General features: G+C 43.8%; 90 protein-coding genes, 1 tRNA gene and 1 pseudogene (1 of these 92 cut by a window edge). 58 read left to right on the plus strand and 34 right to left on the minus strand.

Annotated elements, in window-relative coordinates:
- Positions 1–622: pseudogene (locus tag AAJP47_RS07690) on the plus strand (DNA polymerase III subunit gamma/tau); the annotation flags it as partial.
- Positions 623–856: 234 nt separating this feature from the next.
- Positions 857–1,756 (plus strand): LysR family transcriptional regulator, encoded by a 900-nt coding sequence (locus AAJP47_RS07695; RefSeq protein WP_346717321.1) that lies wholly within the window; start codon positions 857–859, stop codon positions 1,754–1,756.
- A 99-nt stretch (positions 1,757–1,855) separates the two neighbouring features.
- Here AAJP47_RS07695 and AAJP47_RS07700 read toward each other — a convergent pair whose 3' ends face one another.
- Both AAJP47_RS07700 and AAJP47_RS07705 read right to left on the minus strand, forming a co-directional pair.
- The gene (locus AAJP47_RS07700; RefSeq protein WP_346717322.1) at positions 1,856–3,037 is read right to left on the minus strand and encodes an aspartate aminotransferase family protein; all 1,182 of its coding nucleotides are present in this window, start codon (positions 3,035–3,037) and stop codon (positions 1,856–1,858) included.
- A gap of 41 nt (positions 3,038–3,078) precedes the next feature.
- Positions 3,079–3,276, minus strand: a complete 198-nt coding sequence (locus tag AAJP47_RS07705; protein WP_346717323.1) for a DNA gyrase inhibitor YacG — start codon at positions 3,274–3,276, stop codon at positions 3,079–3,081.
- A gap of 199 nt (positions 3,277–3,475) precedes the next feature.
- Between AAJP47_RS07705 and AAJP47_RS07710 the strand changes: the two genes are divergently transcribed.
- A complete protein-coding gene (locus AAJP47_RS07710) occupies positions 3,476–4,165 on the plus strand; it encodes a DUF938 domain-containing protein (protein ID WP_346717324.1) in 690 nt (229 codons plus the stop codon).
- A gap of 125 nt (positions 4,166–4,290) precedes the next feature.
- Here the strand turns inward: AAJP47_RS07710 and AAJP47_RS07715 are convergent, their stop codons facing one another.
- Entirely contained in the window at positions 4,291–5,685 is a 1,395-nt protein-coding gene (locus tag AAJP47_RS07715; protein ID WP_346717325.1) for an ABC1 kinase family protein, read from the minus strand.
- Between the two features lie 418 nt (positions 5,686–6,103).
- The gene (gene purD, locus AAJP47_RS07720; protein WP_346717326.1) at positions 6,104–7,450 is read right to left on the minus strand and encodes a phosphoribosylamine--glycine ligase; all 1,347 of its coding nucleotides are present in this window, start codon (positions 7,448–7,450) and stop codon (positions 6,104–6,106) included.
- A 505-nt stretch (positions 7,451–7,955) separates the two neighbouring features.
- Here purD and AAJP47_RS07725 point away from each other — a divergent pair.
- The gene (locus tag AAJP47_RS07725; protein ID WP_346717327.1) at positions 7,956–12,791 is read left to right on the plus strand and encodes an NAD-glutamate dehydrogenase; all 4,836 of its coding nucleotides are present in this window, start codon (positions 7,956–7,958) and stop codon (positions 12,789–12,791) included.
- 200 nt (positions 12,792–12,991) lie between these two features.
- Here the strand turns inward: AAJP47_RS07725 and AAJP47_RS07730 are convergent, their stop codons facing one another.
- The 3 genes from AAJP47_RS07730 to cobA all read right to left on the minus strand — a co-directional run bounded on the left by AAJP47_RS07730 (position 12,992) and on the right by cobA (position 20,363).
- Complete coding sequence (locus tag AAJP47_RS07730) at positions 12,992–16,864, minus strand: AAA family ATPase (protein ID WP_346717328.1); 3,873 nt, start codon at positions 16,862–16,864, stop codon at positions 12,992–12,994.
- Positions 16,865–16,967: 103 nt separating this feature from the next.
- On the minus strand, positions 16,968–18,569 hold the full coding sequence (locus tag AAJP47_RS07735; protein ID WP_346717329.1) for an exonuclease SbcCD subunit D C-terminal domain-containing protein: 1,602 nt from the start codon (positions 18,567–18,569) through the stop codon (positions 16,968–16,970).
- Between the two features lie 171 nt (positions 18,570–18,740).
- Positions 18,741–20,363: a uroporphyrinogen-III C-methyltransferase gene (gene cobA, locus AAJP47_RS07740; protein WP_346717330.1), complete on the minus strand. Its 1,623-nt coding sequence runs from the start codon at positions 20,361–20,363 to the stop codon at positions 18,741–18,743.
- A gap of 301 nt (positions 20,364–20,664) precedes the next feature.
- Here cobA and AAJP47_RS07745 point away from each other — a divergent pair, with 301 nt between their 5' ends.
- A complete protein-coding gene (locus AAJP47_RS07745; RefSeq protein ID WP_346717331.1) occupies positions 20,665–21,366 on the plus strand; it encodes an aspartate/glutamate racemase family protein in 702 nt (233 codons plus the stop codon).
- 78 nt (positions 21,367–21,444) lie between these two features.
- Here the strand turns inward: AAJP47_RS07745 and AAJP47_RS07750 are convergent, their stop codons facing one another.
- A complete protein-coding gene (locus AAJP47_RS07750) occupies positions 21,445–21,567 on the minus strand; it encodes a hypothetical protein (protein ID WP_346717332.1) in 123 nt (40 codons plus the stop codon).
- 148 nt (positions 21,568–21,715) lie between these two features.
- Here AAJP47_RS07750 and AAJP47_RS07755 point away from each other — a divergent pair, with 148 nt between their 5' ends.
- Positions 21,716–22,456 (plus strand): SDR family NAD(P)-dependent oxidoreductase, encoded by a 741-nt coding sequence (locus AAJP47_RS07755; RefSeq protein ID WP_346717333.1) that lies wholly within the window; start codon positions 21,716–21,718, stop codon positions 22,454–22,456.
- Positions 22,457–22,558: 102 nt separating this feature from the next.
- Here AAJP47_RS07755 and AAJP47_RS07760 read toward each other — a convergent pair whose 3' ends face one another.
- From AAJP47_RS07760 to AAJP47_RS07770, 3 genes are all read right to left on the minus strand, one after another.
- Positions 22,559–23,197 (minus strand): phosphoadenosine phosphosulfate reductase domain-containing protein, encoded by a 639-nt coding sequence (locus AAJP47_RS07760; RefSeq protein ID WP_346717334.1) that lies wholly within the window; start codon positions 23,195–23,197, stop codon positions 22,559–22,561.
- Between the two features lie 103 nt (positions 23,198–23,300).
- Positions 23,301–23,897: a DUF934 domain-containing protein gene (locus tag AAJP47_RS07765; RefSeq protein WP_346717335.1), complete on the minus strand. Its 597-nt coding sequence runs from the start codon at positions 23,895–23,897 to the stop codon at positions 23,301–23,303.
- Positions 23,890–25,575, minus strand: a complete 1,686-nt coding sequence (locus AAJP47_RS07770; RefSeq protein WP_346717336.1) for a nitrite/sulfite reductase — start codon at positions 25,573–25,575, stop codon at positions 23,890–23,892. Before AAJP47_RS07770 ends, AAJP47_RS07765 begins: the two co-directional genes overlap by 8 nt.
- Before the next feature lie 488 nt (positions 25,576–26,063).
- Between AAJP47_RS07770 and sat the strand changes: the two genes are divergently transcribed.
- The 6 genes from sat to AAJP47_RS07800 all read left to right on the plus strand — a co-directional run bounded on the left by sat (position 26,064) and on the right by AAJP47_RS07800 (position 33,148).
- Positions 26,064–27,320 (plus strand): sulfate adenylyltransferase, encoded by a 1,257-nt coding sequence (gene sat / locus AAJP47_RS07775; protein WP_346717337.1) that lies wholly within the window; start codon positions 26,064–26,066, stop codon positions 27,318–27,320.
- A gap of 577 nt (positions 27,321–27,897) precedes the next feature.
- Complete coding sequence (locus tag AAJP47_RS07780; RefSeq protein ID WP_346717467.1) at positions 27,898–28,962, plus strand: sulfate ABC transporter substrate-binding protein; 1,065 nt, start codon at positions 27,898–27,900, stop codon at positions 28,960–28,962.
- Between the two features lie 267 nt (positions 28,963–29,229).
- Positions 29,230–30,339 (plus strand): sulfate ABC transporter substrate-binding protein, encoded by a 1,110-nt coding sequence (locus AAJP47_RS07785; RefSeq protein ID WP_346717338.1) that lies wholly within the window; start codon positions 29,230–29,232, stop codon positions 30,337–30,339.
- A gap of 250 nt (positions 30,340–30,589) precedes the next feature.
- Entirely contained in the window at positions 30,590–31,471 is an 882-nt protein-coding gene (gene cysT, locus AAJP47_RS07790; protein ID WP_346717339.1) for a sulfate ABC transporter permease subunit CysT, read from the plus strand.
- Between the two features lies 1 nt (position 31,472).
- Entirely contained in the window at positions 31,473–32,414 is a 942-nt protein-coding gene (cysW, locus tag AAJP47_RS07795) for a sulfate ABC transporter permease subunit CysW (RefSeq protein ID WP_346717340.1), read from the plus strand.
- Between the two features lie 11 nt (positions 32,415–32,425).
- Positions 32,426–33,148, plus strand: a complete 723-nt coding sequence (locus tag AAJP47_RS07800) for a sulfate/molybdate ABC transporter ATP-binding protein (RefSeq protein WP_346717341.1) — start codon at positions 32,426–32,428, stop codon at positions 33,146–33,148.
- Between the two features lie 98 nt (positions 33,149–33,246).
- Here the strand turns inward: AAJP47_RS07800 and AAJP47_RS07805 are convergent, their stop codons facing one another.
- Positions 33,247–33,570 carry an ArsR/SmtB family transcription factor gene (locus tag AAJP47_RS07805; protein ID WP_346717342.1) on the minus strand — a complete coding sequence of 108 codons (324 nt, stop codon included), beginning with the start codon at positions 33,568–33,570 and terminating at the stop codon, positions 33,247–33,249.
- Positions 33,571–33,942: 372 nt separating this feature from the next.
- Here AAJP47_RS07805 and AAJP47_RS07810 point away from each other — a divergent pair, with 372 nt between their 5' ends.
- The 3 genes from AAJP47_RS07810 (at position 33,943) to bfr (AAJP47_RS07820) (ending at position 35,697) form a co-directional block, all read left to right on the plus strand.
- Entirely contained in the window at positions 33,943–34,134 is a 192-nt protein-coding gene (locus tag AAJP47_RS07810) for a (2Fe-2S)-binding protein (RefSeq protein WP_346717343.1), read from the plus strand.
- Between the two features lie 526 nt (positions 34,135–34,660).
- Positions 34,661–35,149 carry a bacterioferritin gene (bfr, locus tag AAJP47_RS07815; protein WP_346717344.1) on the plus strand — a complete coding sequence of 163 codons (489 nt, stop codon included), beginning with the start codon at positions 34,661–34,663 and terminating at the stop codon, positions 35,147–35,149.
- A gap of 65 nt (positions 35,150–35,214) precedes the next feature.
- Positions 35,215–35,697, plus strand: coding sequence for a bacterioferritin (gene bfr, locus AAJP47_RS07820; protein ID WP_346717345.1), 483 nt, complete (start codon positions 35,215–35,217; stop codon positions 35,695–35,697).
- A gap of 150 nt (positions 35,698–35,847) precedes the next feature.
- On the opposite strand, the gene AAJP47_RS07825 is transcribed toward bfr (AAJP47_RS07820), so the two are convergent.
- Positions 35,848–37,224, minus strand: a complete 1,377-nt coding sequence (locus AAJP47_RS07825; RefSeq protein ID WP_346717346.1) for a DHA2 family efflux MFS transporter permease subunit — start codon at positions 37,222–37,224, stop codon at positions 35,848–35,850.
- Positions 37,225–37,497: 273 nt separating this feature from the next.
- On the opposite strand from AAJP47_RS07825, the gene yghU reads away from it, so the two are divergent.
- The 9 genes from yghU to AAJP47_RS07870 all read left to right on the plus strand — a co-directional run bounded on the left by yghU (position 37,498) and on the right by AAJP47_RS07870 (position 51,595).
- Positions 37,498–38,370 (plus strand): glutathione-dependent disulfide-bond oxidoreductase, encoded by an 873-nt coding sequence (yghU, locus tag AAJP47_RS07830; RefSeq protein ID WP_346717347.1) that lies wholly within the window; start codon positions 37,498–37,500, stop codon positions 38,368–38,370.
- A gap of 515 nt (positions 38,371–38,885) precedes the next feature.
- Positions 38,886–40,019: a DUF1176 domain-containing protein gene (locus tag AAJP47_RS07835; RefSeq protein ID WP_346717348.1), complete on the plus strand. Its 1,134-nt coding sequence runs from the start codon at positions 38,886–38,888 to the stop codon at positions 40,017–40,019.
- 525 nt (positions 40,020–40,544) lie between these two features.
- Positions 40,545–42,218: a DEAD/DEAH box helicase CsdA gene (csdA, locus tag AAJP47_RS07840; protein ID WP_346717349.1), complete on the plus strand. Its 1,674-nt coding sequence runs from the start codon at positions 40,545–40,547 to the stop codon at positions 42,216–42,218.
- 210 nt (positions 42,219–42,428) lie between these two features.
- Positions 42,429–43,673, plus strand: coding sequence for a DUF819 family protein (locus AAJP47_RS07845; protein ID WP_346717350.1), 1,245 nt, complete (start codon positions 42,429–42,431; stop codon positions 43,671–43,673).
- Positions 43,674–43,915: 242 nt separating this feature from the next.
- Entirely contained in the window at positions 43,916–46,480 is a 2,565-nt protein-coding gene (gene uvrA / locus AAJP47_RS07850; RefSeq protein ID WP_346717351.1) for an excinuclease ABC subunit UvrA, read from the plus strand.
- A gap of 194 nt (positions 46,481–46,674) precedes the next feature.
- Positions 46,675–47,313 carry a GDSL-type esterase/lipase family protein gene (locus tag AAJP47_RS07855; protein ID WP_346717352.1) on the plus strand — a complete coding sequence of 213 codons (639 nt, stop codon included), beginning with the start codon at positions 46,675–46,677 and terminating at the stop codon, positions 47,311–47,313.
- Positions 47,314–47,527: 214 nt separating this feature from the next.
- On the plus strand, positions 47,528–48,508 hold the full coding sequence (locus AAJP47_RS07860; RefSeq protein ID WP_346717353.1) for a virulence RhuM family protein/type II toxin-antitoxin system death-on-curing family toxin: 981 nt from the start codon (positions 47,528–47,530) through the stop codon (positions 48,506–48,508).
- A 111-nt stretch (positions 48,509–48,619) separates the two neighbouring features.
- Positions 48,620–50,671 (plus strand): autotransporter domain-containing protein, encoded by a 2,052-nt coding sequence (locus AAJP47_RS07865; RefSeq protein ID WP_346717354.1) that lies wholly within the window; start codon positions 48,620–48,622, stop codon positions 50,669–50,671.
- Between the two features lie 174 nt (positions 50,672–50,845).
- Positions 50,846–51,595 carry a M90 family metallopeptidase gene (locus AAJP47_RS07870; RefSeq protein ID WP_346717355.1) on the plus strand — a complete coding sequence of 250 codons (750 nt, stop codon included), beginning with the start codon at positions 50,846–50,848 and terminating at the stop codon, positions 51,593–51,595.
- 157 nt (positions 51,596–51,752) lie between these two features.
- Here the strand turns inward: AAJP47_RS07870 and AAJP47_RS07875 are convergent, their stop codons facing one another.
- Complete coding sequence (locus AAJP47_RS07875; protein WP_346717356.1) at positions 51,753–52,403, minus strand: hypothetical protein; 651 nt, start codon at positions 52,401–52,403, stop codon at positions 51,753–51,755.
- Between the two features lie 143 nt (positions 52,404–52,546).
- On the opposite strand from AAJP47_RS07875, the gene AAJP47_RS07880 reads away from it, so the two are divergent.
- Positions 52,547–53,032 carry a hypothetical protein gene (locus tag AAJP47_RS07880; protein WP_346717357.1) on the plus strand — a complete coding sequence of 162 codons (486 nt, stop codon included), beginning with the start codon at positions 52,547–52,549 and terminating at the stop codon, positions 53,030–53,032.
- Between the two features lie 390 nt (positions 53,033–53,422).
- Here the strand turns inward: AAJP47_RS07880 and AAJP47_RS07885 are convergent, their stop codons facing one another.
- Positions 53,423–53,794, minus strand: coding sequence for a hypothetical protein (locus AAJP47_RS07885; RefSeq protein ID WP_346717358.1), 372 nt, complete (start codon positions 53,792–53,794; stop codon positions 53,423–53,425).
- 254 nt (positions 53,795–54,048) lie between these two features.
- On the opposite strand from AAJP47_RS07885, the gene AAJP47_RS07890 reads away from it, so the two are divergent.
- From AAJP47_RS07890 to AAJP47_RS07900, 3 genes are all read left to right on the plus strand, one after another.
- On the plus strand, positions 54,049–54,672 hold the full coding sequence (locus tag AAJP47_RS07890) for a flavin reductase family protein (protein WP_346717359.1): 624 nt from the start codon (positions 54,049–54,051) through the stop codon (positions 54,670–54,672).
- A 72-nt stretch (positions 54,673–54,744) separates the two neighbouring features.
- Positions 54,745–55,332, plus strand: coding sequence for a bifunctional transcriptional activator/DNA repair enzyme AdaA (locus AAJP47_RS07895; RefSeq protein WP_346717360.1), 588 nt, complete (start codon positions 54,745–54,747; stop codon positions 55,330–55,332).
- Positions 55,333–55,420: 88 nt separating this feature from the next.
- On the plus strand, positions 55,421–56,059 hold the full coding sequence (locus tag AAJP47_RS07900; RefSeq protein WP_346717361.1) for a LysE family translocator: 639 nt from the start codon (positions 55,421–55,423) through the stop codon (positions 56,057–56,059).
- Positions 56,060–56,124: 65 nt separating this feature from the next.
- Here AAJP47_RS07900 and AAJP47_RS07905 read toward each other — a convergent pair whose 3' ends face one another.
- Complete coding sequence (locus tag AAJP47_RS07905; RefSeq protein ID WP_346717362.1) at positions 56,125–57,039, minus strand: LysR family transcriptional regulator; 915 nt, start codon at positions 57,037–57,039, stop codon at positions 56,125–56,127.
- 182 nt (positions 57,040–57,221) lie between these two features.
- Here AAJP47_RS07905 and AAJP47_RS07910 point away from each other — a divergent pair, with 182 nt between their 5' ends.
- Complete coding sequence (locus AAJP47_RS07910; RefSeq protein ID WP_346717363.1) at positions 57,222–57,899, plus strand: glutathione S-transferase family protein; 678 nt, start codon at positions 57,222–57,224, stop codon at positions 57,897–57,899.
- Positions 57,900–57,974: 75 nt separating this feature from the next.
- The gene (locus AAJP47_RS07915) at positions 57,975–59,102 is read left to right on the plus strand and encodes a zinc-binding dehydrogenase (RefSeq protein ID WP_346717364.1); all 1,128 of its coding nucleotides are present in this window, start codon (positions 57,975–57,977) and stop codon (positions 59,100–59,102) included.
- A 123-nt stretch (positions 59,103–59,225) separates the two neighbouring features.
- Here AAJP47_RS07915 and AAJP47_RS07920 read toward each other — a convergent pair whose 3' ends face one another.
- Positions 59,226–59,735 carry a GNAT family N-acetyltransferase gene (locus AAJP47_RS07920; protein ID WP_346717365.1) on the minus strand — a complete coding sequence of 170 codons (510 nt, stop codon included), beginning with the start codon at positions 59,733–59,735 and terminating at the stop codon, positions 59,226–59,228.
- 567 nt (positions 59,736–60,302) lie between these two features.
- Between AAJP47_RS07920 and AAJP47_RS07925 the strand changes: the two genes are divergently transcribed.
- Positions 60,303–61,580, plus strand: a complete 1,278-nt coding sequence (locus AAJP47_RS07925; protein WP_346717366.1) for a tyrosine-type recombinase/integrase — start codon at positions 60,303–60,305, stop codon at positions 61,578–61,580.
- A 16-nt stretch (positions 61,581–61,596) separates the two neighbouring features.
- On the opposite strand, the gene AAJP47_RS07930 is transcribed toward AAJP47_RS07925, so the two are convergent.
- Positions 61,597–61,968: a hypothetical protein gene (locus AAJP47_RS07930; protein WP_346717367.1), complete on the minus strand. Its 372-nt coding sequence runs from the start codon at positions 61,966–61,968 to the stop codon at positions 61,597–61,599.
- A 46-nt stretch (positions 61,969–62,014) separates the two neighbouring features.
- Complete coding sequence (locus AAJP47_RS07935) at positions 62,015–62,581, minus strand: RBBP9/YdeN family alpha/beta hydrolase (protein ID WP_346717368.1); 567 nt, start codon at positions 62,579–62,581, stop codon at positions 62,015–62,017.
- Positions 62,582–62,706: 125 nt separating this feature from the next.
- Here AAJP47_RS07935 and AAJP47_RS07940 point away from each other — a divergent pair, with 125 nt between their 5' ends.
- Complete coding sequence (locus tag AAJP47_RS07940) at positions 62,707–63,105, plus strand: MerR family transcriptional regulator (protein WP_346717369.1); 399 nt, start codon at positions 62,707–62,709, stop codon at positions 63,103–63,105.
- A gap of 57 nt (positions 63,106–63,162) precedes the next feature.
- Here the strand turns inward: AAJP47_RS07940 and AAJP47_RS07945 are convergent, their stop codons facing one another.
- Positions 63,163–64,128: a hypothetical protein gene (locus AAJP47_RS07945; RefSeq protein ID WP_346717370.1), complete on the minus strand. Its 966-nt coding sequence runs from the start codon at positions 64,126–64,128 to the stop codon at positions 63,163–63,165.
- Positions 64,129–64,407: 279 nt separating this feature from the next.
- Between AAJP47_RS07945 and AAJP47_RS07950 the strand changes: the two genes are divergently transcribed.
- The 9 genes from AAJP47_RS07950 (at position 64,408) to prpF (ending at position 74,979) form a co-directional block, all read left to right on the plus strand.
- Positions 64,408–65,382, plus strand: a complete 975-nt coding sequence (locus tag AAJP47_RS07950; RefSeq protein ID WP_346717371.1) for a LysR substrate-binding domain-containing protein — start codon at positions 64,408–64,410, stop codon at positions 65,380–65,382.
- Positions 65,383–65,676: 294 nt separating this feature from the next.
- Complete coding sequence (locus AAJP47_RS07955) at positions 65,677–66,948, plus strand: NRAMP family divalent metal transporter (RefSeq protein WP_346717372.1); 1,272 nt, start codon at positions 65,677–65,679, stop codon at positions 66,946–66,948.
- A gap of 359 nt (positions 66,949–67,307) precedes the next feature.
- Positions 67,308–68,201: a methylisocitrate lyase gene (prpB, locus tag AAJP47_RS07960; RefSeq protein WP_346717373.1), complete on the plus strand. Its 894-nt coding sequence runs from the start codon at positions 67,308–67,310 to the stop codon at positions 68,199–68,201.
- 103 nt (positions 68,202–68,304) lie between these two features.
- Positions 68,305–69,432, plus strand: a complete 1,128-nt coding sequence (prpC, locus tag AAJP47_RS07965; RefSeq protein ID WP_346717374.1) for a bifunctional 2-methylcitrate synthase/citrate synthase — start codon at positions 68,305–68,307, stop codon at positions 69,430–69,432.
- Between the two features lie 256 nt (positions 69,433–69,688).
- Entirely contained in the window at positions 69,689–72,322 is a 2,634-nt protein-coding gene (acnD, locus tag AAJP47_RS07970; protein ID WP_346717468.1) for a Fe/S-dependent 2-methylisocitrate dehydratase AcnD, read from the plus strand.
- 184 nt (positions 72,323–72,506) lie between these two features.
- The gene (locus AAJP47_RS07975) at positions 72,507–72,818 is read left to right on the plus strand and encodes a type II toxin-antitoxin system Phd/YefM family antitoxin (RefSeq protein WP_346717375.1); all 312 of its coding nucleotides are present in this window, start codon (positions 72,507–72,509) and stop codon (positions 72,816–72,818) included.
- A 20-nt stretch (positions 72,819–72,838) separates the two neighbouring features.
- The gene (locus tag AAJP47_RS07980; protein ID WP_346717376.1) at positions 72,839–73,099 is read left to right on the plus strand and encodes a Txe/YoeB family addiction module toxin; all 261 of its coding nucleotides are present in this window, start codon (positions 72,839–72,841) and stop codon (positions 73,097–73,099) included.
- 111 nt (positions 73,100–73,210) lie between these two features.
- On the plus strand, positions 73,211–73,690 hold the full coding sequence (locus AAJP47_RS07985) for a hypothetical protein (RefSeq protein ID WP_346717377.1): 480 nt from the start codon (positions 73,211–73,213) through the stop codon (positions 73,688–73,690).
- 41 nt (positions 73,691–73,731) lie between these two features.
- Positions 73,732–74,979, plus strand: a complete 1,248-nt coding sequence (prpF, locus tag AAJP47_RS07990; RefSeq protein ID WP_346717378.1) for a 2-methylaconitate cis-trans isomerase PrpF — start codon at positions 73,732–73,734, stop codon at positions 74,977–74,979.
- 22 nt (positions 74,980–75,001) lie between these two features.
- Here prpF and AAJP47_RS07995 read toward each other — a convergent pair whose 3' ends face one another.
- Positions 75,002–75,466 (minus strand): DMT family transporter, encoded by a 465-nt coding sequence (locus tag AAJP47_RS07995; RefSeq protein ID WP_346717379.1) that lies wholly within the window; start codon positions 75,464–75,466, stop codon positions 75,002–75,004.
- Positions 75,467–75,579: 113 nt separating this feature from the next.
- Here AAJP47_RS07995 and AAJP47_RS08000 point away from each other — a divergent pair, with 113 nt between their 5' ends.
- Positions 75,580–77,436 carry an ABC transporter ATP-binding protein gene (locus AAJP47_RS08000; RefSeq protein ID WP_346717380.1) on the plus strand — a complete coding sequence of 619 codons (1,857 nt, stop codon included), beginning with the start codon at positions 75,580–75,582 and terminating at the stop codon, positions 77,434–77,436.
- 305 nt (positions 77,437–77,741) lie between these two features.
- On the plus strand, positions 77,742–78,380 hold the full coding sequence (locus AAJP47_RS08005) for a GNAT family N-acetyltransferase (RefSeq protein WP_346717381.1): 639 nt from the start codon (positions 77,742–77,744) through the stop codon (positions 78,378–78,380).
- Positions 78,381–78,594: 214 nt separating this feature from the next.
- On the opposite strand, the gene AAJP47_RS08010 is transcribed toward AAJP47_RS08005, so the two are convergent.
- Positions 78,595–79,362, minus strand: a complete 768-nt coding sequence (locus AAJP47_RS08010; protein WP_346717382.1) for an SDR family oxidoreductase — start codon at positions 79,360–79,362, stop codon at positions 78,595–78,597.
- A 219-nt stretch (positions 79,363–79,581) separates the two neighbouring features.
- Here AAJP47_RS08010 and AAJP47_RS08015 point away from each other — a divergent pair, with 219 nt between their 5' ends.
- Both AAJP47_RS08015 and AAJP47_RS08020 read left to right on the plus strand, forming a co-directional pair.
- Positions 79,582–80,967, plus strand: a complete 1,386-nt coding sequence (locus AAJP47_RS08015; protein WP_346717383.1) for a DUF2868 domain-containing protein — start codon at positions 79,582–79,584, stop codon at positions 80,965–80,967.
- Positions 80,968–81,031: 64 nt separating this feature from the next.
- Positions 81,032–82,633 (plus strand): DUF3482 domain-containing protein, encoded by a 1,602-nt coding sequence (locus tag AAJP47_RS08020; RefSeq protein WP_346717384.1) that lies wholly within the window; start codon positions 81,032–81,034, stop codon positions 82,631–82,633.
- Positions 82,634–82,736: 103 nt separating this feature from the next.
- Here the strand turns inward: AAJP47_RS08020 and AAJP47_RS08025 are convergent, their stop codons facing one another.
- The 3 genes from AAJP47_RS08025 to AAJP47_RS08035 all read right to left on the minus strand — a co-directional run bounded on the left by AAJP47_RS08025 (position 82,737) and on the right by AAJP47_RS08035 (position 85,930).
- On the minus strand, positions 82,737–83,771 hold the full coding sequence (locus AAJP47_RS08025) for an ArsA family ATPase (protein WP_346717385.1): 1,035 nt from the start codon (positions 83,769–83,771) through the stop codon (positions 82,737–82,739).
- A 53-nt stretch (positions 83,772–83,824) separates the two neighbouring features.
- On the minus strand, positions 83,825–84,130 hold the full coding sequence (locus AAJP47_RS08030; protein WP_346717386.1) for a cory-CC-star protein: 306 nt from the start codon (positions 84,128–84,130) through the stop codon (positions 83,825–83,827).
- Positions 84,131–84,250: 120 nt separating this feature from the next.
- Complete coding sequence (locus AAJP47_RS08035; RefSeq protein WP_346717387.1) at positions 84,251–85,930, minus strand: carbon starvation CstA family protein; 1,680 nt, start codon at positions 85,928–85,930, stop codon at positions 84,251–84,253.
- A 305-nt stretch (positions 85,931–86,235) separates the two neighbouring features.
- On the opposite strand from AAJP47_RS08035, the gene AAJP47_RS08040 reads away from it, so the two are divergent.
- Both AAJP47_RS08040 and AAJP47_RS08045 read left to right on the plus strand, forming a co-directional pair.
- A complete protein-coding gene (locus AAJP47_RS08040) occupies positions 86,236–86,904 on the plus strand; it encodes a hypothetical protein (protein ID WP_346717388.1) in 669 nt (222 codons plus the stop codon).
- Positions 86,905–86,993: 89 nt separating this feature from the next.
- Positions 86,994–87,557, plus strand: a complete 564-nt coding sequence (locus tag AAJP47_RS08045) for a hypoxanthine-guanine phosphoribosyltransferase (RefSeq protein WP_346717389.1) — start codon at positions 86,994–86,996, stop codon at positions 87,555–87,557.
- Positions 87,558–87,673: 116 nt separating this feature from the next.
- Here the strand turns inward: AAJP47_RS08045 and recD are convergent, their stop codons facing one another.
- From recD to AAJP47_RS08060, 3 genes are all read right to left on the minus strand, one after another.
- Positions 87,674–89,860: an exodeoxyribonuclease V subunit alpha gene (recD, locus tag AAJP47_RS08050; RefSeq protein WP_346717390.1), complete on the minus strand. Its 2,187-nt coding sequence runs from the start codon at positions 89,858–89,860 to the stop codon at positions 87,674–87,676.
- A 93-nt stretch (positions 89,861–89,953) separates the two neighbouring features.
- Positions 89,954–94,459: a UvrD-helicase domain-containing protein gene (locus AAJP47_RS08055; protein ID WP_346717391.1), complete on the minus strand. Its 4,506-nt coding sequence runs from the start codon at positions 94,457–94,459 to the stop codon at positions 89,954–89,956.
- Between the two features lie 120 nt (positions 94,460–94,579).
- Entirely contained in the window at positions 94,580–99,097 is a 4,518-nt protein-coding gene (locus AAJP47_RS08060; protein WP_346717392.1) for an exodeoxyribonuclease V subunit gamma, read from the minus strand.
- A 617-nt stretch (positions 99,098–99,714) separates the two neighbouring features.
- Between AAJP47_RS08060 and AAJP47_RS08065 the strand changes: the two genes are divergently transcribed.
- The 9 genes from AAJP47_RS08065 (at position 99,715) to AAJP47_RS08105 (ending at position 106,328) form a co-directional block, all read left to right on the plus strand.
- The gene (locus tag AAJP47_RS08065; protein ID WP_346717393.1) at positions 99,715–100,245 is read left to right on the plus strand and encodes a hypothetical protein; all 531 of its coding nucleotides are present in this window, start codon (positions 99,715–99,717) and stop codon (positions 100,243–100,245) included.
- A gap of 90 nt (positions 100,246–100,335) precedes the next feature.
- On the plus strand, positions 100,336–101,148 hold the full coding sequence (locus AAJP47_RS08070; protein ID WP_346717394.1) for a hypothetical protein: 813 nt from the start codon (positions 100,336–100,338) through the stop codon (positions 101,146–101,148).
- A gap of 70 nt (positions 101,149–101,218) precedes the next feature.
- Positions 101,219–101,294 (plus strand) — tRNA-Arg (locus AAJP47_RS08075).
- 715 nt (positions 101,295–102,009) lie between these two features.
- The gene (pqqA, locus tag AAJP47_RS08080; protein ID WP_082894360.1) at positions 102,010–102,084 is read left to right on the plus strand and encodes a pyrroloquinoline quinone precursor peptide PqqA; all 75 of its coding nucleotides are present in this window, start codon (positions 102,010–102,012) and stop codon (positions 102,082–102,084) included.
- A 71-nt stretch (positions 102,085–102,155) separates the two neighbouring features.
- Positions 102,156–103,067 carry a pyrroloquinoline quinone biosynthesis protein PqqB gene (pqqB, locus tag AAJP47_RS08085; protein ID WP_346717395.1) on the plus strand — a complete coding sequence of 304 codons (912 nt, stop codon included), beginning with the start codon at positions 102,156–102,158 and terminating at the stop codon, positions 103,065–103,067.
- A gap of 12 nt (positions 103,068–103,079) precedes the next feature.
- Positions 103,080–103,847: a pyrroloquinoline-quinone synthase PqqC gene (pqqC, locus tag AAJP47_RS08090; protein WP_346717396.1), complete on the plus strand. Its 768-nt coding sequence runs from the start codon at positions 103,080–103,082 to the stop codon at positions 103,845–103,847.
- On the plus strand, positions 103,844–104,125 hold the full coding sequence (gene pqqD / locus AAJP47_RS08095; protein ID WP_346717397.1) for a pyrroloquinoline quinone biosynthesis peptide chaperone PqqD: 282 nt from the start codon (positions 103,844–103,846) through the stop codon (positions 104,123–104,125). Before pqqC ends, pqqD begins: the two co-directional genes overlap by 4 nt.
- On the plus strand, positions 104,125–105,276 hold the full coding sequence (gene pqqE / locus AAJP47_RS08100) for a pyrroloquinoline quinone biosynthesis protein PqqE (protein ID WP_346717398.1): 1,152 nt from the start codon (positions 104,125–104,127) through the stop codon (positions 105,274–105,276). The genes pqqD and pqqE overlap by 1 nt, the downstream gene beginning before the upstream one ends.
- A 2-nt stretch (positions 105,277–105,278) precedes the next feature.
- A complete protein-coding gene (locus AAJP47_RS08105) occupies positions 105,279–106,328 on the plus strand; it encodes a dipeptidase (RefSeq protein ID WP_346717399.1) in 1,050 nt (349 codons plus the stop codon).
- A gap of 94 nt (positions 106,329–106,422) precedes the next feature.
- Here AAJP47_RS08105 and AAJP47_RS08110 read toward each other — a convergent pair whose 3' ends face one another.
- Both AAJP47_RS08110 and AAJP47_RS08115 read right to left on the minus strand, forming a co-directional pair.
- Complete coding sequence (locus AAJP47_RS08110; protein WP_346717400.1) at positions 106,423–108,258, minus strand: J domain-containing protein; 1,836 nt, start codon at positions 108,256–108,258, stop codon at positions 106,423–106,425.
- A gap of 209 nt (positions 108,259–108,467) precedes the next feature.
- Positions 108,468–110,180 (minus strand): molecular chaperone HscC, encoded by a 1,713-nt coding sequence (locus AAJP47_RS08115; RefSeq protein ID WP_346717401.1) that lies wholly within the window; start codon positions 110,178–110,180, stop codon positions 108,468–108,470.
- Between the two features lie 208 nt (positions 110,181–110,388).
- Here AAJP47_RS08115 and AAJP47_RS08120 point away from each other — a divergent pair, with 208 nt between their 5' ends.
- Complete coding sequence (locus AAJP47_RS08120; RefSeq protein ID WP_346717469.1) at positions 110,389–110,574, plus strand: membrane dipeptidase; 186 nt, start codon at positions 110,389–110,391, stop codon at positions 110,572–110,574.
- Positions 110,575–110,706: 132 nt separating this feature from the next.
- Here the strand turns inward: AAJP47_RS08120 and AAJP47_RS08125 are convergent, their stop codons facing one another.
- A complete protein-coding gene (locus AAJP47_RS08125; RefSeq protein ID WP_346717402.1) occupies positions 110,707–111,840 on the minus strand; it encodes an alkene reductase in 1,134 nt (377 codons plus the stop codon).
- 152 nt (positions 111,841–111,992) lie between these two features.
- On the opposite strand from AAJP47_RS08125, the gene AAJP47_RS08130 reads away from it, so the two are divergent.
- On the plus strand, positions 111,993–112,889 hold the full coding sequence (locus AAJP47_RS08130; RefSeq protein WP_346717403.1) for a LysR family transcriptional regulator: 897 nt from the start codon (positions 111,993–111,995) through the stop codon (positions 112,887–112,889).
- Between the two features lie 130 nt (positions 112,890–113,019).
- Here AAJP47_RS08130 and AAJP47_RS08135 read toward each other — a convergent pair whose 3' ends face one another.
- The 3 genes in view from AAJP47_RS08135 to pxpA are tightly spaced (at most 54 nt apart) and all read right to left on the minus strand, a layout consistent with a single transcriptional unit that may run on beyond the window.
- On the minus strand, positions 113,020–113,442 hold the full coding sequence (locus AAJP47_RS08135; protein WP_346717404.1) for an acetyl-CoA carboxylase biotin carboxyl carrier protein: 423 nt from the start codon (positions 113,440–113,442) through the stop codon (positions 113,020–113,022).
- Between the two features lie 29 nt (positions 113,443–113,471).
- Complete coding sequence (locus tag AAJP47_RS08140) at positions 113,472–114,659, minus strand: NRAMP family divalent metal transporter (protein WP_346717405.1); 1,188 nt, start codon at positions 114,657–114,659, stop codon at positions 113,472–113,474.
- Between the two features lie 54 nt (positions 114,660–114,713).
- Positions 114,714–115,343, minus strand: partial view of a 5-oxoprolinase subunit PxpA gene (gene pxpA / locus AAJP47_RS08145; RefSeq protein WP_346717406.1) — the 3' portion only. 105 nt of this gene lie beyond the right edge of the window; 630 of the gene's 735 nt are visible here — the last part of the coding sequence; the start codon falls outside the window, past its right edge — the gene reads right to left on this strand; its stop codon occupies positions 114,714–114,716.

Consider the following 115,343-nt stretch of genomic DNA (forward strand, 5'->3'; position numbering starts at 1 on the left):
ACCAATTGCTGAACCTGAACCAATTGCTGAACCTGAACCAATTGTTGAGCCTGAACCAATTGTTGAGCCTGAACCAATTGTTGAGCCTGAACCAGTTGTTGAGTCTGAACCAGTTGTTGAGTCTGAGCCAGTTATCGAACTTGAATCTGCTACAGATGATGCTGGGTTAATGACGCTGCCGGATGATCCACGAACGTTGCTACGATGCCCACCGCAAGAGTTGACAGGCGAATGGACGCCCGAAAAATGGGATTACTGGTTACAAACCGCTCGTGAAACAGACGTTCTGGCTCAGGATGAATTGGCATTGGCGCGTCAAGGGGTGGTTACCGGATTGTGCAATGGTAAATCAACCTTTTTGACAGGGGTAGATAGTAAACATTTACAAGTTATCTTCCAGCAATTATCTAAAAAATTGCAACTACAGTTCCCTGAAGCGGAAATGAATCTACAGATTGATAGTAGTGTCATGCAGTCGGACGACAAAACCCCGGAGCGTCGTCAACACAAACGCTTAGCACACGCTAAAACAGTGGCAGAATCAAAGCTACTTAATACGCCAGTGATGCAATACTTGACTGAGCGCGGTGAAGGCAAAATGGGTAAAGTCCAGTTGTATTAGACAGTTTTATATTTGGTTTTTAGGAAGATTAAAAAGTCTATACAGTTGTTAGACATAATATACATATAAAATATCAAGGCAGTGTTATGCTATTGCCTTGATATTTTTATTTTTACTGGTTACAAAGCGACGCTGTTTGATTGTAAATAGCGTATTTAGTAACGGTAAGATAAATTTAAATTCGTTATAATGGTTAAGTTAAATTAACAATTAAAATGCAGCTTAGGTGAGGATATGTTGGATAATTTACGCGGTATGGCTGTGTTTGCCAGTGTGGTTGGACATGGTTCTTTTAGTGGCTCGGCTCGTGAGCTTGGTATTACGACAAGTGCAGTTAGTCAACAAATTCGTTCATTAGAAAATGACTTGGGCGTGATTTTATTGCACCGCTCAACTCGTAAGTTGAGCTTAACAGAAGCTGGTGAAAGTTTTTATGAGGCCGCAAAAGATGTGGTCAGCGCAGCAGAGCAGGGTCGAATCAAGGTTAACCAGCTGCGTGATGAGTTAGCAGGTAGTTTGCGTGTGGCAACTACTCCTGAGCTTGGGGTCAATCACATTTTACCAGCGCTATCTACTTGGATGGCCGCTCACGATGACCTCAGTATCACCTATCTTGCTGACAATCGTTATATTGACATGATTGATGAGCGTATTGATATTGCGATTCGCATGAGTCCAACGATTGATGATTCAACTGTTACCAGTTACCCTTTAACTGACGTACGCCAAATGCTTGTCGCGTCACCGCAGTATCTTCGCCAAAATGCTAAATTACAAACTCCCAAGGATCTAGCCGAACATCAGCTGATTTGTATTGAAATCATGCAAGATGCCAACCAAATTGAGCTTATTCAAACAGAAACAGGTAAAAAAACGCGCACAAAGATGCAGTCGCGTATTTGTACCAATAATGTCTTTATGGCAACTACTTTGGCCAAAGAAGGACATGGTTTGATCAGAATTATGGAGATGGACGTCCGAAAAGAGCTTGAAAATGGTGAGCTGGTCGAAGTTTTGACAGGTTATCAATTACCAAGCTTTGTACTGTATGCCGTTACCTTAAACCGTGAACAGCAGCCAGCCAAGATTACTCGTTGCCTAGAAGTATTGAAAAAATACTTCCGTGCTAACTAAAGATCGAGACAGTTGCATGCCAGTTGGTTTGGCAAGTAATATAAAAAGCCTATAAACAATATCTGTTTATAGGCTTTTTTAAGCGTAATTTATCAAATTTTAGAAAGAAGGTTTCAATAAGTCAATCACACGCTCAGCCACTTGCGTACTCTCATCGCGGTTCATATTTAGCGGAGGCAACAAGCGTATGACATGACCGCCCGTGACATTGATAATCATCTTTTGCTCATCACGCGCACGATCCACCAGCTGACTACAATCCATGTCTTTGGGCAATGAGATACCAATCATCATACCAGCACCGCGACTACTAACGCCATACTGTCCAAGTGCATTAACGATCGTTTCTCGTATGAATAACCCTTCGCTGACGGCGTTGTCCATAATGTCACTGTTTGCTAGCACATCATACACGCTATGAACCACACGGCTCGCCAATGGTGTACCGCCATAAGTAGAACCATGGCTGCCAGCACCGAACAATCCATTGGCACGGCCGCGAACCATACAAGCACCAACTGGAAAACCATTGCCCAAACCCTTAGCTGTTGTTAAAACGTCAGGGCGCGCACTGCTGTGTTGATACGCAAAGTATTTACCCGTGCGACCATTCCCTGTTTGTACCTCATCAAGCATAAATAGCCAGTTATGGGCATCGCACTCAGCTTGTAGCTCTTCAAGATAAGTAAAACCATTGGCAGCGGTATTGAGACCGCCTTCACCTTGAATAGGCTCAACAAAAATGGCGCAAATCTCATCATAGTCTTGGGCAGCTTGCTTAATTGCGGCAATGTCGCCAAATGGTACACGGATGAAATCTGCATCTAACGTATAAAACCCTTCACGTGCTTTTGGATTGGCAGTGGCTGATAATGACAGCAATGTACGGCCGTGGAATGACTGTTCCATCACAATCACTTTAGGATGTTTGAAGCTTTGCTTATGCGCATACAGACGAGCAAGTTTTAACGCCGCTTCATTTGCTTCAGCGCCGCTATTGGCAAAAAAAACGCTGTCCATTTGGGCCGCTTGACACAAGGTTTCGCCAGCACGCTCTTGCCAATCGATACCAAATAAATTACTGGTATGTACCAAGGTGGCTGCTTGCTGCTGAATGGCCTCTGTTACTTGTGGATGACAGTGCCCCAATCCGCAAACCGCAATTCCTGTCAGCGCATCTAAGTAAGGCGTATCATCTTTGGTATATAGCCAACTACCTGAACCTCGAGTAAAGCTAATCGGTTGACGGTTATAAGTAGGCATCAGGTAAGTCGCAGACATGTAAAACATCCTTAGGGTAGTCAGTTAAATGGAAATATTGATTATAATTCGTCAGAAAAAGGGGTGGTTTCAGCGGGCAAAGTGTAGTCTTCGTTTGCCCAAGCACCTAAGTCGATAAGCTTGCACTGACTACTACAAAACGGTTTGTATTTATTGTCCTGCCATGCCGTTTGAGTACCGCAACGTGGACAAGGATAAGTCTTGGGTGAGGTGTTGGTATTGGGGCTAGAGTCATTCATAATAAAGGGGCGTGTATCCTTGAGGCTTCGAGCATGAGTATGATATTAACGAAAGCGGTCAATCTAGATTATTGAGCTTTGTTTAAATTAAGAGCGATCAGTGCGGACTCGCTGTCGTTATATTACTATTAAAGTGGATTGACTATATAATAGCATGTGGCCGAATAATGGCAAAAGACAAATACCCAAAGGACAGTAAATGACTGATAACATCGAGCGTACACATCATCAGACGCGCGCATTTCAACCAGACAAACTCTCACCGCCACGTGATTTCATGCTTCCCAATATCATCGTAGAAAACACGGCAGAAAAAAAGAGCAGTGCTCCTTTAATATTAGAGATCGGTGCGGGGAAGGGCAAACATGCGCTCAGTTTTGCCGCTCAAAATTCTGATAAGCATCTGATTGCCATTGAGCGTACGCGTAATAAATTTGACGCTTTTGCAAAACTGGCTAAGCAACAACACCTATCGAATTTAACTCCCATTCATGCAGATGCCATTGCCTGGACGGTGCATGCCATCCGGCCCAATAGTATCGCAAAAATATTTATCCTTTATCCCAATCCTGAGCAGCACAATCCAAATCAGCAATGGTTAAACATGCCTTTCTTTGAATTCCTATTGTCACGCTTACAAGAGGGCGGGGAAGTGATTCTTGTGACCAATATAGAAGCGTATATTGATAATGCAGAGCAACAAGCAAATGAGATATGGTGTCTACCAAATACCCGTTCGCAAGTACCTAAAGACAGTCAGCGTACTCATTTTGAAGTAAAGTATCTGGCAAGGGATGAGGTCTGCTGGGAGCTTAAAATGCATAAACCAGAAGGATACAAAACAAGATTTGATAACTGGAAAGCTGAGACAATAGACAACAATAAATAGCCTAAGTAAAAATTCACACACTTAAATTAGCATAATTACTAAATATAAAATAGCCTAAGTAAATAAAAAATTAATCAAGAAAAGCTGTCACTAAAAGACAGCCAAAAATTCTCTGTCAATTAGCATTACAAATAAGGTTTCACTAATTTATTAGAATCTGTATATGAGTCTAGGACGGTAAGAAGGGTATAAGCGCCAATAAATTTACGGCTAATAAACATAAATTCTTTTGGTGGAAGATTAAACTCAAAAGATTGCATCGCACGCGTCGCCTCTGTTGAAAGACGTGAATGCAGTTTGCTGTTTGCCCAGACATAACGATTGTTACCATCTAAACAATCAGCAGGAATATCAGAATTAATGGTAGGATCACTAAAAGGTTCTGTGGCCAATAGAAACAAGGAGGCGACATTGGAACGTACTTTATCACTCATACTGTCAAAAAAGTCGTAGCCAGTCATTGCTAACGTCATCGCCTGATGATCATGATGGTAACCAGCTCTAAGTAAACCACGGGCGATGGTTAATAGATGATTATCAAACTGGCGAATAGCGCCAAAATCTAATAACACGAGCTTGTCGACATCATTGTCATTGGTACTTACGCGAACCAAGTAGTTACCAAAGTTTGGATCGGTCTGCATTTCGCCCCAAACAAAAATCTCTTGCATCATAATTTCAATAGCTGCTTGACCAATAGCGCTACGCCGCTCATGAGACAACAGTTGTAACTCTTCGGACACAACAGTGATGCCTGGCTCATAAGACATACACAATAAGCGCTTTTCCGAATACTTACGGTTGATCTTGGGCACTACATAGCGTGGATCATTACTGAGACGATCGTAAAAACGTTCTGTTGTTAGCGCTTCTGCTTCGTAATCAACTTCGTGATGGAGCAAATCGCGTATCTCTTCAAACCAAGCATCCAATGAGCGAGTTTGTGGAACGATATTACTTACTTTTAATAATTGTTTGAATAACGCAAGATCTGAGTTAATGGCGTCTGCCACACCCGGATACTGAATTTTTAAGACGACCTGTTCACCCGTCGCAATGACAGTAGCACGGTGGACTTGGGCGAGGGATGCGGTTCCAATTGGAATAGGGTCAACGTCAAGCTCATTTAATCTTGCGCCCAATAGTTCACGTAATGTCAGTTCAATAGTTGGCCATGATAATGTGGCTGTGTCATCATTAAGCGTTTGTAATGCGCGGGTGATTTCGGGCGGTAAAATGTGTTCACCGTAAATCGCCAGCATTTGGCCAATTTTAACGACTGACCCTTTAAGCTTACCAAGTTCTGAGGCCAGATAATTTGCCTGTGTTTCCATAAACGCTTGGTTACGCGCGGTACGTGCTTCTTTGTTTAAGAACATACCAGACACACTATTACCTGCCCAGCGACGACCAATATTTAAAGAGGTTTTGGCTATTGACATTCGACGCTCAAAACCTGACGTTTTTAAGTTATCGATTGATTGTTTATTGCTAAAAGGTTTAGACGTATCATTTGCCATAAATATAATCATTCATCCAGTTGCTATCGATTTGCGGGCTCAAGACGTACAATACAAGGGAGATGTGATGCATAGGTACAAAATTGTATCATATAAAGCTCAATTGATTGGTGAGCCTTGGTGAGATGACAGCAGTTACTTTGTAAGCTATCGTGAGCTTATAAAATTCAACCCAAATGCCTATAATGTTTACGATTTCATATACATAATCAATGACTGTTCATAGTAGAAGATAACAAGTAGAAAATTAGCACCTAGTTAAAAATACATGAAAACGGTAAAAAATAAGACCTAGCATTACGCTAGGTCTTATCATATCAGCCAAAAAACACTTAAAAAATCAGATCAATTCGATCATTTATATGCTGTCTTAATGAATCAAGTTAATGTTAATTAAACTACTATTAATAAAAATTATTTAAGCTTTTTCACGCGCAATGGCATGATGGCCGATATCACGACGATATTGGGCCCCCTCAAAACTGATGGCACCTGTGACTGCTAATGCTGCTTGCTGAGCATCAGAGATAGTGTCTGCCAAGGCTGTTACACACAACACACGCCCGCCATTGGTAACCACTTCCTTTTCGCTAATTCCTGCTTTGTCATTAGTCGTGGTATCACTGTCAGAAAATGCCGTGCCAGCATGAAAAACTTTAACTGCATTGGATTTTTGACTATCAAGCTCTGGCAGGCCAGCAATCACATCACCTTTTGAGGAGGTTTCAGGATAGCCTTTTGAGGCAACAACAATACCAAGAGCAGGGCGGGTATCCCATTTTGCCTCACTGGGTAATTGACCTGCCAGCCCTTGCGTCACCAAATCAACCATCGAAGATTGCAGACGCATCAAGATAGGCTGTGTCTCTGGATCACCAAAACGGCAATTAAATTCGATGACATAAGGGTCGCCTGCTTGGTCAATCATCAACCCCGCATATAAGAAACCGGTATAGGGATGACCCGCTGCTTTCATTGCATCAACCACTGGCTGGATGACTTGCGCCATTACCTTTTCATGAACGTCTTGCGTCACGACTGGTGCAGGAGAGTATGCGCCCATGCCACCTGTGTTCGGGCCTGTATCGCCTTCAAAGGCGCGCTTATGATCTTGACTGGTTGCCATTGGCAAAATATTTTCGCCATCGATCATACAAATAAAACTGGCTTCTTCACCTTGTAAAAACTGCTCAATAACCACGCGGCTACCAGCATCACCAAACTTATTGTCCGCCAGCATATCGTCAATAGCTTCATGCGCTTGTTCAATCGTCTCGGCAACGATGACGCCTTTACCAGCGGCCAAACCGTCTGCTTTGATAACGATTGGTGCGCCTTGCTCATCAATATACGCTTTGGCAGCGGTAGCATCGGTAAAGCCTTGATAGGCGGCTGTTGGGATATTATTTTGTGCCATAAATTCTTTGGCAAAGGTTTTTGAACCTTCTAGCTGGGCACAATACGCTGTCGGTCCCCATGCTTTGATATTTGCTTTGCGGCAAGCATCAATGATACCGGTTACCAAAGGCGCTTCTGGACCAACGATGACCAAATCAATGGCGTTATTTTGACAAAAATCTATGACAGCCGCATGCCCATTTGACGCGTCGTCAGAGGTTAAGACAACGTTTTGGCATTTGGGTTCAAGGGCAGTGCCTGCATTACCGGGCGCAATATAGATATTTTCTACTGTCTCATCTTTTGCACACTGCCATGCTAGTGCGTGTTCACGACCACCTGAGCCGATCACCAAAATATTTGTCATACATCCTACCCTTAGTATCAAATAGCATTAAAGTTCATTTAACATCAAAGTTAATCGTGAGTGAGCCATACATTCTCAAAGACACTGGCATATTCTAACAAAAAACCCGTCACAATTACCATGAGTATCCACTGGCCCGCCATCAATGCTCTATAAAACGATGCCCTTTGCAATTTTGCAATAAGGCTCTATTCCATTAGTAATTGTTATCGACATGTTGCTGATTCATGAAATGATGTTGTACGCTTTAGCTCCCGTCCTAGGTGCGTTAAACTTCACCATACTAGATAATAGTTAATCCTAATCGATACATATTCTCAAAGTATAAGAGCATAAAAGGAGAAAGTCTCAAAACAGTAAGAAAAAGTAGAATATGCCACGTAAATGGATATACTACTGCACCTTGTGAGAAGTGTTAAGTATTCTCGCATGGTCAGTCGATGGATAGATTCATAAATTCGAATAAATAAATGATAAATCAAACCTGTAAAAAAGGACGAAGGACATGCCAAACTCCCTCAGTATCGCAAAAGAGCGCATCAGCCAAATAAGCGATATTGCTACCAGTTATGTACAAAAAGACAAATCGCTATTTGACCATTTTATTCATAGCTATTACCAACCACTACACCAAGAAGCGGCAAAAGCCATCAGCAATAACGACTTAGCAGGTATGGCGCTACACCATTTTACGCTGCTAAAAGCCTATGACGGTAGTAAGCCGCAGCTCACAGTAATCAATCCAAAGGCAGAAGAGCAGCACTTTCATAGCTCGCACACGGTCATTCAAATCGTGGCTTATGACAGACCTTTTTTAGTCGATACCATTTTAATGAGCCTTGAAGCAGAAGGCATTGATGTTCATCGTACTTATAATATCATTGTGAGCGTCATGCGTGATGATGATGGACAAATTACAAATGTTGAAGGTGCTCATGAAAGTGCCACGTCTCATTTGTCATTGATTCACTGCGAAATTGCTTACCAAGATAACAACGATTTGGACGCGCTGCAAAAAATGCTGCTGAACAAGATTGACACCTTAGACACGGTGGTCGGTGATTGGAAACAGATGCGTGCACAACTGATGGATATCAAAACAGAGCTATCCAAAAAACCGCTACCTGAAATTTTCTATTCGCAGCAAGAAATACAAGCATTTTTGGATTGGATATTGGACGAGCATTTCATATTCTTAGGTTACCGCGAATACCGTTTAGAAGGCGGTCAATCCATCGAAGTTGAGGCCAAGCCTGCCGACTTAGATTTATTTGCTATTGGTAATAGTGGCCTTGGTTTACTGCGCGGTGCTGAAGAGGACAAACTGTCAGAAAGCTTTAGTCAACTGCCCAAAATGTTAAAGCAGCTATTGACTGAACCGCGCGTATTGATGCTGTCTAAGTCGAGCCGCGTCTCTCCAATCCATCGTTCAGTATATATGGACTTTTTGGGTATTCATAAGTTTGATGATAACGGCAAATTGGTTGGCGAATATCGATTCGTTGGTTTGTTGACCTCACAAGCTTATCAGCTGACTGTACAACAAATACCGTTACTTCGTGAAAAAGCCAATAAAATCATGGCAATGGCAGAACTGCCACGTGATGGCCATGCTCATCACAAGCTGATGCATGTGATTAACACGTTACCGCGCGATGACTTGTTTCAAGCCAGCGTCGAAGAGTTGTATCCGATCGTATCTGGTATTAGCCAACTGCAAGATAAAAAGAGTCTGCGTCTGTTTAGCCGTATCGACCATTATCAGCGTTTTGTCTCATGTTTGGTCTATATCCCACGCGATAAGTTCAACACTGAACTGCGTATCAAAGTACAAAATGTCCTCAAAGAAGCGTATGGCGGAACTTCTTCAGGCTTTACGACAGAATTCAATGAGTCAGCTCATGCCCGCGTTCATGTTCACGTCCGTACCGTACCCGGTCAAGTAAATGACGTCAATACTGAAGTGCTCGAAGCCAAATTATCAGCGCTGATGCAGTCATGGAGTGACAGTTATCAAAAAATGCTGCTCGATAATGTCGGTGAGCAGCAAGCTAATGCATTAAATCGTCGCTTTTTGAATTATATTCCAGCCGCCTATCAAGAACGTTTTGATACTCGTACTGCGGTCGAAGATACCAAACGCTTATCAGGATTGACTGAAGAGCAGCCAATGATTTGGCATTTATATCAGTCAACAGGCGATGCACGTAATCAGCTGCATCTTAAGTTATACGGCCGCGAGCAGCCCGTTATTTTGTCTAAAGTACTGCCAATCCTCGAAAACTTTGGTGTGTCCGTCATTTCTGCCCAAACTTATGAGTTTGATCTGCCAGAGCAACCAATTTGGATGCAAGAGTATGAGCTGACATTAGAGCACGTTGATACCGTCAATATGCAAGTGGTTCGTGGTCAGTTTGAAGACAGTCTCAAGCAAATTTGGGCAGGACAGGTCGAAAGCGATTCGTTTAATGAGCTGGTACTGACGACCAATCTTGATACTCATGATGTGGTCGTATTGCGTGCGTTATCGCGTTATATGATACAGGCGCGCGCACCATTCTCTAGCACGTATATTCAACAAACGGTTGTTAAAAACAGTGACATCAGCATGGCATTGAGCGATCTGTTCGATGCACGGATGAATCCTGAGCACAGTGACAACGTCCGTCAAGAAAAAACGACTCAGATCCAAGAGCAAATTAATGCCGCCCTTGCTGACGTTGACAGTTTGGATGAAGACCGTATCCTGCGTTGGTACTTAGACTTAATCAACGCCATGGTTCGTACCAACTTCTACCAAGTCGATGATAAAGGTCAACGTAAAGACCGTTTGTCGTTTAAATTCTTGGCCGCTGCCATTCCGAATTTGCCCCTGCCGAAACCGATGTTTGAGATATTTGTTTACTCACCGCGTGTTGAAGCAGTGCATTTACGCGGTGGCAAAGTGGCACGTGGTGGTCTGCGTTGGTCAGATCGTATGGAAGATTTCCGCACCGAAGTATTGGGTTTGGTTAAAGCGCAGATGGTCAAAAATGCGGTCATTGTGCCTGTGGGTTCAAAAGGCGGCTTTATCGTCAAAACCAAAACCATGGCGGATGGTCGCGAAGCGTTCCAAGCTGAAGGTATTGCCTGCTATCAGACATTCTTACGCGGTATGCTTGATATCACAGACAATATTGTTGACGGTAATATCATCGCGCCAGCCAATACCGTGCGCCATGATGAAGACGATCCATACTTGGTGGTTGCCGCGGACAAAGGTACTGCCACTTTCTCAGACATTGCCAATGCTTTGGCGGCTGAGTACAACTTCTGGCTTGATGATGCCTTTGCCTCTGGTGGCTCGGTAGGTTACGACCATAAAGCGATGGGCATCACCGCACGCGGGGGTTGGGAGTCAGTTAAACGCCACTTCCGTATGCGCGGCATGGACATTCAAAACCGCGATGACTTTACCGTTATTGGTATCGGTGATATGAGTGGGGACGTCTTTGGTAACGGTATGCTGCTATCAACCCATACCAAGCTGGTTGCGGCCTTTAACCATTTACATATTTTCATTGATCCCAATCCAGATACGGCAAGCTCTTATGCTGAACGCGCCCGCTTGTTTGAGTTGCCGCGCTCATCATGGGCAGATTATGAGCAATCGTTAATCAGTCAAGGCGGGGGTATCTTCTCACGTCAAGACAAGACCATTGCCATCAGTCCAGAGATGAAAGTCGCCTTTGATATTAGTGCCGACAGTCTAACGCCCAATGACTTGATCAGCGCTTTACTGCGCGCGCCTGTTGATCTGCTCTGGAATGGCGGTATCGGCACTTACGTCAAAAGCGTCAATGAAACCCACGCTGATGTTGGTGATCGTGCCAATGATGCGCTACGTGTCAACGGGAACGAGCTGCGCGCAGCCATCGTTGGTGAAGGCGGTAACTTAGGTCTTACCCAGCAAGGACGTATCGAGTACGCACAAACGGGCGGCCGCATTTATACCGATGCTATCGATAACTCAGGTGGCGTGAACTGCTCAGATCATGAAGTGAATATCAAAATCTTACTGGGCAAAGTGGTCGAGCAGGGTGACATGACCTTGAAGCAGCGCAATGAGCTGTTAGAGAGTATGACCGATACCGTGGCAGAATTGGTATTGCGCCAAAATTACTTGCAGCCGCAAGCGATTGAACTCAGTCACCTGCAAGCGTCAGCGAATTTGAATGAACATCAGCGTTTTATTCAAATGTTAGAAGGTGAAGGTCGTCTTGATCGTGCGATTGAGTATTTGCCATCAGATGAAGAGATTGCCAAACGCCAAAAAGCAGATACCGGTCTCACCAATCCTGAATTGGCTGTTATTATGGCTTACGGTAAAATGTGGGTTTATGACAACTTGTTGTTGTCCGACTTGCCCGATGACCCATACTTCATTGATGAGCTACGCAAATACTTCCCTGATGAGTTAGCAGCCCGCTTCTTTGATGAAATGACTGAGCACCGCTTACACCGCGAGATTATCAGCACATATTTGACCAATAGCGTGGTCAATCGTTTGGGTATTGAAGCATTATTCCGTCTTTATGAAGAGACTGACCAATCACTTGCCACCATTATTCGTGGTTATGCGATTACCCGTGATGTCTTTAATGTATCAAAAGCTTGGAGAGCGCTTGAAGACTTGGACAATCAAGTCGATGCGACGCTATTGCTCACGCTTGAGCTGCGTCTACGTGATGCTCTTGAGCGCGGTGTGGTCTGGTTTATCAATGCCTTTGGCCAAAACTTACAAGTGACGGATATGATCAGCCGCTTTAGTAATAGCGTGGAGAAACTGACCAAATCGGGCGGTTTTATTGAGCAGCAATTTGCTCAGTATTTACAAGAAGATACCACAAGCCTGATGGAAAAAGAGCTGTCCAACACCGATGCGGCGTTGTTTGCGATGCTACCATATCATGTCGATGCTCTTGATGCTGCTATTTTGGCCGAGCAATATGAGCGTCCTGTCGATGAGATTGCAACGCTGTACTTTGAAGCCTATCAAGTATTGCAGTTAGATTGGATGATGGACAATATCGCAGGTTTACCGCAGCAAGGATATTGGGATCGCCGTGCACGTCATGCGCTTGTCAATGAGTTGACACGTAGCTTACGTCTGCTTATGGATGCGGTACTGTCAAAACCTGATGCCAAGCAAGCCTTTAGTGAGTGGCGAGCGCGTCATTTGGACAGTTTGGCGTCAATAGAGGCGGAAATGAGCAAGCTTGATAGTAATGAAGACAGTCAAGTAAGTCTCTCAACGCTCTCAGTATTGATGAGTGAGCTCAGTGGTTTGGTGACAAAATAACAGTCACTCAATAAAAAACGCTATAAAAAAACCACCGTTATGAATTAACGGTGGTTTTTTTATTGTTTAACTGGAGCGTGTCCTCAATTCAAGCGATAGTCATCTAAATGGACTAAAAATGAGGACACGCCCTAAAATTTTATCAAAAAGATAACCCGACTGAGAATACGGTTGCTATCAAGAGTACCAATGCCAATATTTTAATCAGATATTCGTTGACAACCTTGCCCTGTGATTTGACTAAAGCCGCCTGAGAGTTTTTCAACTTTGATTTGCGTCAAAATGCGATCTTTTAACGCTTGTACATGAGAGATCACCCCAATTAATTTCCCTTCTTGTTGTAAGTTGGTCAATGTATCGAGTGCAATGTCCAGTGATTCTTCATCCAAGGTGCCAAAGCCTTCATCCAAAAACAGCGAGTCCACACGAATATTTTGGCTGGCCATCTGTGACAGTCCCAGCGCTAAGGCAAGACTAATAATAAAGCCTTCACCGCCCGAGAGGTTTTTGGTACTGCGAATCTCGCCGCCTTGGTAATTATCAATCACATTAAGCTCAAGTGGGCTGTCGTCATCACGAATCAGCAGGTAACGGTCGCTCATCTTTTGCAATTTAGTATTGGCGTGTGTGACCATCAGATCGAAGGTCAAGCCTTGCGCAAAGGTGCGGTACTTTTTACCATCAGATGAGCCGATTAACTTGTGCAATTGTTGCCAGACTTGCAATTTGTCCTTTTGCGTGTTGATGGCATCAAGCTGTGCCTGTTGGTTGGCTTTTTTGTCCTCATTGTCTTTTAGTTGCTGGCTAATAGCACCAATCGACTCGATGCGTTTATTAGACTCATCCTGTGCCTGCCGCTGTTGCTCGGTGAGCGTGGCTTTATCGTCCGTTGTGAATGGATGAGCTTGCTTATCATCAAGGTTTTTTTGCGTGTCGTCGAGTAACGACTTTGCCTGCTTTAGAGCATAATCGATATGTTGCTGCTGCTGATTGAGTGCCTTGCGCTCATCCACAGGCAGTCGAGCCGCCGTAAAATCAGCTTCGTCAATAAAGTCAGAGGCGGCGAGCGCTGATTGAAACACATTTTCTTGCGTGTTAAGCGTATCAGTGACGGTTGTTATTTGCTCGGACAAGTTTTTTTGTTTATCAAGCAATTGGTTGAGTGTGTACTCGGTATTGTCCAATTGTCTTTGAGCCGTGATCTGCTCAGCCTGAGCTTGCTCTAGTGCCTTGCGCAGGCGGTTGTCTTCCTCTTCAGGATCTTTATCCGCAAAAATCTGCGCTCTGTCTTTTTGAAGATGATTAAGCACCGTCGTTTTATCCGTGACTAATTGAGCGGTCTTATCAAGCTCTTCTTGGTTTTGATTAAGCTGGTTTTGCTTGGTTTCGATTTGCGTCTCTATGCGCCCAAGTGCGGTTCTTAAAGCGTGCTGTTCTTCTTTAAACGTATTGAGTTGGTTTTTTAGTTGTCCAAGACTACGGTGCTGCTGGCGCAAGGTATCGATATGAGCCTGAGTGGCCACATCGCTTAGTATGGTTTGAGTCTCAATACTGGCTATCAACGGTTGTAGCGAGTGCTGCAAGGCGCGTATCGCTGTGATTGAGTCTGATTGATACGTGCCAGCTGAGTATTTGGTTAGCAGATGCCATATGGCGTCTGTAAGGGTTTTTAGTTCAGAAAACTGGTCATCGAATTTTTCACCAAGATTTTTTAACGTTGACGAGCTTACTTCGATATGTATTTTAATATCGTTGATATCACTTGCCAGCTGATACTCGGTTTGTTTCAAATTCTCTGTGGTTTTATGTATGGTAGAAATTGTCTCATTAAGCGTTTCATAGTGAGATAGGGTGTTTTTAAGCGTCTCCCGATATTGGGTAAGCTGAGTTTTGATACTGTTTAACAATGCTAGTGAGTCGGTCGGCGTCTCTATCTGTTGCAGCGTTGATAGCGGTTCTATAATCGCTGTGAGACATTCAGAAGGGGTTTTGTTTAAGACAGTACTGATTAACTGACCGAGATCAGCTTCTAGCGTGTGTATTTGTTCATCCAGTAGCGTTTGCTGCCCTTGGGACTGCTCAAGCTGATGTTGCGCTGTGGCTTGGTGGATACGCTGCTCTGATAAGGTTTTTTCCAAATCGGCGATGGTGGTATCCAGTTCTGTTATCTGGCGCTGTGTCTGGACAGCTTCCGTCTCTTTGGCTAAATGGGGATGATTGAGGCGATAAGGATGCTCAAGTGCGCCGCACAGCGGGCAAGGATGACCGTCTTCTAAATCAGCAATGTAATCCTCTAACTTGGCGACTTTTTGTAATAAATGTAGCTGGGTTTGTTTGTCATGACGCTTGTCTTTGGCAATTTGCAATGCTGATTCAGTATGATGAATAGCGCTTGTCAGTTTTGTGAGCTCGTCATGTATTGCTGGAAGGTCAGTCTTTGTTTTTTTGCTTTGAGCATAAAGCGTATTGAGCTGTTGTCTTTTAAAGCTGACTTGTTCAACTTGACTGCTGATATGATCGATCTGTTCTTGTTCAGTGCGCATATCAGCCACTGACTGCGACTCAGTGAGTGCTGCTTGCTCCTGTTGTATCGCTTTTAATGTATCTTGCGTTATCGCTTTGGTAGCTTCTTGCTCTTTTTGCTGTTCATAGAGGCGATCAAGACTGGTCTGGTGCTGGGCTATTTGATTTTGCTGGGCTTTTTTATCCTTTGCTAACGCCGCATTGTCTTGTAGCAATACTTTTAAGCGACCACAATGCGCCTCAAAGTTGGCGATGTCGCTCTCAATATCATTAAACGCATGAGCGTCATCGAGCTGCGTTTCTATTTTTGTCAGCTGGCTGGTATTTCGCTGCGCTTCATTAGTGTGATGGTTAATCTCTTGACGTAAGCCCTGAGCGTTGGTTGCTAGCGTTTGTTGTCTTTGCTGAACATCCTTTATGCTATGAGCGTGCTGCGCAATGTCTACATCTAGTTTGCGTGCCGCCTTAATATTAGGCAAAGCCGCTTGCAGCGCATCACTAGCCGTTTGTACCTGCCCTTGTACCGTCTTTAGATATACAGTCGCTTGCGCCAAATTATCTTCTTGCTGCGGCAAGGTATGGCTAATTTGCTGCTGATCTTTTTGCAAACGCTTAAGATTGTCGCGGTTATTGACAAGCTGGCTAAATTGGCTGTCGATCTCTAATGCTTTATTAGCAGCGGCGAGGCGCTTGGCATCAGGGATAAAGTCTTGCTGGGCCTGCTGAGCCTTCTCAAGATTATTGTGATAAAGCTGTCGCTTGTCTTTTAATTCTGTGACGCTATCGAGCCATTGGATTTTTTTGTCTAGGGTTTGAAGCATCTGCTGCTGTTTGCTTTGCGCTTGTTGATACGACTGCAAATCTGACTTTAACTGTTTTTCTTCATTGGCATCTAGTAGCATCAAACCATCTAGACCGTATTGCAGTTTGCTGAGAATGTCTTCTTCAGCCCGTTTTTTATCATGGACATGGGCTGAGATGGTCGCGTAAATATCCGTACCCGTGATTTTTTCTAAAATGTCTGCCCGTTCATCAGCTTTTGCCTTTAAAAAGGCGGAAAAACTGCCTTGCGCCAGCAATATAGAGCGAGTGAATTGCTGAAAATCCATCCGCGTCAGCTCGATGATCTTATTTTTGGTATGCTTTAAGGTACTTTCTAACAGATCATCGGGTTTTGACACATCATCGAGGTTAATTTTTGCGATTTCGTGCGTCGCGTCTTGCAGGTTGCCATCCGCTTTATTATAAGCTCGGCGCTGTCCCCAGCGGCAGCGGTAGTGATTGCCGTTTAAATCAATTACCACTTCAGCCGAGCATTCAGCCGTTTGCCGCGTCATGACTTCATTGCTACTTTTGCTGATACTATTGATCCTTGGCGTCTCACCGTATAGTGCCAGACAAATGGCATCTAAGATCGTCGTCTTGCCAGCGCCCGTCTGTCCTGTAATGGCAAAAATACCTTCATTAATAAAAGCGGTATCACTAAAATCAATGTGCCATTCGCCTTTTAGGGAGTTTAAGTTTTTCAGTCTGAGTTCGATTAGGCGCATGAATGGGTCTTATTGTTGGTAGTCGCAGCAAATGTAAAAGTAAAGAAGTTCATAGTGATAAAAAATAGTGTCAAAAAGGGGCTATCATGATAGGTCAATCATATCACTCTGCCAACTTATCGTCATGGCGAAGGTTATAAACGATTTGCTCATAAGCATTGCGTAAGCTTGGTTTTTGCTCATCAGAAACATTATGTACCGTTAAGCAACGCTCAAAAACCTCCATTTCATTTAAATCCTGTAGCGTCTCAGAAGTCTGCTGTTGATTAAGGACTTTGTTATAAGTGCGCGTGTTTTTAATTTTTAATACCTCACACGGCAGGCCCTCTATCATTATCAGAACTTGCTCACGTAAGTCACTGACGACGGCATCGCCCGCATAAATAATCTCCAGCCAAACTGATTCTGTACTCGAAATGGACTGTATAGTGTGATTGATGGTTTGACTAATGGCCTCTAAATCGCCTGATATTTGCATCAATCGTTGAAAGGTTGGAACGGGTAGGGAGCTCACCTGCATTTGCTTTGAGTTGTCGTCATGCCGTGTTTCTTTGGTAGTCACAAACTCAGTTAGCATTAGATCATTGTCTTGATTTTGCTCATCAGACTCGCTTTCAGACGTTGAAATGATGGCAGCATCCTTTTTTATCTCAACATTTTCTGCTGGCTCGTCAAAACCAAACAAATCATCCATAAAGGTAGCGGCTTGACTTACTGCTCTTTTAGCCGTTTTTTCTACTGATTTTTCAACCTTAGTAACCGTGTTAGATAGCTGAGGAACAACACTATCAGATGTGGTATTTGATTCTACGATTTCATTATCAATATTATTTATAGCACCAAACTGTATAAGCAGTACTTGTTTTTGCTGTCTTGCTTCACCAAAACCCATGGCAATAGGTGAGCCTGAATAGCGAATATGCGCGCAACCACCAACCCGTTGCGGTACATGCAAATGACCAAGGGCAACATAATCAAAGCTGTCATCGAACATATCAGCGGAAATTTTACCAAGTGAGCCAACATACAGCTCGCGTACGCCGTCATCATCAGTCGTTTTGCCGCCTGCCGCGAATAGATGACCTGTGGCAATGATAGGAATATGGCGCTGGTGCGTTTTCATTAATTTTGCTTGTTGAGCTTTGGCAATGTCTGCTACTTGATCGTAGTGTACGCGGATACCAGCGATGACATTGGCATCTTTGGTCTGACCTGACTCGCCCGCCTGACTGCTACGCACGTCACGATCACGCAAATAGGGAACAGCGGCAATAATGCAATGTGGATCATTGTCCTCATCGCCTAAAACCAATACTTCATCGGCCAAAACCTCACAAGCCGTGCCGATGACATGCACATTTAAAAACTTAAGGACATTGCTGGGGGCATCCAAAAATGTTGGTGAATCATGATTGCCAGCCACAATGACCACATGCTGACAGCAGGATTTCGACACCTTACCCAGAAATTCATAATACAGCGCTTGGGCTTTGTTACTTGGGGTCATGGTGTCAAAAATGTCACCCGCGACGATTAAGATGTCCACTTGCTGCGCGCTTATTGTCTCTTGTAGCCACTGCAAAAACGACTCGAACTCATCATAACGAAGGCGACCATATAACCGCCGCCCTAAATGCCAATCGGAGGTGTGCAAAATGTTTAAAGGTTTGGCAGACAAGTAGGTAGGCGCGTCAGGTATGGACATAGTTGGACTTATTGTTAAACGTGCGAAAAATGAGTAGAGATCTTTCATTCTAGCAAGATTTGTGCGGCTTTGCTCTGTTGCCATATATAAAAAAGCCCCACCAGTATTTTGGCAGGGCTTGTGCAATTGTTAGTGACCGTTCTTTAATTCATTTTTCCAGATATTCTCACGCTATTCTGCAAGATTAGCGATCATAGATAAGGCATGCGCTTGCTGATTCGTAGATGATTTTTTGTCTTTATTAAGGCTTGATATGCCTTCGCGTAACCAGTTATCTGCGGTGTCAGCGCTGTTTTGGTTGTATTGATTATACCAAGACAAATCATCGTGTAAGCTGACCACATTGCCCATAATCAGTAAGGCGGGTGTGGGCAGTTGTGCCTGCGTTTGCTGCTCAACAATAGTCGCAAGCGTGCCCGTCAATACTTGCTGATTGGGCATACTGGCATTAGAGACAATCGCAATGGGTGTGTCGGCACTGCGTCCAGCCTCAATCAATCCTTCGGTCAACCGCGAGAGCGAATGCAGACCCATATAAAACACTACGGTCTCATCGGTATCCAAAAAGTTTTTAAAGTTGCTATTGGGCGCGCCCGCCTTTAAAAATCCCGTGACAAAACGCACGGATTGCGAGTGGTCACGGTGGGTGAGCGGGATACCAGCATAACTGGCCGCCGCATTGGCCGCAGTAATCCCTGGTACCACTTGATAAGGAATACCATGCGCGCGCAGACTTTCAATCTCTTCGCCGCCTCGTCCAAAGATAAAGGGATCGCCACCTTTTAGACGCACCACGCGCCGACCTTTTTTGGCGCTATTGACCAACAGCTCATTGATACCAAGCTGCGCTACCGTATGATTGCTGCGTTTTTTACCGACAAATACCTTGTCCGCATCACGGCGACATAGATCCAGCACTTGCGGCGACACCAGCGCATCATAGTAGACAATATCCGCTTGCTGCATTAAGCGCAGCGCTTTAAATGTGAGCAGTTCTGGATCGCCAGGGCCTGCACCAACGATATAGACTTCACCCACGTTGGTTTGAGAGTCAGGGGTTTGATACACGGAGTTTTGAGAATCGGTCGATGCGTCTGATATAACAGGCGCGTTTGTCTGCGCTGTGTCAGTATCCACCGCATCTTTTTTACTAATGGCGGCGGCGGTACTGTCTAAGTCGGCTTGTAGCTGGGCGATTGCTTCATTTTCATTACCCGCAAACATCAGCTGGCTGACTTGACCTTCGAAGGCACGCTCCCAAAATTGGCGACGTCCGGTAAGGGTCGGTATTTTGGCTTTTACTTCACTCCGAAACTCGCCAGCCAGCTTTGCTAATTTACCATAGCCTTGCGGAATCAGGGTTTCAAGGCGGGCGCGCAGTAGACGTGCCAGCACAGGCGCTTTGCCGTTGGATGAGATACCAATCACAATAGGATTGCGATCGACAATGGCCGGGAAAATAAAATCACAGAGCGGCGGGGTATCGACCACATTGACGGGGATATTTAAATCCGTCGCATCGGCATGAATTTGATGATTTAGCGCTTCGTCATCAGTACCTGCAATGATAACGCGCGCACCCGACATATAGGATTTATGATAGTTTTCTTCAACCAATTCATGCTTATCCTCACTCAGCAACTCTCGTATTTCATGGCTGATATCAGGTGCAAGAATCGTAATACGCGCACCGGCGCGGCTTAGTAAGTCGGCTTTACGTAGTGCCACTTCACCGCCACCCACGATAAGTACTTTTTGATTTTCTAATTTAAAAAATAGCGGGAAGGTGTTCATAGCGTCACCATTTATTGTATTTAAGAGATGTCGTCATTATGAGGGATCACAAGCGCACGCTCACGCAGTGAATTGGCATTAGTATATTCGTTTTTGTCATGATAGTGAGGTTTTTTGATTATAAAAGGAATAGATTATAAAATTTCAAATAGATAGCGAAGGTTTGGTAGCAAACTTTCGAATGTATCAGCCAGACCTTGGGTTTTAAGGTTTTTTAGGATTCGTGACGCTAAAGAATCAGTGCAGAAAGCGATTGATTTTCTTGATACATTGGTATCATCTATAACGTAGGGGTAAATAAATGAAAAAAATTGGACTATTGGGTGGTTTAAGTTGGGTGTCTACTCACGAATACTATGCCCTAATTAACCAGCATGTTCGAGAAGCATTTAAAGATAATACGTCAGCACATATTGTCATAGAAAGTGTCAATGAGCATTTATTTTTAGATCGACTCACCAGCGACCCTACAGAACAGATTTGTTCAAAGATGGTGGCTGATGCTGTCAACGTATTAGAGGTTGCACAGGCTGAAGTCATTGCCTTAAGTGCTAACGGCATTCATCGATTTATAAAGGATCTTCCAGAATATTCACGTCAAAGAATAGTACATATTGCCACTGAGACAGCCAAAGCATGTGACCATTTAGGCTATAAAAAGGTCGGCCTATTGGGTGTCTATCAGACTATGACAGGTGACTTTTATAAAAAAGCGTTGGCTGATTTTGGTATAAACGTAATGGTGCCAAATGAGGCGCACATGCAAGATATTCATCAAAGAATTGTTGATGACCTATGTTTGGGAGATTTTAATGATAACAATAAAGCCTATTTTTTAGATCACAGTCGACGGTTAGTAGATGAGGGTGCAGATGCTGTCATTCTAGGCTGTACTGAAATTCCATTATTATTAAAGGATGAGCTTAATACTCACTCGCAATTAATTTCTACTACCCACGTACACACAAAAGCAATAGTAGAAAAGGCGCTAAGTAGAGAGTAGAAGGTCAAATTCAACCATAAAAAAAGCAATGACAGTAAAATCATCGCCGCTTTTTGCAACACGGTTCGTTATTGAGTTTTATCTGTCAGCTTTTATTTGTAGCTGAGTATGCAGACCACACTCACGGCTTGCTTCTACTTTGGTTAGATCAAAGTAATCAAACTCATTTGGCAAGTCATGCTCTTCAAGATAGACGTCCAAGTCCGCGTCTGTTTTTCAAACGATGAAATTACTTTCTCAAATCAATAAATTATCTAACACACGCTAACATATCCCAAATTAGTGTGTGCTAGCATGTTTTAAGATAATCGATCGTATATTAATAATATTTAAAAAGAGTAAACATACTATGAAATTACAAGACAGAGTGGCGATTGTATTTGGTGGCACTTCAGGATTAGGTGAAGCGACGGCTAAAGCGTTTGCCAATGAAGGCGCTAAAGTAGTCGTCACAGGACGCGATGAGGAAGACGGCAATCGAATCGTCAAAGACATTAAAGATAACAATCAAGACGCCATTTTCGTAAAAGCTGATGTGACGGAAAAGAGCGACATTCAAGCCGTTGTTGACAAAGCATTAACGACTTATGGTCAGATTGACATTTTATATAACGGTGCTGGTATTCATGATGCTTATGACAATGCGGTTGAGCTAGAAGAAGATTTTTATGATAAATTGATGGCGATTAATGTCAAAGCGCCTTATCTGGCTTCCAAAATAGTGATTCCGCATTTTATTAAGCAAGGCGGCGGCGCCATTATCAATGTCGGTTCGCAAGCGACACAAATGGCAGGACCGGGTGGCTCAGCCTATGTTACCTCCAAGCATGCCATTTTGGGGTTCTCGAAACAGTTGGCTTTCGATTTTGGTAGTCAAGGCATCAAAGTTAATACATTGTCGCCAGGTTTTATAAAGACCCCAATGACTGAGGGTATTGAAGATGAGCGTTTAGAGCGTATTCCTGCCAAGCGTGCTGGTAAGCCTGAAGAGATTGCTGCACTTGCCGTATTTTTGGCATCTGATGATTCTAATTATATGCAAGGCGCTAACGTTTTGATGGATGGCGGTTGGGTACTAGGTCGCAAATAGCTTCAATAGTTGCCAACATGGTCGTCAACAATAAAAAAGCCCTCTCATTTTGAGAGGGCTTTTTTATTGTTGTTACATAATGCTGTGAGGGGTTATCGAAGATTATAACTGAGTATGCAGACCACACTCACGGCTTTCTTCTACTTTGGTTGGATCAAAGTAATCAAACTCATTTGGCAAGTCATGCTCTTCAAGATAGACGTCCAAGTCCGCGTCTGTTTTTTCAAATAATGGCGCCACTTTTAACACGCCATCTTTTGATAAGCTCAGTACATCTAGCCCTTGACGGAACTCGGTTTGATCTTTGCGAATGGCGTTGAACCACACATCAGGCTGTAGTTCATCTAGAGCGCGGCGGAATGGCTCAAGTTTTACTTGATCCGTAAATTCATCATGCTGTGGATTGTCGATGCCCGGGATACCATTCATGGTCGCGTCACGATGCGCAGCGGTTTGCTTAGGAATGTAAGTGACCACGTTCAAGTTTAGATCACGAATGACTTTATTGGCAAACTGATAAGTGGCATCAGTGTTATAACCTGAATCCACCCATAATACTGTGATGTCAGGACGCTGTTTGGCAACCAAATGCAAAATCGCTGACTCATAAGGACGGAAGTTGGTGGTGATAATTGGGTTTTTGGCTTGCGATAATGCCCAAGTAACGATTTCTTCTGGTGACTTACCTTGCAATTCTTGGTTGGCCTGATCGATATCTAGGTTTGGATGTAGTTGGCTCATGTGACATTCCTTAACGGTTGTTAGTATAAAATGTTATTGGTATAAAATAGCGAATTCATTTTGATACAAGGCTTTTGATAAAAAACGAAACCTTGATAAAAAATTAAGTGCCCGAAAACATGGGTAACGCTGCCGCATGGCGACCGTCATAGCTGCTGGCAAGCGCGTTAAAGGCTTGACTGATATCCGAGATGGACTGCATGTCATGTTCGCTCAGTACGAAGCTGTCAACGCCTGCACGTAATAAATAAGCGATTTGGTCACGGCCAAACTTGCCTGCGATACGAATCTCACCTGTATAACCGATTTGGCGCAAGGTTTGCGCGTAACTAAAGCCGCGACCATCAGTAAAGACCGGAACATGAATCACGATCAAATCTTGCTGCAATAAAAATTCGGGTAAGCCTAAGAGAACCCCAGTATCGCTATCGGACGTGATCCAAACGCCCACACGGCTGGCATGTTGACTCACCAATTCGCGTACTTCTTGTAATAGACCGCCAGCAAGGCTGCCTTCTTTATCCAATAGATCAGCAAGCGGTAATACGACTTCAAGCTTTTCTTGTTTTTGTAGTAGCTCAAGTAGTGAGAGGTGCGATAGGGCAATACCGTCTGGTAGCGCATCAGTATGAAGCGCAAGCCACGTGTCGTCTTGACTGATATCGACCCCATCACTGTTTAGCACATGATGATTACCCATAGACCTTCTCCTTAAAGGGCGCGATACCAACACGATCCACCAAATCACCGAAACGCTCTACGTCATTATCATTGCTGACGCGCTGCTCTAAATAAACGTCCAATATTTTTTGTAAGGTAATCGCCACATCGGTGGCGGGTACGGCTTTGCCCAATATCTTACCGATCTTGGCATCGTTGCTTGAGTTGCCGCCAAGGCTGATCTGATACCAATGCTCACCCTTTTTATCGACACCCAAAATACCGATATCGCCAGTATGATGATGCGCACAGGCGTTCATGCAGCCTGACATATTGAGTCGAATCTCACCCAAGTCGTACAGGTAGTCTAGATCATCGAACTGTTTTTCGATTTGCTCAGCGATATTGTGTGTGGTGGCATTGGCAAGTGAGCAATAATCCCAGCCCGGACAGACGATCATATCGGTGAGCGTGTTGATGTTAGCGCGTGCCAAATGTAGCTCAGACAACTGTTGCCATAACTCATATAACTGATTGGTTTGTACATCAGCGAAGACCAGATTCTGCTGGTAGGTACCGCGCAACTCGCCAAAACTGTATTTGTCGGCAAGATCGGCGAGGGCGTCCATTTGCGATTCGCTCAAATCACCTGATGGGATATAGCGACCATCGACCACGCCAGCTTTTAGGGAAATCACCACAGCACGATAGCCTGCGATTTTATGGGCGACCGTGTTTTGATTGTACCAATTGGCAAATTCTTTATTGGCATCAAGCTGTTGTTGCAATTCTGACTGTACTTGTAGCGCATCAAAGCTGGCATAATCAGGCTCCGTAAAGAAGCTGCTGGCAGTCGCAAAATTGTCCTCAGTCAAGGTAAGCGGACCGTCTTTGGTATGTGCTTGCCATTCAGCTTCGACCAATTTGGCAAAAGCGGGGCCGCCCATGCTTTCAACCAATATCTTGATACGGGCTTTGTATTTATTGTCACGGCGACCATGCAAGTTATAAACGCGCAAAATCGCATCTAAATAGCTCAGCAGGTGCTGACGCGGTAAAAACTCATTGATTACTTTGCCAATCACAGGCGTACGGCCAAGACCGCCACCGACCAATACTTCAAAGCCAAGCTCACCAGCTTCATTGGTTTTTAAATGAAGGCCGATGTCGTGTACTTGCGTGGCAGCGCGGTCATTGGCAGTGCCGACGACTGCGATCTTAAATTTACGCGGCAAAAAAGCAAATTCAGGGTGAAAGGTTGACCACTGACGAATAATCTCACAATAAGGACGCGGATCGGCAATCTCTTCTTGATGAATACCAGCATAAGGGTCGGTTGTGGTATTACGAATACAGTTACCTGAGGTTTGGATGGCATGCATCTGTACTGAGGCAAGCTCCGCCAAAATATCTGGCACGTCTTCAAGCTTTGGCCAATTCAGCTGAATATTGGTACGGGTAGTAAAGTGCCCGTACCCTTTGTCGTATTTGCGCGTGATCTCTGCCAACTTACGCAGCTGGTAAGTGGCAAACAGACCATAAGGAATGGCAATACGCAGCATTGGCGCATAACGCTGGATATAAAGACCGTTTTGCAAACGCAGTGGCAAAAATTGCTCTTCTGGTAGCTCACCTGCCAAAAATCGTTCGGTTTGGTCACGGAACTGGGCAACTCGTTCTTCTACCAAAGTCTGATCAGCGTAATTGTATTGATACATGACGTAATCTCAGTTTTTTAATCTTAAAAGCGGTGATAAATGATGAATGGGTGCGTGTATTAATAGGTAATTACAGTTGGCACCAATCACATCATAAATAATTCAGCTTACCATCATATAAGCTTGCCTCTATAAACATAAATTCCTATCTGACATATCCATATCCAAACACAGCATAAATTTTCATATAGAAAGTTAGGTAGCCTATGCGTATCAAATCTAACGTCTGATGACAGACGAGTAACCACTATATTTATCATTGATTCACTTTAAAACCGATACAGTGCTACAGGGATAAATTCTTTTTGCCTGCTGTTCGCAAGTGTGACAGAGGCGACAAAAAATTTATCCCCGCAGCGTATAACCCGTAGCATATAGTTAGTCACGCAGCTATTCACGTATCGATCTATCTTAAACTGACTTTAGTGTCTTTTTGCATTATTTCTTATTTTTTCTAATCTCTTTTTTATTAAGGTTTTAATATTCCTATGACCCAGAATCAGAATCAACATCAGACCCAATCAAAATTGGTTCCTCCACACGGTAGCCCAGTACTCAAACCACTATTATTAGAAGGTGACGCCCGCACGCAAGCGCTACAGCTTGCCAGCACTTTGCCGACCATTACATTAAGCTCACGAGAGCGCGGTGATTTGATTATGTTTGGTATCGGCGGTTTTACGCCATTAAACGGTTTTATGAATCAAGCTGACTGGCAAGGCGTGGTCGATAATATGCGCCTGCAAAGCGGCGACAATGCTGGCTTGTTTTGGCCAATTCCGATCACCTTGTCTGCGCCTAAAGAAACGGCTGACAGTCTGACTCAAGGCGATAAAGTCGCTTTGGTTGCGCAAGATGGCGAAGTCATGGGCATTTTGACGGTGGAAGAAACCTATACCATCGACAAAGAATATGAGTGCGAAAAAGTATTTACCACGACCGATGCCGATCATCCAGGCGTACAACAAGTATTGAATCAAGAAGCGGTTAACGTTGCAGGTAGCGTTGAAGTATTGAGTGAAGGCGAGTTCCCAACGCTTTATCCAGAGATTTATAAAACACCCGCTGAGACGCGTGAAATCCTAGACGCCAAAGGCTGGAAAACGGTTGCTGCATTCCAAACACGTAACCCGATGCATCGCTCGCACGAGTATTTGGCTAAAATTGCCATCGAGATTTGTGATGGCGTGTTGATTCACTCCTTGCTTGGTGCATTAAAGCCGGGCGACATTCCAGCAGAAGTGCGTCAAGAAGCGATCAAAACCCTGATTGACAACTACTTTAGAAAAGACACGGTCATTCAAGCAGGTTATCCACTTGACATGCGTTATGCAGGGCCACGTGAAGCATTACTGCATGCGGTATTCCGTCAAAACTATGGCTGTAGTCATCTGATTGTTGGCCGTGATCATGCAGGCGTTGGTGATTATTACGGAGCGTTTGATGCGCAGACCATTTTTGAATATGTTGGCAAAGACGATTTGATTACGCAGCCGTTAAAAATTGGCTGGACCTTCTGGTGTAATGCCTGTAACGCCATGGCCTCTGACAAAACCTGTCCGCACGATGCCAGTGAGCATGTCAAAGTCTCAGGGACAAAACTGCGTAAAGCCTTGTCAGAAGACGAGGAGGTACCAGAAAACTTCAGTCGTCCTGAAGTCTTAGAAATCTTGCGTAATTACTATGCAGGTATCGCTCGCGAAGAGCGTGCCGAGGTGAAGCTAACAGGCGCTTCTGCGGTATAAGTGCTTGTCTGTAGTATAAGAGAAGGGGTCAGGCTTATTGTCTGACCCTTTTTTTGTGATAGTCGCTACTCAATAAAATCGATATACAACCTGATAATGCGTGGCTGGTACAAATTTTTCTTGCTGGCTGTAGCGTTGCTGACAGAGGCGGCAAAAAATTTATCCCAGCCATGTTGGCTCTTTTTTATAGTGATCTTACTATAACGTCAAATACTTGGTTTATTAAAAAATGTGATTGCTAAAAGTTTTTGTTTATTCTCATCTTTCTTAACTGCTTGTTAAAAAACATTGGCCTTAGCATCAATCAGCAGATCACTTATGCCAAGTTACTCACTCGATAAGCTGATTCGTCATTAAGCCTTTGCCAAACAAACTGCTAGCATAGTTCTCATCATCCATAGAACCGTACGCCACTTATTAATTTTATAAGCATTCTAAAAAAATGGTTCTAGCCACTTTATCAAAAACATTCGTGCAATTAATGAGCAGAAAAATGACTAAAATAAGCCAAAAAACCGTATCTCATCATGTTAATAAAACCAATGCCCAAGACACGACCGTCTCTAGAACTAAAAACATGCAGACGCGTATTCTTAGCATGAGTGGCGTGCTGGCAATAGCGATGCTCACTACTGGCTGTGGTTCTAACGAAGCCAAAACCACACAAGGCGCGTCAAACACAACAGGTGGTCAAACAGACGTTAGCCTATTGAATGTCTCTTATGACGTGTCGCGTGATTTTTATAAAGACTACAACGAGCTTTTTGGTGCAAGTTATCAAAAAGAAAACCCAAATAGCGAAATAAAAATTAACCAGTCGCATGGCGGCTCCAGTAAACAAGCACTGTCTGTCGCCAATGGCTTGCAAGCGGATGTGGTGACGTTTAACCAAGAAAGCGATATGAATCTGTTGGTCGAAAAAGGCTTGGTCTCTGGCAACTGGCGAGAAGCATTACCAAACAACGCCGTGCCTTACACCAGTACCATGGTGCTACTCGTGCGGAATGGCAATCCAAAAAACATCAAAGACTGGTCAGATTTAGCCCGTAATGACATTAATGTGGTCATGCCAAACCCCAAGACCAGCGGTACGGCGCGTTATGCCTTTTTGGGGGCTTACGGTTACGGATTACACAGCTTTAACGAAAACCCAGAAAGCCATACCAAAACCGATGCGCTTATCAAAAAAATGCTGGCAAACGTCGTCACTTATGACAATGGTGCACGCGCCGCGACAACCAGTTTTACTCAGCGCGGGCTTGGTGATGTGCTGATTACGACTGAAAACGAAGCGCATCTAGCCAGTAAAAACTTTGCCAAAGAACAAGTTGATATCGTTTATCCAAGCTACTCTGTTTTGATCAATAACCCAGTGGCAGTCGTGACAGCGGTCACTGATAAGGCCGGGAAAACAGAGGCGGCAACCGCTTATCTAAAAGGACTATGGGACACGCCTGCGCAGGATCTCATGGCGCAGATGTATATGCGTCCTAGCAATGAGCAAGTCCTTGCCGCCCATAAAGACACCTTGCCTGCGATCACTACCTTTGATCCTGTGAGTGTTTTTGGGTCTTGGGATCAGATTATGGCTACCTTCTTTGTCGATGGTGCACGCTTTGATGCGCTGGCACGTGCCCAGTAATCCTTGTAATCCATGCTTTAACAAAATCCCTGACTAGCAAACTGTCAATCAAAGAAGCGGCGAATACGACAAGGAACGTCGCGCTTCTTTATAAGGCTGGCAGTCTGTACGTCTTTTATCTACTGCGTTGTATTAACTGCTTGAAAATGTTTGGCTTATAGCCTTGTTATTCCGTTTTGGCAATAACATACGCATATTCATCATTAAACATAATAAGATGGCGCTGTTAGCATACGGTATTGTTTAACAAATACCTTTGAGAAACTTATGACATATGCCGCGCAGTATCAACAAAAAAGTAAAATATTCAATGTGCCACTTAACGCCCTAGGTATTGCAGGCGTTGCACTGACGCTAGGTCTGGCTGGCTGTAGCAACAATGAGCAGGCAGAGACGGCGAATGCAGATGGGACCGCTGCGACCACAGACAGTCAAAATATCGAGCTGTTAAACGTCTCTTATGATGTGGCGCGCGACTTTTATAAAGATTACAACCCATTATTCGTTGAGCATTATAAAGCGGAACATCCAGACAGCAATATCAGCGTTAATCAGTCGCATGGTGGTTCAAGTAAGCAAGCGCTTTCTGTGGCAAACGGCTTGCAAGCAGATGTAGCAACCATGAACCAAGGCTCTGATATTGAGCTGCTTGAGAAAAAAGGGTTGGTTGCGTCAGATTGGCAAAGTAAGTTCCCAGATAATGCGGTGCCATTTACCAGTACCATCGTGTTTTTGGTGCGTAAGGATAATCCAAAAGGCATCAATGATTGGGAAGATTTGACCAAAGACGGTGTCGAGATTGTTTTGGCCAACCCAAAAGTGACGGGCAATGGTCGTTATGCCTTCTTGGGCGCGTATGGTTACGGTTTGCACGCCTTTGATAACGATGAAACCGCTGCCAAAAGCTATATAAGAGACATGCTCCAAAACGTCAAAGTTTATGAAAATGGCGGACGTGCTGCCACCACAACGTTTGTACAGCGCGGTATTGGCGATGTGCTGGTAACGTTTGAGAATGAAGCCAATTTAGCTGCCACTGATTTTGGCGCGGGTAAAGTCGATATCGTTTATCCCAAATACTCTATTAAGTCAGAAAGCCCAGTGGCGGTCGTCACATCGGTGACAGACAAAAAAGGCACCACAGAGGCGGCAAAGTCCTATCTTGATTATCTATGGAGCGAGCCTGCTCAGCAGCTGGCCGCCGACCTATATTTACGTCCTAGTGTCAAAAGCGTTCTTGATAAAAACAGCGACAAGTTACCACCCGTTGACACCTTTCGCCCAAATGATGCGTTTGGATCATGGGATGAGATCATGAGTACATACTTCAGCGATGGTGGGGTGTTCGATCAACTGGCTGTGAACGCACCAGAATAGTGATCGTTCAATAATAACGCCTGTCGAATAATGACAGCGCTCACGATGAGCGATATGCCATCAGTATGAGCATTGGGTCATGAACCCACCTAAAGGACATGGCGTTCTACGCTATGTCCTTTATACCATAATCCTTTAAATACGCTATGTCCTTTATAAACCAGTTCTTTACCAACAGACGGACCAACCATTAACCCGATACAACATGGTCATGATAAGTACCATCAGATAGGCAATAGGACACTACCATATGAGTGCAACATCTTCTTCTACCAGCAGTCCTCCTAAAAAAGGCTGGCTGACACGTTTGCGTCAACGCAATGTGCTGCCGGGGTTTGGTTTAAGCATGGGCATCACTGTCTTTAGCTTATCGTTATTGGTGGTTTTACCGTTTGCGATGATGGCTTATACCACCACACAAATGGGCTGGAGTGGCTTTTGGGAGACGATTACCCAGCCGCAGGTCACAGCCGCTATTAAATTGACGTTATGGATGTCGTTTTTGGCGATGCTCACCAACATGGTATTTGGGACGCTGGTGGCATGGGTATTGGTGCGTTATGAGTTTTGGGGCAAGTCGCTAATCAATGCACTGGTCGATCTGCCATTTGCTTTGCCAACGGCGGTCACTGGTATCTCGCTTGCCACACTTTATGCCCCGAATGGCTTAATCGGTCAATGGTTTGAAAGGTTTGACATTCAAGTGGCTTTTACCCCGATTGGCATCTGGCTTGCCTTAGTGGTGGTGAGTTTTCCTTTTATTGTACGTGCGGTTCAGCCTGTCTTGGCCGAGTTATCCGTTGAATTTGAAGAAGCCTCAGCGGTATTGGGCGCCAATCGTTTAACCACTTTTCGCAAGGTTATTCTGCCAGAGCTGTTACCTGCTTTGTTGATGGGCGCGGGGATGATGTTTGCCCGTGCTACTGGCGAGTATGGTTCGGTGATTTTTATCGCAGGTAACATTCCCATGCAGTCTGAGATCTTACCGCTGATTATTATTAGTAAACTTGAGCAGTTTGACGTTCAAGGTGCCTCCGCCGTTGCTTTATTCATGCTGCTCATCTCCTTTGTGATTTTGCTAACAATTAATATTGTCCAGTGGAAACTGTCGCGCCGCGTAGGAGCCCACTAATATGCAAATATCCAATAGCTACGATTACCAAAGCAATCCTGCGACCAAAGACACGCCGTGGGTACGTCGCATCTTTATTGCGATTGCAGTACTATTTATGGTTGTCATGTTGGTCATACCACTGTTGGCGGTATTCTATGAAGCCTTTAAAAGTGGCTGGCAATTATATGTGGCCTCGCTGGTTGATCCAGAGGCATTAGAAGCGATCAAGCTTACCTTAATCACGGCCGCCATTGTTCTGCCAATCAACATGGTCATGGGTATCGCTATCGCTTGGCTGGTCACGCGGTATCAGTTCAAAGGCAAACAGCTGGTGACCACCTTACTTGATTTGCCGTTTTCGGTATCACCCGTGGTGGCAGGTTTGATGTTCGTATTGTTATTCGGCCTTAACTCTACCTTGGGTGGCTGGCTTGAGAGCATGGGGTTTCAAATCATCTATGCGGTGCCCGGTATTGTTTTGGCCACCTTGTTTGTCACTTTCCCATTTGTGGCCCGTGAGCTGATCCCTTTAATGCAAACGCAAGGCGACTCTGAGGAGCAAGCGGCGCTGACTTTGGGCGCGACAGGTTGGCAGACTTTTTGGCACGTGACCTTGCCAAATATCAAATGGGCGCTACTGTATGGTTTGATTTTGACCAATGCGCGTGCGATGGGCGAGTTCGGTGCGGTGAGCGTGGTATCAGGTCATATTCGCGGTGAAACCAATACCATGCCGTTGTTGGTTGAGATTGCTTATAACGACTATAACTTTACCGCCGCCTTTGCCTTATCAAGTTTACTTGCTGCCTTGGCTTTGATTACTTTGCTCATTCAGCAAGTGATGACTAAGCTACAAGAGCGTAAGTTTGCCAAGTCCGAGCGATTGGCAAGCGCACCTGAGCTGCCAGTGAGCGCCAATGCGACCACTCCAGAAAAACAAGAGACGCCAAAAAGACCATAAGAGACACTATTATGAGCATTGAGATTCGTAACGTTAATAAAAATTTTGGTGATTTCACCGCCTTAGACAATATCAATATTACGGTACCTACCGGCAAGCTGACCACCTTGCTTGGGCCTTCAGGTTGCGGTAAGACGACGTTGCTACGTATTATTGCTGGTTTAGAATATGCAGACTCTGGGCAAATCTTGTTTGATGAGCTGGACGTGACCAATACACCTGTACAAAAACGCCATATTGGTTTTATGTTTCAGCATTATGCGCTGTTTCGGCATAAAAACATCGCGGACAATGTCGGATTTGGACTAACATTACTGCCAAAGAACGAGCGACCCAATAAAGCTGAGATTAATAAACGCGTCACAGAGCTATTGGAGCTGGTACAACTGCCACAAATCGCCAATGCCTATCCGCATCAACTGTCAGGCGGGCAGCGTCAACGTATTGCGCTGGCAAGAGCACTGGCCGTAAAGCCAAAGCTTTTGTTATTAGATGAACCATTTGGGGCATTGGATGCTAAGGTACGTAAAGAGCTACGCACATGGCTAAAAAACATACATCACGAATTGGGTATTACCAGTATTATGGTGACGCATGATCAAGAAGAAGCACGCGCGGTATCTGATGAGATTGTGGTGATGAATCAAGGACGAGTAGAGCAGGTAGGGACATCGGATGAGCTCATTCATAAGCCCGCCAATGCCTTTATTAGTGACTTCTTAGATCTTGTTTAACTTATTGGATCTTGTTTAATTTAGCGCCGGTATAAAAATCCTTAATCAAATAGCCATATATAAAAAAGACCTATCACTGATAGGTCTTTTTTTATGTTTTAAGCGGATGCCGACATATCAATGTCTTTATTTACTATTTGCTTATAAGTAATGTCTAAAATACTTAAGCACCATTCTGGTAAATCATCAGCAACTTCATACCACATCCACGTACCATCACGAACACAGCTCAAAATACCCAACTTCTTCAAATGATTGAGATGACGAGATATTGTGGGCTGAGGTTGATCTAAGATTTCGACCAAGTCGCCCACACAGCGCGCTTCTTTTTTGAATAAGATTTGAAATATTTTTAATCGCGTCGGATCAGATAAGACTTTAAATAACTCGATAGGTCGTATCGTAAAATTATTATCAGACATAGAACAATTCCAATGAAGCGGGGTTAATAGGGGTACAATATACCAGCAGTTTTGCACAAAATCGATTAAAAAATAAGCAAATTTACAGTTCGTCGCTAATTTACTACCTTTTATCGTATTTAGTTACATGGATATCTAACGGGACTGACACCAGTTAGACCTCTGATATATAGCGAAACCCTGATAACAACTAATGGCAAAACGCTATTGCAAATGATAATAATTATCGTTATTATAACTATAGTAATAAGCGCGATTTGAAAGGTAGGGAAACGCAGTTTGGTGACTCATCCAAAGTATCTGTTATTCGTGCTTCAATTAATAAGCAGTAAAAAGCTGTTGCTAAAGAGAGTTATCCAGAGGAGCCTGTCTATGTACGTATGTATCTGTAACGACGTAAAAGAAAAGCAAATTAAAGCCGCCATTGCGTCAGGCATTGATACCCTTGACGGTCTAAAAGAGACCCTCGACGTTGCAACCTGCTGCGGCTGCTGTGAGCCTATGGTTAATGATTATTTAGAAGAACATCACACCAAACTCGATGTATTGGCTTATGCGGTTTGAGCGTTAAAAGCCTCTTAATGAATTGATCTGTTAGCTCGACTGTGGCTTTACTTTCGTATAGCATAGATTTTTGTATAATATAGATGAAGTACTCAGCATTTTACCGTTGCCTTTAATGCGTTATTTATCGAAGTTGCATTGTTTATCAAGGGTGAACGGTAACTGTACCTATCACTCTTGTCCTTAGTTTATTTTATAGTACCTGTTCAAATTGTAGTATCTGCTCAAAATACTATCTGCTCTTCATTTACCTCCCATGTATAGCGAATAAGCCATTCATATCAAATAGAATGGTGCATTGTTATGTCCGCTAAAACTAGCTAATTATGATTCTCAACTAGCATCTTATTCTTAGTTCACAACATTACATGTGTGACCGCACCTATATGCTACTATACTCATCTAACGTCACAAGACATCTTATTGATGGTGATCTTTACGGATTCGTTTACTGACATGACGATCATCCTAGGATTGATTTTGAATGTTTGGTAGTGTGTAAAATATAAATAGAGGAGTACAGGGTATGATAGGTAGCCAAAAAGTCATCGATTATTTGAATTTTTTATTAGGCGGTGAGCTTGCTGCTCGTGACCAGTATTTCATACATTCAGAGATGTATGCTGAATGGCATTATGGCAAACTGTATGATCGTATCCATCATGAAATGGCGGACGAAACCCTGCACGCCCAAGCCATCATTCGCCGTATTTTGATGCTAAGCGGTACGCCGAAAATGAGCGTCAATGACATTAAAATTGGCAGCGACGTTCCTGAAATGTTGCAATTAGATCTGGACTTAGAATATCAGGTGCAGCAGCATCTAAAAGACGGTATCGCGCTTTGTGAAGAAGAACGCGACTATGTCACACGTGAGATGCTGGTTTTGCAGTTGAAAGATACGGAAGAAGATCATGCGCATTGGCTAGAGCAACAGTTGCGTCTCATTGATATGATTGGTTTGCCCAATTATCTACAAAGCCAAGTGGCTGAAGTCACTCCCAATCTTGTTTAATATCATGATGGATATGAACCGTTATAATGGCCAGTCAAAATAATAAATAGATAGGGAGAAAGATCATGAAAGGGGATAAAGAGGTCATTCGTGCCTTAAACAAAGTACTTGGACAGTCATTGATTGCCATCAATCAGTATTTTTTGCACGCACGTATTACCCGTCATTGGGGCTTAGAAGCGCTCAACGAAAATTTTTATAAGCAATCTATTGCTGAGATGAAATGGTCAGATGATCTGATTGCACGAATTTTGTTGCTAGACGGATTACCAAATTTGCAGGATTACGGCAAAATGTTTATTGGCGAAGATGTGCCAGAGGTAATCGATTGCAACTTACGTTTAGAAAAGCAGAAATTTGACATTATCACGGACGCCATTGCTCTGTGTGAGACAAAATCTGATTATGTCTCTCGTCATCTATTAAACACGTTAAAAGATGGCAATGAAGAATATGAAGATTGGCTTGATACTCAAGAAGATTTGGTTAAGAGCATGGGTGTAGAGCGTTACATCCAATCGCAAATCAATGATGACGATACGCCCTAAACAAGCGTCTTAATATGATTGATAATCAAGTTACATAAAAATGCCAGCGACTATGCTGGCATTTTTATGTCTAATATTTAGTAAAATCTATGGCTACTAAAATTGACGCTTCTCTTTTTGAGGATTCTTTTCTTGAGGCTTAGTACAGGATTAGTACAAGCCGCGACCATCTTCAGGCTTTAGACGCAAAAAGAACAGTCCTGACAAAATGGTTAAAATACCCATTACCCAAAACGTGGTCTGAAACGCGGCCAGGGTATCCATTTGCATACGCTCACGTAATAGATTCAAGACAGCGGCACCAAAGGCAATCCCAAAGCTAATCGCTAACTGCTGATTGACCGCCATTAAGCTGTTGCCACTACTGGTCTGTGTCCCTTGTAGATCACCGATAGTAATGGTGTTCATGGCACTGAACTGCATAGAGTTACAGGCGCCCATTAAAGTCAGAATGGGGATGAACCAGAGCCACTGCGCGGCGTCATTGAACTGTGTCAAAACGATGATAAGTGATCCCAGCAACGAGGTATTGTAGGCCAATACTTTACGGTAACTAAAACGCTGGATAATCTTACTCACAAATGGCTTGATACCGATGGCACCCACAGCAATAGGGGCAAGTAGCCAGCCTGCTTGTGAGGGCGAGTATTCAAATACTACTTGTAGCAGTAAAGGCAGTAAAAAGGGGATGGCGCTAATACCAAGCCGCGTAAAAAGGTTGCCAGTAATGCCGATACGAAAGGTGCGAATGTCAAACAAAGCCAGCGGAAACAAGGATGCGGGTCGGCGTTTGGCATGCCAGATATAAATACCAATCAGTAGACTGGCCGCCAACGCAAGCAACAAGCCATAAAACCCGCGACCCGATTGCGCACCAAACTCTACCGCAAGGGTAAACCCACAAGCGGCGGCCGCAAACAGTAAAAAACCCGTCCAATCAAGACGCTGAGTCTCCTCAAATAAAGCAGGTACGAGCTTTTTACCCATGATAAAACCTGCTATTCCCATTGGTATATTGATCAAAAATATCCAATGCCAGCTGGCATATTGCACAATATAGCCGCCCAAAACTGGCCCTACCAGCGGCGCGACCAATGCAGGGATCACCGCAAAATTCATGACCGTTAACAGCTTATTGCGCGGATAGGATTTAACCAAGATGAGACGGGCAACAGGTGTCATCATCGCCCCGCCAATGCCTTGAATGATACGTGAACCAATCAAAAAATCTAACGTTGGCGATACGGCGCATAATAGCGAGCCAATACAAAAAATGATGATGGCTGATAAAAACACGCGACGAGTGCCATATTTATCTGCCAAAAACCCACTCAGAGGAATGAAGATTGCCAAGGTTAGAGCGTAGCTGATGACCGCCCATTGCATCTTTAATGGCGACTCGCCCAATGCCTGTGCCATTTGCGGCAAAGAGGTGTTTAATATAGTGGCGTCTAAGATTTGCATAAACAACGCCACCGCTAGGACATAGGGCAGGTATTTATCTTGTGTGGGAGTGAGCGTTACCATGTATATCTCATTAGACATCTCATTATAGAACAAGCAGAGGCAGTACATTGCCGACCTGTATATGAACAGATCACTGTATAAGCTGGGTAGTATAAAAAAGACTCACTAACAATAACAGTGACTCAAAGTAACGATTGAGCGTCAAATCTTTAAGACATAAGCCAACTTGCGATAACATTGATTACAAGAGAGGACTTTAATGTAGGGGCAAATTTTCGTTATAGTGAAAATTCATGAGAGATATACACCAAAAAAATAAATTAAGGATAGGTTATGAGCCAAGATAATAATAAATCGAGCAATGAGTCTAAAGAGCAAGGCAATAGCTATGTACCGCCCAAGGTTTGGGTACAAGACAAAGACAATGGTGGTAAGTTTGCTAGTATTAATCGTCCGACGGCAGGCGCGCGTTATGAAAAAGAGCTACCTGTCGGTGATGCTCCGCTACAGTTGTATTCACTGAATACGCCAAATGGGGTTAAGGCCAATATACTGCTAGAAGAGCTGGCTGAGATTGGCGTTAAAGGTGCCGAGTATGATGCTTATAAAATTGATATCTCAAAAGGCGAGCAATTTGGTTCAGGGTTTGTCGCTATCAATCCCAATTCTAAAATTCCAGCGTTAGTCGATCACTCAAGCGATTCGGCGCAAACGGGCGATGAGACAAGCGAGCCTATTGCTATTTTTGAATCGGGTGCCATTTTGATGTATTTAGCAGAAAAATTTGGCAAGTTTATCCCTGCATCCGCTGGAAAGAAACGAGCAGACTGTTTGTCTTGGGTGATGTGGCAGATGGGTAGTGCGCCCTTTTTAGGCGGTGGTTTCGGTCATTTCTATGCCTATGCGCCTGAACCATTAGAATATCCTATCAATCGCTACACAATGGAAGCTAAGCGTCAACTTGATGTGCTCAATAAACATCTAGAAGACAATACGTATATGTGTGGTAGCAGCGAAGAAGACTATAACATTGCTGATATGATTATCTGGGCGTGGTATGGTCAATTGGTACTGGGCAAACTCTACGATGCGGCCGAGTTTTTACAAGTAGACGACTACACTCATGTGAAGCGTTGGGCCCAGAAAATTGCTGAACGTCCCGCTGTGAAGCGTGCGGTGGATTTGACCCTAAAACCGATTGATTAAATTGGCGGATAAGCTGAGAGACGGTAACTATTTATTTTAATAGTAAGGCTGATAGTAATTTACCTATCGGCCTTATTTTTTGCGTGAATTTATTAGGCCATACTTACTAGGTTTATCTTCGAATGGTTTAAAAAATCGTTTCTATCAGTGCCATAGTTAAATGTTCAATACGCCCAAATATATTCTTATATGATTATATAATGAAAAACATACTTGGATTTTACAATAAATTACATTAATATAACAGTTAGAAACATTAATACGTTAAGATAGCCGGATATTACTTTTACGGACGGGTGTTCATCTTCTACGATTAAAGAATACTCAATGAAAAGATCAACCCTCAATCGAACATAAGAGAGCCTCAATGACTCGGTTTTTAATAGTTTGATTTTCAATCATTTAGTTTTAACAAGTGAGTTTTTAATCATAACTTAGATTTTAATCAAACGGATGTCATGAACGCTCATCACCATCAATCGATGGATACCCATAAGCTTTTAAGGTCGTACCATATGACTTATTTAACACCCAATGCTAAAAATATAAAAAAGATTTCTCTGTCGATGATGAAATCCAGCAGACTGCTGCCTATCATTACTGCGGTCAGTGCCGCGCTGTTTAGTACCGTAAGTATGGCAGATACGGGCGTTGATTTTGTCAGTCAAGACTGGCAGGTTGCTTGTGACAACACACTGACTTGTCGATTGGCAGGCTATCAAGCAGAAAACAACAGCGAGCTTCCTGTTTCCGTTTTATTGGTACGCCGCGCAGGTGCGAACGCTGATGTGGATGCCAAAGTAAAACTTGGCGGCGCGAAAGATAGCTCGTCCAAAGCGTTGATGAAGCTTGGCGACCGTCATCGCTTATCGCTCTTTATTAACGGTAGAGATTATGGTGAAACTCAGACTTTTTCGACTGCCACAGGCGATGCGGAGTTTACCTCAGCACAGACTAAGGCACTAGTGGACGCCCTGACCAAGCCCAGTAAGATTGAATTGGTACTGCGTAATTCACGCTGGCAGCTTTCTGACAAAGGTGCTAGTGCGGTCATGCTAAAGGCAGATGACGTTCAAGGACGAGTAGGGACATCCAGTGCGTTTATTGATCGAGATGGTGTGACCAAGCCCAATAGCAGTGTCTCTTCTCAAAAACCTGCACCAAAACTAAATTTTGTGACGCCCAGTCCAAAAGCCGTTTCTACTAGTAATAAAAGGTTTGCGATGCGCGCCTCTCAACTAGCAGCGTTGATGGGCGGCACTATGAAAGAAGCCGATAATGACTGTCCAAACCTATCGAACAATTCGTCATGGGTGGTCAATCGTTTGAACGGCTCACAGCTATTGGTACAGCATGAATGTTGGACCGGGGCTTATAATGTCGGTACGGGCATGTGGGTCATGAATGACAGCAAGCCTTATAAACCAGTATTGGTGACCACCAGTGCAACTGGCTATAATAAAGGCAAGATAACCTCAGTACAAAAGGGTCGTGGTCTTGGTGACTGTATCGCCAAAAAAGAGTGGGTGTGGACAGGTAGAGCGTTTGAGAAGAGTCATGAAAGCACCACTGGGTTATGCCGCTTAATTGAGGCGGGCGGTGCATGGCAGCTACCTACCTATATTACTGAAGTGAGAGCGGCTCAATAGCCACCGATTTTTAACCTTATTTTTACATCACACTAAAAAACAGGTACAAATAATTTTTTAGTGTGATATACTGCGTCGCCACGTTAGCTTAGCCTATCGTGAATTATGAGATTGATAACATCGCCTGCGATTTTGGGTCTAGGACGACCATAAGTAATTGTTGCCGATGATTTTGTGTACTTAAATAACATTTTAAACATTGGTTATTTTTGACTCATATCTTATCCACTGACCGACAACTTGGTCTAGATTGGGTGTTATTTGCGGTTATCTGCTTTGGACAAAGCATCAATAACGCGTTTGTAGCAAACAAGGATAAGACACTCGGCACTACCACCAAAATACGTCAGACAGCACAAACGCATTTATTATAGGGATTTCAAGCTTCATTGGCTTGACGTCTTAATCATCGACACTTTTAGGTGTTTCGGTGATGTTTTAATAGAAGCTGCGTGGTGAACGGTTATCAGTGGTATGCATCAAGATTGCTGAATTTACAGCAACTTATACTTACCAAGGATTCTCATGACTGATATCTTATCTACAATCGCCGCTGAAAACGGCATCATCGAAAACACGAACACCACGCCAAATATTGATACTAATAATCAAGTAGCTGCTACTGACGCTACTGAAGAAAACAAAATCACCTTTACCGATCTTGGCATTGCCAAACCTATTCTTACTGCCCTTGATCGCAGTGGTTATACCAACCCAACGCCTATTCAAGAACAAGCGATTCCTTTTGCGCTAGCCGGTCGTGACCTTTTATTGTCAGCGCAAACGGGTAGTGGTAAAACGGCGGCATTCGTTATCCCAGTACTTGATCGTTTGAGCCGTGCCACTAGCTTTGACAAACTGACTAAAGCCCTTATTCTAACGCCAACACGTGAACTTGCTCAGCAAGTACATGACAGTGTGCGTACCTATTCTAAAGACATGCGCGGTTTATTCTGTGTGCCATTAGTGGGCGGCGCACCATACAATGGTCAGATTACTGCTTTGAAAAAAGGCGTTCAAGTTATCGTAGCAACGCCTGGTCGTCTACTTGACCATATCAATGCCGGCCGCGTTGACTTATCAAACCTAGAAGTATTGGTACTTGACGAAGCTGACCGTATGCTAGACATGGGCTTTGCTGATGATATCAGTGATATCCTTCGTGCAGCACCAATCGATCGTCAAACGATCATGTGTTCAGCCACTTGGGATGGCCCAGTCGGTAAAATCGCTGCCAGCTTCACTAAGAACCCTGAGCGTGTATCAATCAAAGTAGAATCAGCACACATTGAAGAAAAAGTGTACTACTGTGATGATTTTGATCATAAAAACCGTTTGCTTGACAAAATCGTTTGCCAGCAAGATATGGAACAGATCATCATCTTTGCTGCAACCAAACGTAGTACTGAAAAACTAGCAAAACAGCTACAAGAAGCAGGTCATAAAGCCAGCTTCCTACATGGTGACTTGCCACAAAGCAAGCGTAACCGTATCGTTCAAGACTTACGTAATGGCAAAGTCAAAATACTCGTAGCGACCGACGTTGCTGCCCGTGGTTTAGATATACCAGCCATCTCGCACGTTATTAACTATGACTTGCCACGTCAAACAGAAGATTACGTCCATCGTATCGGTCGTTGTGGTCGTGCTGGCCGTACTGGTATCGCTATCAGCCTATGTAGCATGGATGATCGTCCACAGCTAAACGCCATCAACCGTTATTTAGATCGCAAAATGGAAGTCTGTGTTATCGAAGGCATGGAGCCTAAGAAAACATACGTACCTAGCGAAAACAAAGGTAATGGTCGTGGCCGTGGTCGCGGACGCTCTAACGGCGGTGGCGGTCAAGGCCGTGGTCGTTCAAGCGGTGGCTATGCGGGTAAATCTAGTGGCGGTGGTCAAGGCCGTGGTCGCTCAAGCGACAGCGCAGCAACCAGCCAACGCGCCAGCAATGACAGCGGTTATCAAGGCAAACCACGTGATTCATCTGGTAAGCCAAATGAGCGTTCAGGTGGCAAGCCATATCAAGGCAAGCGCACTGGTGGCCCAAGCCGTGGCGATAGCAACGGTGTACCACGCGGTGAGCGTGCAGCAACCGGTCGCGGTCGTCCAAGTGGCAGCCAAGGTCGCCCAGCAGGTCGTTCAGACAGCCGTGGTCAAGGTCGTCCAAACGGCGGCAACCGTGGTAACAACTCGTAAGACTGTTATATTTGGCGATTAAAATCATTGATTTATTAATCGTCTAAAAATAGCATCAAAAAAGCCAGATACTTGTTATCTGGCTTTTTTGTGTCTACTGGTTGGTATCAGATCAACCGTTTTGAGTAGCAAGTACAAGATAGTAGCTTGCGCGTTTTTTTGCCCTTGTCTATACTGACAGGCTTTTATCATCTGCCTTGGAACCATTCGATGCTCGCTTTCTCAAGTTTAGCCATTGATAGTCTGCCGTTAGCGTTTGGCATCATTATGGCCATCATTGGTCTGGTCTTTTATACTCAAGGATTACCCGGTAAATTCTGGCGCCGATTTTATGCGGTATTACCCGGTATTGTCCTATGCTGCTTTATACCGGCCACGCTAAATAGTTTGGGCGTCTTTGCCGATGGGGTTGGTTCGCAGATTTATGGTTTTACAGCAACTTACCTGTTGCCTGCCAGTTTATTATTGATGACCTTATCTATGGACGTACCTAAGATATTGGGGTTAGGTTGGAAAGCAATCGCTATGTTCTTTGCGGCCAGTATCGCTATTATCATCAGTGGTCCGATTAGCTTAGGGATAGCCAAATGGGTATCACCTGAGATGTTTGTCGATGACACGTTATGGCGCGGATTTTCAGCCGTGGCGGGCAGCTGGATTGGCGGTGCAGCCAACCAAGCAGCAATGAAAGAGCTGTTTGGGGTTAGCGATGATCTATTTGGCATGATGATCTTGGTAGATGCGACCAATGCCTCATTATGGTTGCTGGCAATCTTAGTCATGGCCAAACATAGTGAAAAAATAGACCGTTTTTTAAGGGCAGATACCAGTAGTATCGATAAAGTTATTGCAGCTGTTGAAAGTTATGAGCGTGATCATGCTCGCCCTGCGACCTTAAATGACTTAATGGTGATGTTTGGGTTATGTTTTGCCATGGTTGGGGTCGCACACTTTGTCGGCGGACAAATCGCAGATTTTTTTACGCCGTACAAATGGGCAGTACAATATAGCTTTGCCAGCTCGTTTTTTTGGATGGTGGTTATTGTTACCTTATTGGGGGTTGGCTTCTCTTTTACCAAAGTTCGCAGGCTTGACCATGTGGGCGCGTCCAAGATGGGTACCGTCTTTATCTTTGTGCTGATTGCGGCCATCGGTATGCAGATCAATCTCGCTGGCATTGTCTCGCAGTGGCGCCTCTTACTGATTGGCTTCTTATGGATGAGTATTCATGTCGCCATTATTTTTGTAGTGGCAAGACTCATTCGCGCGCCCTTTTTCTTTTTGGCCGTTGGTTCTAATGCTAATACGGGCGGGGCATCATCAGCACCGATTGTTGCCACAGCATTTCACCCGTCACTTGCACCAGTTGGGGTGTTTTTGGGTATCCTTGGTTATGCGGTAGGGACCTTTGGTGGTTATATCAGTACGCAAATGATGCGGCTGGTAGTGGGGTAATGTTGATATTATTACTCTTATAGTCCTAGTTTTTCTCTTTTATAACGATCGAAAACCTGCATACATGCAGGTTTTTTTATTCATAAAATAATGGGTTAAGTTATCGTTTTGTCTGTCTATGCTACTAATACGTAAGCCTAGACAGGGCGTTGTATGAGTACGTGTTAACATTCCTGCCAATTGTATAAAAACAAATAGTACCGTCAAAAATAAACGACGATCCAATAGGAATTAATAGCATTATGGCAAGCCCCAAAAAATTAGAAAAAACAAATAAGACAAGCATACGGAACCAAACTCTTTATAACCATAACCAAGACACTATTCAGGTGAGAGGCGCGCGTGTTCATAACCTAAAGAACGTTGATGTTGACTTGCCACGTGATGCGTTGGTGGTCTTCACGGGTATATCAGGCTCAGGAAAGTCATCACTGGCATTTGGAACTTTATTTGCTGAGTCACAACGCCGCTATCTTGATTCTGTGTCACCTTATGCCAGACGACTGATTGATCAAGTCGATGAGCCAGACGTTGATACGATAGAAGGATTGCCGCCTGCCGTGGCCTTACAACAGCAACGAGGCACGCCCTCGGTGCGCTCGTCTGTGGGCAGCGTGACGACTATATCCAACGGTTTGCGTATGCTGTACTCACGAGCGGGTGAGTATCCCGCCAACCAAGAGATGCTATATGCTGATGCGTTCTCTCCCAATACACCAGAGGGTGCTTGTCCAAGGTGTTCAGGTATCGGCCGCATATTTGAAGTTACTGAAGACTTGTTAGTGCCGGATAATTCCAAGAGCATACGCGAGCGGGCGATTGCGGCATGGCCACCAGCATGGCAAGGTCAAAACCTGAGCCGTATATTGACCACACTCGGTTATGACATTGATCAGCCTTGGCACACACTGCCCAAAACAACCCGCGATTGGATTTTGTTCACGGATGAAACGCCAACCGTGCCCGTTTATCCTGAATACAACATTGAGCAAACACGCAAGGCAATCGAAAAAGGTGAGAAGCCAAACTACATGGGCACCTTTACCAGTGCCAAGAACTTTATTTTGCATTCTTTTGCCACCACCCAAAGCCCGCGCACCAAAAAACGCGTCTCGCAGTTTATGCAGATATCTGAGTGTCCAGAGTGTCACGGTAAGAAGCTGAAAAGAGAATCGCTGTCTGTCAAGTTTGCAGGCTTGGATATCGGTGAATTATCAAAGCTAACGCTGACTGAGATGGCGCTAAAACTTGAGAGGACAGCCAATCGTCAGATAGATGATGAGACAGCAAACCACGAAAAAGCCATTGTCGCCCAGCGTATCGCTAGTGATATTCTCTCTCGTATTGAAGCGCTAACCAGACTTGGTTTGGGTTATCTATCGCTTGAGCGTACGACGCCGACATTGTCGCCAGGTGAGCTACAGCGCCTGCGATTGGCCACGCAAATTCGCTCACAGCTTTTTGGCGTGGTCTATGTGCTTGATGAGCCATCGGCTGGTTTGCATCCTGCTGACACTCAAGCGTTGTTAGGAGCGCTAGATGAGCTGATTGCAGCGGGCAACTCGGTATTCGTCGTTGAGCATGACGTCAGTGTTATCAGACATGCTGATTGGGTGGTCGATGTTGGGCCAAAGGCTGGCACGCATGGCGGTGAGATTGTCTATAGTGGGCCTGTAGATGGGCTACGCGACATTGCACAGTCGCATACGGGTCAGTATCTTTTTGCTAAGACAGTATCTAAGGCAGATGCAAAATCCAGTAGCAGACAACCAGCGGCGTGGCTCAAACTTGCAAACGTCGAGCGCAACAACATAACCGGATTAGAGGTTGCGTTTCCGCTTGGGGTGATGACCAGTGTCACGGGCGTCTCAGGCTCTGGTAAATCCAGTCTTGTCAGTCAGGCGTTGGTAGAGCTTATCAATGAGGCACTGGGACAAAAAACCGTTGCAAAAGAGCCCGTGGGAGAAGCAGATTTGCTCGAGCAAGAGCTTGAAACCGCAACAGGCGGTGAGATTACTGCTGGCATGGCGCACGTACACCGCCTTATTAATATTAATCAAAAGGCAATCGGACGAACGCCGCGCTCAAACCTGGCAACCTATACTGGATTGTTCGACAACGTGCGCAAGTTATTTGCGGCAACCAAACAAGCCAACGCATCGGGTTATGATGCTGGTCGCTTTTCATTTAACACCGTAAAAGGACGCTGCCCAAATTGTGAGGGTTTAGGATTCGTTAGTGTTGAGCTGTTGTTTTTGCCCAGTGTCTATGCGCCTTGTCAGGTATGTCATGGTCAACGTTATGATAAAGAAACGCTTGCCATTACTTATCAAGACAAAAACATCGCTGAGGTGCTGGATTTGACCGTTGAAGCCGCTTATGAGTTCTTTGTCGATGAAGCGCCTATTTTGCGGGCATTGGATGCGCTGCTACAAGTTGGTCTTGGTTACCTGCGTTTGGGTCAACCAGCCACTGAGCTATCAGGCGGCGAGGCGCAACGTATCAAGCTTGCAACCGAGCTTCAACGTACGCAGCGAGGCGATACCTTATACATATTGGACGAACCAACCACCGGTTTACATCCTGCTGATGTGTCCATGCTAATGGCTCAATTAAATGGTCTAGTCGATGCTGGTAACACGGTCATCATGGTTGAGCATGATATGCAAGTGGCCAGTAATAGTGATTGGATTATTGATATTGGGCCGGGGGCAGGCGAGGAAGGCGGATTGATTGTCGCTCAAGGTACGCCAAGTGACGTCGCTCAATCAGAAGACAGTCGTACCGCTCCGTTTTTATTGGTATGAGAAAAATTTTGAGGGGGTTTAAGGGGCAAAAGCGCTAACCCCAATAATCGTTTGGACATTCGGGTAATTCAATCAACGTATTACGAAGGGCGGCTGACCATTGGCGACTGATGGTCTTGAAGTACTCATCGTCTTCTTAAATCAATGCTGATACATTGAACGCAATTGAAGTGAAGAATAAGGGAAGAGGTTATATGAAGATACGTCGTCATGTTTTGAAGCTGGCGAGTATAGGACTTGCCGCCACTATCAATATAAGCAGCTGTAGCAGCGAAGCACAGCAAGCGGCTCTGCCAGCAGGTAGCACGGTCGTTGCACTCGGGGATTCTTTGACTTATGGCTACGGTGCAAGCTCAGAGACCGCTTATCCTACGGTACTTACTGAGCTGACGACATGGACAGTCATTAACGCAGGTATCAATGGGGATACGTCCGCCGATGTACTTGCCCGAGTAGAGGATATTGCAAAACAAGCGCCTGATTTGGTGCTGCTTGGTGTGGGCGGCAATGATGTGTTGCAGCGTATTCCACCTGAAACGACGCGCGCTAATATTAACGCCACTGTGGACACATTGAAGTCTGCGAATATCGACGTTTTCCTCATTGCCGAGCCATACTTTAGTACCAGTGCATTGTTTGGCAAGGCAAGTGACAATCCAATATATGAAGAGATTGCTAAAGACAAAGAGCTGCCGTTGTATTCGGGCGGCTGGTCAACAATATTATCGGATGACACGTTAAAATCCGATCGAATTCATGCCAATGCCGCAGGCTATCGGCAATTTGCAGAAGGGCTGTATGAGTATTTAAAAGAGGAAGGCATCGCACAATAATGTGTTAGCAAAATTCTGCATTCAAAACATCAAACCCAAGTCAGTCAGTATGTGCTGATCTGGGTTTTTTGTTGCCTTTATCGTTTATAAATACACTTTTATTTACTTATTAAAAGACAAGTCTTGTGATAACTGCCAAGCGTCCGTAATATAAACCATGCAGACAACAATAGTCTATAAATTATAGTATGATATTACAAGACGAGAGCTTTTTATGAATGATGATGCAGTAAAGGTAGAGATATACGAAAGTGCAGATGGCAAGGCGCAAGTAGATGTACGTTTCGGAAAAGAGACCGTATGGTTATCCCAAGCACAAATGGCGGAGCTTTTCGGTCGCGACCAGTCCGTTGTTTCACGCCATATTACAAATGCTCTCAAATATGAGGAAATCTCTGAAAAAAGCAATATGCAAAAAATGCATATTGCTTTTTCTGATCGACCCGTGACTTTATACGACTTGGATGTCGTCATTTCGGTTGGTTATCGCATCAAATCACCGCAAGGTGTACAGTTTAGACGGTGGGCAACCCAGCGCTTACGTGAATACTTGGTGCAAGGATATACACTCAACCAACAGCGTCTTGATAAGAACGCTGCTGAATTACAACAAGCGTTAAACCTTATCAAAAAAACCGCTCAAAGTCCTGAGCTGAATACGGATGAAGGGCGCGGTTTGGTCGAAATCATCAGCCGCTATACACAGACGTTTTTATGGCTACAACGTTATGACGAAGGGTTATTAGACAATCCGGCAGGACAGGAAGGCGGCGTATTGCCCAGTCCGGCCGAAGCAATGGCAGCGCTCAATGATCTAAAATCTCAGCTGATAGACAGAGGCGAGGCGACTGAGTTGTTTGCTAAGCCTCGCGGCGATGGCTTGGACAGTGTGCTCGGTAATTTAGAACAAACGGTGTTTGGCGAACCTGCGTATCCGACGATTGAGAGTAAAGCGGCGCACTTACTGTACTTTATGGTAAAAAACCATCCTTTTACGGATGGCAATAAACGCAGCGGGGCTTTTTTGTTTGTGGATTTTTTACACCGTAATGGACGCCTGCTCAATGACCAAGGCGAGATGGTGATCAATAATACCGGCCTTGCCGCCTTGACCTTATTGGTGGCTGAATCTGATCCCAACCAAAAAGAGACCTTGATTAAATTAATTATGAATATGCTGTCGTTAGAGATTTAACGTTAAAAAACAAGCCTCGCTCCTTTTTTGTTTCTTTTTTCCTTGTAAACCTCGTGTATTTACGTTATTTTTTTTACGTTGTTTACATATCGTTTACCAAGGAGAAACAGTTTGTATAATAGATTATCACCGCTTACAATTTCAGTGGCTGCCGCCCTGACACTACTTACAGGCTCACAGGCGTTTGCAGAAGCCAAATACGGTGATTATGGTACAGAAACCGCATTAACGCTGGCGCGCGACTATGCGGGTCGCTATACAGGATCTGATAAAGAAGTCCAAGCGGCTGATTATATGCAGCAACGTATGACCGTCGATGGCAGTAATAACCAAGTCGATCGTCAGACGTTTGATTTTGTCGCATCTCGCAGTCCATTTAGCGGTCAAACATTAACGAGTAATAATGTTATCGTGACCCAAAAAGGGATTGCTAATACCGAAAAAACGCTGTTCGTTGGCGCCCATTATGATTCTGCAACAGGCTATCCAAACTATGAAAACCTAGAAGCATTAGATGATAACGCCTCTGGCGCTGGTGTCTTAACTGAATTGACCCAAAATCTGAGTGGCATTGACACTGAGTATAATGTTCAGTTTGTGGCGTTTGGGGCAGAAGAGGGCGGTCTTAGAGGCTCAAGTGCGTTTGTGGATAGACTCACTGACGCAGAAAAAACGGCCGCCCTAGGTATGATTAACTTAGACAGTTTGATTACAGGCGATAAGATGTATGCCAATGCAGGGCGAAATGCTTACGATAGTGACGGTAACGAAGTGGCGGCCAATGTCGGGCTGCGTGAAAATGCGTTACGTATTGCAAAAGAGCTTGGTATCACACTAGACGTCAATCCGGCCATTATTGCACCTGGCGCGACAGAGCCTTACGAGCCTTATGGCGTTGGCTGCTGTAGCGATCAAGAGTCTTTTGATCGCTTTATGCCTGTGGTAGGGTTTGAGGCAACCAACTGGGAGCTTGGGCCGGATTATGATGGTTACACGCAAACGGACAACCCAAATATCCCAGACGGCTATACGTGGCATAACCCTGAATTAGACAACGAAGAGGTGCTTACTGCTGCCTTTGGTGAAGAACGCATAGCACAAAGAATGCGTGACTATTCGCGTATCATTAGCAGATTGATTGTTGAACAAACCAATGCCGATATCATTGCCGCCAACAAAAGCGCGCTTAACCTTCAAAACAGAATAGGTGCCGCTTTAAAGGACAGTGCTACCGGCTCACACTCAGCGGTTCTTGAGCGTGCCAATGCTTTGGCTTTGCCTGCCATTGATAACGATCGTCCTTTTGATACTTCACGTACTCAAGTTTGGGTGGACGGCTCTCAAAGCTATGTAGATACTGATAACGTACAAGAAGGCACTCGCGCCAATATTGGTCTCTATAGCGAATATATGGTGCAGCCTCGCTGGCGCGTTGGTGCAGGCGTACAAGCGGCCAATCAGAACAATAAGACCGTAGAAAATGGTATTAAAAAGGATACGAGCTATGGTATTCAAGCTTATTCGTTACTGGGCGGCAAAGACACCGCTTGGTGGAACACGACTTCTTTGAGCTTATCTAACCATGATTTAGATGTTAACAGAACCGTCAGACTGGATGGCAATAATGGCATCAACATTATTGACAATAGCGAACGCGGTGATGCTGATGCCGATGTATTTAGTGCCTACAATGAGCTTGGCTACAATTTTCTTATCAAGAAAAATATCGCGCATGGGGCTTTTTTGGGTTTGAATTATAGCGATGCCGACATAGACGGCTATACGAGTGGCAATGCCAATTCTCGCACGGCGCTTAACATTGACAGCACATCCAGTGAGGCATGGGATTCAGAGCTTGGTTACCAGTTGCAGTATGGTTTTGATTTAATGGGCACGCCTGCCAAACTTCAAAGCAAACTCGCTTATGTGCATGTTATCAAAGATGGTTTGATCGATGGTCTATCGACCACGTCTTTAGCGGATGGGCAAACAAGAAACGTGAGTATTGCCCAAGCAGACAAAGATGACGATTATGGGCGTTTTGAGCTGAGTGTTAGCAACAAGGTTCATAACAATGTTTATGCTTATCTAAACGGTGATACCACCTTCGCACGTGACGATAAAGACAGCTCGGTACAGCTAGGGCTACAATATCAATTTTAAAATGTAATGTATGAATGCAAGCCTGCGCCGCTCAATAATCTATTTATGAGCGGCGTTTTTCCTTATACATTTTGATATATTAATTATCATGGCGTACAACCAGTTATCGCTATACTATGTGTAGAATGGACAGCTTAAGTGTAGAAAATACCAAGAATAACAGGGATAACGTGTATGTTTGGCATTATAAAAGAATGGCGAGAGCAGCGCATACTGGATAGTAGCGAATTTACCCACGAAGACTGGACACGAGCAGCTAAGCGTATCGTGATACTTGATCGATTAAATGAAGACGAGCTGAATCGCTTATTTGAACTAGCGACTTTGTTTTTGGCTGACAAATCGATTACTGGCGCACAAGGCTTTGATGTCACAGACGTCGTCAGACAATCTATTGCGTTGCAAGCGTCCCTACCGATATTAAACCTAAGTCTTGAGTGGTACGCTGGCTGGTCATCGATCATCATTTATAATGGCTCATACAAGAGCAGCGGCACTACTGTCGATGAGTTTGGTATCGTCCATGAGGGCAATCAACACCGTAGCGGCGAAGCATGGCAACGTGGCCCTGTGGTACTGTCATGGAAGGATGCCAAGCATTCAGGTGAGCGCGATGGGCATAATGTGGTCATTCATGAGTTTGTGCATAAGCTTGATATGTTAAATGGCCGTGCCAATGGCTTTCCGCCGCTACAACCGGATATGGATCCTGAGCGCTGGACTAAAATAATGAGCCGCGATTTTGAGGATTTTCAAACCCATCGCAAATCAGGACTCGATCGTTATGGCGCAACCAATCCGGCGGAGTTTTTTGCGGTATTAAGTGAAGTGTTTTTTGAAACGCCGCAAAAGTTAGTGGACGCATATCCTGATATTTACGATATTATGGTCAAATTCTTTCGGCAAACACCGCTTGAGCAATAACTGTTAATATAACAAAAATTGAATATAAATTATAAATTGCAGTATGAACTACAGTGAAAAAGGGCAGTGCATCACAATCGATGTAGTGTCCTTTTTTTATACCAGTAGAGCACTATATCCATCGCATCTCTTTTATATATGAACGATACAATCAATACTAGACCGTCCACTGGTCATTAATGATTGCTACTAGATAACGCTTACCTTGATACTCATTAAATACCAAACGCAGCACACGCCAGTCCATACCGTCATACCTGTCGCTGCCTTTATAATAAAACTCAACCACATTTGAATCTGGGTATATTTTCTTTAAATTATTGATGCTATTGCCATTTATTTTAAACTCATTAAAGCTAATACGGGCATTATTGTATTTTGCGGCATTTACCCAAGTGTCTAAATACGTCGGTAATGGCTCAATTAATGGATCGCCAGTGCCGTCTTTTTCACCCCAAGTAAAGCGAACCTTTGATTGCTGTAAATACTGTGCATACTGTTCACGACTAAAGACTTTGTCCGTCTCTGGGCGTACATAAGCGTACATCGAGAAGCGCACACCACGCGTTGGATGAATGTCACTTGTGATGCTATCAAAGTCCTTGTTGGCAAGCGCACGTTGGATGCGAAGCGCTTGTTGACTCATATCTGAGACGACTGGCATTAAGGCGCTAACATTCGCTTGATTGAGATGCGCAGGATCCGAATCAATAGAAGATTGGCAGCCAGTTGCGAACAATATGCTTGCCAAAGAGGCGCTGGTCGCTAATATAAACAGATGGGCTTTAGCAGTAAATCGCTTGGTCATAGTGCATAGGCTCCCAAAATTACTATATTTAAGGTTTTTTGACGTATAAACCTGAATGATACGATACTACCGCACAGGCAAAATATGAGTATGATGTAATAGCGGGGATATCTTTTGGATAAATAATGCTTGTAGAGTACGCCATGTCAACATATCGCTCATTGCTATTATTACTCACAGTGGGACTGATTGCGACCAGTCCTGTTGTTGCAGATGTAACAGAGCCGACAAAGACACTAAATGCTATGAAAATGGCGACCATTGCTAAAATGTACCAGCAAGACGTTAGCAATGAAGGTATGGATAATCCAGTCGTATTGCAGCAGTATGCCAATACAGACTTGCAAGCGGCCATGCAACTTGAGCAGGATTATTTCGATAAAGAGCAGCTCTCTTGTCATGTTGGTTATGATGTGTTGTGGGATGCTCAGGATCCTGACTACGAACAGGACAAACAGTTCTCGATGACTGAGCAAGGATTGGTAAAAGTTAGCTTGGCGCAAGGTAGCAATATTTATTATCAATTGTCTTGTGACGCTGATGGCAAAGAGAATTGCCAAGTGGCTGAAGTAATTTTGAATGAGGATGGCAAATCTTTACGTCAGCATTTCTTAGAGACTTGTCGTTAAAGAAATGCTGGTTGATACTCAAATATAAATTGGTTATAAGATCATATTCTATAAAAAATGAATAGGAATTTCGTTAGATAACACGACATAAAATATTATAAAGCCAGTCCCTAAACCCGCTGGTTTGTTTTCGCATAATGTATATTATGTTAAATAAACAGTATAAGGTGATGTATTGATGGACTTGTGATAGATGATTAATCAGCTTGCATATATACTATGTATTGCTTATTTAAGTACTCTCTAGGATTCTCTCGTCACTAGGATGAATACCAATTCAATCTGCCCCGTCGATTATCTGTCATAGTTTTGAAGCCTAGATGGTTTGTGCCCGAACTTCGTATATTGCCAAGCTCTTCAATAAATGTTCTCTATCAGACATAACTCTTTTCAAATAAATATGCTGTATAACAATCCAGCGATAAATAAAAGAGACGAAAGCCTCTCACCCCATATTATCAGTCTATGCCATAGATTATCCTTTTCCTTCTCCATATCAGGATTACCAATATTATTATACTTATTGATAAAATCATCATCGCTTATAGCGTACTTTGTTTTGGGTGAAAATACAGTTTGGTTGAGATTGATAGGTATGACAATCTGCTTTAGAACGGCTAAAAATAAGGCTAGCCAAAATAGAATAGATGGTATGTCTTTGATAGTAGAAGAATGAGTGAAAATACAAGCACTTACGATCAGGAAGAAAATAAAGGATTTTCGATAACTTCCCTTCTGATCGCTCAATACACCTTTTTGCATAAACTGTCCCATTAATTGATGTACGTTACTTATATATTCTAATATAATTTACCTTACAAAAGTAGATTATCATATTAAGACGTAATTTTCACAGTCAGTGCTGAACATTACTTTCAACCTTTCCACCAAAAAATCGACCGTCGCCTTTACTCTACAAAATACATCACAAGAATTGAAAAGCAAGATTCGAGAATACTTTGTTATGAACCTTCTTTAAACTAAGTAGACATCATTATGTGAAAGAGTATTGAATCATGCATAAAACAATCGCGCCAAAAGTCCTCTACTTTGGGACGCCTGTCGCCCTCATTGGAACGTTAAATGAGGATGGTACCGCTAACTTAGCACCTATATCCTCAATATGGTGGGTCAATCAGTCCTGTATGATTGGCATGAGCAGTAAATCAAAAACGGTTGGAAACTTATTACGAGAACGCGAATGCAGCGTTAATTTACCTTCAGAAGACCTCGTAGGATCAGTTGACCAACTGGCGTTATTGACTGGGAGCCACCCTGTTCCAGAAGCCAAGAAAAATATGGGCTACAAGTATGAATCGGATAAGTTCAGAACAGCGGGATTAACGCCTGACTCTGCCAAGACAATAAGTGCATCATTAGTAAAAGAGTGCCCTGTTCAGCTAGAAGGACGAGTTGTAAACGTTCACTCATTTGAAGGATCGACTTCTATTTTAGCCATAGAAATTCATATCGAACTTGCCCATATTGACGAAAAAATTTTGGTCGATGGGAAAGAAAATTATATTGATCCAGAGAAATGGAAACCGATAATAATGAACTTTTGCGAATTCTTTGGGTTGAGTGGTAATATTCACCCTTCAAAGCTTGCTAAGCCATTTATGGCTCAAGAATATGGATAACCGAGTGAATAAATGTAAATATAGGGCTTACCTTTTCAATCTTGAGTGATGCTTGTTTTGAGGTGGGCTGGCATGGAAAATACAAATCAATTCTCACAAAAAACCATGTGGAAAGCAGTCGTATCTTGTGATGAAACCTATGATGGTCACTTTTTCTATGCAGTCAAAACGACAGGTATTTTTTGTCGTCCTTCTTGCAAGTCAAAGACGCCAAAATACGAGAATGTTAGTTTCTTCCCCAACGCTGAAATAGCTCAAGAGGCTGGTTATAGGGCTTGCAAAAGATGCAGACCGGATTTACATACGGATAAAAATCCTATTGATTGTATAGTAGAAAAAACGATAACTTTTCTTGAAGCCCATTCTGAGGATGAGTTGTCATCAAATGAAATCGCCCTCCAAATAGGTATTAGCCCCTTTCACCTAATGCGAATTTTCAAAAAAAGTATAGGTTACACTCCCCGTGGTTATTTAGAAAAAATCAGAATTGAAAATGCACAGCACCTTCTATTGAGGACCGAGTTGAGTAGTATAGATGTTGGATTCGAAGTAGGATTTCAAAGTACTTCAAGTTTTTATAGTGCCTTTAAACGCATAACCAAACTTTCACATAATAACTTTAGAGTTAGTTATAAAGAGTCAATCAAACGATCGCATTAATCTATCCAAGCAAATTAAGAATTTTGAGTTCCATACAGTGATAAACTTACCTTTCGTAGAGATCGACATAATTTGACAAGGAAGAAAGATGGTTACAAGTGCAAGTTTATTTGCTGTATCGCTGATAGCCTTAGGAGGTGTGTTATCCCCTGGGCCAAATATGATGTATTTAATATCAAGATCGATTTCTCAAGGGCGTACTGCGGGAATGATATCGTTAGCCGGAATCGGCTTAGGATTCTTAATATATATGATTGCCTCGGCTATCGGTTTAGCTGCTTTGTTTAAGTCAGTTCCAATCATGTACGATATTGTAAGGATTCTAGGAGCCATGTATTTAGGCTATTTAGCTTGGAACATGATTAAGCCGAAAGGTAAATCAGTGTTTGTCGCTCATGAGCTCAAACCTCATTCACCCCTGCATCTATTCTCGATGGGTTTCATCACTAACTTATTAAATCCCAAAATCGCACTAATGTATGCAGCTCTTATTCCACAATTTATTGATCCATCCAGTGGTTCTACTTTCAGTCAATTCATACAATTAGGTATGGTGCAAATCACAATAGCAATTACAGGTAATGGACTCATTGTACTGAGCGCGTCTTCAATCAAAAATACCGTATCTAAAAAACCTTATATCATGCTTATCCAGAGATGGTTATCAGGCACTATACTTGGTCTGTTTGCGATTAGTATGTTAAGACAAAAAACACCTACTGGCTAAAGACTTGAATTTATCATTATCTAGCAAACTTCTTTCCATAAGTACAACTGACAACTAGGTGAGAATTATTTCAACCTTTCTACCAAAAAATCGACCGCTGCTTTTACCTTGGGTACTGAGTAACGCTGCTTTTGATACAGCAAATACACCGCCATATCCGCGTGTTGCGTGATGGTCAATGTGTGCTCAAATTTAAGTTCTTGCAATTCGCCCAACTCAAGATAGGCAGCCAGTGCCCACCGCGTCGACATAAGGATACCTTCGCCAGCACGGGCTTTTTTGATGAGCCATGTGCCGTTGTTGGAGATAGCCACCGCTGGCCCTGAGACATCTTGCCACTGACCATCCATATGACATAACCACGGCGTGATTCCTGATGGCGTTTTAAAATAAAGTCCCTTATGTTCTCTCAATTCTAGTGGGCTGCTTGGCACGCCATGAGTTTGCAAATAGCGCGGCGATGCAACAGGGATAAAGCTGTTATCCATCAACCGTATCGCAAGCACTCGCTCATTTGGCGCATAGCCGCCGCGAATGGCAATATCGACATCATCGCGTCCAAGGGTCGATAGCTCATCACTTAAACTGACGTCCAGCACTATTTGCGGATATAACGCACTAAATTCATCCAACAAAGGCAACAGTATCTTCTCACCAAAACCCACCATCGAGCTGATGCGTAGTCGCCCCATTGGTGTTGTTTGGTAGCTGCGTACGGTTTCTTTACTTTGCTCAAGCTGGTTTAAAATGTGCTGCACATCGTTGTAATAGACCTGCCCTACTTCCGTCAATTTTACAATACGAGTCGAACGTTTTAGTAGTGTCGCGCCCAAGCTCTTTTCTAAATCAGACACCCGTCTTGATAGTGAAGATGGCGGTACATCAAACACCTTTGCCGCTTTGGTAAAGCTTCCTGTTTCGACCACTTTACTGAAATATCGTATTGCACGCAGTTGATCCAATCCCTCTCTCCATTCCATAAATATTCAATTACTAACATGCCAGCAGCAATCGTTAAGCATTTTGGCTTTACTATTGTCTTAAAAGCAATAGTGATTCACGATTTATACTATATATCACCTTATTAAAAAAAGTAATAATAGGGTGAGCTTGAGCATTAGAACTAAAAACAACACCTATATCGATAATGGAAGAAACATTTATGATTACTTTGCACGGTTTTCCCGCGAGCAACTATTACAACATCGTCAAACATGCGTTGCTATACAAAGAAGTACCATTCCAAGAAGAACTTATTTTCGCTGGTAGCGATGCACTGCTGACCGTCAGTCCCGTGGGCAAAGTACCTGCGATCACAACGGACGACGGCGTGACGCTTTCAGAGTCGAGCGTCATTTGCGACTTCATTGAAGAAACCTATCCTGATACACCCTTATATCCTGAATCTGCGACAGAGCGTGCAATTGTGCGCCAAATCATGAAGATAGCAGAGCTGTATTTTGAATTACCAAGCCGCCGCCTCATTCCTTATGTGTTTTCAGGTACTGAAGCGCCTGACGCGGTTAAAGAAGAAGTCCGTCAAGTCATTACACGCGGTATCCCTGCTCTCAATCGCTTATGCCAGTTCTCACCTTGGATTGCCGGTAAAAAGCTTACGATGGCTGACATCTATATGCACTATGTCAACGTCGTTGTTAAAGCCTGCGCTTCAACCCAGCTAGATTGGGATATATTGGCAGAGATACCTGGCATGAAAGAATGGAACGATACGATGACTCAATCTGACATTGCCAAAAAAATAGAAGCGGATCGTGTGGCAAATATGCCCGAATTTATGATACGTGTGAAAGCCAAAATGCAGGCGGCAAACGCTCAATAGCAGTATTCAAAATCAAATAAAACAAACTTTAATAATGATGATGCCTTGAAGCTCATCATTACAGGAGCAAATAGGATGACTGATAAAAATAAACAACTGGTTTCAACCATTAGTGATGACAACAAACTAACCTTGTCTTTAAAAGATATCGACATGCCGCAGCCCGGTGCGGACGAAGTGGTCGTGCGCATGGAAGCCATGCCGCTGAACCCCTCTGACTTTGGTGTCATGTTCAGCGCCGCTGACATGTCAACTGCCACCCAGTCAGGCACGGATGACAGCCCTGTCATTACCGCTGATGTGCCAGAAAAAGTCATGTCAGCGCTCAAAACGCGGGTAAATAAAAACACACCTGTCGGCAATGAAGGCGCAGGTACCGTCGTCGCAACAGGCTCATCAGAAGCGGCACAAGCTTTAATGGGTAAAATGGTGGCTGTGATTGGCGGCGGTACGTATCGTCAGTATCACTGCGTCAATGTCAAAAGCTGTCTAGAGATGAAAGATGGCACCACAGCCACCGAGGCGGCCTCATCTTTTGTGAATCCCCTAACCTCGCTTGCAATGGTTGAAACCATGCGTGCTGAAGGTCATAAAGCTATTATTCATGCAGCAGCGGCGTCTAGCCTTGGGCAAATGCTTAACCGCATTTGTATGGCCGATGGGATTGATCTCATTAATATCGTGCGTAAAGAAGAGCAAGAAAAACTCTTGCGTGATATGGGTGCAAAATACGTGGTCAATTCAAGCAGTGAGACGTTTACCAAGGACTTGACGGCCGCGATTATCGAAACAGGTGCTACTATTTCCTTTGATCCTGTGGGCGGCGGCAAGCTGTCTAGCGATATCTTAAACTGTATGGAAGCGGCCATCACTCGCGACGTGGAAGAATACAACGTTTATGGCTCAAACACGTTCAAACAAGCGTATATTTATGGCGCATTAGATCGTGGCCCTATCACCATCAATCGTAACTTTGGTTTTGCGTGGGGCGTGAATGGCTTCTTGTTATTCAATGCACTTGGTAAACTGGGTAGCGAGACGGTCAAGTCGATGCGTAAGCGCGTGGCAGAAGAAATCACTACTACCTTTGCGAGCAGCTATACGCATGAAGTGACGCTAGAAGAAGCGCTGCAATTAAAATCCATCGCCGCTTATGGCAAACAAGCGACTGGTGAGAAGTATTTGATTAAGCCTCAGGGCTGATTGTGAGTTAAAGAACAGTTCAAAAACAAAAAAGCAGATATCAATGATGTCTGCTTTTTTGTGCTTATTGATGATAGCAAGTTGTAGTACCAAAGATCAAAACAGCAATTTACATGCTAATTCTTATTGATCTATTTTAAATTCAAGAACAACGCTATTTTTTGAACCTACCGTACGCTTTTGGGGATCATGATAAGTATCAATAATCTTGAATCCTGCCTTCCTCATCATACCTGCCGAGCCTAGGTTTTCTTCATGCCTTTCAACCAAAACAGCATCTGCCTTTTTACGCTTCGCATCCAATAAACACTCTTTTAATAACCTTGTCGCTATCCCTTGCCCTGAATATAGCGATGATACAACCACATCGCCAATAAATTGTATATCTTCCAAAGAACCGTACTTTTCAAGATATTTAGGGCTGTTTAGACCATCAATTAAAACTGCGAGCCCGACAATTATTAAATCATGGGTTGCTACGATAACTTGAGCACCTCCGTTTTCAACAAGAGCGAATTCATCATTAACACCTTCTGGTGTCAAATAATTCCATTCATTAGGCCCAAACTTCCACAATAAAGCTTTTAAGTCTTCTATTTCTTCGATAGCTGCTTTCCGATATTCAACCAACATTCAATCCTCCATAAAGTTATAATGTCTCTATGAGACATAAAACAGCGTGGTCGCCTTGTAATCTACTTGCTACTCTTCTCCAATAATTTCATTAAACCGCCCCATTGTAAAGAGTTCCTTTTTTATGCACGCAATTTCTCGCACAGAACCCTACCACTACCCTGATTAACCAATTCTATGCGCGTACGCGAGCATAATTTTTATTAATATTTCTCTAAATCTATTGTAATACAAGGCGTTCAAACGATATTTACATTAATTATCTGATTGAATACACTATCATTTCTCGCTTTAATTCACTTATTTCTCTCAAGATATCTCCTAGTTAGCACGTTTTTCACTTAAATGTCTCTTTGTGCTAAAATCATCCCCAAGTGAACCTTGGGGATGATTAATAGTCAAAACCTTTTATACAAAAGGATTATGAAATTAGTATAATAAATAACAGTGTCCACATTGGTGTCCAGTAGCAAGTGTCCAATAATATGTGATGACCTTAATAGATAGCGATAAAGGGTCACTAGCTGTCATCCATCTTTTTATAAAAATTACGGATACCCCTCCCTCATGGCTGTCGATAATGCAAATGATATTAATAAACTTGAATACCGAGATAAAGACTATTCAGTCAGTGTTTCCGGTGTGGCGGGATTAAGTGTCCGCGTCTACCCAAATGGTAAAAAAGAATACTACCTACGATATTCGCACCCACATATTGACGGCAAACGACCTAGAATGATGTTGGGCAAAGTTGAAGATATCAGCCTATACGAGGTCAAGTATCAAGCAGAGACCATACTTAATATGGTCGCAAACGGCTCTGATCCCAAAGCCATACAGCAAAAAGAACAAGTCAACAAGTATGCTCATCTAAAGAATGCTACTTTCGCTGAGATTGCACAAGCATGGCGAGACCATAAAACTGCAAGTCATCATCATAGTAAGTCTAAAAAGTCCGCGTTTAGTGAGTCGACGCTTAAATTTTGGGATTTATGTTTGGGCTACATGTGCCATGAGATTGGCGACTTAAGAATGAATGACATCACCAGCGAGATGATACTAAGTGTATGCGAGGCCATTCAAAACAATAAAAACCAAGCGGCCTTTGTTGGTGCCAGTACTCGGCTTTATACCGAAAAGGTATTTTCATTTGCGGTTGCGCGCGGACTGTGTGATAAAAACGTGGCGATTGATACACGTGGCGAGCTGGCACCGGCCAATTCCGGCAATCACTTGCCAGCCATTACCAAGCCGGAGCAATTTGCTACCCTTTTGAGTGATATGTCTGATTTCAAAGGTGCAAGTAAAATGACACTAGAGGCCATGAATTTACTGCCTTATGTGTTTGTCCGTAGCATCGACTTGCGCTCGATGCGCTGGCAGGACATCGATTGGGACAATAGCTTATGGGCATTCTCCCCGACCAAAGGCGAAGGTCGTGACGATATGGTTTCGCACTTAGTGGTGCCCTTAGCCACGCAAGTAATAACGCGCCTACGGTATCTTCAATCAATTAGCGGTCATCAGGAATACGTCTTTGCATCGACACGTGTCTCAAACAATCCTTATATTAGTAAGGCCGCTCTGGTGCAGGTATTCCATCGGCTTGGCTATAAAGATGTGCAATGCGCGCATGGCTTTCGTGCCTCGGCTAAAACCTTATTGATGGAGCAGCCTGAGCTGCGTTATTCAGATATCGTCACCGAGTTGCAACTGGGCCATAGAATCAAAGACACGCATGGCGGTGCTTACAACAGACTCGATGAGATCGATACACGGGTTCAAATGATGCAAGATTGGGCAAACTATATAGATAAGCTGCGAGGAGATTCTAAAGCTATGTAAAGTTGTTTATCTTTTATCAGTGAATCACAGCGTCTAGATAGTGCTCAAGCTCATTCAAGCTGCAACTCTGCCCGTTCACAACAGCATTCTTGGACAAACAGTTTATGCGCACTTCTACGGATGCAGGATGCTGATTGCCAGGGAACTTACGAAGCAGCAAGCGCACTGTTTGCTCAGATTCCCAAGTGGCCTTATCAAGCGACCACAGGGTACTAGACGGCGACCAAATCAACGTTTTTGAGGCCGTATCTAAAAGACTTGGATGATAAATCCATTGAGAAGCGCGCGCCTCCCAAGGCGCTGCTTGCACCACATAACGACGAGTTGGCGATTCAACGGTTTCTACGATTTCTATAGTTTCTAAGTCTGTATTTGTCTCTGGATTCATAGGCCTACAATCTTATTTGACTACATAAAGTAGCAGTCGTTGTTGTTCATTCAAAAATAGCTTGTAATAGCACCTCTAATAGCTGAGGGAATGTATTATAGCCATCCTCAGCAAGAAAATGACCTGCGCCTATCATTGGTTGCAAATCAGCGCCTAAGTCTTTGGCTAATTTTTCTGTCAAGCCATATGGAACAATGGGATCTTGCGGGGAGCCGAATACAACGCGTTTGGGTATGGCGTTAGCAAGGGTTCCAAAATCAATCTGACCATCTACAAAAGTATCGAGTTGAGGTAGCTCCGCTAAGGGAGAAGTGAAGCCTGACACTAAGATCAATCCACCGATTGATCTATCATCTACCCTACCTTGCAAGTACGTCAATAACGATACACATCCCAAACTGTGAGCCACTAAGAAAGTGTTTTCATTGAACGTATCAATATTTTCCGCTAACGTTGCCTGCCAAGCCACTGGGTCAGGAGAAGATGAATCAGGCATTGCTAATACCTTAACCGAGACGCCGCGCGCTTCTAATTCGTTCTTTAGCCATTGAAACCAATGATCGAAAGGCGTTGCTTGAAATCCGTGAATAATATAGACATTAGAATGGCTCATTGTAAAAATCCTATTAAGCGTTTTTTTTGATAGTAAGTATTTTTATGACTCGCTCTCTATCGGAATCATTTGAGTTAGTTTAACCTTGACAATGTTGTTAAGGTCAACGGTATAGGAGTAATATTTTGCGTATTGGAGAATTATCAGAACAGACAGGTATAAGTCAACGGATGCTGCGTTACTATGAGCAGAAGGGTTTGCTGAAGCCAGAGCGATCCTCTTCAGGATATAGAACATATAATGAATACTCTACAGCTTTAGTACGTCACATTCGCAACTTAAGTAAAGTAGGCATAAAACTAAAAACTATTAAAATATTACTACCTTGCATATCAGGTGAAGAAACATCTCCTCAATTTGTTGGGTGCCCTAGAGTAAAAGCTATTTTGCAGAGTGAACTAGAAAAGTTAAATGAGCAATTAATGGGATTGGGTAACAGCCGTGATGCGGTAGCTGGCTTTTTAGATAACTTAATCTCAAATCAGGATCAGGATCCTAAACTATCTTCTTGTTTTATTAAATAAAAATGCTGCAATCAGCACATTACCGCGTGCATGCTTTATGACAAATTGACTTTGAAGCTAATCATTCGTTTCACGGTACAGTGTATTTTGCGATTCTTCTCTAAAATCCTCATAAGTAATGGCAGGTTCAACTTCGGACGTGTCGGTGGTAATTGATGCTGCTGCGTTAGACTCTGCATCATTGGTCACTACTTTTTGACTGTCATTGGTTGAGCTACCTTGTTGCAAGGTGGTCGCTACTGGATTATCGGAAGTAGTATCAGCAGACAGCGGATTGTCTACCGTCGTTGGCGCTTGAGCGGTACCAGCCAAGGCATCGTTATCAGTTACTGCTGCCGTCTCTCCCGCATTATTGGCACTTATGTCAACTGCATTGGGTACGCCGCTTGTCGTTGAAGGTGATAGTATTCCTGTAAAAATAAGTATTGCGACAACCGCGCCGATCAGCAGTGAGCCTAGCATCATACCAATGATAAGTAATTTTTTATCGCTGGCAGGCTTGGTGTGGGACGTTGCTATCTCTTTAACACTGTCTTCAACTGGCTCATCAACAGCTGGTTGAGTAGGCGCGTCTTGAGTAACTTGGCTGTCAGCATTCGGTGTATGAGTGGTTGTTTCGCCAGCATCGTCATCGAAACCCAAGTCAAGACTGAAAGTATCGTCATCAAGCTGCATATCTGCAAATGATTGAGGTGCAGAGTTGGTAGGCTGTGCAGTCTCACTATGTGCTGCGATAGGTTTTTCGATTTCTTGATCCATAAATTCCAAAGGATCTATGGTGAGTTCGAACGCCTCTTCACTATCATCCGTCTGACTTTCAGACAGTATTTGTCTATTCTCTAACGGTGGTGATGGTACGTTTTCAAGATCATAACTATCGCTATTGGCGTCTTCACCATTTTCGACACGGTTGATAAAGCGCTCATAAATATTGTTATTGGTAGGCTGACGTGATTTTTTATTAACAATCTGCGCCAGCTTTTCGTCAAAATCCAAGTCAAAGCCGTTTTTTTCGTTGCTCATAGAATAATACCAAACCAGTTTATTCTACTGGCATTAAATGACTGCTAGAATGAAAATAAAATTGAGATATTTATTACTAAAATGTAACGAAATCGTTAGCAAATAATATAGTTGCTTGCCTCACTATCTTCAAGCACAATTTATTCGATAGTGTGGATTTTTTCGTTATAGTCAGTCCTAAATAAAAAAGATACGCCTATGCTCATGCGATACTGGCAACCATTATGACAATGACATCTAAACATACCCAAATAGCAGGCAAACGATAGGTCTGAAAATATGGATTTAAAACAGCTCAGAGCGTTCATTGCTATTGCCGATTTGCGTAGTTTTAGCGCCGCCGCCGCCCACACAGGACTGTCACAGCCAAGTTTGAGTCGTTTACTCAAACAGCTTGAGACAGATATGGGCGTGGATCTGGTTGATCGCTACCACAGACCTCTGCATCTAACCGAGGCGGGTGCTTTCTTTTACGATAAGATCGGTACAATATTGACAGAGATTGATACTGTGACCAGTATGACTCAACGATTATCAGCCCCCAGTGCTGTCTTAAATATTGGTTTTGTGCCTTCTGTGCTTTATGGCTTACTTCCTGAAATCATTGCTCGACTCAAACAATCAAGCCCCGATATCGAAGTAACTCTCAAAGATATTAGCTCTTATCAACAAATGGATGCGCTAAAATCGGGTGACATTGACATCGGTTTTGGTCGCTTCGCCCATCAAGTTCCTTGGATTCAGCAAATACTATTGCGTCATGAGCGCTACGTTGTTGCCCTACCCAAGGCCCATCCTTTAGCCAATACAAATAATCAGCGACTGATCGATTTGGCAAATAATCGCTTGATTCTATATCACCAAACTCACCTGCCGATATCGACAGCGGTAACGAAATCAAAGTCGACAAGCACTAAGCAAACGGTGCCGAGCGAGTCAATTACCGAACCTTTGCTACATTTATTCGCACAATACGGCATTTCCCCATTCACCACCACGACAGTAAGTGACTTACAAGTAGCGCTGGGACTGGTCGCAGCGGGCGAAGGCATTACGCTTGTGCCTGCCAGCCTAAAAACGGTGCGTACTGAACAAATCAGTTACCAGAACTTGGCGCACGAAAATGTCACCTCCCCTATCTATCTACATACGCTCAAAGACTTTGTGCATCCTAAAATACCTGATTTGCTCACGGCTATTTATCATGTCTATGAGCGGCGCGGTATCACCTATCGCCAGCAAAAATTTATGTAATTCTCTTAAATTTTCAGATATTAAAGAGATATTGTGTTATAAATAAACGCCAAAAATAATCAGCCCTAATACTTGCTATTAGCGACTGCTTATGCTAACCAAAAAGAATGGTGATGCAAAAAAATAGTAATAATAACGAGAATAATCATTCTCCTGAATAGGATTGGTGTGCTAAAGTCGATACAAGATTAATCGTTTTATCAAAAAGCAAGTGATAAAACGGTTGTCTAATGATCATTGGCAAGCTGACACAGGTAAGTGATAATTTGCCGTTTTAACCATTTCGAGGTATTTATGACTGCACAACGAACAGACACCCTTGATAGCGCTACCAGCCAGGAAGGCTTTAGCTGGCGCATCTTTGGTCCAGGAATCCTAATGGCGACTGCCGCTATTGGAGGCTCTCATCTGATTTCTTCAACACAGGCTGGTGCTATATATGGCTGGCAATTGGCTATTATGATTATTTTAGCCAACGTTTTTAAGTATCCGTTTTTTAGATTTGCAACCGACTACGTCTATGATACAGGCGAGAGTTTGATTGCAGGCTATGCCAAGCGCTCAAAGGTGTATCTTTGGATATACTTTATTCTCTCTATCTTATCAGCCGTCATCAGTACGGGTGCGGTATCGCTCCTTGCCGCTGTGATATTGGGCTTTATGTTACCCGCCTCCCTTGAGCTATCGACGATGTCTTTGTCAATAATCATCGTGGTTGTGTCATGGTTTTTTCTGATTGCTGGCCATTATAAGTTACTGGATGGCGTAACCAAATGGATCATGATTGCCCTGACCATTGCCACGGTGGCTGCCGTCATTATTGCCGCTGGCAAGCCAACTGTCATGGCGGTAGATTTTGTCGCCGCCTCACCTTGGAATCTTGCGACTTTAGGTTTTATCGTTGCGCTTATGGGCTGGATGCCAGCGCCACTGGAGTTCGCAGCGATCACCTCCATGTGGACATCGGCCAAAGTCAAAGCTGATCACACCACGCATCGTCAAGGCTTGCTGGATTTCAACGTCGGTTACTTAGTCTCCGCCATTTTGGCATTGTTTTTCTTATCGCTAGGCGTGTTTGTTCAGTATGGCTCTGGCCAAGAAATTGAGCTGGTTGGTGGCGCTTATGTCAATCAGCTGATCAATATGTACACAGCAACTATTGGTGAATGGTCCAAACTTTTGGTCGCCTTCGTCGCGTTTATGTGTATGTTTGGCACCACGATCACTTGTGGCGATGGTTATGGCCGTGCCAACGCTGAATGCTGGCGCTTGATTAAAGGGGAAAGCGAAATCAACAAAAAGCAAATCGCTTTTTGGACCACGTATGCCATTGGTGGCGGTTTGGTCATTATTACTTTCTTTACCGGTCAATTAGGCGCTATGTTGCAATTTGCGATGATAACCGCGTTCGTTTCTGCGCCAATCTTTGGCTGGTTAAACTACTCATTGGTCAAAAGCCATAAGAAACTGTCGCCCGGTATGAATGCCTTATCTATCGCAGGTCTTATCTTCTTGGCAGGTTTTACCTTACTGTTCTTAGCCAATCTTGCTGGTCTCTTTGGTTAAACAAGGCTCTGCTGAAATAAATCTTCTACTTTAATTGTAAAAGCCCTTCTAGCCTTGCTACGAGGGCTTTTTTATGCCTAAAAATCACAACTAAGACCAGCAACAGACGTTAATTATGTAAATAAATGTAAAATATACTTTTGAGATTACCAATTTACTTTACCGATATAAATAATAAATAAACGAAATCGTTGATTATTGCATAGTAGTATTTTTAAATTACATAGATTTAAAACTATTAATTTTATAGTTTATTAATTTTAAATAATTGAAGTCATACAGTCCTTTTTGAGAGGTCATAATTGAGTATAATCAATGGAGATAACAAAGACATTACCCTCCTCTCTAAGGATTATGATATGACAGTAGCATCCGCTGGCGCGCGCTTTCGCAGTGCACTGCAACAAAAAAACGATAACAATCAACCTCTACAAATTGCGGGTGCGATTAACGCTTACACCGCGATGATGGCAACCCAAGTTGGTCACCAAGCTTTATATCTGTCAGGGGCAGGCGTTGCCAATGCCTCATTTGGTTTGCCTGATTTGGGCATGACCAGTCTTGATAACGTCTTAGAAGATGCGCGCCGTATCACCGATGCGGTCGATACGCCGTTATTAGTCGATATCGATACAGGTTTTGGCGGCGCGTTTAATATTGCCCAAACCATCAAAAAGATGGAAAAGGCAGGCGTGGCAGCGGTACATATCGAAGACCAAGTCGCGCAAAAGCGCTGTGGTCATCGCCCCAATAAAGAAATCGTTAGCATCTCAGAGATGGTCGATCGCCTAAAAGCGGCATTGGATGCCAAAACGGATAACGATTTTGTGGTGATGGCACGTACCGATGCTTTATCTGTTGAAGGATTGGATGCTGCGGTTGAACGTGCCGTTGCCTTTCAAGAGGCAGGCGCTGACATGATCTTTGCTGAAGCGTTGACCGATATCGAGATGTATCGCAAGTTTACCGATGTACTCGACATTCCGCTCCTTGCCAACATGACTGAGTTTGGTCAGACCGATCTGTATACTACAGAGCAACTGCATAGCGTGGGCGTTGATATGGTGCTGTATCCACTGTCTGCCTTTCGTGCCATGAACAAAGCGGCATTAAATGTGTATCAGCACTTATTAAATGATGGCACCCAAGACAAAGTCGTGGATACCATGCAAACCCGCATGGAGCTATATGATTTCTTAAATTACCATGAGTTTGAGCAAACCCTAGACAAACTGTTTGCTGATAACAAATAGTGAGCACCAGCAGTCGTCATAAACAATAACAAGTAGTACTTTTGGCAGTATTTTTCAGTGTGACAACCGATTAAAAAAAGCGACCAACAAAAGGAATGTAACCATGGCAGCACAAAAAGAACTTTCAGGCGCAGGACTTCGCGGACAAGTGGCAGGCAAGACGGCACTATCAACCGTTGGCAAATCAGGCTCTGGTCTGACGTATCGCGGTTATGATGTGTCGGAGCTGGCGGATAAATGTATTTTTGAAGAGGTGGCCTATTTGCTACTTTATGGCAACTTGCCAACGCAAAGTGAATTAGACGCTTATCAAACCAAGCTCAAAAAACTGCGTGGCCTACCGCAGGATCTAAAGGATGTGCTGGAGCGTATTCCTGCCAGCGCCCATCCAATGGATGTATTACGTACTGGCTGCTCGATGCTTGGTAACCTTGAGACTGAAACCGATTTTGCTCAACAAAACGATTGTACCGATCGTATGCTGGCGGTCTTTCCCTCGATCATCAACTACTGGTATCGCTTCACCCATGATAATGTGCGTATCGAGACCGAAACGGACGATGCGACCATTGGTGGCCACTTCTTACATTTGCTAAAAGGTGAAAAACCAAACGAGTTACACGAAAAAGTCATGAACGTGTCGCTCATTCTTTATGCAGAGCATGAGTTTAACGCCTCGACCTTTACCGCTCGTGTATGCGCTTCTACTTTATCAGACATCCATTCTTGTATCACAGGCGCGATTGGCTCGCTACGCGGTCACTTGCATGGCGGCGCGAATGAAGCGGCAATGGATATGATTGAAGGCTTTGGCTCAGCTGACGAAGCCGAGACAGAAATGATGGCCATGCTGGCACGTAAAGATAAAATCATGGGCTTTGGTCATGCCATCTATAGTGAATCTGATCCACGTAACGTGGTCATCAAAGAATGGGCTGAAAAACTGGCTGCTGACGTTGGCGATGAGGTTCTCTATCCTGTGTCGGTACGCTGTGAAGAGGTAATGTGGCGCGAGAAAAAACTGTTCTGTAATGCCGACTTCTTCCATGCATCCGCCTATCACTTTATGGGTATTCCGACCAAATTGTTCACGCCGATTTTTGTGTGTTCACGTCTGACGGGCTGGGCGTCACATGTGTTTGAACAGCGTGCCAATAACCGTATTATTCGCCCAAGTGCCGAGTACATTGGTGAAGAGTTGCGTTCTGTGCCTGAGATGAGCGCGCGTTAATCATATCCTTATCAGCCAGCGTTATTGTTATGCTGGCTGATAAAACCTATAGCGGTTAAGTAAAATATTTCTTTGTACTTGCCGTTATGGTTTTTCAATGACCTAGTTACACTGTTTTTTTAGCAAAACCTACTAGCACACAGAGTCACTATGATTGTGTAACTATGGTTGTTTTGCTAAAAGAATGACTCTTTTATTTTATATATAACCAGCCAACCGCCAAAGGTGACTTATGGACAACGCTTTAGTACAGCCAATGAACGATGAATTTAAAAAGCCGTTACCCGGCACCGACTTACATTATTTTGATACACGCGAAGCCGTTGAGCGTATTGAAGCGGGCGCGTACGACAAGCTACCGTTTTGCTCAAAAGTCTTGTGCGAAAACCTCGTACGTCGTTGCCCCTCAGAAGATTTGACGGACGCACTTAAGCAGCATATCGAGGGCAAACAAGATCTTGATTTTCCTTGGTATCCTGCCCGCGTGGTTTGTCACGATATCTTGGGTCAGACCGCGTTTGTAGATTTGGCAGGCTTACGTGATGCGATCGCTGAGCAAGGCGGTGATCCATCCAAAGTCAATCCCATTGTCCCAACTCAGCTTATCGTTGACCACTCACTAGCCGTTGAGCACGCTGGCTTTGAAGAAGACGCATTTGAGAAAAACCGCGCCATTGAAGAGCGCCGCAACGATGACCGTTTTCACTTTATTAACTGGTGTCAGTATGCCTTTGACAATGTCAACGTCGTACCGCCTGGTAACGGTATCATGCATCAAATCAACCTAGAAAAAATGTCGCCTGTCGTGCAAGTGGTCAAAAATAGAGCCGGTGAGTCCGTTGCGTTTGCTGATACCTTAGTCGGTACCGACAGTCATACCCCAATGGTCGACGCGCTAGGCGTGATTTCGATCGGCGTTGGCGGACTTGAGGCTGAAAGCGTCATGCTGGGTAACCCCTCCTATATGCGCCTGCCAGATTACGTGGGCGTCAAATTAACAGGCAAACTGCAAAAAGGCATTACGGGTACCGATTTGGTATTAGCTATGACGGAATTTTTACGCGATGCTGGTGTGGTTTCCACTTATATTGAATTCTTTGGTGACGGCGCACGCCAATTAACCGTGGGCGATCGCGCCTCGATCTCCAATATGACGCCAGAGTACGGTGCAACAGCCGCGATGTTCTATATCGATGAGCAAACCATCGACTATCTGCGCCTGACGGGTCGTTCTGAAGATCAAATCAAACTGGTTGAGCAATACGCCAAGCAAACAGGTCTCTGGGCTGACGGCATGGAAAACGCTGAGTACGCCCGCGTGCTTGAATTTGATTTATCAGCGGTCGTGCGTAACATGGCAGGCCCGTCGCGTCCGCACGCCCGCGTATCAACCTCAGATTTGGTTGCCAAAGGCATCGCCCATGCGGCTGATGAAAAATTGCCTGAACCAAAAGATGGCCTGATGCCAGAAGGCGCTGTGATTATCGCCGCTATTACCAGCTGTACCAACACCTCAAACCCACGCAATATGGTGGCTGCTGGTCTTGTCGCCCGTAATGCCAATGCCAAAGGACTATTGCGCAAGCCTTGGGTCAAATCCTCATTAGCGCCTGGGTCAAAAGCGGTAAAAATGTACTTAGAAGAAGCCGACTTGATGCCAGAGCTGCAAGAGATTGGCTTTGACGTGGTTGGCTTTGCTTGTACTACTTGTAATGGCATGAGCGGCGCACTCGATCCTGATATTGAGCAAGAAATCATCGATCGAGACTTATTCACCACAGCTGTCCTATCCGGTAATCGTAACTTTGACGGTCGTATCCATCCGTATGCCAAGCAAGCATTTTTAGCCTCACCGCCGCTTGTGATCGCTTACGCTATCGCTGGTAACATCCGCTTTGATATCGAAAAAGATTCGCTGGGTCGTGACCAAGACGGTAATGAAGTCTATCTAAAAGACATCTGGTTCGACGATGACGAATTGGATGCTATCGTGGCCAAAGCGGTGAAGCCTGAACAGTATAATGCCGTTTATATCCCTATGTTTGACGAAGCCAAAAGAGACACGGGTAAAGCCTTAAGCCCTCTATATGACTGGCGCGAGTTGACCACTTATATTCGTCGTCCGCCGTATTGGGAAGGCAAAATGGCAAAAATGAACACGTTGACAGGTTTGCGTCCGCTTGCCGTACTTGGTGACAATATCACAACGGATCATATGTCCCCTTCCAATGCGATTTTGGGTGATTCTGCCGCGGGCGAGTATCTCGATACCATGGGCTTGCCGGCCGAGGATTACAACTCTTATGCAACCCACCGCGGCGACCATTTAACCGCTCAGCGTGCGACCTTTGCCAATCCTAAGCTGCTCAATGAGATGGTGCTTGATGAAGATGGTGAAGTCATCCAAGGCTCGCTGGCGCGCGTGGAGCCAGAAGGTCAAGTCATGCGTATGTGGGAGGCGATTGAAACCTATATGAACCGTGAGCAGCCACTCATCATTATCGCAGGTGACGGCTATGGTCAAGGCTCAAGCCGTGATTGGGCAGCAAAAGGCGTGCGCTTAGCAGGCGTGGAAGCGGTCGTGGCTGAAGACTTTGAGCGTATTCACCGCCAAAACCTCGTTGGTATGGGCGCGCTTCCATTGCAGTTCGAAAAAGGCACCACGCGAGATACGCTAGCTATTGATGGTACTGAGATATTTGATGTTAAAGGTGATGTATCGGCGCGCGGTCTAATGACTCTAGTGATTCATCGTACGGATGGCAGCACCACTGAGACACCTATCATCTGCCGACTGGATACCGCCGATGAAGTCAAAATGTACAAAGCTGGCGGCATGTTACAGCGCTTTGCCAAAGAGTTTATCGAAGGGACGTTGGATATTGTTTAGGTTTTAGAATGTTAACTGAACAATTATAAAAATCACCGATGTTGTATAGCTTGGCTATATGACATCGGTTTTTATTTGCTTTTGTTAAATGCCTGTCAGCTCTATATTGAGTTTCTTCTACTAGTAGCGTAATATGTACATCATATTGTACAAGTTATGGAGCATGTCGTGAGAGGAGAATATCATGAGAGTTGTTAGTTTTTCAGAAGCCAGAAAGCATTTAAAATCCGTATTAGACACGGTAAACGATGATGCCAACGCCACCATTGTTACTCGCCGCGATGCTGACGATGCGGTCGTCATGTCACTTGATTATTATAATAGCTTGATGGAAACCGTTTACCTACTGAAGTCGCCTGCCAACGCTGCACATTTAGCAGAATCTATTGCTCAATATCAAGCGGGCAAGACTGTCACACGCGAGCTTATTGATGTGACAGACGAGAATCATAGCAATGAGCATACTCATAACGACAATGACGCCGAACAAGCTTGATAATAAAAAAAGGTATATCAATGAGTGAGCAATTAGCATGGACGGACGCAGCTTGGAAGGATTACCTGTACTGGCAGATGCAAGATAAAAAAACACTCAAACGTATTAATAAACTCATCACCGAATGCAAGCGCAGTCCGTTTGAAGGTATTGGTAAACCAGAACCGTTGAAAGAAAATCTGTCAGGATTCTGGTCACGGCGCATTGATGATGCCAATCGTTTGGTATATGCCGTTGATGACAACTATCTAACGATTATTTCTTGTCGCTATCATTATTAATTGAACGGCACTAAAGGTGAATAGCCTCATTACCTAGATTTTAATCAACATTTATCAGTAATTTATGCATAATAACGCTCTTATTTATTAGGGTAAATTATCGAGAAACTTATGGGCTGGTTTAAACTGTTGGTTGCAGGTATCGTATTGTATTTAGGTCAAGGCTATTATTTGTTGTCACCGAGTCATGTAGAGAAATTTTTGAATGATCATAATACGCTAGCGATGAATGATCCGGTTGCCGCTTGTGACAATTATAGCGATGACGTGACGGTAATGATCAATCATAGAACGCCAGAAGGAACGTGGGAAGTCGAGGGCGGTAAGGATGAGCTCTGTGGCTATATGCGCCAATCGCAGGCATCCTTGGTCGTCTTACAAGCCAGTACATCAGGGTACTTTGAAAATATGTCAGTGACAACAAGCTTTCCTTGGCGAAAAGCCCAAGCCAGTTTTGACGAAATCAATAATGTGAAAGTGGGCTCGATAGGATCAATCAGTAGCAAAACGCATGAAATACTAAATATTAAAAGAACGCTGACCGGTCTACAAATCACCTCAGTCACCTCTACGGGTGGCACCAAGCCTTAGTTTAATAAACGAGTATGGTATAAAAAAAGGACGCTTATAAAATGACCCAAACCACGTCTCAACCAAATTTCGCCCCGCAAATCTCCGTCCCTGCCACCTATATGCGCGGCGGTACCTCTAAAGGCACGTTCTTTAAATTGTCCGATTTGCCTGAGCGTTGCCAAGTCGCTGGCAAGGCGCGCGATAATTTCTTACTGCGTGTCATTGGAAGTCCCGATCCTTATGGCAAGCAAATCGATGGTCTCGGCAATGGCAGCTCTAGCACATCAAAAACCGTAATTTTATCGGTCTCTGACAGATCAGATCACGATGTCAATTATCTGTTTGGACAGGTTAACATTGCCAAGCCGATGATAGATTGGGCGGGTAACTGTGGTAATTTAACCGCCGCGGTTGGGGCATGCGCCATTAATATGGGATTGATTGATGCTGATAAAGTCGCAACCAGTGCTGACAATGGTATTTGCGAAGTGCGTATTTGGCAAGAAAACATCGGTAAAACCATCATTGCCCATGTTCCAGTGTATACAGATGCTCAAGGTAAGGTACAAGTTCAAGAAACAGGCGATTTTGAGTTGGATGGCGTCACCTTCCCCGCCGCCGAGGTCAAAATCGAATTTATTGATCCTGTTGATTCTTCGAGCGATATGTTCCCGACTGGCAATTTGGTCGATGATTTTGATGTGTCTGGGTGCGGTCTAAAAACTGATAGCGTTAAGGCGACCTTTATTAGTGCAGGTATCCCGACTATCTTTATGAAAGCAGAAGATATGGGTTTTACAGGTACGGAGTTACAAGGCGATATTAATAGTGACAGCGATTTGCTCATCAAGCTTGAGCAAATCCGTGCCAAAGGCGGTGTGGTTATGGGATTATTTAAAGACGAAAGCGCGGCGCAAACCAGTCAGCACATTCCCAAAATTGCTTGGGTGGGTGCAGCGCAAAGCTATAACGCCTCTAGTGGTAAAGCCGTTGAATCCAAGGATATTGATTTGGTCGTACGCGCGATGAGTATGGGTCAATTGCACCATGCTATGATGGGTACAGCAGCAGTAGCAATTGCCGCCGCAGCGACCACGCAAGGGACATTAGTCAATGAAGCAGCGGGTGGCAATCAATCAGCAAAACAGCTGAATGAAGTACGTTTTGGTCATCCGTCAGGGACATTGCTTGTCGGTGGCAAAACCGAACAAGTCAATGGTCGCTGGCAAGCCAAAAAGGTGTCGATGAGCCGCTCAGCAAGGCGTATCATGGTCGGTGAGGTGTTTGTACCAGCCGATGCGTTTTAGTTCTGACTATGAATGCTAAGCATTAGCTGGTGGCTTTGGTTTCACCATATATCATGATCATGCCGCCGATAGTGACCAATGCTAAGCCTGTGATTTTATAGATATCTATCGTTTTTACAGACAAACCAAAAAGTCCTGTTTGACTGAGTATGAGAGAAAAATACATTTGCCCAAGAAAAACCCAAAGCAAGGTATTACCAGCGCCTATTTTAGGGGCGGCAATGAACATAAATAAGATATAGAAGCTACCCAAAAACCCTGGCAACCACATCCACCACGTCACGTTTTGGATAGTAGGCGGCTTGATGCCACCACTCATTAGGTATGCTAGGAACAAAGAAGCAATGGTTCCACCTAGGTATAAATAAAAGGTCGATTGTATTTGAGAGGCTTGTGTGCTTTCTCGAAAAGCATTGACAATCGCCAGCTGTAGCGGAACAATGGCACCGCCTAATAGGCTAATGAGAACATAAGGAAGTATTTTCAAGCAACCCCCGCTAATAGAAGATAGATAAACCTTTTATGTAATGCCAAACTTTATTTTAATAGTTTACCATAGCTATGATCAGTAAAATATCGAAACCAATGAGCTAAGCCTTTATGCCAACCCCTCCCCAAGCACGCCATGTGCCCTTAGATAAAAAACCGCCAGTCGAGAAAAAAGAGCGAAGAGCGCTACTGTGGGATATTCTCAAAAAACTCGCTGTCTTTGCCGCGCCTTATAAAATTTTAATCATAGCGACCTTGATATTAACGGTACTTGGCTCGTTTACCGCTCAGGTCAACGCCTTTGTATTGCGCTATGCGGTCGATACGTTGACTGAAATCATTACTCTGTCCGATCCTTGGGCAGCTGGCGTGAGAATGTTGGCCATTATCAGCGCAGTGTTATTGACCAAAGAGATATTGTCGATATTCGTCTCTTTTGGACAACGCTTCTTCGGTGAAAAAATCCGGATCAATCTGTCTCGGGATTTATCACAAAAAATCATCGAACGTATTTTGACGTATCGTATGTCGTTTTATACCAGCAGTGAAAATGACAGTGGTAAGCTGCAAACCCGTATTGATTTGGGGGTCAGTAGTTTAACCACCTTGGTGCAAAACTTCTTTATCGATATGCTACCGCTGTTTGCCAGCGCCATTGTCTCGCTTATTATCATGTTTTCTACCAATGTTTATATCGGTTTGGTTGGCCTATTTATCATTCCGATTTACTTCTTTATCAGTCAAAAACAAGCCAAGCGCCTGCAAGGGTTTCGACGGCAAATGCGCGGATTTCGTGAAGCCAAAAGCGGTTTGGTGATCTCGCTCATCAACTCGATTAGCGTGGTCAAGTCTTTTGTTCGTGAGTCGATAGAAGCGGAAAAGCATCTGACCATTCAAAAGGATATGACTGACAATCAACTGCGTATTCGTAGCATTGGCTTTATTTATGACGCGGTAAAAACCTTTATTGAACAAATCGGTGTGGTGGCCATTATTTTACTCACTTCTTATTTTGTCTTAAAAGGCGAGATGACCATCGGGATGATTTTGTTTCATGTCTTATTGTTTCAAAACGTCGCCGCGCCTATTCGCCAGCTGCACCGGATATACGATCAGATCAACAATGCGTTGACCTATGCCGAAGGGTTTTTTGATATCTTGGAAGATGATCAGCAAGTTGAAAATATCGATGGTAGCAAAAGCCAAGACCTCAAAGGTCACATCGAGCTGCAAAACGTCGATTTTACCTACCCCAATGGCACACAAGCGCTCAAAGACATCAGCTTCACCATCAAACCCAATCGCATTACCGCTTTGGTCGGTTTAAGCGGGGCTGGCAAGAGTACGATCATCAGCCTGCTTGTGAAGTTTTATGAGCCAGATTCGGGCAAAATTTTATTAGATGGGCGTGATTTGGTCGATTGTGATACCCATGAATTGCGTCAAAACATTGGCTTGGTGCTACAAAGCAATCATATTTTTTCGGGGACGATCAGTGAAAATATCCGCTATGGCAATATTGAAGCAAGCGAGGAAGACATTATTGTCGCTGCCAAAAAAGCGTCCATTCATGAGCAAATCATTAATCTCGCAGATGGCTATGAGAGTACCGCAAAATCCTTGTCGGGTGGTCAGCAGCAGCGTATTGCGCTGGCACGCATGTTCCTAAAAGATCCACCGATTGTGTTTTTGGATGAGCCAACTGCAAGCCTTGACGCTATCGCCAGTCAACAGGTCAAAAAAAGTTTAGATCTCATCAAAAAGGATCGCACGGTGATTATGGTGTCGCATAATATCGCGCAAATTATCGATGCCGACGACCTCGTTGTGATAGAGAACGGTCAAGTGGTCGAGACCGGTACGCACGAGACGCTCTATGCAAAAGGCGGTAAGTATTTTGAGATATTTAGTGCCATGTCTGATAGCTTGAACTTAGAAAAGATCAGTCAAACGATTAATGGTGGATAGTTACTGATTAATAGCCACTGGTTGAGAGACATTTATAGCGTTATAATGCCTCTTATTTGAAAATTGCTATATTTCTCAGGAAATTTATTTTTTACTTTATCTTCCACTATAGTCAGTTGAAAATAAAACGGTTATATAAATTTAAACGCGTTACTGGAACAAATTTTATTTGCTTGCTGTGCCTATGCCTATACTTATGCCGACAGAGACGGCGCAAATTTCATTCTAGTAGCGCTATAACACCTTTATATATTTATACTGATTTTTTCCCATTCAATAACCGATTTACCAAAAGCCGCCGAATTATGACCTACGAATTTTCTATCAAAAACTTTGATGAGCTGACCTCAGTTGATCTGTACCATAGCCTAAAAGCTCGCTCACAAGTGTTTGTGGTGGAGCAAAACTGCGTTTACCAAGATATGGACGAGGTGGATTTTGATTGTTTGCATCTGATTGCTCATCAAAATCAAGCATTGGCGGGTTACTGCCGTATCATTCCACCTGAATTCAACACCCTCAAGTCCAACCTCAGTTCCAGCATGAGTACTGATGCGCCCGCTATCAAAACGAGCACTACCGCAATGCCTGCCATTGGCCGGGTGCTGGTACTGGCAGAGCACCGAGGGGATGGCTTAGCAAGGCAGATCATGACACAGGCGATTGCGCATTGCCGTAAAAGATATGGCAAAAAAACGCCCATTATCATCTCCGCCCAAACCTATTTGCTTGGCTTTTATGAGTCATTAGGCTTTGTGCCTGAAGGTGATCGTTATTTGGAAGAAAATATTGAGCACGTAAAAATGGTGCTATATGTTGCCAAAAAGACCAAAGTAAAAAAAGAGCGGGTAGATGCGCCAACCGCCACGACGAAGATTCTAGGTTCTCTCCTCTTTATCATGGCCGCTTTGTTTATTTTGGGTTTGCTGTATTTAATGATTTAAACAGTTAGCGAGATAAAGAGTTTAATATAGTTAATCCAAAATGAAATTGGTACATACAGTCATTACTTTCTACCATTGTGTTCTACTGGTATAAATTTTCCTCGCTTGCTGTTCGGGGCGTGACAGAGACTTCGTAAAATTCATCCCAGTAGAACGACACTCTTTTTAAAATGGATCGGCTATATGTCACGTACTTAGCTTTCAATGGCTACCACTACCAAGGTATCGATTTCCCTGCCCAATCCACAAAACTGCCGGATTGTGCGGCGCTCATGTGGCTTAGCACCTCTAACAAACACTCGGCACTATAGGCGGGCGAGAATAATTGTCCGTCCGCCACATTCCTTTGAAAAGGCGCGGACAGTTGCGTGTTGACGGTACCGGGCTGCATTACCACGACGCACACGTCTTTGAGCGATCTTGCCCATTCGATACTCAAATTTTTCATACCCATATTAAGCGCCGCTTTACTCATGCGGTAGCTGTACCAACCGCCCAGCTGGTTGTCACTGATACTACCGACTCGCGCCGATATGGTCGCAAAAATGGCAGGATTGTCTACACTTCGCGGTGCTTTTGCCAACAGCGTTTTGGTGTGTTTGGCAATCAATAAACTTGCTAAGGCATTTACTTGCATGTTTTGCAAAAAAAACTCAGTGTCCATCTGCCGCAGTGCTTTTTCTGGTGAACTCTCGCCTGTATGTAATAGCCCAGCACAATTAATAACCCAATCAAGATGATCGGTTTGTTGTTTGATGACGTCAATTGCTTGTTCGATACTCTGCTCGTCACAGATATTCATAGATAGCCAATGCACATTGTCCACTTCTAGATCGGGCACATTTTTATAATACGTTGCAAAGACCTGCGGTCGCACTGTAGACCCAACACTGTCTTCAATTATCTTCTCTATCATGGCTCTACCGATCCCGCCTGTACCGCCAATAATAAGATAGGTTTTGCCTGTCATTTTATTAGTCATAACGATTCCTTTTTTAATAGTCTTTAACCGTGTGGTGGCCGTTATTATTGTTTGCATGACTGCGCGTGGCTAAAAACGCCCGGTTTCGTCAATAATAGAGGCTCATTCTTTCAAAATAACAGCAGTCATCATCATTGTATATACGCTACAATCATCAAATAGTAATCATTGCCTATCAAACCAACGCTTTCCAACGCTTTTATATGGATGTATCGCATTATGCTATCCCCCCAAGATCAATTGACTGAGCTGGTACGGACGCTTGAGACTCAGCAGCATGTCTTTGCCACAGACCCACTACTCGTCACTGAAAAACTGCAAAACGAGGATGGCAAACCCATTCAGAAGTTGCATCGAAGGGCGTCACGCATTGATAGTAATGGCGCGCTGGCGCGGGTATTGGGTAAGATTGACGGCCGTATCAAAGGCATCATGATTGTCATGAGTGTGGTGTGGTGTATCTCAGGATTTTTGGGGTTATTCACCTTATTACAGACCAACGTGGTGAATTTCTTTTATGTCTTGGTCTGTCTGCTCGGCTTTCATACGCTTATGTTGGTTGGTTGGCTGCTAATGACTTTGATTAATCAAGGCAAGCACTCATCCAATTGGTTTGCCAGTTTTGTGAGTCCCAGTTATCTCATACGTGGTAAGGATGACGTGACTCAAGCGGCGGTAGATTTGTACGAGCGGCAATTGCAACACAGTGGTATGCGCTGGTATCTGGGTCGATTTAGTCATCAGCTGTGGCTTGCGACCTTAACGGGTATGCTGTTTGCGATCATATTTTTATTGATCGTCCGTCAGTATAGCTTTAGCTGGGAGTCGACCTTACTATCCGATCAGGCACTGATTGCCTTGACGCAGGTACTTGGCTGGCTACCAAACATGGTGGGATTCAATGTGCCAGACAGTACCGCTATCGTGCAAAGCCGATTGGTCACAGATGCGATGCCCTTATCTGTCGCGCGGCAATGGGCGGGTCTGCTGATAGGCAGTTTGCTGATGTACGGTATCGTGCCGCGAGCAATCGCATGGGTATTTTGTGCGCTAATGTTTCGCCGCAAAAAAATGCGTTTGGATATCAAACAGCCTTATTATCAAAAAATACTGAACTTTTGGCAGCGTCAGGTGGTTGATGCCGATGATTTTGAGGCAGCACCAGCACCCATTGCCCCAAAAGCGGCAGTTAGCGCTGGCAAGAAATTGGTGGCTTTGCTCGAGTACCCATCGGAGCAAGATCGCTGGTGGTTAGCGGGTCTTAATACGAATTCTAATGGTAATGTTAATAACGTTGAAAATTTTGGCATTATCGATGATCGGGACGATATGGCACGATTAAAGACGTACTTAGAGACTCATCCTGTCCAAGTCTTACTCGGCATTCATAAAAACGCGCTGCCTGATCGCGGCACGCTGCGTAAACTTGATCAAATTGCCAGTCATGCAAAAGACGGACTCATTGTACAATTACTGGGTGAGGCAGATTTGACTGATGAGACATTGGATTTTGACTTAAAAGAAAACAAAAACGTGCGTTATCAGCAGTGGCAAACGGCGCTGTCTGCTCGAAAAATCGGTCTAGTGACTGCGCGCGACTCGTAATAAATAGTGAAATTTCAGATTGAAAATAACCACCTCATTATAAGTAACTATATAAGACTCCATTATGAACGATGATAATAACTATAAAGATGACACTACCAAGCCTTATTCAGTTCGGGCTGACGATGATGCGCTGTTATTAAATAAAGACACTGAGTCCGATCACACAACCCATAAGAAAACCATTGCCAGTGGTGAAGCGCTTAAGTTGGCAGTCGTAGGTCACACTAATACAGGTAAAACTTCCATCCTACGTACGCTATTGCGCGATGTGTACTTTGGTGAAGTAAAAAACGAAGCTGCAACCACCCGTCATGTAGAGCAAGCACAATTGACAGACAGCCAAACGGGCGACGTTTTGGTGGCTTTATATGATACCCCAGGTTTAGAAGACGCTTCAGGACTCATGGACTGGCTCGAGGACAATACCGCCAGTCGCCGTGATGGGATTGAGCGTTTGCAGCAGTTTTTGGCGTCTGATATTGCTAAAGGGTCAGATAACAACTCAAAATTCGATGATTTGCAAGCGTATGACTATAGCCAAGAGGCCAAAGTGATTCGTCAATTGCTGGCAAGTGACATGGCCATTTATGTGGTCGATGCGCGTGAGCCGGTATTGGGCAAATATAAGGATGAGCTCGCTATCTTATCTTGGGCAGCGATTCCTGTGATGCCAGTATTTAACTTTACCGACAGTCAAGATGCCAATATCGATGAATGGCAGACCATGCTGGCAAGACGTAATTTGCACATATCAACGCGCTTTGATTCTGTTGCTTTTGAGTTTGAAGATGAAATGCGTTTGTGGCAAAACCTCGCCACCATGCTTACCCACTCTGAAATGCTCGAACAGCTCATGACGCGCCGTACAGAAAACTGGGCGCAGCTCTATGATGAGGCCAACATTATTATTGCAGACTTTTTGTTGAACGTCGCCGCCTTTGTACGTGAGATCGATGACGATGATGACCCCATGCCAGTGTTGCAGCAGATGCAGGAGGCGGTGCGTCAAAGTGAACGCACGATGCAGCATAATTTGCTTAATTTATATAAGTTTTATGACAATGCGGTCGCTGCAACACCGCTTGAATTACAAGCATATCAGCAAGACCCGTTCGATCCTGAACTCCTCAAAAGTTACGGCATTCGCACTACCTCAGGCGCGGCTGCTGGTGCCTTGTTAGGATTGGGTATTGATGCCGCCGCATTGGGGACGACATTGGGTTTGGGCGCGGCCATCGGTGGTATCGCTGGTGGGTTACTCTCTAATACCAGCAGTATTGCTGATAAAATCACGGGGGTGAAGCGTTTGTATATCGACCCTGCAACCTTGACTCTTTTGGCCACTCGTGCGGTAGACCTACTGACAGCCCTGCGTCATCGTGGTCATGCAGCAACTGACGCCACGCAGCTGTTGTATAAAGGTGAAAAAGATACTTTTGATTTTGAATTCTCTGAGTCCTATAACGACAATACCGATGAAAACGATCGTTCAATTACCCTATGGCCGACGCATAAATTACCCAGTGAGCTAAAAAAAGCACGAGGCAAACCGCAATGGTCGTCACTGAGTAGTGGTAAATCTGAACAAGCACAGCTTTTGCGAGCAGACATGGCATGGTCGCTGTCGAGCAAGCTGCAATCCGATAAACTCAAAAGTCGCTAACTACAGTCAGGTTAATATAAAGAGAGTCAGCTGGATTGGTAAAAATTTTTGTAGCCTCTTCAGCCTTCACTCACTAGATGGCACTTTTGGAAATTTTTAGCATTTATATGACTGGGGCTAACAACGCCCCTAATGCTTCTGTACCGCGCACGTCAGTTTGCTGTAGATACATCGGATATAGCGGATAATTGATGAAATCTTGCTCAATGTCTTGCATCAATTGCTGCTGGCGCGTCGCTCGATGCCGCCAAAAATCATCAGATTGATCTTGCGAAATCAGCTGATTAATGACGATGGCAGCAGGCATGAGTTTACTTTCTTCTAATTGTTCTATCGCGCGGCCAGTTTCAGCTAGTGGTAGAACATCGGCGGTCATGACCAATACGATGGCAGTTTGCTCGCGGTCATGCAGCAACGCTCCTGCCTGACGAAATAACTGTTTGCGTTTTTCTAACACCGATACTGCTTGCTCCCAGCGATCCGATTTTTTGGGGGCAAATGGATTGTCTGTCTCGCTTCTTGTGGCATCTTTTTTAACATCGTTTTTTTGGTTATGACGATCTAAGTTTGTGGCAACTGAGCGTAGTTTAGATTGCCGTCTTTGCTGTGCCAGTAGCCCATCTGTCCATGCACCCATCATCTCTGGCAATACGAGCAGCCGTAGGGTATGCCCTGTGGGCGCGGTATCAAAAATAATGTGTTTATAATTACCATCCGCCGCCGCAACCAAATGCTGACACATAGATTCGAGCATCGCCGCCTCTTGTGCACCCGGCGCGGATTTTGACAAACGCAGATGCTCACGAATTTTGGGCATCATATCTGGGTTGGCATAAGATTTAATCGTGCGTTCAACTTGTGCAAAATGCGCGTCCACGATGGTGTCTGGATTTAACTCAATGGCATCAAGGTAAGGCGTTACGGCAGTTTTTTCATTATTTAATCGCGTTTTAAGGACATCGCCCAAGCTGTGCGCCGGATCGGTGGATACAATCAAAGTCTTTTGCTGCTGGCTGGCATAGTAGCTGGCAAGTGCCGCCGCCGTGGTGGTTTTACCCACACCGCCCTTCCCGCCGATAAATAGGATTGGCTGCGTTGTCAATTGTGTTACCAATGCTGATAGAGGATGTAATGCCATAACCGTCTCTTATTTTTCATTTTTTAATTGATTTTTGCTTAATTCAAATACTATTAGCAACAACCGACGTGGTCAAAGGGACATCTGTCCATGCCCATTCTGGTGTGCCATTCGTGGAAGTTTTCTAAAAACAGCGGTTGTAATTCCAACGTATAAAAGCTGGCAGGATTATCAATACCCAGACTCTCGGCAAACATCAGCAGCATAAAAAAATCCTCTTCATCACGCGCTGCTCGCGCCATCGTCTGACGATAAGGCGCATGATAAAATTCGTTCAATCCTGCTGTAAATCGTTGCCACCACGGCTGCGTGCTGGCGCGCTCGTTCGGTGCGCTTGTTTCTTCCTTTGTATTTTTCATAGTCAGCTCATAGTTTATTTATGTCTTATAATCTATCATGCCTAAATACTAATACCATAAAAAACGCCAGCAATCGATGCTAGCGTTTTTGTCGGTCATTAAATTAGTTATTGTTTGTGCTTAGGCATCATTTTTACCTTTATATAGCGACCACTCTTTACGCAGGACAGACAAGCTCTCAAACGTGACCAAAATGGTTGCGATCAAAATGATAATATCCATAATGACCAACAGCCAATTGCCATCAGTAAAGAACGTTTTGAGCTGAATCAGTAGCGCAAAAACCGTCATTACTAACAAGAATGACAAGGGCGCCAAGGTATACCAAACAGGTCTACCCTTACGTAACAAGATAACGGTCACGATCATGAGCGTCAAGGCAGCCATGAGCTGGTTGGTTGTCCCAAATAGCGGCCAAATAATCATACCACCCGAGCCATCGATACCACCTGCGCCAAACGCCAATAATAGACAGGTTCCAACAGCAAGTAACGTGGCCACCACGCTTTTATTCAGTACTGGCAGGTTATAAAATTCACCAAATTCTTGGAAAATATAACGTTGCAAACGTACGCCAGTATCCATCGTGGTTCCAGCAAACAACGCCGCCATTACCGTAAGCATAGTTTGTGACAGTACAAGGTCGATACCGACACCCGCATTTAAGATGGTTGCACCGCCGTCAATAAAGGCACCGATAGAGCCATCACCGAATTTTTGGTAGACCGCTTGCCAATCACCAAGGGTTGCAAAACCTGCGGTGGCTGCCAATATGGCACCTAATGCCAGCAGGCCTTCGCCAAATGCACCAAAGTAACCAACGAAACGTACATCTTCTTCTTTATCAATCTGCTTGGAAGTCGTACCTGTTGCGACAAGTCCATGGAAGCCTGAAATAGCACCGCAAGCGATGGTCACAAATAGCAATGGCATGATTGATGGCGTACCGACAGGTAACGCGTGGTTTATGGCTGGCGCGACAATGTCGGGCGTTGCAATAAAAATAGCGGCATATAATAAGATCAAACCGACGAATAATTGCAAACCGTTGATATAATCACGTGGTTGCAGCAGCATCCAAACCGGCAGCAAGGAAGCAACCGCGGCATAAGCAAATAAAATAAGAATCCAAAGTGCGTTATCAGGCAACCCTAAAAAAGTCTCTGGTAAAACAATGGGGAACATGGGACCCAGATAGATAAGACCGTATAAAGCGCTGACCCCAATGATCGATACCCAAAGCAGGTTCATGTTATAGCGATAAATACATTGCCCGATGACAAAAGCCACCACCAATGCCCCCCATACAGGTAAGACAGCAGATGGGGTTTTGATTAACATATTGGCGATAGCAACGCCAAAGACGGCATTCACCATCAATAGTAATAAAAAGATAACGATCATCATCAAGCTGCGCACACGTGTGCCCATGACATTACCCGCAATAGAGCCAATCGATTGACCCTTATTACGCATACTTGCCCAAATGGCTGACATATCGTGTACACCCGCCATAAAAATAGTACCAAGTACCACCCAAATAATGGCAGGCACCCAGCCCCAAATCACCGCAATCGCAGGGCCAATGATAGGAGCTGCGCCTGCGACCGACGTAAAGTGATGACCCCACAATACGTACTTATTGGTTGGAACATAATCCACCCCATCTTTCATTGTATGGGCTGGCGTGGGACGACTGTTGTCCAATGCTAAAATTTTGGTCGCAATAAATTTTGAATAAAAAAGGTAACCGCAAAGCATCGCGGCAACGCCGAATAACAATACAATCGCGCTGTTCATTTCATCTCTCCCTAGACAAGTCGTAGATAGCCTTATAAGTTCAAGCTTTTTAAATCAGAATATAAAAAATGTGCTAAATTAGCGTACATGAGTGAATCATCTCATCAATTAGATGAGTAAATAAAACACAAAAAATCTCTACGAGTGGCATGACTGAACCCACCCTTTGATTTTTTAAATAAGGCGCGTCACTCGTCAGTATTTTATGCGACGAGCATTTGTCTGGCACTCTGCCTGAATGGTAACTGATTTAACGCTAAATGTAACGCTGGCAAGGCATTAAAAACATAAATAAAGGAAGTATAATGGCATATTATTTTGGATTCGTACCTTCAGATAAGTTAAAAGCCCTAATCAGCGAGGCCGAACAAGTCGTTGCTTCAAATGAGCAGGTAGAATATTACCCTTATCGAGATGCCCTCACTCATCAAACAGCACGTGATCTCATTGACAATTTATTGGTTGGATTGGTTGAGATTATTCCGAATCCTGAGCGTCAGGCCGCGATGCGTAAAATTGTCGCTATGGTTGAGCGTTCAACCGATACCCTACTCAATATCTTATTAGGTAAAGAAAGCAACGCAGAAGTGCTTCCAAGCTTTCATTTTTTGAGAGATCGAGCAACTTTCATCGACAATGAAGGCATAAAACGGGTGGGCTTTAAATTGTCAGATGCCGATGCCAAAACGGTCAATACAGGTTTTGCTGCTATCACACCTGAAAGCGTAGATACCAAAGCCTTTAAAAAAGCACTAGAAACCATGAACGAAGAGACATTGACGCATTTTATTAGCCGATATGCTGAGACACTTAAACTGGGTATGATCAAACGCAAATCTGTCCCTGTTGCCAAAGCAGCTATTGATAAAGGCATGAACATGGCGCTTAACAAACTGCTGCCAGACTTACCAGATCGTTCGTTGAACCGTTTGGCAGACTACTATCGCCCTTTCATTATAGAAAAATCAGAATAATGACTGGTGTGGTTTATCAAGCAGGTAATGTTGGGCAAATTTACTAAAATTTGCTAGAATAGGCGGCACTTTTACCGATGGCGCAACTCATGACCCAAATTAGTAATCAAGAAATCGAAAAAACCCTGCGTAACTCAGAGTGCCTTATCAGCAGTATCGAAGTTGCTGCTGCTTATGAGCGGCTTGCTGCCCAGCTTAACCTACATTATGCGGGCCTTAATCCAATCGTTATGGTCGTGATGAATGGCGGTCTTATCCCAGCTGGTCAATTATTAACCCATCTGACTTTTTACCATCGTATGCATTATATTCATGCCTCACGCTATCGTGACAACGAAGGTACCAATGAGCTTGACTGGAAATTTAAGCCAGATGTGAGCATTGCAGGCGAGCACGTACTACTGATTGATGATATTTTTGATGAAGGCATTACCTTAAAAGCAGTCGTCGAAGAGTTGGGTAAAGAAAAGCCTTTATCTATAGAGTGCTGTGTCTTGCTGAACAAGGAACATGATCGTAAAGTTGCAGATTTCGATGTAGACTTTGTGGGTATCAATGTCGCTGATCGCTACGTTTATGGCTGTGGTATGGATTTTCATGGCTACCTGCGCCATTTACCAGGTATCTATGCCATCAAAGAAGGCAAAATTTAAGTTTAAGTTTTATACTTGAGTTCGAAAAAAGCATCCAAAATTGGATGCTTTTTTATTGTGAAAAAATAAAGTTGCGAAAAGAATAAAAGTAATTATAAGCCAGTTAACGGTAATAATTAAAACTGTAATGCCAAACCTGTATAACGTTCAGTGGGTGTTTGAACCGCCTTCTCAAAAGCAACTTTTGTGCTATATATGGTCACTTGCTTTTTAGCACGCGTCACCGCCGTATAAATAAGCTCTTTGCTGAGCAATCTTGCATGACTATTATCAAAAGTAATGGCGACATGATCAAACTCAGACCCTTGTGACTTATGAATCGTCATCGCATATGCGGTAGCAATGACCTCTTCATTGAGCAGATCAACAGCAATCCCTTGAGTTTTACTCTCAAAGAACACCTCCAATCGATTGCTTTCCTCACCTGTTTGCAAACAAAAACCAATATCACCGTTAAACAAACCCAGCTCATAGTTGTTTTGTAGGATCATAACAGGACGACCATGGAACCAGGTGTTTTGTCCCAGTGGTAATTTTAGTTCAGTAAGATGCCACTGTGTCAGGTAGTTGTTTATATAGTGATCGCCCCACTCACCATTGTGGCCAGCGCTTAGGATTCTAAACTGATTAAAAGTCTGCATTAATGAATTGATTGTTTCATTGACTGATTCTGGCATGGATTTTTCTACTGGATTTTCTAGTAGTTTTTTGATTCTGTTGATATAACTGAGGTAATTTTCGGTTAGTTTTGAGATATTTTTTTTATTGCTTAGGCTATTTTTTATTTTATTATATGTAGGTTTATTTACTTGTAGCGTATTTATATATTGGAAATCCAATGCTTCATCTTGCTTAAATAATCGCCAAATTTCGGGGATATCTACCTCACCCTCATTAATTTGATGAGCAAGCTGACCAATACCTGAGTCTGAGCTGAACCGCCGGCTTTCGGTTAGCTCTGCATGAATGGGCTGTAATGTCGGAATACGGCACAAATCGGCCAGCACCGCACCTGCATCCACTGCTGCCAACTGATTGGCATCTCCCAATAATATAAGCCTTGCTCCTGGTTTTACCGCACTTACAAGATAATTGGCCAACTCAACTCCAAGCATCGACGCCTCATCGACGATGATAATATCTTCCCCCAGTGGGTTGTTGGCATCATAGCGTGGTCTGCCCGTCCGACCAATTCCTAACAACCGATGGATGGTTTTGGCTTCTTGCAGTTGCATCGCCACATTTGCCGTATCCAAAGCCGCTTGCAAAGACTCTTGCATTCGCTGGGCAGCTTTACCAGTCGGTGCGGCTAACGCTAAGCTGGCACTATCTGTACTGAATCTAATATTATCTTGCTGATCATCCCTACTCTCTGCTGCTTGTTGCAATGCGATAACCAGTTGGGCAACTGTATAGGTTTTACCCGTGCCTGGGCCGCCAGTAATAATACTGAACGCATTGTTATTAGCCACATTAATAGCTGTGATTTGCTGCTCGTTTAAGTTTTCGGGTATTGATAATGTCAGAGGGGTTACTTGCTGGTCTAGGATCGTGCTGATATGCTGCGCCAAGTTAAACTCTGCTTGCCAAGAGCGGTGTAGCCAAAAAGTGATTGATGTTTTTATATTTTGATTATTGTTTAGCTTGTAAATGATAGGTTTGTTTATTTTACTTAGGCTATTTTTATTAATAATATCCGCATCAACTCCCGTAAATAAAGCCTGTTGTTTGATTAAATCTGTGAAAAAACTTAAGTCCGTATTTTTCAGCCGTTGGTATAATCGAGCAATCATCGCAAAACGCTTGGTTAGCCTCTCTTTTTCGTGATGACTAAGCGACAGCTGCATCCAGAGCTGATTGCCTTTAGCAAACAAAATATCTAGCAAAGCAAATAACGATGTCTCAGCTGCCAAGTCATCTTCTGTTTGTGTGTTTATTTGGGTATCTATCAGCGCAAAGATTGGCATGGCAAGTATCTCTAACAACTGTTGCTGCCACGCATATAGCGCAACGGCTTCGTTATTGATTTGACCTTGCAGCGGTACTTCGTATTCAGCTTGCTCAATGGTTAATACCGTATGCCCCTCTTCCAAATGCGTCGCTAACACAACAAAAAAAGTGGTGAATAGACTACTACTGTCTATTTTATCGACTTGTTTATCCTCAGTATTGGCTTGTGCATCCACCACCTTATACGCTGAATGCGTTTGCTGACGACGTAATAAAATATAGTCACTGATATTACTGGCCCATGTTTCTTGTAAACCAATTGCCGCTTTGCTCTTGTTATTATTGTTACTCATCGTATGCTTGTCTCTATGTTAATCTGATTCAAGAAGGTAATATTTTGTGGCTGGTGAGGCGTTATTTAGCACTTTTTAATCAGGCATGCCAAATTAGTCAGGTGTGCCAAACAATACATCCAGACCTTTAATAAAATCGATTGGGATATCCCAAGTCACTAATCCGTAATGACCATGATGTGATGTACTACTGCGAGCTTCATGAAAATCTTGCGATAGAGGAGCAGCTGTTTGAGAATTAGGGTCATACACGCCTCGTAAAAATACGTACTCTACCGCGCCTAGATATTTACCTTCATTGCCTACATAATCAGCAATTCTCATCGATAAGAATCGATGCAAGGCCACTTGATAAATCGCTGCTTGTAGCCAATATCCTGCTTTCGACATTGCTTGCTTGAGTGTGTTTTCGTCGTAATCGCTTAGGCTATTTCCTAAAAAATTACTTTTATAATCGACGACATAATACTTGCCAGCGTGCTCATAGACCAAATCAATTTCACCGCGTAAATAACGATATAAATGCGTTTTATTTTGCGGCACCAGATTGACGTGTTTGTCTGTCTCATCAGGCAGATACTGCTGAAACAGCTTATTAATATCCTGTGCTTTAAACCGCTCTGACAACCCCATGTTGAACTCTAGCTCAGCAAATCGCTGACTTGCGCTAAGAGAGCGTAAAGGTTGATTGGAGGCCAATAGCGGCGCCTGTATCACTTCATCAATCCAGTTAATCAAGGCGTCATGCTTTGTCGTATCTATTGAATCAGGTTCAATAACAGCGCCCGCTTCTCTCTGACTACCTTGTAACCTACGGCTTTGCTGCTCAGCGCTGCTATAAATGAGTGGTAGCTGATAGCTACTAACCGCTCTATCGATGACCCCTGACCACTGTGATTTATTGGCAAAATCAATTTTTTCAAATACCTCATGCAAAAATGTCCCCGCATTAGCGCCTTTAACAAAGGAAAAGCGGATGTCGTCCTCTGACTTGAGACTTAAGTCGTTGACTTCTTGAAGCATCTCACTGCCATTGGATGATGGCTCCATCGAAGCGGATGCGTTTCTTATGTCAATATCTATGGCATCGTCAATACGCTCATCCACCACAACCATGGCTTGTGTGGATTCATCTAACTGACGGGCTAATGCGGTAAAACTGGTCTTAGCCCAGCCATAAAAGTAGTCAGTCTTCATCACCTCTGAAAACGTATCGTACTCAATAGCCTCTGTCATGGGTTTATTGGTAGTAAGCTGAACCGTATCGTTCAAGCTTATTGATTGGGCATGGCCATTACTATGGCTACTATGATTACTATGGAACTCATTAACCTTATACCCTCTAATCATACCTATCGTGCTTTTGAGTCTATCAGGCAATTCAAAATTTGCTTCTGACGAATCAAACCAATAAAACACGGGTTTTAATTCAGAATCCATATTTCTTTTTGGGTCTTGCAGTACCACATAAAGCTGCTCACTGGCGCGAGTAAAAGCCACATAACCAAGCCTACGTAGCTCATCAAACCCCTCTCGCGTCTCGATATCGGTATAGTAATCGTCGGCGGTGGCAGAGCTTTTTAGTGGTGAGAAGCGGCGTTGATTGCCGGTTATTTGATTTTGTAGAGACTGCTGCACTAACGCGGAAGGAGATTGCTGAGCGTTATACAGATACAAGCCATAGCTTTCTTTATTACCAGCCCTTCTACTGGCATTGCCCATACCCAGTACATAGACAATAGGGAACTCAAGTCCTTTTGACTTATGAATGGTCATAAGCTGCACGCCAGACTCTGTCGGTAGCGGATATTGCTTGGCCCAATCACTATTGGGCGCGGCATCTATGTGCTGTCTAAACCAAGCCAACAGCTCATGCTCACCCATACCGGTGCCATACTGTGCCAAGACATCCATCATATGGCGCAGATCCATAATGTGCCGATCCCCTTCTGGATGAGCAGCCAAGGATTGCCAAACGCCTTGTGGCTGCACAGGGCTTTTGTCCAATAAGTAATGTAACGCTGACAATATGCCAAAATGCTGCCAACGCTGTGCCCCTTCTTTTAGATAAGTGATAAAGGCTTGATAGCTTTTTTTATTATCAATCGTTGACGCATTTTTTGAATAAACGTGTGTTGTACTACTGGCCTCAACAATACCTGACTCATGATCCGTCATCATCGCTTTAACGTCTTTGATGCTTAGGCCATAAAGATGACTGGTCAACACCCGATTAATCATGTCATGACGGTACGGATATAGCATGGCGCTAAGTAGGGCTGCCACATCTTCTGCCATGATGGTTTCAAAAATACTGACATCGCTTGTGGTCAAAGTCGGCACACCCAGTTTCACCAACTCGTCTTCAACCCGCTTCAAATCCTTTTTAGCACGTGCCAGCACGCCGATATCGCTCGGCTGAATGGCTTTACCTTTTAATGTCTGACCACTACTGAGCAAAGTGGCAATATGACGCGCGGTGATTTCATGCTCGTCGTACTCAAGCTCTGTGTCTTTACCACTAGGCAAGTGCAATATGCTCACTGGCTGAGCAGAGAGCACCTCGGTCACTAAGTCGCTATTCAACGTGTCTTTACCACTAAACCAAGACAATTCATATTTTAGCTTTTCTGCTTTGATATACTGATAATAAATACCACTACCCAACTGCGATAACTTATTGTCTCCAGTCTGTGCCGTCGGTACGCCAAACCAACCATTCAATGCATTGATCACACCCGCATTTGAGCGACGATTGATGTCTAACGTCCAACGACTGCTGCTATCAAACTGGGCTTTCATATAGTTATAGTTGGCCACATCGCCACCACGAAACCCATAAATAGCCTGCTTTGGGTCACCAACCAACAGTAAAAACTCACGATTGGCTTTATTAGAAGTTGACGGCTTATCTTTTTTCTCTTGCGTACGTTTATTTTTTGGCAAGTAAATGCTTTCAATCATAATGGCCTGCTCGCCATTGATATCTTGCGACTCATCAATCAATGCCACTGGATAGTGATGACGAATATAACGCGCCAGCTTATCTCCTTGTCGTCCGGTTAATGCTTGGTTTAAACGCACCATCTGTAAGCTAAAGGTCGTCTCACCGCGCTCTTCTAAAATAACGGGCAGTCTGTCACGTACCGCAAGCACAATGTAACGGTTGAGATTGGCTAATATCAAGACAATGTGCTGATTTAAGCCTTCAACCATGTCTAGGAGAGCCATTAACTTGCTGATGGTTTGTAATTCAAAAAGCGTCTGATGCTCTTTTTCTTTATTCTTATTGAAGTTCTTGATTTTGCCATCTTCATCTGGGTATCTGGCATCTTGCAATGATGTCAAAATTTTATTTTCGCGCTCATTTAAATAGCTATTAAACGCTAGCTGATATTCTGCTATCTTTTGATGTACCTCAATAATGGCATCAAACTGTTTAAATAAATTAGAACGCCCATTAAATCCTTGCGACTTTCTATAATCGGGATTCAAATAAGGCTCAATATCAGCTAAGTCTAACTGGGCAAACTCGCTAATGAGCTGCTCATACGCGTTAAAATCAAAGCTGTGCTCCAGATTTACCTCATCAATCGGTGCAGAAATAAAGTTAAGCGAGCGAGAAACAAACTTTTTATGATCGCTCACCGCCGTCAGCTTACTTTGCTGCTCCATAAGCGCATACAGCTTGGGCTGCTCGTGGTGTAACCGGCTTTGAAACTGACGCAGCTCATCATGAATAATACTGTCAGTCACCTGCTCAATACTGCTGTCTTCAATAATGGCCATGCCTTGCTGATGACCCGTCTCGCTACTGTATTCGGTCAACCATTTTTGCGCCAAGCTATCAAGCGTACCCACGAACAGCTTATCCAATGTTGTTAATACCAGTGCGGTGCGGCGCAGCGCCTCCGCCATTGGGTAGCTATACACATAATCTAGCAAATAGCCGACTAAGTGCAAGTTGATAGGGTCTTGCATGATTTTATCTAAGCGTACGTATTTAGCTTGCGCTATCAACCAATTTTCACGCGTTTCTTTTGCTTGGACACGCTTCTCTTTAGCGACCTGCTGGTCAGAGTCAAGATCTTGATTGAACGCATCAACGTCTTTTTTAGCATTTGCATCAATACTTGGATCATTACCTGCTTGCTTATCGTTATCAGGCGTTACCTGCAATATATCGGGATATAAGATATCTTTATTATTGGTATCAGCACTCAGGTTATTGACCCATTGTAGTAGCTGATAAAAATCTACCAAACGATCGTGAATACGCTGACGCATCTCTGCTGCTGCCGCTCGCGTAAAGGTCGTGGCAATGATTTGCTCTGGCGCACGCCGCGCTTCAATCAGTAGACGCAGCACGATACCGGTTAGCGTCCACGTCTTGCCAGTGCCTGCTGAAGCCTCGATAAGGTGCTTACCCGTCAATTCAACGTCCACCGCTGGTATCGCCTCTACCTTGCGCTCACCTATTTCCTCATTTTCAGGCGTATGAATATCAGATGAGTGAGACCTGTCATCTAAAGACTCATCGAATAGGCTCGGCTGTCTAGAAATATCAGTAATATCGGTTGTGTCCGTAACGTCTGTCATATAGGCATATACTTTTAATTATTGGCTGTTAGATCAAAAAGACTATCATCGATACTTAAGAAAATCGTTACGCGACATTATAACGTATGACTCTTCTTTATTAGGCGTTAGCCATTCTAGCTAATTGTCTAGACCGTTTAGGGCCGCAAACATCGGCGCATACAGTGGTTGTGCCAAGGTATTCAGTGCCGCTGACAACGCTTTAAAGGCATCTTGATCGCGCAATAGGTATTGCCAAATGGCATGTTGTGAGCAAGTATCGTATACCGTGTCTGAATGATAACTGGGTCTTAACCAGTCTGAAAAATCTGCTCGTTTTGACCAGTATCGGTCATTTGTACTCTCGCTTTCTTCAGCTTTTGAGCACTTACCAAGGTAGTTGAGTGCATACTCTGGCAGTAGCGTAATAGGAACTTGACCCGATAGGTTGCCAAAAATTGCCCACTTGATCAGCTCAACCACCGCCTCTTCGTACACAATCGGGCTGAGTTTAAATGCAATAACATTCTTATAGGTATCCACTTGTAAGCTTGGCTTGTTAAAACGCCAAATACTGACGCCATCATTCAAGGCTACTTGCTCAGTAGTGGTGCGTCTGGCAACTTGCCAGTATAGATGCGATAACCAAAACTTGAGTAGGTGTTTGGGGCTGGCAGAATTGGGCAAGATATTTAACCACTGCTTTGGTGAGTGCTCAGTATAAGACAATCCTATCGGCTTATGAGCATCTATTGGCACCAGACCTTTGATCTTAATGGCCTTTGGTAACAGTTGCCGTATTGCTTCGATATCTGTCTGACTGCTTGACTCATTATTCTTAACCCTATTAAGGACTGTCTTCAACTCTATCTGAACGGAATGCTCGGTTGTTGGGGTAAGTAGCTGCCAACCGATAGCCGCTTCTTTATTCTCACTGATGCCGCCCTCATCAAAACCATTGGCAAGTAGCTGCTCTTTGAACTCTATGCATTGCTGCTGTAGTTTTTGTTGTTGATTGGGCATGGTAGTTTGGCGAGCCACCCCTGCTGGTATCATTTTTTGATACATCATAGTGGAGGTAGCATTCTCAATCGCTGTATTACTCTCACTCTGTCCCGTCGCATCGGCAACCAACGCCTTAATCAGATGCTCTTTAATCTGATAGGTCGTCAGACTATTTAAAAATAGCGGCTCCTGATGCGCCAGCGTTTCCTCACCTTGCACTACATGCACCTTTTGAGTACGTAAAAATGCTTTGGCAGGGTGCCGTACTTGATAGACCAGCGCCCCGTCAATGTCTATCTCTCCAATGTTGAATACGCTATCAAACATACCTTGATCAAAAATAGCTTGGGTCCGCGCTTCGGCTGTATCGGTTGCATCATTGACATCAGCCACACTATCTAGCGCTAACATCTCAGCCAAAGTAGATAAGAGCTGATTGTCTACTTGTCCCAATTGACCCAAGCCTTGACCAAGTACCTGAGCGATTGCCTCGTATTGTGCTTTGGTCGGTAAGCCAATCAATTGCGCATGCTCGCTAGTGACTCTTCCTTTTAGTGTACTAAAAACCGATTGCCATAGCGGCGCGGGTGGAAATTGTTTTTTTTGCGCCAACTTGGTTTTACGCATGGCTTTATTTAATAAAGCATCTAGCTCATCGGCTACCGTAACAGCGCTATTATCCTGAACATCAACGATAGATGGACTTTGAGTGGCATTGAGATTGGTTATGTTGTTTGGTTGCGCCTTGTCAGAAGCATCATCATTTTCAACTTCTGTCTCAAACAAACTGTGATGAAAGGGCAATGCTGGATGCTCAGTCACCAGCCACTGCTTAATCAGCTTAGGTAGATAACGCTTGAGACTCTCGGTTGTCGGATCAATGTTTTCAGGCAATGTCTCAAGCGAATTCACTTGCCACTGCACTTCACCTTGCAAGAATTGTAGCAACTCACTGACTGGATTGGCTGGCAGATGCTCATGGGTATCGGTCAGGCTTTGACCATTATAGAATATCCAGCAAGCACTACGAGCACATAGCATCGCATCCAAAAATGCCCCATTATCATCATCCTCACTGACTCTATCACCGCGACGGGCATTGGTGGCTTTTATTAAATCATATCGGTTATCACGGTCACGCGCAGGGAACTCTGAGAGATCCATATTAAGCATCACCACTAACTCAAAAGGTACGTTCCTAAGGGCACCAAATCGACCAAACGTAATCACGCCCGTTGGCTCCGCACTGACTTGCTGACTTTCCAGCTCGCATTCGATACTGTCTAGCATAAAGCTCAGTTTTAATGGTAACTGCTCAACGCCTGCCAGCCTTTGTTCAACTTCCTTATTGGCACTATCACCGCTAGAGTACTGCCTATAATGACGATTGGCTCGCAAACTTGATTTAAAGCCGTTCATAGCATTATATATGGCGCGCATCGTACGCGTTTGATCGACATCGCCAAAGTAGCGGTGGATGACTTGTGTCTCAATCTGATCCAGCCAATCCTCCGCTTTCATTCTTTGTGTATGATCATCACGTCGCTCAACCAAACCCGTATATATACGGCTAAGCGCTTCCACAATCATCGCATCGTTTAGGCTCACCTGTGGCAATGGCAAACTCATCTCCGGCAAGGCAGTACTCGCCCATTCATCCTGTGCCAAAGGATATAAACAATCACTTAAACCCGCCTCTGGCATCACCAAGCCTAGTGCCAATCTGTCTAACGCTTGGGCAAAACTAAAGCGATAATCGTAGTCATTAATGTCTAAGGTTTGCTTAAGATGTCGCTCATCAAAACCGCGAATAAAACCTGCCTCTATCAACAAATCACAACCACGGCTCATTTGCTCATGAGTCAACCCAAAGCTTTCAAACAAAGGCGGCAACATGAGCCAGTCTAAGACCTCGGCTGCTTCAAAACGGGCGCTATGACTGCCTAACAGCTTATAAAACCCAATAATGGCTTCCCATAGCTGACGAATATCCGCGTCAACAACACCAGTCACCTTTGCCGGCAGGGTCAAACCATCTTGCCCTTTACCACTGACGAAAATAGACCCAATTAGCGCATGATGACGCTCAACATCTGGCAGTAAAACCACAATGTCGGAGATATGGCGTTTTTTTTCACCAGATTTGACAGGTTCATTGAGCCAACGTCCAATCATAATACGCAACACCTCAAGCTGGCGTTGTAAATTATGGCAAGAATGAATGCTTAGGCTATTATCTTGCGAAGATATCGACCAAAAACGATCCTTTTCAAAGCGTTTATTTTCTAGCACCTCATCGTCATACCATGCCGTCTCTGACGCTTCTTGCTCAACGCCCAACTCTATTTGCTGACTGACTGCCTCTGAGACTTTTGCTGCTGTCGCTTGTTGTGTCGATTGCTCATCCAGCATCAACACATCATTTTGCAAACGTCGCAGTAAGCTTAGGCTATTTTGCGTATGTTGATAGGTATTGTCATCGTCAATATTGTAGGCAGTGTCATTAACACCTTGAGCCAGCTCATCACTCAACCTGTCATCAAAATTGTCTTGCCACTCTACCAGCGACTCTTGGTACTGCTCATTACCTGATAAGTTGGCAAGCATGGCAAAGGTATCGCGAGATTGTTTCCCCAAACGTGACAGCAAACTGTGACCATAATCTCGTAAAAACACGCTTTCAGGATTGATAATCTGCTGACGCTGTAACCACGACTTATCGACAATGTCCGCCCAAAACAGCTTTGAGGGATTATAGTGTAATAATGTGATGTCCATGTATTGCGATAAGCGCTGCAAAAAATCGAGCTCGGTCTGAGGCAATTGCTGAATGGTAAAGATGCGCAGTACTTTGGGCAATTGGTCACGCTCATTTGCCTGATTGTGCTTTAAAGCTGACCAAAAGTTGTCTTCAATGGTCACACGGTGCTGATGGACATCGGCAAACAGGTGCGTCCATAAAAATCGTTGGGCAGCTTCTAGCTCAACATAATGCGCCACCAACCATTCAGGCGTACCGCGCGCATATTTATCAAAGCGCAGGGACAAGGCGTCTTTGTCTGCTATTAGCTCATCCACATTAAGCAGCTTATTGTGTGACCATAAAGCCAGCCAATCCTCACGGTGAGTCAAGTAGCGGTTAAACACTCTCGCCAAATCACTTGCCAGCTGCCAAATACGCGCATCTTGTTGCGCCTTATCTTGTTGTACAGCACCTTGCTTGACCCCTTCTTGTGGCTCATCAATCAAAGACGCCAGCAATGGGTGAACCGGATGCGCCTCATCTTTAACAATCAACTCTTGGTAGTAAGTCAGATACCCAAACAGCCGCCACTGCATCACTGTTGGCGATAATACGGCCACTTCAGGCACATTCAAAACGGCTGTCTCAGGGTTATTGTCTAACAAATAACTATTATGGCGAGTTAACACATCCTGCATCAGCGTCCACTGATACTGACCCCAAAATTTCGTACGCACCAACGTGCTGATGCCAGCTCGACTGGCAATCGTCTTATCCAACCAGTCGCCCAATACCATTGAAGGCACAATAACGATAAATGGCTCAAAAACAGATTGGTTCTTTGACTGGTATTGCACCAGCAGTTGATTAACAAGGTTTTCGGTACGATGCGACTGAATAATGGTAAACATAACGGATAATCTGATTGAAGTAGGAGTAGAATATGAAAGCTAACAAAGACGGTTTATTATGATTGAGATGCTATTACTTATCTTTAAGCGCTTTGAGTTATTGAGGGTTTTAAGTTATTAAAAGCTTTGAGCAAAATAAAGACAAAACTGAACAAAATACTGATCAATCCATGTTTGGTAGTCGTCACTGTATTACATTTCTGCTAGCATCTAGGGCGTATTGCATATTCAACCATGGCACTGACAGAGGCGATTTTTTAGACAATTCGAAGATAAATAGAGTGAGTATAGTCATTCTCTACGTCTATGTTTACCCTAATCATAGATAAATATAAACACAAGATTAAGAATAATATTAGCGACCGACTGTGCTGGTTGGCCTATAATACTTATCATCTGTGCTGATAGTCAGTGTGCCATTGATAGTCGGCGTTTACCAGTACAGATCTCAGTATTGTCATACCTTACGACATCAGATGTCGTCTCGTTCTTAGTTGGGCTACTAATACTTATTGACAGACCCTTTATCAGACAATAAAACGCCAATATTTCTGTCAAATCGACGTCTACTTGCTGTCTGTATTTTACACTTTTTACTACCGGGATAACCAAACATTATGTCTATCCGTCCCATTGATGCCATTTTCGTTCATCCCAAACAGCGTTTTTATGTTGTGTATTATCGCGGTGAATTATGGCGATTACCACGTATGAAAATCGATGACGTATCATGGCAAAATAGGCAGCGCTATAAGGGTGATGGTAGTGAGCTTTACCTTAGTAGACATCAAACCATTAGCGATCCTATATTGGCAAAGAAACTGCATACGTTAGACTTGCCTGCCGCTTTACATGGTAGAAACTTATCGCGTTTTGAGTCTTGGTGGGAGACACACGGCTTTGACTGGCTCAAAGAGCAAGTTATAGCTGATCAGTTACCACTAACGGCTTCTCAAACAACCGAACAAACAAAAGCAATTGACAATCAGACCGCTTCCCCGTCAAACTATCCCCCTTCTGAGGCCAATGAGAACGACCATATCAGTCAAAAGGATGACGAACGGGTGTCTACCCTTACTGCACAAAAAGATATTTTTGCAGAAATGTTGTCAAACTTAACCACTGAGGTGCTGCATCAACCGCTTTAAATCAAGCGTCATCTTAAACCAAGTATAAGATGTTGCTAAGCCTCTCATTACCATTTTAAACCCCACTAACCAAGAGAAGAGCGGTTATATATGAAAGACTACAAGCTGCTACTGACTGGGCTGATTTTACTGCTGATATTCTTTATTGCTATCTTTACTTGGTTATGGCTTAACAATCGTAAAAATATAGACCCACTACCTGTCATGGCGAACGAGAACGAACCCAAGGTAATGGCTGAGGACGACGATGAAAGCGCTCCTTCCAACATTCCTTTGCATATACAAGCAGAAGAAAGCTTACAATCCGTCTTAGAAGAGGTCATTGTCCGTTTTGAGTCGCGTTATCCTCACATAAAAGTCATGACAAACTATGTGGCTACTCCTTCTCTTTTAACGTTGTCAGATGCTGTTAATGGTGGTGGAAACTCCGATTTCGTTGTTGGTACAGACATGATCATCGCAAATGACAGCCTGTCTACTGCCCAACTTGCGCCTTTACAAGCAGAGATAAAGTCCGCGCAAGACAACAAGAAGCAAAATGAAGCAAGTAGCAATAAATCTGATGCAGACAATGAAGAACCAGCTGTCGATGATAAAACGGGTATGACACAGACTTATAATACAGAGACGCGCACATTGAATTCTTATAGCTATGCGTTGAATGATGATCAAACGCAAACGCTTGAAGGGGTTATTTTAACAGACAACACGGCTGCTATTAACTTTCGGAATTTTTTACTCTCAAGTACTGGGCAAGATATCTTAAAAGCATATGATTACCAGAATATTGAGGGATATAGAAACAGTGTGGATGATTTATTTAACCCCACTTCTCGCTCAAAAAAACCATCAAATGACAGCTCGGTAGACGTTTCTGACGCCCTAAGCAATGGCAAATCCTAATAAATCGTTTCTATTTGGGTTTTGTGGATTGCTTTTATGACTGCTTTTTCCTACAATGTCTCTCCATAATGCGCCTATAGCTCAACAGGATAGAGCAGTTGCCTCCTAAGCGACCGATCCGAGTTCGAGTCTTGGTGGGCGCACCAATCATTGTATTTAGACATAACCTCGCATTACCTCTTATACCTGATATAACATCCAAATGGCTCGCTATTTTGGCAGATGACTTATCACTATCAAGTTGAACGGCTGCGATAGCTTCTTCACCGTATAGGTGACTTATGAGCCACGTTAAAAAATTGCATGCCAGAAAATGACACATTTTCTCTTGCGTCGGGATAAAGCACTCCCAGCGCTTTATTTATTCCCTCCTTATAGCAGCGCAAGGAAAATTCTTTAAATAGAATTTTCAGGAGTTATGCCCAAGATCAAATGTTAATATTGAGTGCACCGCATAGGTGACTTAATAGATGATTTCTTGGTTGATGCAAAGGTTCTGCTTGAAGAGAGATTAAAAAAAATTAAACTCGAAAGCATTGTTGATGAAATGTTAGATTCAAAAACTAAAAAGTTGTCTCCTTGAGCTATATTTCAAGTTTATTCGTCTGCCGCTTGCAGCGATTCAGTTAACGCCTTAGCACATGATTCGCAACATGGCGATACCTATCAAGCCAATTGCTGTTAAGTCAATTACTGAAACTCAGGTCAAAAGTCCCAATGCTGTTTGATTTTTCCGTTAGGCTAGGTTACTAAAATCTTACACGCCTAACGTCTAAGAAATTGACACCAAGGGCCGGATTATACTACCATTATAAGCTCATCTGATTTATTCAATTAACAAGATCCTTTCGGAGTAATCCCATGCAATGGACTAAACCCGCTTTTCAAGACATCCGTATCGGTTTCGAAGTCACTATGTATTTTGAAGCACGTTAAAATTTATTAGCATTAAATCAATTAAAAGCCCTAGATGATTAGGGCTTTTATTTTTTTGGAAATATCAATTTATGTATATTCACGTTTTAGGCTCAGCGGCTGGTGGTGGTTTTCCTCAGTGGAACTGCAATTGCTATAATTGTAATGGCGTACGTCAAGGGACGATTGAAGCCAAGACTCGTACTCAGTCTTCCATCGCCATATCAGAAAACGGCACCGATTGGATTTTATTCAATGCGTCGCCTGACATTCGCCAGCAATTATTTGACTTTAAGGCAGCACAGCCAGCACGTCAATTAAGAGATACCGGGATCACAAATGTGGTCTTGATGGACAGTCAGCTCGACCATACCACAGGGCTATTGACGCTGCGTGAAGGCTGTCCGATTCCTGTCTGGTGTACTGACATGGTCTACCAAGACCTCACGACAGGATTTCCTATTTTCAATATGCTAAAGCACTGGAATGGTGGCCTACAATACAATCAAATTGATCCAAAACAGACCTTTAATATTGAAGGCTTTGACAACTTAACATTGACGCCTTTGGTTATTAGAAGTTCGGCACCGCCCTACTCCCCGCATCGTAATGATCCCCATGATGGCGATAATATTGCTCTGATCGTGAAAGATTTAAAAACACAAAAGCAGCTCTTTTATGCGCCAGGTTTGGGTAAAATTGATGATGAAGTGATGCAAATCATGAAAGCTTCTGATTGTGTCATGATCGATGGTACCTTATGGACGGACAATGAGATGCAAGAATGCGGCGTTGGCACAAAAACCGGTCAAGATATGGGGCATTTACATATTAGCGGCGAAGACGGCTCACTGCATTATTTAGATCAACTCGACCATACTCGCAAAATATTGATTCACATCAATAATACCAATCCAATATTGAATGAAAAATCTGAACAAGCGGCTGAGCTGAAACAACATGGTGTTGAAGTGGCTTTTGACGGTATGCAGATTGAATTGTAAGGCGACAACAATATGAATACAGCACAAGAAGAAAAAACAGCACTGAGCCCAGAAGCGTTTGAACAAGCGATTTTGGCGAAAGGTCAGTATTATCATATTTACCATCCCTTTCATATCATGATGCATGAAGGACAGGCAACGCAGCCGCAGATTCAAGCGTGGGTTGCCAACCGCTTCTACTATCAAATCAATATTCCATTGAAAGACGCGGCCATTATGGCGAACTGTCCCGATCAGCGCGTGCGTCAAGAGTGGATTCAGCGCATGATTGATCAAGATGGCGTGTACCCTGATGGCGGTGGCCGTGAAGCGTGGCTCAGTCTGGCAGAAGCCGTTGGTCTGACGCGTGAGCAAGTAATTTCTGAAGAATTGGTGCTACCGGGTGTCCGTTTTGCCGTCGATGCTTATGTGAATTTTGCCCGCCGTACCTCGTGGCGAGAAGCGGCCAGTAGCTCACTGACTGAGCTGTTTGCTCCGCAGATTCATCAATCGCGCTTAAAGTCTTGGCCAAAACACTACCCTTGGATTAAAGAAGAAGGGTACACCTATTTTCGCTCGCGTTTGAGTCAAGCCCGCCGCGATGTTGAACATGGTCTAACCATCACACTAGACTCATTCAAAACGGTTGAACAACAAGAGCGTATGCTTGAAATCCTACAGTTCAAGCTTGATATCTTATGGACCATCTTGGATGCCTTGAGTCTAGCTTATGTTCATAACCAAGCGCCTTATCAAAGCGTTACTTCTGATAATGTCTGGCACAAAGGATTATTCAAATGAGCATACCTGATCTAGATCAATCTATCGTACCGACGTGGCGTCATGGTTATCGTTTCCAGTATGAGCCCGCTCAGAATGCGTATGTCTTACTCTACCCTGAAGGTATGATTAAATTAAATGACAGTGCCAGCGCCATTGGTCAACATATCGATGGTCAAGCTTCTATTGCTGACATTATTAAAAAGGTGAAAGCCATGTTTGGTGATATTCCTGAAATCGAGCAAGACATTATCGAGTATATGCTGGTTGCCCAGCGTGAACATTGGATTGATTTATAATGACTGCGCCAGTCGGACTGCCATTATGGTTACTTGCAGAGCTGACCTATCGATGCCCCCTGCAATGCCCGTATTGCTCCAACCCCATTGATTATGCTCAGTATAAACAGGAGCTGACCACGCAAGAGTGGTTTGATGTGTTTGATCAGGCGCGGCAAATGGGCGCAGTGCAGCTTGGGTTTTCTGGCGGTGAGCCACTCGTGCGCCAAGATTTGGAAGAGCTGGTCGCTTATGCGCACAATCAAGGCTTTTATACCAACCTTATTACCTCAGGTATGGGATTAACCGAAGCCCGAATTAAGCGATTAAAGGAATCTGGCCTGCAGCACATCCAGATCAGTTTTCAAGCCAGTGATCCGGTGGTGAACAATGCCCTGGCGGGCTCAAAACATGCGTTTGAACAAAAGTATGAAATGTCGCGTTTGGTCAAGCAGTATGACTATCCGATGGTGCTCAACTTTGTCATTCATAGACAGAACATTGATCAGATTGACCAAATTATCGAGCTGTGCTTAGAGCTTGAAGCGGATACGGTTGAGCTGGCAATTTGCCAGTTCTACGGTTGGGCGTTTGAGAATATACAAGGTCTATTGCCGACCAAAGAACAAGTGGTCAGAGCCGAACGAATCACCAATGAGTATCGCAAAAAGATTGAAGCGCTTGGTATTAAGTGCAAACTGATCTTTGTGGTGCCTGACTATTACGAAGAGCGCCCAAAACCTTGCATGGATGGTTGGGGTAAAATTTTCTTGACCGTCGCACCCGATGGCACTGCCTTGCCTTGTCATGCTGCCAGACAAATGCCAATACAGTTCCCTAATGTACGCGAAACACCGCTTAAAGACATTTGGTATGACTCTGCGAGTTTTAATAAATTTCGCGGTGACGACTGGATGCCTGACATGTGCCAAAGCTGCCCCGATAAAGAGCGTGATTACGGTGGTTGTCGTTGCCAAGCCTTTATGCTAACGGGCGATGCCAAAAACGCCGATCCAGTATGTGGCAAATCGCCTTATCATTACCTCATTGAGGAAGCACGTGTAAATAGTGAAACGCCGGTGCCTTTTGAAGAGTTGCGTTTTAGAAACCCAAAGAATTCCAAACTGTTAAGTCAAGAACAGCTGATTCCTACTCGTACGGTAATGGATTAAACATGAATACTCAGCCAGTCATTTTTGATGGACACAACGATCTATTAACCCGCTTGTGGCTGAGCTCAGCCGTAGATCCTGTACATGACTTTATTCACGGATCACTGCCGGGACACTTAGATTTAAAGCGCTGCCAACAAACAAACTGGCTGGGCGGACTGTTTTCTATCTTTTTACCGCCCTATGCGTATGTGCAGAACAATCATCCTGATAAGTTATCCAATCCCTCAAGTCAAGACTTCACTCCGCAAGAAATCGTTGATATTTGTTGCGAGCAACTCGCACTCGCTCAACAACTAGAGGCGCTATCGGAAGGTCAGATTCAAATTTGTACATCCTTAGCGCAAATTCAAGCTTGCCAGCAGAATCAGCAATTGGCCATCATCTTACATTTAGAAGGTGCTGAATTTTTAGCCATTAAACCTGAATTATTGGATGTTTTTTATAATGCAGGCCTCAGAAGTATTGGCCCACTGTGGAATAGAAAAAGTCTCTTTGGTGATGGCCTAAATGTGCCTTTTCCGCATTCTCCAGACACGGGATCTGGTCTAACCGATCAAGGTAAAGACCTTATCTTAGAATGTAGTCAAAAGGGTATGCTGATTGATGTGTCGCATATGAACGAGCGGGCGTTTTGGGACACGCTGGAAACTATCAATCAGCCCATTGTGGCAACACATTCCAATGCGCATGCTTTGTGTACGCAAGCCAGAAATTTGACCGACCGACAGCTGGCGGCTATCAAACAAAGCGATGGTATGGTTGGCGTGAATTTTGATGTGGCGTTTCTGCGTGCGGATGGACAACGGAATACGCAAACCTCACTTGATGTGATCGTCGATCATCTTGAGTATCTCATTGATCATCTAGGCGAAGATCATGTCGGTTTTGGCTCAGATTTTGATGGTTGCCTGCTGCCCGACGAATTGTCTGATATCAGCCAAATCTCTATGCTGATTGAACGTATGCAACAACGACACTTCTCTGATGCGCTTATTGAAAAAGTCACGTCAAAAAATTGGTTTAGAGTTTTGGGTAAGATATGGGATTGAGCTTTGATTAACAATTGTATGATAGCCATTCAATGCCATACATTAAAATCTGAGACCTCGTATATGGATCAAAGACTCATCTCATGGACTTGCTTTAAATATCATCATAACTATTTAAAATCATCGACTTACTTAATGCCATAATAATAATGATGGACGCAATAGTAATGGCCGTAAAGCCAAAGTCCATTTTGGGCAAGATGTCAGCACAATAGGTGAATAATAGGAGACTGCCCATTAGAGTTAGAATATTCCACACCTTAATCAACTTATAACTCGCATTAGCTAGCCATTCTAATCGCACATAAGTATCGCCAAGATTGATGAGAAATGCAGGGGCTGCCAATAATAGCCAGAATAATGGACTAATATGAAAGATATTAGGAGTATTTTGTAACGACTGTCCTTTTGTAAGGACGAAGAGTGGAATGAATACTGCTACTAGAAGTAACAGCACACTAGCATGCCAAGATACTGCTTTCACTACAAAATTACTCTGCCGTATACTGTTAGCAGTAAACAAGCTGGCACCAGCCAAATGAGTCAAGAAGTAGACAGGCGACGTTGGCATACTGATAGAATCCAGTTTGGAGATATCTAGCCAGCTGATATAGCCCAATATAAACAAAAGAATACTGGCATTGCGCCAACCGGTCGCCCAAGGCTCATACGAGACAAACTTGTCTGGTGTCGAAAACAAACGTAACTGTAGCTGCCAAAATAAATAATACAAGGATACAACTACAAATACGCCGATACCATCGTAATAGAAGCTCAACCACGATTTGTCAAAAAGTAGAGAGAACATCGTTAGAACGACTGCCACGATAATGGCAATCAAACCAAAATCCTCAAATTCGATAAAACGGTTAAGTACCCAGTCGTTAAGCGTCTTTAAGGGCGACTCCTGCTGCCAGTAGCGCGCAGTAAAAGCATTGTTATTTTCAGTGTTTGTCCCATCTGCTTCGCTTGCCGCTGGATGTTCATGTATATGATAGTCGAGCTCTGCGTCTAACGTTTTTAGCTCTTGCGCCAGCTCGATGACACGAAAAGGAAAGAAAAGCTGTCTAAAAATAGCGCTGCGTTTGACTCTCACAAGCTTTTGTATTTCTTCGTTATCCTTCGTTTCATCAGAATTTTCTAACGGAAAATAGCTTGCTACCGTAGAGAAATGCTGGGTCAAAAATCCACGAAAAGCCGTCGGTGACTGAAAGTAGGAAACGTGTTGGTAGCGCTCATCAAGAGATTCAAGTATGTACCACGGATAATCATTGCGCGACCAATGCTCTAAGCGTTTGTCCCAACGAAAATGACTTCTGACTAATTGATAACTAAGAACAAATATAGAAGGTTTTTCGGAAAACCAAACCAACAATGCTTCTTCAAAGTCCTTTTGCTCGTCTAAGGAACGCGGTGTATCAAGCTGCGATTGCAAAAGTACTTGTAGATGCTCATCACTGTTGTCTGAGGTTGCGTCCGTATCTTCTACAGCTCGCTCCCACTCTTCTGTCCATGGAGAATATTCAAAAAAGAAAGGGACAACTTCTGCCTCGTCTAAATCTACTTCGCTCTCAGCACTTTCTTCATTTGCCGCGTTGTCCTCATTATCGTAATAAATATCATCAATCGGCGTATCGTCGTACCAATCAACAGGACTATTACCTTCAATATCGCCTTCTACGAATATTAGGTTGTTATCATCCATCGTCGCCGAAGATGCGTCTTCTACTAAGTCACCCTCCACAAAGTCGTCGTCTTCATACCAATAGCTTTCGTCCAACGCTTGCTCATAAGCGGCTCGCAAATCCCGAAAGCCTTCTGGGTTTTTATCAGGTTTGTTAAACTTTAGCTGCTTGGCATACGCTTTTTTGATGGCAGCGATATCAGCAGTTGGATCAATCCCTAAGCGATCCCAACAACGGTCTTCCATAATCTAATCTCTTATCAGGGTATAGTCGATCCAATATAAAAAAGGCACAGCGAGAATGGGACTCATTTTTCGATGCCTCTGTCGGCGTAGGCACAGCAAGCAAGAAAAATTGGTTCCAGTCTCGCTCTATCATTTCTTGTATCCATTTTATTTAGGATCAACTATATTGAGCAATTTAGTTTTTATAAAGTAATATCAATGGGTTCTGACTAGAACCAATCCTCACGCTCAAATTGCTCTAGACTTTGTCCTAGATCCGTATTCGCTTGACGAATTTGCTGTGGATTCTGACCATCAAGGATATTTTCGTACCAGCCAATCAAACGTGCTAATTGCTCACGTTCAAAGCCGAGACGCTGGGCGTACAGACGTTCAGCGCGCGCCAGCAAACTGCGGTTTTGTGCTTGATCGCGCGGATGTACTTTTAGACTGGACAGGCGATTTTTTGAACGCTCAATCTCTTCATGTGACAACTGCTTAGCACCATTTTGAATCACTAAATTATAACGCTCATCACTGTCTGCCATATCGATATCAACTTCCAGTAATCCATTAATATCGTAAGAGAAGCGCACCTCAATAGACAATTGTGTCGCTTTACCGCGATAACTTGGCGGTAGCGAGACGGTTAATTCGCCCAATTTGATATTGTCACGTGTTAGGCGCGCCTCCCCTTGATAAATATTAAACTGTACCTTGTTTTGCTGGTCACTCATGGGAGAAAAGGTATGCACCTTACTGGTTGGAATCACCGTATTGCGCTCGATAATAGGCGCAAAAACACCGTGCTGGTATTGATTTTCACGAATCTCAAGTGTGGTATCGACTCCCATCGAATACGGCGCAACATCAGTCAGGATAACCTCGTCTAAAGCCGCATCTTCTGCTACCAAACCTGCTTGGATCGCCGCACCAATAGCGATTGTTTCATCAGGATTCATCTGTACCGAAGGGAAGCGACCAAGTAGCCGTGTCATCAATTGACGAAAGATTGGCATACGCGTGGCTCCGCCCACTAAGACCACTTCATCCAGCGTCTTAATGCGTAATTTGGCATCGCGAACAGCGCGCTCAATAGGGTCACGGAACCTTTGAAATAGAGGCTCACAAAGTTTTTCAAATGCCGATTCGGTCACAGTCCAAGTATACGTCACCTCATTTACCGTCATGGTCATCGACGCCTGCTTATGATGTGTCAATGTGCGTTTGCACGTTTCCGCTTCCCCATATAACAGTGAGATATAAGGCTGCCAAAACTCATTAGAAGGCTTACTTGGCTGACAACGCCCGATAAACCCTTGTACCAACAGCTCTGTAAAATCCTCCCCGCCAAGGCTATTGTCACCTGCACTTGAGCGCACCTCCATAACGCCTGAAAACAATTCGAGCAAGGTTACATCGAAGGTGCCTCCGCCCAAATCCAATACGAGAAACTCGCAATCTTTTGTTGTCTCATGTAAGCCATAGGCCATCGCTGCTGCTGTCGGCTCATTCAGCAAGCGTCGTACCGTTAGACCCGCCATTTGTGCCGCATGTTTGGTTGCATGACGTTGATGGTCATTGAAATAAGCAGGTACTGTAATAACGGCATCGGTGACAGGCTCACCCAAATAAGCCTCAGCATCAGCTTTTAGCGATTTTAACACCAGCGCCGATAGCTCCTCCGCACTAAAGCGCTGCGTACCTAAGCGGTATACCTTTTGGCTGCCCATAAACCGCTTAAAGACACTGGCGGTCTGCTCAGGATGACTAATAAGGCGCTCTTTGGCAGACTGCCCAACCAAGATAGACCCGTCTTTATCCACACTAACGACTGAGGGCGTTAATAACGACCCTAAAGCATTGGGAATCAATTTTGCCGCGCCGTCCTGCCAGATCGCAAGCAAACTATGAGTCGTACCAAGGTCTATACCTATAATCATACTTTTATGCCTCTTATTAGCCAGTTATCTAAGCTCACTTATGATCATCCATTACTTGGTAGCTCATAAACCTACAGCCGTTTTATTTATCAACTTGTCTTTAATCTTGGAAGTTTGCACAAGTTTTTATGCTTCGCGTATTATGTATTGAGCGCGCTTGCCATACAATATATTTTCACGATAAATGTTTATTTTATGAAGATAAATAATAAAGAAGGGAGGTAGAAGTGCACTATCTGATTTTGATGGTTGCCTGCTGCCCGACGAATTATCGGATATCAGCCAAATCTCTATGCTGATTGAACGGATGCAACAACGACACTTCTCTGATGCGCTTATTGAAAAAGTCACGTCAGAAAACTGGTTTAGGGTGCTGGGTAAGATATGGGATTGATTGTTTATAGGGTTCTTCATAAAAAATCCCATGTAACCTTTGCTTGATTCTAGAAAGTACCAAATTTATAAGCAAAAAAAATAAGGCCATTAATGGCCTTATCTCATTCACTGTTTGATTTCTTAACTAATATTAATAGCGTGGATAATCGTTATAGCCAATTTCGGTGCCACCATACATCGTATCAGGATCTACCTCATTCAGTGGTAAATTATTGGCGATGCGCTCTGGTAAATCAGGATTGGCGATAAAGGGGCGACCAAAGGCAAATAAATCACCATAATCTTTAGATAACATATCGATCGATTTCTCTACGGTGTATTTACCCGCATAAATGATACATCCTGAAAACTCAGCTCTTACCGCTTGATAAAAAGACTCTGGTAAATCAGGCGCATTATCCCAATCGGCCTCTGCAATTGATAAATAAGCGATACCCGCTTGCTCGAGCACTTTGATCGCTTCAATATACGTATGATGGGGATCTGACTCTACCAGCCCTAAATACACACGAGTCTCATCAGTACTCGCAAACAAAGGCGCAAAGCGTACCCCTAAGCGATCTGCTCCGACCACCTCACTGACAGCAGCGACCACTTCCTTTAAGAAACGCAGACGATTGGTTAATGAACCGCCATACTCATCATCACGAGTATTACTATGCTCAGAAATAAACTGATTCACCAAATAGCCATTGGCACAATGCAGCTCTACCCCATCAAACCCTGCCTCCAATGCATTGCGCGCTGCTTGGGCATACATCGTTACCAGCTCGCCAACTTCTTCAGTGCTAAGTGCACGCGGTTCACTTGGATTGGCTAACGCGCCTTCACCGACGCCTGTTTCAATAAATACTTTGACGTTGTCAGCAGTGATCGCTGATGGAGCTATAGGCCGAGCATCTTGCGGCTGCAGGCTGGTATGAGACACACGTCCCACATGCCATAGCTGAGTAAAAATAATACCCTCTTTAGCATGTACCGCTTGTGTGACTTTTTTCCAGCCTTCAATTTGTGCTTGTGAATGGATACCGGGCGTCCATGCATAACCTTGACCTCTTGGCTCAATCTGCGTACCTTCGGTAACCATAAAGCCTGCTGTCGCACGCTGTCCATAATAGCTTGCCATTAAGTCGTTAGGAATATTGTCAGGTTGCGTGCTACGAGAACGGGTTAATGGTGGCATTACGATACGGTTTTTGAGCGTATAAGGCCCAAGTTCTACAGAAGAAAATAATGCACTCGTATTTGCAATAGGTTGTTTCATAACACTCTCTTTTTAAACAAACGGATGGGCTTACTCTTTGAGTCAATTGACCTGCTGTCAGGTTTAACTCTCTGTTTAAGCAGTGTTGGTAAGCATAGCGTTTTAAAGGTACAATTAGAAACAACCACTTATTGTTTAAGGTACAACTATTAATGGTACAAACTATAAATGGTATGAACAGACTCGATATTAAGCAGCTTAGAGTACTACAAGCTTTACTTGATCTAAAAAACCTCTCACAAGTCGCGCGCAAAATGGGTCTGACCCAACAGGCTATCAGCGAGCAATTACGTAAGTTACGTGATTTGTTTGATGACCGTTTGTTTATTCGTCAAGGGAATAGCATGGTGGCAACGCCAAAGGGGCTATCGATGCAACAACCCATTGATCATATATTAAAGCAGTTAGAAACCCTGTTAGAGCCGGATATTTTCAACCCACAAACATATAAAGGCGTGTTTACGATTAGTGCGACCGACTATGCAACACAGGCATTATTACCGCAATTGTTTAATATAACGCGACGCGCCGCACCCGATTTAAAGTTGATCGTACGCGACTTTGCCTCAGACAATATCAATCAGCTGATCGCGGCAGGTGAGCTTGATTTACTGATTACTTTTCCTGAATTTATCCCTGATAATTTATCGTATGTGACTCTGTTTGAAGAACAACATTTATGCGTGACAGGGTGCGAAAATGAGTTTTCAACAGAGGTATTAACCCTAGCACAAGTTGCGGCTCATCCGCAGCTGGTCGTATCGCCTTCGCGTGCTAACTTACGCGGTTCTCATGATCAATGGTTTTTAGAAAGAGGTCTAAAACGAAATATCGTCATGTCAGTTCCTAGCTTTTCAGCCGTACCAAATATTTTGCACACAACCGATATGATTGCGTATTATCCTTCGCGGTTGTTGCCAAGCCCTAAGCTCAAAGAGCTCAAGGTTGAAGCATTACCCCCTAAATTTGAGGTCATAGCCGCATGGCATCCACGTACTAAGGACAGTGGTATACATCGTTGGTTAATTGATCAATTAAGAAACCTATAATAGCTATTATTAGTTATAGCCAATTTACAATCTTAAAATCACGTTGAACCTTATTAAAATGGTTTATACCAAAAAACCCCACATACTTATGCTGTGGGGTTTTTAGTTAAATGATGATTACTCACCCAAACTACGTGCCAACCGTCAACGCTAAAATAGGTTGTCCATATTCGATATTTTGTCCATTTTCAACGAGGACAGCTTCAACGATGCCTTCCTTATCACTAACGACCGGTAGTAAACGGGTCAGCTCTTCAATGAAGCAAATCGTCTGACCTTTTTCGATGTAATCCCCTTCCTTGACTAAGTTATCGGTTGCATCGTCTTCACTTAGGTAAACTTTTCCCACATGTGTTGCGCGTACTTGTAACGGCTCACTGCTTTTGTGCGCAGGCTCGTTGTTCGGTATGTTCTCTACTGAGTTAGTAGTGCTCTGTGAGTCCAAATTATTAACCACTTTAATAGACTGTCCACCCTCTGCAATTGTGACTTCGTGCAACTGGCTACCCTCAACCAGTTTGACCACACGCGCTATTTTTTCTATATCCATCATACATTCCTTAACTTACCTTAACTTAATGATCAGCTCATACCAAGATATTTAGCGATCGTCATTACGCTTAAAATACTCATCGCAATAGCGATGATCCAACCAAATACAGCAATCCAAATAGGATGTTTGTAATTACCCACGATATTTTTTCTGTAGGCGGCAATAAGAATAATGACCATGGCAATCGGTAATACCAAACCATTTAACGTACCAACCAGCACCAGCACTTGAGCGGGTTTACCAATTGTGGCAAACACAAGTGTTGAGATCACAATAAAACCAATAATAAAATAGCGCTTGTACGTTTCAATGAACGGGTGAAAATTGGTCATAAAAGACACAGAAGTATAAGCTGCACCAATGACAGAGGTCACAGAAGCCGCCCAAATCACCATGCCAAAAATCACCTTACCGGCATTTCCTAAGATATATTCAAAAGGCGACATTGCTGGGTTGGCAGGGTCCAATGCAAAACCCTGAGACACCACTCCGAGCACTGCAAGGAATAAAAATACGCGGATAATAGAAGCGATTAAAATACCAGTGACCGAACTGCGAGTCACTTCGCCTAGATTTTCTTCTCCGCTGACGCCAGCTTCTAGCAAGCGATGCGCGCCTGAGAACGTAATATAGCCGCCAACCGTACCGCCCACCAAAGTCACAATAGCAACTGCGTCAATCTTGTCGGGCATGATGGTTTTCGTAACCGCTTCTGCCAGTGGTGGGTCAGATTTGAACACCACATAAATAATCAAGATGATGAGAATAAAGCCCATGAGCTGAGCGAATTTATCCATCATGGGGCCAGTTTCTCTGCCTAAGAATATAGCCACCGCAACGACACCACTGATCAATGCGCCAGTGATTGGCGATATATTGAACATGGACTGCATGCCAAGTCCTGCGCCGCCAATGTTACCAATATTAAAAGCAAGCCCGCCTGCAATGATTAGAAAAGCAAGCAAATAACCCACGCCTGGAAACACTAAGTTAGCAATCTCTTGTGCGCGTTTTTTGGAGACAGCAACGACGCGCCAAACGTTAAGCTGTACCCCGATATCCATAACGATAGAGATTAAGATAACGAAACCGAAACTTGCCATGAGACTTTCGGTAAAAGTCGCTGTTTGGGTCAAAAACCCTGGCCCTACTGCTGATGTCGCCATCAAAAAGGCGGCGCCTAAAATGGCGGTATTGTGTTTTTTTAAGGCACTCATAAACATCCTTGTGTGATACAAAATAGGTCAATAAAACTAAGGTATGTCCTAGCATTAGGGGGATATTATTATACCTTTACGCTCTAGCTGCTCTTTTATATTCTGAGCAAATAAAATGGCATGTTCGCCATCTCCGTGTAAACAGATGCTTTGGGCATCTACTGGCACTTTTGCGCCGCAAATACTGGTCACAGTCCCTTCCGTAATCATCTGCAATACATGATTAACTGCTTCATCCGTGTCTTTTATTAGCGCATTGTCTTTGCTACGAGACACCAATGAGCCATCTTTTTCATAGTTTCTGTCAGCAAATACTTCTGAGATTGCCTCTAGACCATGAGCCTTTGCTGCTTTTACAAGATGACCGCCTGATAAGCCCATCACTTTTAAGTTTGGATCAAAGCGTTTGATTTCGCTCACCAAGATATCCGATAAGTCTTCATCAACGGCTGCTTGGTTATACAACGCACCATGTGGTTTCACATATGCTAAAGGCACGCCAACCAAATCACAGAGCGCTTTGGTCGCACCCAACTGATACGACAATAGGGCGCGGTAATCGGCTTCCTCTAAAGGCTGATGAATACGGCCAAAGTTTTCTCTATCGTCTAGCCCCGGATGAGCGCCGACTCTCACTTTATGTTTTTTAGCCAATTGCAAGGTAGCTAACATCTCGCTATAAGA

The organism is Psychrobacter halotolerans (assembly GCF_039680845.1).
Classification (GTDB): Bacteria; Pseudomonadota; Gammaproteobacteria; order Pseudomonadales; family Moraxellaceae; genus Psychrobacter.

Excerpts from the sequence above, each read along its gene's own strand:
- AAJP47_RS07695 (WP_346717321.1), top strand. The coding sequence starts at position 857 with ATGTTGGATAATTTACGCGGTATGGCTGTGTTTGCCAGTGTGGTTGGA.
- AAJP47_RS07700 (WP_346717322.1), bottom strand. The coding sequence starts at position 3,037 with ATGTCTGCGACTTACCTGATGCCTACTTATAACCGTCAACCGATTAGC.
- AAJP47_RS07705 (WP_346717323.1), bottom strand. The coding sequence starts at position 3,276 with ATGAATGACTCTAGCCCCAATACCAACACCTCACCCAAGACTTATCCT.
- AAJP47_RS07710 (WP_346717324.1), top strand. The coding sequence starts at position 3,476 with ATGACTGATAACATCGAGCGTACACATCATCAGACGCGCGCATTTCAA.
- AAJP47_RS07715 (WP_346717325.1), bottom strand. The coding sequence starts at position 5,685 with ATGGCAAATGATACGTCTAAACCTTTTAGCAATAAACAATCAATCGAT.
- purD (WP_346717326.1), bottom strand. The coding sequence starts at position 7,450 with ATGACAAATATTTTGGTGATCGGCTCAGGTGGTCGTGAACACGCACTA.
- AAJP47_RS07725 (WP_346717327.1), top strand. The coding sequence starts at position 7,956 with ATGCCAAACTCCCTCAGTATCGCAAAAGAGCGCATCAGCCAAATAAGC.
- AAJP47_RS07730 (WP_346717328.1), bottom strand. The coding sequence starts at position 16,864 with ATGCGCCTAATCGAACTCAGACTGAAAAACTTAAACTCCCTAAAAGGC.
- AAJP47_RS07735 (WP_346717329.1), bottom strand. The coding sequence starts at position 18,569 with ATGTCCATACCTGACGCGCCTACCTACTTGTCTGCCAAACCTTTAAAC.
- cobA (WP_346717330.1), bottom strand. The coding sequence starts at position 20,363 with ATGAACACCTTCCCGCTATTTTTTAAATTAGAAAATCAAAAAGTACTT.
- AAJP47_RS07745 (WP_346717331.1), top strand. The coding sequence starts at position 20,665 with ATGAAAAAAATTGGACTATTGGGTGGTTTAAGTTGGGTGTCTACTCAC.
- AAJP47_RS07755 (WP_346717333.1), top strand. The coding sequence starts at position 21,716 with ATGAAATTACAAGACAGAGTGGCGATTGTATTTGGTGGCACTTCAGGA.
- AAJP47_RS07760 (WP_346717334.1), bottom strand. The coding sequence starts at position 23,197 with ATGAGCCAACTACATCCAAACCTAGATATCGATCAGGCCAACCAAGAA.
- AAJP47_RS07765 (WP_346717335.1), bottom strand. The coding sequence starts at position 23,897 with ATGGGTAATCATCATGTGCTAAACAGTGATGGGGTCGATATCAGTCAA.
- AAJP47_RS07770 (WP_346717336.1), bottom strand. The coding sequence starts at position 25,575 with ATGTATCAATACAATTACGCTGATCAGACTTTGGTAGAAGAACGAGTT.
- sat (WP_346717337.1), top strand. The coding sequence starts at position 26,064 with ATGACCCAGAATCAGAATCAACATCAGACCCAATCAAAATTGGTTCCT.
- AAJP47_RS07780 (WP_346717467.1), top strand. The coding sequence starts at position 27,898 with ATGCAGACGCGTATTCTTAGCATGAGTGGCGTGCTGGCAATAGCGATG.
- AAJP47_RS07785 (WP_346717338.1), top strand. The coding sequence starts at position 29,230 with ATGACATATGCCGCGCAGTATCAACAAAAAAGTAAAATATTCAATGTG.
- cysT (WP_346717339.1), top strand. The coding sequence starts at position 30,590 with ATGAGTGCAACATCTTCTTCTACCAGCAGTCCTCCTAAAAAAGGCTGG.
- cysW (WP_346717340.1), top strand. The coding sequence starts at position 31,473 with ATGCAAATATCCAATAGCTACGATTACCAAAGCAATCCTGCGACCAAA.
- AAJP47_RS07800 (WP_346717341.1), top strand. The coding sequence starts at position 32,426 with ATGAGCATTGAGATTCGTAACGTTAATAAAAATTTTGGTGATTTCACC.
- AAJP47_RS07805 (WP_346717342.1), bottom strand. The coding sequence starts at position 33,570 with ATGTCTGATAATAATTTTACGATACGACCTATCGAGTTATTTAAAGTC.
- AAJP47_RS07810 (WP_346717343.1), top strand. The coding sequence starts at position 33,943 with ATGTACGTATGTATCTGTAACGACGTAAAAGAAAAGCAAATTAAAGCC.
- bfr (WP_346717344.1), top strand. The coding sequence starts at position 34,661 with ATGATAGGTAGCCAAAAAGTCATCGATTATTTGAATTTTTTATTAGGC.
- bfr (WP_346717345.1), top strand. The coding sequence starts at position 35,215 with ATGAAAGGGGATAAAGAGGTCATTCGTGCCTTAAACAAAGTACTTGGA.
- AAJP47_RS07825 (WP_346717346.1), bottom strand. The coding sequence starts at position 37,224 with ATGGTAACGCTCACTCCCACACAAGATAAATACCTGCCCTATGTCCTA.
- yghU (WP_346717347.1), top strand. The coding sequence starts at position 37,498 with ATGAGCCAAGATAATAATAAATCGAGCAATGAGTCTAAAGAGCAAGGC.
- AAJP47_RS07835 (WP_346717348.1), top strand. The coding sequence starts at position 38,886 with ATGACTTATTTAACACCCAATGCTAAAAATATAAAAAAGATTTCTCTG.
- csdA (WP_346717349.1), top strand. The coding sequence starts at position 40,545 with ATGACTGATATCTTATCTACAATCGCCGCTGAAAACGGCATCATCGAA.
- AAJP47_RS07845 (WP_346717350.1), top strand. The coding sequence starts at position 42,429 with ATGCTCGCTTTCTCAAGTTTAGCCATTGATAGTCTGCCGTTAGCGTTT.
- uvrA (WP_346717351.1), top strand. The coding sequence starts at position 43,916 with ATGGCAAGCCCCAAAAAATTAGAAAAAACAAATAAGACAAGCATACGG.
- AAJP47_RS07855 (WP_346717352.1), top strand. The coding sequence starts at position 46,675 with ATGAAGATACGTCGTCATGTTTTGAAGCTGGCGAGTATAGGACTTGCC.
- AAJP47_RS07860 (WP_346717353.1), top strand. The coding sequence starts at position 47,528 with ATGAATGATGATGCAGTAAAGGTAGAGATATACGAAAGTGCAGATGGC.
- AAJP47_RS07870 (WP_346717355.1), top strand. The coding sequence starts at position 50,846 with ATGTTTGGCATTATAAAAGAATGGCGAGAGCAGCGCATACTGGATAGT.
- AAJP47_RS07875 (WP_346717356.1), bottom strand. The coding sequence starts at position 52,403 with ATGACCAAGCGATTTACTGCTAAAGCCCATCTGTTTATATTAGCGACC.
- AAJP47_RS07880 (WP_346717357.1), top strand. The coding sequence starts at position 52,547 with ATGTCAACATATCGCTCATTGCTATTATTACTCACAGTGGGACTGATT.
- AAJP47_RS07885 (WP_346717358.1), bottom strand. The coding sequence starts at position 53,794 with ATGCAAAAAGGTGTATTGAGCGATCAGAAGGGAAGTTATCGAAAATCC.
- AAJP47_RS07890 (WP_346717359.1), top strand. The coding sequence starts at position 54,049 with ATGCATAAAACAATCGCGCCAAAAGTCCTCTACTTTGGGACGCCTGTC.
- AAJP47_RS07895 (WP_346717360.1), top strand. The coding sequence starts at position 54,745 with ATGGAAAATACAAATCAATTCTCACAAAAAACCATGTGGAAAGCAGTC.
- AAJP47_RS07900 (WP_346717361.1), top strand. The coding sequence starts at position 55,421 with ATGGTTACAAGTGCAAGTTTATTTGCTGTATCGCTGATAGCCTTAGGA.
- AAJP47_RS07905 (WP_346717362.1), bottom strand. The coding sequence starts at position 57,039 with ATGGAATGGAGAGAGGGATTGGATCAACTGCGTGCAATACGATATTTC.
- AAJP47_RS07910 (WP_346717363.1), top strand. The coding sequence starts at position 57,222 with ATGATTACTTTGCACGGTTTTCCCGCGAGCAACTATTACAACATCGTC.
- AAJP47_RS07915 (WP_346717364.1), top strand. The coding sequence starts at position 57,975 with ATGACTGATAAAAATAAACAACTGGTTTCAACCATTAGTGATGACAAC.
- AAJP47_RS07920 (WP_346717365.1), bottom strand. The coding sequence starts at position 59,735 with ATGTTGGTTGAATATCGGAAAGCAGCTATCGAAGAAATAGAAGACTTA.
- AAJP47_RS07925 (WP_346717366.1), top strand. The coding sequence starts at position 60,303 with ATGGCTGTCGATAATGCAAATGATATTAATAAACTTGAATACCGAGAT.
- AAJP47_RS07930 (WP_346717367.1), bottom strand. The coding sequence starts at position 61,968 with ATGAATCCAGAGACAAATACAGACTTAGAAACTATAGAAATCGTAGAA.
- AAJP47_RS07935 (WP_346717368.1), bottom strand. The coding sequence starts at position 62,581 with ATGAGCCATTCTAATGTCTATATTATTCACGGATTTCAAGCAACGCCT.
- AAJP47_RS07945 (WP_346717370.1), bottom strand. The coding sequence starts at position 64,128 with ATGAGCAACGAAAAAAACGGCTTTGACTTGGATTTTGACGAAAAGCTG.
- AAJP47_RS07950 (WP_346717371.1), top strand. The coding sequence starts at position 64,408 with ATGGATTTAAAACAGCTCAGAGCGTTCATTGCTATTGCCGATTTGCGT.
- AAJP47_RS07955 (WP_346717372.1), top strand. The coding sequence starts at position 65,677 with ATGACTGCACAACGAACAGACACCCTTGATAGCGCTACCAGCCAGGAA.
- prpB (WP_346717373.1), top strand. The coding sequence starts at position 67,308 with ATGACAGTAGCATCCGCTGGCGCGCGCTTTCGCAGTGCACTGCAACAA.
- prpC (WP_346717374.1), top strand. The coding sequence starts at position 68,305 with ATGGCAGCACAAAAAGAACTTTCAGGCGCAGGACTTCGCGGACAAGTG.
- acnD (WP_346717468.1), top strand. The coding sequence starts at position 69,689 with ATGAACGATGAATTTAAAAAGCCGTTACCCGGCACCGACTTACATTAT.
- AAJP47_RS07975 (WP_346717375.1), top strand. The coding sequence starts at position 72,507 with ATGAGAGTTGTTAGTTTTTCAGAAGCCAGAAAGCATTTAAAATCCGTA.
- AAJP47_RS07980 (WP_346717376.1), top strand. The coding sequence starts at position 72,839 with ATGAGTGAGCAATTAGCATGGACGGACGCAGCTTGGAAGGATTACCTG.
- AAJP47_RS07985 (WP_346717377.1), top strand. The coding sequence starts at position 73,211 with ATGGGCTGGTTTAAACTGTTGGTTGCAGGTATCGTATTGTATTTAGGT.
- prpF (WP_346717378.1), top strand. The coding sequence starts at position 73,732 with ATGACCCAAACCACGTCTCAACCAAATTTCGCCCCGCAAATCTCCGTC.
- AAJP47_RS08000 (WP_346717380.1), top strand. The coding sequence starts at position 75,580 with ATGCCAACCCCTCCCCAAGCACGCCATGTGCCCTTAGATAAAAAACCG.
- AAJP47_RS08005 (WP_346717381.1), top strand. The coding sequence starts at position 77,742 with ATGACCTACGAATTTTCTATCAAAAACTTTGATGAGCTGACCTCAGTT.
- AAJP47_RS08010 (WP_346717382.1), bottom strand. The coding sequence starts at position 79,362 with ATGACTAATAAAATGACAGGCAAAACCTATCTTATTATTGGCGGTACA.
- AAJP47_RS08015 (WP_346717383.1), top strand. The coding sequence starts at position 79,582 with ATGCTATCCCCCCAAGATCAATTGACTGAGCTGGTACGGACGCTTGAG.
- AAJP47_RS08020 (WP_346717384.1), top strand. The coding sequence starts at position 81,032 with ATGAACGATGATAATAACTATAAAGATGACACTACCAAGCCTTATTCA.
- AAJP47_RS08025 (WP_346717385.1), bottom strand. The coding sequence starts at position 83,771 with ATGGCATTACATCCTCTATCAGCATTGGTAACACAATTGACAACGCAG.
- AAJP47_RS08030 (WP_346717386.1), bottom strand. The coding sequence starts at position 84,130 with ATGAAAAATACAAAGGAAGAAACAAGCGCACCGAACGAGCGCGCCAGC.
- AAJP47_RS08035 (WP_346717387.1), bottom strand. The coding sequence starts at position 85,930 with ATGAACAGCGCGATTGTATTGTTATTCGGCGTTGCCGCGATGCTTTGC.
- AAJP47_RS08040 (WP_346717388.1), top strand. The coding sequence starts at position 86,236 with ATGGCATATTATTTTGGATTCGTACCTTCAGATAAGTTAAAAGCCCTA.
- AAJP47_RS08045 (WP_346717389.1), top strand. The coding sequence starts at position 86,994 with ATGACCCAAATTAGTAATCAAGAAATCGAAAAAACCCTGCGTAACTCA.
- recD (WP_346717390.1), bottom strand. The coding sequence starts at position 89,860 with ATGAGTAACAATAATAACAAGAGCAAAGCGGCAATTGGTTTACAAGAA.
- AAJP47_RS08055 (WP_346717391.1), bottom strand. The coding sequence starts at position 94,459 with ATGACAGACGTTACGGACACAACCGATATTACTGATATTTCTAGACAG.
- AAJP47_RS08060 (WP_346717392.1), bottom strand. The coding sequence starts at position 99,097 with ATGTTTACCATTATTCAGTCGCATCGTACCGAAAACCTTGTTAATCAA.
- AAJP47_RS08065 (WP_346717393.1), top strand. The coding sequence starts at position 99,715 with ATGTCTATCCGTCCCATTGATGCCATTTTCGTTCATCCCAAACAGCGT.
- AAJP47_RS08070 (WP_346717394.1), top strand. The coding sequence starts at position 100,336 with ATGAAAGACTACAAGCTGCTACTGACTGGGCTGATTTTACTGCTGATA.
- pqqB (WP_346717395.1), top strand. The coding sequence starts at position 102,156 with ATGTATATTCACGTTTTAGGCTCAGCGGCTGGTGGTGGTTTTCCTCAG.
- pqqC (WP_346717396.1), top strand. The coding sequence starts at position 103,080 with ATGAATACAGCACAAGAAGAAAAAACAGCACTGAGCCCAGAAGCGTTT.
- pqqD (WP_346717397.1), top strand. The coding sequence starts at position 103,844 with ATGAGCATACCTGATCTAGATCAATCTATCGTACCGACGTGGCGTCAT.
- pqqE (WP_346717398.1), top strand. The coding sequence starts at position 104,125 with ATGACTGCGCCAGTCGGACTGCCATTATGGTTACTTGCAGAGCTGACC.
- AAJP47_RS08105 (WP_346717399.1), top strand. The coding sequence starts at position 105,279 with ATGAATACTCAGCCAGTCATTTTTGATGGACACAACGATCTATTAACC.
- AAJP47_RS08110 (WP_346717400.1), bottom strand. The coding sequence starts at position 108,258 with ATGGAAGACCGTTGTTGGGATCGCTTAGGGATTGATCCAACTGCTGAT.
- AAJP47_RS08115 (WP_346717401.1), bottom strand. The coding sequence starts at position 110,180 with ATGATTATAGGTATAGACCTTGGTACGACTCATAGTTTGCTTGCGATC.
- AAJP47_RS08125 (WP_346717402.1), bottom strand. The coding sequence starts at position 111,840 with ATGAAACAACCTATTGCAAATACGAGTGCATTATTTTCTTCTGTAGAA.
- AAJP47_RS08130 (WP_346717403.1), top strand. The coding sequence starts at position 111,993 with ATGGTACAAACTATAAATGGTATGAACAGACTCGATATTAAGCAGCTT.
- AAJP47_RS08135 (WP_346717404.1), bottom strand. The coding sequence starts at position 113,442 with ATGATGGATATAGAAAAAATAGCGCGTGTGGTCAAACTGGTTGAGGGT.
- AAJP47_RS08140 (WP_346717405.1), bottom strand. The coding sequence starts at position 114,659 with ATGAGTGCCTTAAAAAAACACAATACCGCCATTTTAGGCGCCGCCTTT.